The 111,229-nt window shown below is 63.1% G+C and carries 115 protein-coding genes (2 of these 115 cut by a window edge); 44 read left to right on the top strand and 71 right to left on the bottom strand.

Features of this window, described 5'->3' with window-relative positions; all coding sequences use genetic code 11:
• From OX459_RS03870 to OX459_RS03895, 6 genes are all read left to right on the top strand, one after another.
• Nucleotides 1-92: the end of an antiactivator of flagellar biosynthesis FleN protein gene (locus OX459_RS03870; RefSeq protein ID WP_251350710.1), read on the top strand. Its footprint begins 772 nt before the window's first position; the window shows 92 of its 864 coding nt (coding positions 773-864); its start codon lies off the left edge, out of view; its stop codon occupies nt 90-92.
• 45 nt (nt 93-137) lie between these two features.
• Entirely contained in the window at nt 138-869 is a 732-nt protein-coding gene (locus OX459_RS03875) for an RNA polymerase sigma factor FliA (RefSeq protein WP_077407859.1), read from the top strand.
• Nucleotides 851-1,597: a flagellar motor protein gene (locus OX459_RS03880; RefSeq protein WP_099666849.1), complete on the top strand. Its 747-nt coding sequence runs from the start codon at nt 851-853 to the stop codon at nt 1,595-1,597. The genes OX459_RS03875 and OX459_RS03880 overlap by 19 nt, the downstream gene beginning before the upstream one ends.
• Before the next feature lie 5 nt (nt 1,598-1,602).
• A complete protein-coding gene (gene motD, locus OX459_RS03885) occupies nt 1,603-2,385 on the top strand; it encodes a flagellar motor protein MotD (protein WP_077409251.1) in 783 nt (260 codons plus the stop codon).
• Nucleotides 2,386-2,449: 64 nt separating this feature from the next.
• A complete protein-coding gene (locus OX459_RS03890) occupies nt 2,450-2,812 on the top strand; it encodes a translation initiation factor Sui1 (RefSeq protein ID WP_289903901.1) in 363 nt (120 codons plus the stop codon).
• Nucleotides 2,813-2,855: 43 nt separating this feature from the next.
• On the top strand, nt 2,856-3,740 hold the full coding sequence (locus OX459_RS03895; RefSeq protein WP_289903902.1) for a hypothetical protein: 885 nt from the start codon (nt 2,856-2,858) through the stop codon (nt 3,738-3,740).
• Between the two features lie 51 nt (nt 3,741-3,791).
• Here OX459_RS03895 and OX459_RS03900 read toward each other — a convergent pair whose 3' ends face one another.
• The 3 genes from OX459_RS03900 to flgA all read right to left on the bottom strand — a co-directional run bounded on the left by OX459_RS03900 (nt 3,792) and on the right by flgA (nt 5,383).
• On the bottom strand, nt 3,792-4,259 hold the full coding sequence (locus OX459_RS03900) for a flagellar protein FlgN (RefSeq protein ID WP_099666853.1): 468 nt from the start codon (nt 4,257-4,259) through the stop codon (nt 3,792-3,794).
• Between the two features lie 8 nt (nt 4,260-4,267).
• Nucleotides 4,268-4,576: a flagellar biosynthesis anti-sigma factor FlgM gene (gene flgM, locus OX459_RS03905; protein ID WP_034787161.1), complete on the bottom strand. Its 309-nt coding sequence runs from the start codon at nt 4,574-4,576 to the stop codon at nt 4,268-4,270.
• 111 nt (nt 4,577-4,687) lie between these two features.
• Nucleotides 4,688-5,383: a flagellar basal body P-ring formation chaperone FlgA gene (gene flgA / locus OX459_RS03910; protein ID WP_289903903.1), complete on the bottom strand. Its 696-nt coding sequence runs from the start codon at nt 5,381-5,383 to the stop codon at nt 4,688-4,690.
• 191 nt (nt 5,384-5,574) lie between these two features.
• Here flgA and flgB point away from each other — a divergent pair, with 191 nt between their 5' ends.
• The 13 genes from flgB (at nt 5,575) to OX459_RS03975 (ending at nt 18,426) form a co-directional block, all read left to right on the top strand.
• Entirely contained in the window at nt 5,575-6,027 is a 453-nt protein-coding gene (gene flgB, locus OX459_RS03915) for a flagellar basal body rod protein FlgB (protein WP_289903904.1), read from the top strand.
• Nucleotides 6,028-6,029: 2 nt separating this feature from the next.
• Entirely contained in the window at nt 6,030-6,431 is a 402-nt protein-coding gene (gene flgC, locus OX459_RS03920; protein ID WP_071075845.1) for a flagellar basal body rod protein FlgC, read from the top strand.
• Between the two features lie 15 nt (nt 6,432-6,446).
• Nucleotides 6,447-7,142 carry a flagellar hook assembly protein FlgD gene (locus tag OX459_RS03925; RefSeq protein WP_099666856.1) on the top strand — a complete coding sequence of 232 codons (696 nt, stop codon included), beginning with the start codon at nt 6,447-6,449 and terminating at the stop codon, nt 7,140-7,142.
• A 53-nt stretch (nt 7,143-7,195) separates the two neighbouring features.
• Nucleotides 7,196-8,743 carry a flagellar hook protein FlgE gene (locus OX459_RS03930; protein ID WP_099666857.1) on the top strand — a complete coding sequence of 516 codons (1,548 nt, stop codon included), beginning with the start codon at nt 7,196-7,198 and terminating at the stop codon, nt 8,741-8,743.
• A gap of 60 nt (nt 8,744-8,803) precedes the next feature.
• Entirely contained in the window at nt 8,804-9,547 is a 744-nt protein-coding gene (locus OX459_RS03935) for a flagellar basal body rod protein FlgF (protein WP_070253727.1), read from the top strand.
• 72 nt (nt 9,548-9,619) lie between these two features.
• Entirely contained in the window at nt 9,620-10,402 is a 783-nt protein-coding gene (gene flgG, locus OX459_RS03940) for a flagellar basal-body rod protein FlgG (protein WP_034754070.1), read from the top strand.
• A 50-nt stretch (nt 10,403-10,452) separates the two neighbouring features.
• Nucleotides 10,453-11,103, top strand: coding sequence for a flagellar basal body L-ring protein FlgH (locus OX459_RS03945; RefSeq protein ID WP_077407839.1), 651 nt, complete (start codon nt 10,453-10,455; stop codon nt 11,101-11,103).
• 2 nt (nt 11,104-11,105) lie between these two features.
• On the top strand, nt 11,106-12,221 hold the full coding sequence (locus OX459_RS03950) for a flagellar basal body P-ring protein FlgI (RefSeq protein ID WP_289903905.1): 1,116 nt from the start codon (nt 11,106-11,108) through the stop codon (nt 12,219-12,221).
• Between the two features lie 10 nt (nt 12,222-12,231).
• Nucleotides 12,232-13,158, top strand: coding sequence for a flagellar assembly peptidoglycan hydrolase FlgJ (gene flgJ / locus OX459_RS03955; protein ID WP_289898654.1), 927 nt, complete (start codon nt 12,232-12,234; stop codon nt 13,156-13,158).
• 88 nt (nt 13,159-13,246) lie between these two features.
• On the top strand, nt 13,247-15,214 hold the full coding sequence (gene flgK, locus OX459_RS03960; protein ID WP_289903906.1) for a flagellar hook-associated protein FlgK: 1,968 nt from the start codon (nt 13,247-13,249) through the stop codon (nt 15,212-15,214).
• A 51-nt stretch (nt 15,215-15,265) separates the two neighbouring features.
• Nucleotides 15,266-16,507 carry a flagellar hook-associated protein FlgL gene (gene flgL, locus OX459_RS03965; RefSeq protein ID WP_289903907.1) on the top strand — a complete coding sequence of 414 codons (1,242 nt, stop codon included), beginning with the start codon at nt 15,266-15,268 and terminating at the stop codon, nt 16,505-16,507.
• Nucleotides 16,508-16,674: 167 nt separating this feature from the next.
• Nucleotides 16,675-17,118 (top strand): MarR family transcriptional regulator, encoded by a 444-nt coding sequence (locus OX459_RS03970; RefSeq protein ID WP_289903908.1) that lies wholly within the window; start codon nt 16,675-16,677, stop codon nt 17,116-17,118.
• A gap of 48 nt (nt 17,119-17,166) precedes the next feature.
• Entirely contained in the window at nt 17,167-18,426 is a 1,260-nt protein-coding gene (locus OX459_RS03975; protein ID WP_289903909.1) for an MFS transporter, read from the top strand.
• A gap of 1 nt (nt 18,427) precedes the next feature.
• On the opposite strand, the gene fliR is transcribed toward OX459_RS03975, so the two are convergent.
• The 13 genes from fliR to fliF all read right to left on the bottom strand — a co-directional run bounded on the left by fliR (nt 18,428) and on the right by fliF (nt 29,785).
• A complete protein-coding gene (gene fliR, locus OX459_RS03980; RefSeq protein WP_289903910.1) occupies nt 18,428-19,282 on the bottom strand; it encodes a flagellar biosynthetic protein FliR in 855 nt (284 codons plus the stop codon).
• 16 nt (nt 19,283-19,298) lie between these two features.
• A complete protein-coding gene (gene fliQ / locus OX459_RS03985) occupies nt 19,299-19,568 on the bottom strand; it encodes a flagellar biosynthesis protein FliQ (protein ID WP_035821365.1) in 270 nt (89 codons plus the stop codon).
• 10 nt (nt 19,569-19,578) lie between these two features.
• Entirely contained in the window at nt 19,579-20,262 is a 684-nt protein-coding gene (fliP, locus tag OX459_RS03990) for a flagellar type III secretion system pore protein FliP (RefSeq protein WP_233516144.1), read from the bottom strand.
• An 82-nt stretch (nt 20,263-20,344) separates the two neighbouring features.
• Nucleotides 20,345-20,944 carry a flagellar biosynthetic protein FliO gene (gene fliO, locus OX459_RS03995; RefSeq protein ID WP_289903911.1) on the bottom strand — a complete coding sequence of 200 codons (600 nt, stop codon included), beginning with the start codon at nt 20,942-20,944 and terminating at the stop codon, nt 20,345-20,347.
• Entirely contained in the window at nt 20,941-21,375 is a 435-nt protein-coding gene (gene fliN, locus OX459_RS04000) for a flagellar motor switch protein FliN (protein ID WP_034754038.1), read from the bottom strand. The genes fliO and fliN overlap by 4 nt, the downstream gene beginning before the upstream one ends.
• A gap of 48 nt (nt 21,376-21,423) precedes the next feature.
• Entirely contained in the window at nt 21,424-22,410 is a 987-nt protein-coding gene (gene fliM / locus OX459_RS04005; RefSeq protein ID WP_034754035.1) for a flagellar motor switch protein FliM, read from the bottom strand.
• A 6-nt stretch (nt 22,411-22,416) separates the two neighbouring features.
• Nucleotides 22,417-22,929: a flagellar basal body-associated protein FliL gene (fliL, locus tag OX459_RS04010; RefSeq protein ID WP_289903912.1), complete on the bottom strand. Its 513-nt coding sequence runs from the start codon at nt 22,927-22,929 to the stop codon at nt 22,417-22,419.
• A 186-nt stretch (nt 22,930-23,115) separates the two neighbouring features.
• The gene (locus tag OX459_RS04015) at nt 23,116-24,423 is read right to left on the bottom strand and encodes a flagellar hook-length control protein FliK (protein WP_289903913.1); all 1,308 of its coding nucleotides are present in this window, start codon (nt 24,421-24,423) and stop codon (nt 23,116-23,118) included.
• A 19-nt stretch (nt 24,424-24,442) separates the two neighbouring features.
• On the bottom strand, nt 24,443-24,883 hold the full coding sequence (gene fliJ / locus OX459_RS04020) for a flagellar export protein FliJ (protein WP_077407817.1): 441 nt from the start codon (nt 24,881-24,883) through the stop codon (nt 24,443-24,445).
• A gap of 32 nt (nt 24,884-24,915) precedes the next feature.
• On the bottom strand, nt 24,916-26,232 hold the full coding sequence (fliI, locus tag OX459_RS04025; protein ID WP_289904816.1) for a flagellar protein export ATPase FliI: 1,317 nt from the start codon (nt 26,230-26,232) through the stop codon (nt 24,916-24,918).
• A gap of 89 nt (nt 26,233-26,321) precedes the next feature.
• Entirely contained in the window at nt 26,322-27,035 is a 714-nt protein-coding gene (locus OX459_RS04030; protein ID WP_099666869.1) for a flagellar assembly protein FliH, read from the bottom strand.
• Between the two features lie 43 nt (nt 27,036-27,078).
• Entirely contained in the window at nt 27,079-28,077 is a 999-nt protein-coding gene (gene fliG / locus OX459_RS04035) for a flagellar motor switch protein FliG (protein ID WP_077407811.1), read from the bottom strand.
• Nucleotides 28,070-29,785, bottom strand: coding sequence for a flagellar basal-body MS-ring/collar protein FliF (gene fliF / locus OX459_RS04040; protein WP_251350721.1), 1,716 nt, complete (start codon nt 29,783-29,785; stop codon nt 28,070-28,072). The genes fliG and fliF overlap by 8 nt, the downstream gene beginning before the upstream one ends.
• 337 nt (nt 29,786-30,122) lie before the next feature.
• On the opposite strand from fliF, the gene fliE reads away from it, so the two are divergent.
• Complete coding sequence (gene fliE / locus OX459_RS04045; protein ID WP_230539976.1) at nt 30,123-30,425, top strand: flagellar hook-basal body complex protein FliE; 303 nt, start codon at nt 30,123-30,125, stop codon at nt 30,423-30,425.
• Between the two features lie 72 nt (nt 30,426-30,497).
• On the opposite strand, the gene OX459_RS04050 is transcribed toward fliE, so the two are convergent.
• The 12 genes from OX459_RS04050 to OX459_RS04105 all read right to left on the bottom strand — a co-directional run bounded on the left by OX459_RS04050 (nt 30,498) and on the right by OX459_RS04105 (nt 43,358).
• Nucleotides 30,498-31,244: a flagellar brake protein gene (locus tag OX459_RS04050; protein ID WP_099666871.1), complete on the bottom strand. Its 747-nt coding sequence runs from the start codon at nt 31,242-31,244 to the stop codon at nt 30,498-30,500.
• 25 nt (nt 31,245-31,269) lie between these two features.
• Nucleotides 31,270-31,596, bottom strand: a complete 327-nt coding sequence (locus OX459_RS04055; protein WP_099666872.1) for an EscU/YscU/HrcU family type III secretion system export apparatus switch protein — start codon at nt 31,594-31,596, stop codon at nt 31,270-31,272.
• Nucleotides 31,589-32,749: a flagellar hook-length control protein FliK gene (locus tag OX459_RS04060; RefSeq protein ID WP_289903914.1), complete on the bottom strand. Its 1,161-nt coding sequence runs from the start codon at nt 32,747-32,749 to the stop codon at nt 31,589-31,591. The genes OX459_RS04055 and OX459_RS04060 overlap by 8 nt, the downstream gene beginning before the upstream one ends.
• Nucleotides 32,750-32,802: 53 nt before the next feature.
• Nucleotides 32,803-33,129 carry a flagellar protein FliT gene (locus OX459_RS04065; protein ID WP_099377935.1) on the bottom strand — a complete coding sequence of 109 codons (327 nt, stop codon included), beginning with the start codon at nt 33,127-33,129 and terminating at the stop codon, nt 32,803-32,805.
• 3 nt (nt 33,130-33,132) lie between these two features.
• Complete coding sequence (fliS, locus tag OX459_RS04070) at nt 33,133-33,579, bottom strand: flagellar export chaperone FliS (protein WP_289903915.1); 447 nt, start codon at nt 33,577-33,579, stop codon at nt 33,133-33,135.
• Nucleotides 33,580-33,600: 21 nt separating this feature from the next.
• On the bottom strand, nt 33,601-36,282 hold the full coding sequence (gene fliD / locus OX459_RS04075; protein WP_289903916.1) for a flagellar filament capping protein FliD: 2,682 nt from the start codon (nt 36,280-36,282) through the stop codon (nt 33,601-33,603).
• 230 nt (nt 36,283-36,512) lie between these two features.
• A complete protein-coding gene (locus OX459_RS04080; protein WP_289903917.1) occupies nt 36,513-36,884 on the bottom strand; it encodes a flagellar protein FlaG in 372 nt (123 codons plus the stop codon).
• Nucleotides 36,885-36,968: 84 nt separating this feature from the next.
• On the bottom strand, nt 36,969-38,459 hold the full coding sequence (locus OX459_RS04085) for a flagellin (RefSeq protein ID WP_289903918.1): 1,491 nt from the start codon (nt 38,457-38,459) through the stop codon (nt 36,969-36,971).
• A 341-nt stretch (nt 38,460-38,800) separates the two neighbouring features.
• Nucleotides 38,801-40,372: a GGDEF domain-containing protein gene (locus OX459_RS04090; protein ID WP_077407790.1), complete on the bottom strand. Its 1,572-nt coding sequence runs from the start codon at nt 40,370-40,372 to the stop codon at nt 38,801-38,803.
• Between the two features lie 201 nt (nt 40,373-40,573).
• Nucleotides 40,574-41,221, bottom strand: coding sequence for a response regulator transcription factor (locus OX459_RS04095; protein WP_077407788.1), 648 nt, complete (start codon nt 41,219-41,221; stop codon nt 40,574-40,576).
• 23 nt (nt 41,222-41,244) lie between these two features.
• Nucleotides 41,245-42,753, bottom strand: coding sequence for a PAS domain-containing sensor histidine kinase (locus OX459_RS04100; protein WP_289903919.1), 1,509 nt, complete (start codon nt 42,751-42,753; stop codon nt 41,245-41,247).
• Between the two features lie 17 nt (nt 42,754-42,770).
• Nucleotides 42,771-43,358 carry a hypothetical protein gene (locus OX459_RS04105; protein WP_289903920.1) on the bottom strand — a complete coding sequence of 196 codons (588 nt, stop codon included), beginning with the start codon at nt 43,356-43,358 and terminating at the stop codon, nt 42,771-42,773.
• A 115-nt stretch (nt 43,359-43,473) separates the two neighbouring features.
• Here OX459_RS04105 and greB point away from each other — a divergent pair, with 115 nt between their 5' ends.
• Nucleotides 43,474-44,040, top strand: a complete 567-nt coding sequence (gene greB, locus OX459_RS04110; protein ID WP_289898644.1) for a transcription elongation factor GreB — start codon at nt 43,474-43,476, stop codon at nt 44,038-44,040.
• A 55-nt stretch (nt 44,041-44,095) separates the two neighbouring features.
• On the opposite strand, the gene OX459_RS04115 is transcribed toward greB, so the two are convergent.
• The 3 genes from OX459_RS04115 to gmk all read right to left on the bottom strand — a co-directional run bounded on the left by OX459_RS04115 (nt 44,096) and on the right by gmk (nt 47,355).
• Nucleotides 44,096-46,378, bottom strand: coding sequence for a bifunctional (p)ppGpp synthetase/guanosine-3',5'-bis(diphosphate) 3'-pyrophosphohydrolase (locus OX459_RS04115; RefSeq protein ID WP_289903921.1), 2,283 nt, complete (start codon nt 46,376-46,378; stop codon nt 44,096-44,098).
• 82 nt (nt 46,379-46,460) lie between these two features.
• Nucleotides 46,461-46,664 carry a DNA-directed RNA polymerase subunit omega gene (rpoZ, locus tag OX459_RS04120; RefSeq protein ID WP_010400723.1) on the bottom strand — a complete coding sequence of 68 codons (204 nt, stop codon included), beginning with the start codon at nt 46,662-46,664 and terminating at the stop codon, nt 46,461-46,463.
• Between the two features lie 52 nt (nt 46,665-46,716).
• Nucleotides 46,717-47,355: a guanylate kinase gene (gene gmk / locus OX459_RS04125; RefSeq protein WP_099666877.1), complete on the bottom strand. Its 639-nt coding sequence runs from the start codon at nt 47,353-47,355 to the stop codon at nt 46,717-46,719.
• A 210-nt stretch (nt 47,356-47,565) separates the two neighbouring features.
• On the opposite strand from gmk, the gene OX459_RS04130 reads away from it, so the two are divergent.
• On the top strand, nt 47,566-47,976 hold the full coding sequence (locus tag OX459_RS04130; protein ID WP_251350732.1) for a DoxX family protein: 411 nt from the start codon (nt 47,566-47,568) through the stop codon (nt 47,974-47,976).
• Between the two features lie 6 nt (nt 47,977-47,982).
• On the opposite strand, the gene OX459_RS04135 is transcribed toward OX459_RS04130, so the two are convergent.
• Nucleotides 47,983-48,873, bottom strand: a complete 891-nt coding sequence (locus OX459_RS04135) for a YicC/YloC family endoribonuclease (RefSeq protein ID WP_289903925.1) — start codon at nt 48,871-48,873, stop codon at nt 47,983-47,985.
• Nucleotides 48,874-49,175: 302 nt separating this feature from the next.
• On the opposite strand from OX459_RS04135, the gene rph reads away from it, so the two are divergent.
• The 3 genes from rph to hemW all read left to right on the top strand — a co-directional run bounded on the left by rph (nt 49,176) and on the right by hemW (nt 51,898).
• Nucleotides 49,176-49,904 carry a ribonuclease PH gene (rph, locus tag OX459_RS04140; RefSeq protein WP_034787067.1) on the top strand — a complete coding sequence of 243 codons (729 nt, stop codon included), beginning with the start codon at nt 49,176-49,178 and terminating at the stop codon, nt 49,902-49,904.
• A gap of 138 nt (nt 49,905-50,042) precedes the next feature.
• A complete protein-coding gene (gene rdgB, locus OX459_RS04145; RefSeq protein ID WP_099666881.1) occupies nt 50,043-50,627 on the top strand; it encodes an RdgB/HAM1 family non-canonical purine NTP pyrophosphatase in 585 nt (194 codons plus the stop codon).
• Nucleotides 50,624-51,898: a radical SAM family heme chaperone HemW gene (gene hemW, locus OX459_RS04150; RefSeq protein WP_289903927.1), complete on the top strand. Its 1,275-nt coding sequence runs from the start codon at nt 50,624-50,626 to the stop codon at nt 51,896-51,898. The genes rdgB and hemW overlap by 4 nt, the downstream gene beginning before the upstream one ends.
• An 18-nt stretch (nt 51,899-51,916) precedes the next feature.
• Here hemW and OX459_RS04155 read toward each other — a convergent pair whose 3' ends face one another.
• The 3 genes from OX459_RS04155 to OX459_RS04165 all read right to left on the bottom strand — a co-directional run bounded on the left by OX459_RS04155 (nt 51,917) and on the right by OX459_RS04165 (nt 56,146).
• The gene (locus tag OX459_RS04155) at nt 51,917-53,104 is read right to left on the bottom strand and encodes a tetratricopeptide repeat protein (RefSeq protein ID WP_289903928.1); all 1,188 of its coding nucleotides are present in this window, start codon (nt 53,102-53,104) and stop codon (nt 51,917-51,919) included.
• Between the two features lie 130 nt (nt 53,105-53,234).
• Nucleotides 53,235-54,950 (bottom strand): methyl-accepting chemotaxis protein, encoded by a 1,716-nt coding sequence (locus OX459_RS04160; protein ID WP_289903929.1) that lies wholly within the window; start codon nt 54,948-54,950, stop codon nt 53,235-53,237.
• Between the two features lie 122 nt (nt 54,951-55,072).
• Nucleotides 55,073-56,146, bottom strand: a complete 1,074-nt coding sequence (locus OX459_RS04165; protein ID WP_289903930.1) for a patatin-like phospholipase family protein — start codon at nt 56,144-56,146, stop codon at nt 55,073-55,075.
• Nucleotides 56,147-56,349: 203 nt separating this feature from the next.
• Between OX459_RS04165 and OX459_RS04170 the strand changes: the two genes are divergently transcribed.
• The gene (locus tag OX459_RS04170) at nt 56,350-57,228 is read left to right on the top strand and encodes a hypothetical protein (RefSeq protein ID WP_289903931.1); all 879 of its coding nucleotides are present in this window, start codon (nt 56,350-56,352) and stop codon (nt 57,226-57,228) included.
• 75 nt (nt 57,229-57,303) lie between these two features.
• On the opposite strand, the gene tal is transcribed toward OX459_RS04170, so the two are convergent.
• On the bottom strand, nt 57,304-58,239 hold the full coding sequence (tal, locus tag OX459_RS04175; RefSeq protein ID WP_086146874.1) for a transaldolase: 936 nt from the start codon (nt 58,237-58,239) through the stop codon (nt 57,304-57,306).
• Nucleotides 58,240-58,446: 207 nt separating this feature from the next.
• Here tal and OX459_RS04180 point away from each other — a divergent pair, with 207 nt between their 5' ends.
• From OX459_RS04180 to OX459_RS04205, 6 genes are all read left to right on the top strand, one after another.
• On the top strand, nt 58,447-61,320 hold the full coding sequence (locus OX459_RS04180) for a type VI secretion system Vgr family protein (RefSeq protein ID WP_289903934.1): 2,874 nt from the start codon (nt 58,447-58,449) through the stop codon (nt 61,318-61,320).
• Between the two features lie 13 nt (nt 61,321-61,333).
• Nucleotides 61,334-62,263, top strand: a complete 930-nt coding sequence (locus tag OX459_RS04185; RefSeq protein WP_289903935.1) for a DUF4123 domain-containing protein — start codon at nt 61,334-61,336, stop codon at nt 62,261-62,263.
• A 40-nt stretch (nt 62,264-62,303) separates the two neighbouring features.
• Entirely contained in the window at nt 62,304-62,759 is a 456-nt protein-coding gene (locus OX459_RS04190) for a DUF3304 domain-containing protein (RefSeq protein WP_289903938.1), read from the top strand.
• A gap of 146 nt (nt 62,760-62,905) precedes the next feature.
• The gene (locus tag OX459_RS04195; protein WP_289903939.1) at nt 62,906-63,361 is read left to right on the top strand and encodes a DUF3304 domain-containing protein; all 456 of its coding nucleotides are present in this window, start codon (nt 62,906-62,908) and stop codon (nt 63,359-63,361) included.
• A complete protein-coding gene (locus tag OX459_RS04200) occupies nt 63,297-65,531 on the top strand; it encodes a DUF2235 domain-containing protein (RefSeq protein WP_289903940.1) in 2,235 nt (744 codons plus the stop codon). The genes OX459_RS04195 and OX459_RS04200 overlap by 65 nt, the downstream gene beginning before the upstream one ends.
• 67 nt (nt 65,532-65,598) lie before the next feature.
• The gene (locus OX459_RS04205) at nt 65,599-66,222 is read left to right on the top strand and encodes a DUF3304 domain-containing protein (RefSeq protein ID WP_289903941.1); all 624 of its coding nucleotides are present in this window, start codon (nt 65,599-65,601) and stop codon (nt 66,220-66,222) included.
• A 101-nt stretch (nt 66,223-66,323) separates the two neighbouring features.
• Here OX459_RS04205 and OX459_RS04210 read toward each other — a convergent pair whose 3' ends face one another.
• The gene (locus OX459_RS04210) at nt 66,324-66,599 is read right to left on the bottom strand and encodes a hypothetical protein (RefSeq protein ID WP_289903942.1); all 276 of its coding nucleotides are present in this window, start codon (nt 66,597-66,599) and stop codon (nt 66,324-66,326) included.
• Between OX459_RS04210 and OX459_RS04215 the strand changes: the two genes are divergently transcribed.
• The gene (locus OX459_RS04215) at nt 66,598-67,221 is read left to right on the top strand and encodes a DUF3304 domain-containing protein (protein ID WP_289903943.1); all 624 of its coding nucleotides are present in this window, start codon (nt 66,598-66,600) and stop codon (nt 67,219-67,221) included. The genes OX459_RS04210 and OX459_RS04215 overlap by 2 nt on opposite strands.
• Nucleotides 67,222-67,376: 155 nt before the next feature.
• Here OX459_RS04215 and OX459_RS04220 read toward each other — a convergent pair whose 3' ends face one another.
• Complete coding sequence (locus OX459_RS04220) at nt 67,377-67,601, bottom strand: hypothetical protein (RefSeq protein ID WP_289903944.1); 225 nt, start codon at nt 67,599-67,601, stop codon at nt 67,377-67,379.
• Here OX459_RS04220 and OX459_RS04225 point away from each other — a divergent pair.
• Nucleotides 67,600-68,223 carry a DUF3304 domain-containing protein gene (locus OX459_RS04225; protein WP_289903945.1) on the top strand — a complete coding sequence of 208 codons (624 nt, stop codon included), beginning with the start codon at nt 67,600-67,602 and terminating at the stop codon, nt 68,221-68,223. The genes OX459_RS04220 and OX459_RS04225 overlap by 2 nt on opposite strands.
• Before the next feature lie 140 nt (nt 68,224-68,363).
• Here OX459_RS04225 and OX459_RS04230 read toward each other — a convergent pair whose 3' ends face one another.
• Nucleotides 68,364-68,603 (bottom strand): hypothetical protein, encoded by a 240-nt coding sequence (locus tag OX459_RS04230; RefSeq protein ID WP_289903946.1) that lies wholly within the window; start codon nt 68,601-68,603, stop codon nt 68,364-68,366.
• Between OX459_RS04230 and OX459_RS04235 the strand changes: the two genes are divergently transcribed.
• Entirely contained in the window at nt 68,602-69,222 is a 621-nt protein-coding gene (locus OX459_RS04235) for a DUF3304 domain-containing protein (protein ID WP_289903947.1), read from the top strand. The two genes, OX459_RS04230 and OX459_RS04235, sit on opposite strands and share 2 nt — an antisense overlap.
• 164 nt (nt 69,223-69,386) lie before the next feature.
• On the opposite strand, the gene OX459_RS04240 is transcribed toward OX459_RS04235, so the two are convergent.
• The 3 genes from OX459_RS04240 to OX459_RS04250 form a co-directional block, all read right to left on the bottom strand.
• Nucleotides 69,387-70,241, bottom strand: a complete 855-nt coding sequence (locus tag OX459_RS04240) for an SIS domain-containing protein (RefSeq protein ID WP_034750862.1) — start codon at nt 70,239-70,241, stop codon at nt 69,387-69,389.
• Between the two features lie 210 nt (nt 70,242-70,451).
• Nucleotides 70,452-71,924, bottom strand: coding sequence for a glucose-6-phosphate dehydrogenase (gene zwf / locus OX459_RS04245; protein ID WP_289903948.1), 1,473 nt, complete (start codon nt 71,922-71,924; stop codon nt 70,452-70,454).
• 96 nt (nt 71,925-72,020) lie between these two features.
• On the bottom strand, nt 72,021-72,314 hold the full coding sequence (locus OX459_RS04250; protein ID WP_289903949.1) for a hypothetical protein: 294 nt from the start codon (nt 72,312-72,314) through the stop codon (nt 72,021-72,023).
• Between the two features lie 171 nt (nt 72,315-72,485).
• Between OX459_RS04250 and OX459_RS04255 the strand changes: the two genes are divergently transcribed.
• Nucleotides 72,486-73,439 (top strand): chemotaxis protein, encoded by a 954-nt coding sequence (locus OX459_RS04255; RefSeq protein ID WP_070281275.1) that lies wholly within the window; start codon nt 72,486-72,488, stop codon nt 73,437-73,439.
• 71 nt (nt 73,440-73,510) lie between these two features.
• On the opposite strand, the gene OX459_RS04260 is transcribed toward OX459_RS04255, so the two are convergent.
• Both OX459_RS04260 and pgi read right to left on the bottom strand, forming a co-directional pair.
• Complete coding sequence (locus OX459_RS04260; protein WP_289903950.1) at nt 73,511-74,407, bottom strand: SMP-30/gluconolactonase/LRE family protein; 897 nt, start codon at nt 74,405-74,407, stop codon at nt 73,511-73,513.
• 14 nt (nt 74,408-74,421) lie between these two features.
• Nucleotides 74,422-76,086 carry a glucose-6-phosphate isomerase gene (pgi, locus tag OX459_RS04265; RefSeq protein ID WP_289903951.1) on the bottom strand — a complete coding sequence of 555 codons (1,665 nt, stop codon included), beginning with the start codon at nt 76,084-76,086 and terminating at the stop codon, nt 74,422-74,424.
• Nucleotides 76,087-76,422: 336 nt separating this feature from the next.
• Here pgi and edd point away from each other — a divergent pair, with 336 nt between their 5' ends.
• From edd to OX459_RS04280, 3 genes are all read left to right on the top strand, one after another.
• Entirely contained in the window at nt 76,423-78,336 is a 1,914-nt protein-coding gene (edd, locus tag OX459_RS04270) for a phosphogluconate dehydratase (RefSeq protein WP_289903952.1), read from the top strand.
• A 3-nt stretch (nt 78,337-78,339) separates the two neighbouring features.
• Nucleotides 78,340-78,969, top strand: a complete 630-nt coding sequence (eda, locus tag OX459_RS04275) for a bifunctional 4-hydroxy-2-oxoglutarate aldolase/2-dehydro-3-deoxy-phosphogluconate aldolase (RefSeq protein ID WP_289903953.1) — start codon at nt 78,340-78,342, stop codon at nt 78,967-78,969.
• A gap of 188 nt (nt 78,970-79,157) precedes the next feature.
• Nucleotides 79,158-79,682, top strand: a complete 525-nt coding sequence (locus OX459_RS04280; RefSeq protein ID WP_289903958.1) for a Rhs element Vgr protein — start codon at nt 79,158-79,160, stop codon at nt 79,680-79,682.
• Nucleotides 79,683-79,690: 8 nt separating this feature from the next.
• Here OX459_RS04280 and OX459_RS04285 read toward each other — a convergent pair whose 3' ends face one another.
• The 23 genes from OX459_RS04285 to OX459_RS04395 all read right to left on the bottom strand — a co-directional run bounded on the left by OX459_RS04285 (nt 79,691) and on the right by OX459_RS04395 (nt 99,697).
• Nucleotides 79,691-80,713, bottom strand: a complete 1,023-nt coding sequence (locus OX459_RS04285; RefSeq protein WP_289903959.1) for a LytR C-terminal domain-containing protein — start codon at nt 80,711-80,713, stop codon at nt 79,691-79,693.
• A 13-nt stretch (nt 80,714-80,726) separates the two neighbouring features.
• Complete coding sequence (locus OX459_RS04290) at nt 80,727-81,677, bottom strand: type II secretion system F family protein (RefSeq protein WP_099666901.1); 951 nt, start codon at nt 81,675-81,677, stop codon at nt 80,727-80,729.
• Between the two features lie 19 nt (nt 81,678-81,696).
• The gene (locus tag OX459_RS04295) at nt 81,697-82,671 is read right to left on the bottom strand and encodes a type II secretion system F family protein (protein ID WP_099666902.1); all 975 of its coding nucleotides are present in this window, start codon (nt 82,669-82,671) and stop codon (nt 81,697-81,699) included.
• A 10-nt stretch (nt 82,672-82,681) separates the two neighbouring features.
• On the bottom strand, nt 82,682-84,049 hold the full coding sequence (locus OX459_RS04300; RefSeq protein WP_099379045.1) for a CpaF family protein: 1,368 nt from the start codon (nt 84,047-84,049) through the stop codon (nt 82,682-82,684).
• Nucleotides 84,050-84,075: 26 nt separating this feature from the next.
• Nucleotides 84,076-85,227, bottom strand: a complete 1,152-nt coding sequence (locus tag OX459_RS04305; RefSeq protein ID WP_099666903.1) for an AAA family ATPase — start codon at nt 85,225-85,227, stop codon at nt 84,076-84,078.
• Between the two features lie 22 nt (nt 85,228-85,249).
• Nucleotides 85,250-85,768 carry a TadE family protein gene (locus tag OX459_RS04310; protein ID WP_099666904.1) on the bottom strand — a complete coding sequence of 173 codons (519 nt, stop codon included), beginning with the start codon at nt 85,766-85,768 and terminating at the stop codon, nt 85,250-85,252.
• A gap of 10 nt (nt 85,769-85,778) precedes the next feature.
• A complete protein-coding gene (locus OX459_RS04315; RefSeq protein ID WP_289903960.1) occupies nt 85,779-86,246 on the bottom strand; it encodes a TadE family protein in 468 nt (155 codons plus the stop codon).
• Between the two features lie 7 nt (nt 86,247-86,253).
• Nucleotides 86,254-87,801 carry a TadE/TadG family type IV pilus assembly protein gene (locus OX459_RS04320; RefSeq protein WP_289903961.1) on the bottom strand — a complete coding sequence of 516 codons (1,548 nt, stop codon included), beginning with the start codon at nt 87,799-87,801 and terminating at the stop codon, nt 86,254-86,256.
• A 46-nt stretch (nt 87,802-87,847) separates the two neighbouring features.
• On the bottom strand, nt 87,848-88,135 hold the full coding sequence (locus tag OX459_RS04325; RefSeq protein WP_289903962.1) for a pilus assembly protein: 288 nt from the start codon (nt 88,133-88,135) through the stop codon (nt 87,848-87,850).
• A 9-nt stretch (nt 88,136-88,144) separates the two neighbouring features.
• Nucleotides 88,145-89,731: a type II and III secretion system protein family protein gene (locus OX459_RS04330; protein ID WP_251350347.1), complete on the bottom strand. Its 1,587-nt coding sequence runs from the start codon at nt 89,729-89,731 to the stop codon at nt 88,145-88,147.
• Nucleotides 89,732-89,753: 22 nt separating this feature from the next.
• Nucleotides 89,754-90,599 carry a Flp pilus assembly protein CpaB gene (gene cpaB, locus OX459_RS04335; protein ID WP_289903963.1) on the bottom strand — a complete coding sequence of 282 codons (846 nt, stop codon included), beginning with the start codon at nt 90,597-90,599 and terminating at the stop codon, nt 89,754-89,756.
• Nucleotides 90,596-91,942, bottom strand: a complete 1,347-nt coding sequence (locus tag OX459_RS04340; RefSeq protein WP_180278711.1) for an ATP-binding protein — start codon at nt 91,940-91,942, stop codon at nt 90,596-90,598. Before OX459_RS04340 ends, cpaB begins: the two co-directional genes overlap by 4 nt.
• 33 nt (nt 91,943-91,975) lie before the next feature.
• Nucleotides 91,976-92,596 (bottom strand): methyltransferase, encoded by a 621-nt coding sequence (locus OX459_RS04345; protein WP_289903964.1) that lies wholly within the window; start codon nt 92,594-92,596, stop codon nt 91,976-91,978.
• A gap of 40 nt (nt 92,597-92,636) precedes the next feature.
• Complete coding sequence (locus tag OX459_RS04350; RefSeq protein WP_289903965.1) at nt 92,637-93,224, bottom strand: A24 family peptidase; 588 nt, start codon at nt 93,222-93,224, stop codon at nt 92,637-92,639.
• On the bottom strand, nt 93,221-94,291 hold the full coding sequence (locus OX459_RS04355; protein ID WP_251350350.1) for a phosphatase PAP2 family protein: 1,071 nt from the start codon (nt 94,289-94,291) through the stop codon (nt 93,221-93,223). The genes OX459_RS04350 and OX459_RS04355 overlap by 4 nt, the downstream gene beginning before the upstream one ends.
• Nucleotides 94,288-94,461: a Flp family type IVb pilin gene (locus tag OX459_RS04360; RefSeq protein ID WP_077407717.1), complete on the bottom strand. Its 174-nt coding sequence runs from the start codon at nt 94,459-94,461 to the stop codon at nt 94,288-94,290. The genes OX459_RS04355 and OX459_RS04360 overlap by 4 nt, the downstream gene beginning before the upstream one ends.
• A gap of 94 nt (nt 94,462-94,555) precedes the next feature.
• Nucleotides 94,556-94,738 carry a Flp family type IVb pilin gene (locus OX459_RS04365; RefSeq protein ID WP_035821247.1) on the bottom strand — a complete coding sequence of 61 codons (183 nt, stop codon included), beginning with the start codon at nt 94,736-94,738 and terminating at the stop codon, nt 94,556-94,558.
• Nucleotides 94,739-94,808: 70 nt separating this feature from the next.
• A complete protein-coding gene (locus tag OX459_RS04370; protein ID WP_158300249.1) occupies nt 94,809-94,955 on the bottom strand; it encodes a hypothetical protein in 147 nt (48 codons plus the stop codon).
• Between the two features lie 251 nt (nt 94,956-95,206).
• Entirely contained in the window at nt 95,207-95,908 is a 702-nt protein-coding gene (locus OX459_RS04375; RefSeq protein ID WP_251350351.1) for a response regulator transcription factor, read from the bottom strand.
• Nucleotides 95,905-97,572, bottom strand: coding sequence for a histidine kinase (locus tag OX459_RS04380; RefSeq protein WP_180278712.1), 1,668 nt, complete (start codon nt 97,570-97,572; stop codon nt 95,905-95,907). The genes OX459_RS04375 and OX459_RS04380 overlap by 4 nt, the downstream gene beginning before the upstream one ends.
• A gap of 150 nt (nt 97,573-97,722) precedes the next feature.
• Nucleotides 97,723-98,694, bottom strand: a complete 972-nt coding sequence (locus tag OX459_RS04385; RefSeq protein WP_289903966.1) for a GGDEF domain-containing protein — start codon at nt 98,692-98,694, stop codon at nt 97,723-97,725.
• 5 nt (nt 98,695-98,699) lie between these two features.
• A complete protein-coding gene (locus tag OX459_RS04390) occupies nt 98,700-99,326 on the bottom strand; it encodes a chemotaxis protein CheC (RefSeq protein WP_034786994.1) in 627 nt (208 codons plus the stop codon).
• Nucleotides 99,327-99,328: 2 nt separating this feature from the next.
• Nucleotides 99,329-99,697 (bottom strand): response regulator, encoded by a 369-nt coding sequence (locus OX459_RS04395; RefSeq protein WP_077407710.1) that lies wholly within the window; start codon nt 99,695-99,697, stop codon nt 99,329-99,331.
• A gap of 206 nt (nt 99,698-99,903) precedes the next feature.
• Here OX459_RS04395 and rpiA point away from each other — a divergent pair, with 206 nt between their 5' ends.
• Complete coding sequence (gene rpiA, locus OX459_RS04400) at nt 99,904-100,581, top strand: ribose-5-phosphate isomerase RpiA (protein ID WP_289903967.1); 678 nt, start codon at nt 99,904-99,906, stop codon at nt 100,579-100,581.
• A 32-nt stretch (nt 100,582-100,613) separates the two neighbouring features.
• On the opposite strand, the gene OX459_RS04405 is transcribed toward rpiA, so the two are convergent.
• Nucleotides 100,614-101,183: a DUF6622 family protein gene (locus tag OX459_RS04405; RefSeq protein ID WP_354669657.1), complete on the bottom strand. Its 570-nt coding sequence runs from the start codon at nt 101,181-101,183 to the stop codon at nt 100,614-100,616.
• A gap of 122 nt (nt 101,184-101,305) precedes the next feature.
• The gene (locus OX459_RS04410; protein WP_034750797.1) at nt 101,306-101,578 is read right to left on the bottom strand and encodes an oxidative damage protection protein; all 273 of its coding nucleotides are present in this window, start codon (nt 101,576-101,578) and stop codon (nt 101,306-101,308) included.
• 219 nt (nt 101,579-101,797) lie between these two features.
• Here OX459_RS04410 and kdsA point away from each other — a divergent pair, with 219 nt between their 5' ends.
• Nucleotides 101,798-102,643, top strand: a complete 846-nt coding sequence (kdsA, locus tag OX459_RS04415; RefSeq protein ID WP_034750794.1) for a 3-deoxy-8-phosphooctulonate synthase — start codon at nt 101,798-101,800, stop codon at nt 102,641-102,643.
• A gap of 47 nt (nt 102,644-102,690) precedes the next feature.
• Here the strand turns inward: kdsA and argA are convergent, their stop codons facing one another.
• Nucleotides 102,691-104,001, bottom strand: a complete 1,311-nt coding sequence (gene argA / locus OX459_RS04420; protein WP_046685875.1) for an amino-acid N-acetyltransferase — start codon at nt 103,999-104,001, stop codon at nt 102,691-102,693.
• A 56-nt stretch (nt 104,002-104,057) separates the two neighbouring features.
• Here argA and hrpA point away from each other — a divergent pair, with 56 nt between their 5' ends.
• A complete protein-coding gene (hrpA, locus tag OX459_RS04425; protein WP_289903969.1) occupies nt 104,058-108,284 on the top strand; it encodes an ATP-dependent RNA helicase HrpA in 4,227 nt (1,408 codons plus the stop codon).
• Between the two features lie 49 nt (nt 108,285-108,333).
• Here the strand turns inward: hrpA and OX459_RS04430 are convergent, their stop codons facing one another.
• Nucleotides 108,334-108,924 carry a PRC-barrel domain-containing protein gene (locus OX459_RS04430; protein WP_289903970.1) on the bottom strand — a complete coding sequence of 197 codons (591 nt, stop codon included), beginning with the start codon at nt 108,922-108,924 and terminating at the stop codon, nt 108,334-108,336.
• Between the two features lie 239 nt (nt 108,925-109,163).
• On the opposite strand from OX459_RS04430, the gene OX459_RS04435 reads away from it, so the two are divergent.
• Nucleotides 109,164-110,360: a PHB depolymerase family esterase gene (locus OX459_RS04435; protein WP_289903971.1), complete on the top strand. Its 1,197-nt coding sequence runs from the start codon at nt 109,164-109,166 to the stop codon at nt 110,358-110,360.
• Nucleotides 110,361-110,665: 305 nt separating this feature from the next.
• Nucleotides 110,666-111,229: the 5' end (the start) of an MFS transporter gene (locus OX459_RS04440; protein WP_289903972.1), read on the top strand. It continues 651 nt past the right edge of the window; the window shows 564 of its 1,215 coding nt (coding positions 1-564); the start codon lies at nt 110,666-110,668; the stop codon falls past the right edge of the window.

Raw genomic sequence — 111,229 nt, forward strand, 5'->3', positions numbered from 1 at the left:
GCGGACTGGCCGAGCGGCTGGCCCGTTCGGCGGCGCCGGTGCTTGGCGGCACCTTGTACCAGACGGGGAGCCCGCACCAGTTCAGCGCCTGAATCGAACCGCAGCACCAGATAAGATGAGAAAACAATAAGCAGCCTATGTACACGGTCAAAGGGAAATCGAACAAGGACTATTTGCTGACGGAGCACATTCCGCTGGTGAAGCGTCTGGCGCACCATATGAAGGCGAAATTGCCGCCTTCGGTCGAGGTCGATGACCTGATCCAGGCCGGCATGATCGGCCTGCTCGATGCCATTACGCGCTATGAAGAGACGCATGGCGCGCAGTTCGAGACGTATGCCGTGCTGCGCATCCGCGGCGCCATGCTCGACGAATTGCGCACCAGCGACTGGCTGCCGCGCAGCATGCGCCAGAACATGCGCAAGATCGAAGAGGCGATGAGCACCCTGCAGCAGCGCCTCGGCCATCCGCCGACGGAGTCGGAAGTGGCGAAGCTGCTGAAAATGTCGCTGGCCGACTACCAGGAAATGCTGGGCGACGGCGGCGGCCACCAGCTCGTGTACTACGAAGACTTTCATGACCCGGACGGCAATGACAGCTTCCTCGACCGCCACTGCGTGGACGAGGACAGCGACCCCTTGCGCTCCCTGCTCGATACCGATTTCCGGCAATCCGTGATCGATGCCATCGACGCGCTGCCGCCACGCGAGAAAATACTCATGGGCCTGTATTACGAAGAAGAGCTGAACCTGAAGGAGATCGGCGCGGTGATGGGCGTATCCGAATCGCGCGTCTCGCAGCTGCATACCCAGGCCGTCGCGCGCCTGCGCGCAACCTTGAGGGAGCTGGCGTGGACTGGTCCAGCGTAATCGGGCTGGCGCTGGCGCTGGCCGGCCTGCTGGTCGGCCAGGCACTGGAAGGCGGCAAGATGGCCTCCCTGCTGCAGCCGGCCGCCTTTGCCATCGTCATCGTCGGCACCTTCGGCGCCGTGCTGCTGCAGACGCGGCTGCGCACTTTTGTCCGCGGCCTGGAAATGCTGCGCTGGGTCTTCCTGCCGCCGTCCGACACGCGCGCCGCGCTGGCGCGCGACATCGGGCAATGGAGCCTGACGGCGCGCCGCGACGGCCCGCTGGCGCTCGAGCGCCTGATGGAAAACACGGCCGACCGCTTCAACGCCAAGGGTTTGCGCATGATCGTCGACGGCATCGCGCCCGACAAGCTGCGCCAGCTGCTCGACGTGGAAATCTCCGCCTACGAAATGGCCGAGCGCCAGGCCGTCAAGGTGTGGGAATCGGCGGCCGGCTATTCGCCCACCATCGGCATCCTGGGCGCCGTGCTGGGCCTGATCCATGTGATGGAAAACCTCACCGACCCCAGCAAGCTGGGCGGCGGCATCGCCGTGGCGTTCGTCTCGACCATCTATGGCGTGGGCCTGGCCAATCTGCTGTTCCTGCCGGTGGCCAATAAACTCAAGGCCATCGTTTCGCGCCGCGTGGTGCAATATGAAATCACGGCCGCCGTGCTGTACGACATCGCCACGGGCGACCACACGCGCATCATCGAAGAGCGCGTGTCCAGCCTCTTGCACGAGCATTGACCATGATGCGGCGCGCGCGCAGGAAGTATGACGAGGAACCGGACAACCAGGACCGCTGGCTGATCTCGTACGCCGACTTCATCACCCTGCTGTTCGCCTTCTTCGTCGTCATGTATGCGATTTCGCAAGTCAACGAAGGCAAATACCGCGTCTTCCAGAATGCCATCGGCCAGGCCTTCAGCCTGGAAAAGGGCGCGCCGCCCATCATCATGGAAGCGCCGCAGGCGATCCCGTTGCCGAACCCCGCCCTGAAACGCCGCACGGAAGCCATCCGCCGCGAGCGCGAACACATGACGCGCCTGGCGCAGGACCTGACGTCGACCCTGGCGCCGCTGGTCAAGGAAGGCAAGGTGCGGGTCACGCAGACGAGCCGCGGCGTGAGCGTGGAAATCAATGCCAGCGTGCTGTTCGACCCGGGCGCGGCGGGCTTGACGGCGGAATCGGACCAGGCCTTGCGCGCCGTGGCCGTGCTGCTCAAGGACGACACGCACGACGTGCAGGTGGAAGGGCATACGGATGTGCAGCCGATCAGCAATTCGACCTTTGCCTCGAACTGGGAATTGTCGGCCGCGCGGGCCAGCGCCGTGGTGCGCCTGTTCATCGCCAGCGGCGTCAAGGCGTCGCGCCTGACGGCCGTGGGCCACGCCGACAATATCCCCGTGGCGCCGAACGCCACGCCGGAAGGGCGCGCGCGCAACCGCCGGGTCGCCGTGACGATTTTGTCGGGCATCCCCGAAACGGTGACGGAAGTGCCGACGGCGCCCGTGGCGCCTGCGCCGGCCAATTGACGCTCGTCAACTGCGGGCTGCCGCTTGGTACAATCGCGCTTTCTTCCTCTTTTATCGTTTCCTCATGAAAAGCAGCTCCCTGGGCGGTCTCGTCTATTCCACTGAAACGGGCCGCATGTGTCCCGCCTGCCGCCAGCCGCTGGCGCAGTGCGCGTGCAAGGCGCAAGCGAAGGCCGCGCCTGCGGGCGATGGCGTGGTGCGCGTCTCGCGCCAGACCAAGGGCCGTGGCGGCAAGAGCGTCACCGTGGTCAAGGGCTTGCCGCTGGACGCCATCGCGCTGGCCCTGCTGGGCAAGCAGTTGCGCACGCAGTGCGGCTCGGGCGGCACCGTCAAGGATGGCGTGATCGAAGTGCAGGGCGACCATGTCGACGCCATCCTGGCCGCGCTGGCCAAGCTGGGCCACCAGCCGAAAAAGGCCGGCGGCTGAGCGTGCGGAGGCGTGCGGCCCGCCGCCGCGCGCCTGTGGTAACGTGCGTTTCCCATCCACGCGCTTCCTCACCATGAACGTCAAATTCACCGGCATGGCCATCGCCGCCGCCATCGCGGCAGCGCTGGCGCTCGCGTACTGGCCCGCTCCCGACGGCGGCGCGCCGGACGCTGTCGCCTCCGCCCCTGGCGCGCCGGCGGGACGCAGCCTGGAATCGTATCTGAATATCGATGCCAGCCCGGTCGCCGATGCCGCGCCGATGCCCGTCACCCTGGCGCAGCAGCTCGAACGTCTGGCGGCCAGCGGCAAGCCGGAAGACGCGTATGCGGCCTACAATCTGCTCGACGATTGCATCGTCTTCCAGCAGGAAGGGCGCTTGCCGGGGATGGAATTCGAGCTGGGGCGCGAGATGACGGCGCAGGAAAAAGCCGCGCAGCAGCAGCTGTGCGCGGGCCTGACGCAGCGCCAGCGCGAGGACCGCCTCGGCTACCTGGCGACTGCCGCCAGGGCGGGCGTGCCCGGCGCGGCGACCATCTTCCTGTCGGAAGGGCCGTTCGGCGACCGCAGCGCGCTGCGCAACCGTCCCGACGATCCGCTGGTGCAGGCGTGGAAGCGGCAAGCCATCGCCCAGCTGACGGCGCAGGCGGACGAGGCGGAATTGACCAGCGTGGCTACCCTGATGATGGCCTACCTGCGCGATGGCGACGTGGTGCGCAAGGATGCGCCGCAAGCGTATGGCTACCTGCTGGCGCTGCGCCAGGTCTACGACGATATCCTCGCGCCCGGCGTCACCAATCCCTACCAGGACGAATACTGGCACTGGCTGCAGGCGGAACTGACGCCGGAGCAGCAGGCGGCCGCCAGCGCCAAGGCGCAAGCCATCGTGGCGAAATACCGCCAGCACGCGGGACGTGCCGCGCACGGTTGAAGGGCAAGGCGGCTGCGCCTTGCCGGCGGATTGCTGTTAACTAGGGGGAAATCAGCCGATGACGACGCGCCGGCTGGCCGTGTTCGTCGTCGGTTGGCCGCTGGGGCCGTAGAAATTGCCGCTCTGGGCCGGGGGGCGCATGGCGTTCAGGGCGCCTTGCGTGTGCAGCATGTGCTTGTTGACGAGCAGACTGTTCAGGCGGTTTTGCTCCTTGGCTTCGCGCGTCGTCTCGAGCAGGGCTTTCCACAGGGGCGCCGCGTCGGCTTCATTGGCGCCGACCAGCCAGTCTTCCATGCCCGCTTCGGCCGCCGTGAAACCGGCTGCCGCCAGCGCCTGGTGGCGTTGCGCCGCCAGCTGGCTCAATTGTCCTACCAGTGCCGTCTTGCGTGCGGTGAGCTCCGTGATTGCATCGATGTCAGCCGCAACCAGATGCCGCTGTTCTTCTTTCATCAATGCCAGCAATGTGGTCATGAGCTGTTGCTCGTCGCGCAGGCTGGAAAACGGAGTCACTGATTGCATGAGGGAACCTATCTATTTCGTGAGTGCAGCAAGTCCTTGACTGTGTCGAGGAGACCGTCCGCCACTTTTTCTGAGTTGACCTGGAACTGGCCGTCGGCGATCGCGAGCTTGATGCGTTCGACTTTCTTCGTGTCGAACACGGCGCCGCTGCCGGCAGTTGCACTGGCCGCTAATGCCTGTCCTTGCGGCGACAGGCGTACATTGTCCGACGTTGTCGGTGTTGCCTGGGCTTTCTCGGCATTCCGGGCGCCGGAGGTACTCGCGGGCGCCACCGGCAGGCCGGGATTGCTTTTAATGGTGTTGTCGGTAATTTTCACAGCGTGATCCTCGTCTGGTCGAAGTCAAAAAACTCCGGGATATGTGTCATTATCGGCACCTTTTGCCGAAACTTTAGTGCGCCAGACCACAATATCGCTGTCCATCCGTGTTTAAAACGCCACCTCCACCAGGCCGCCAGCCCGCGCCACGCCGCTGATCTGCTGGCCGCTCTGCGTGCGTACCTGCACCGTCTGGCCATCGCCGGCGCTGCCGATGGCGCGTCCTTCTGATGCCACCTGGAAACCGTTACCACTCGAAACGACGCGCACCAGTTGGCCTTGCATGACCACCGGCTTGCGGCGCAGGGTGTCGAGGCGCATCGGTGTGCCTGGCGGCAAGGAAATATTCGTGCTGGCGCCCACGACCTGGGCCATGTCGGTGGCGATGCCTGCCGGCAATGCGGCCAGGTCGCCCTGCATCGTCACCAGCTGGCTGGCGTCGATGGATTGTCCTTGCGCCAGCGGCACCGCGCTGGCCACGTAGTCGCCGACGACGGCCACGTTCGCTTGCAAATAAATAGTCCAGCTGGAGGGCGCCGTGCAGCGCACGCCGACGGTGGTCTTGCCCCAGGCGCGCGCGCCCGGCGCCATGAACGCCTGCGGCGCGGGGCAGGCAGCCAGGTTCAGGCGCGGATCGACGGCGCCGACGGTGACAGTCACCTTGCCGGGCAAGCCGTTGCTTTGCACTTGCAGGAATTGTTCCACGCTGTTGCGCAACGCTTCCGGCGTTTGCCGGCCGGCGTTTTGCGCCTGCGCCAACAGTGGCAGGGCGGCAAAAGCAAAGAAGAAAGCGAGCGGTGTTTTCATGGTGATAGGCCTCTGGAATAGTGCCATGATAGTGCGCGCCGCCCCGTTCGAAGCGCCGATTAAGGGGTAAAAGTACGGTCTGATCCGGCGATGGTCTTGCTGGTGGGCACCTTACTATGTTTCCTGTCATCACTAATCCGCCATCCTTCCGCCATCTCGGGCGCCAGTGGCAGATCTTTCCGGAGCCTGACATGATAGGGAAACTCGACGATTACATGCGCTTCAACGAGACGGCGCTGAGCCTGCGCTCGACGCGCCAGGAATTGCTCGCCTCGAATATTGCCAATGCCGACACGCCCAACTACAAGGCGCGCGACGTCGATTTCGCCGCCGCCCTGAAGGGGGCGATGGCGCGCAAGGATGGCGTGCCGCCGGCCCTGAAGGGCACGGCGCCGCAGCATATGCCGGGCAAGGGCGTGGCCGCAGCTGCGGGCGCACTCGGTGGCGGCAAGGTCGAGACCCTGGCCGACGGCACGCCGCTGCTGTACCGCGCGCCGGCCCAGGGCGCCGTCGACGGCAATACGGTCGACATGGATCTCGAGCGCAATGCGTTTGCCGACAATGCCATCCGCTACGAGGCGGCCGTGACGTTCCTCAATTCGCAGATCAAGGGCATGCTGACGGCCATCCAGGGAGGACAATAATCATGTCGCTATTTAATATCTTCAATGTTTCCGGTTCGGCCATGAGCGCCCAGGCGCAGCGCCTGAACACGGTGGCCAGCAACCTGGCCAATGCCGACAGCGCCACCAGCGCCACGGGCGAAGCCTACCGCGCCAAGCAGGTGGTGTTCGAAGCCGTGCCCATGGCCAACGGCGCCACGGCCGTCAAGGTGCAGAAGGTGATCGAAGACCCGTCGCCGATGAAGCTGGTCTACGACCCGAAGAATCCGCTGGCCGACGAGAAGGGCTACGTCACCATGCCCAACGTGAATACGGTCGACGAAATGGTCAACATGCTGTCGGCCTCGCGCTCGTACCAGACCAACGTGGAAACCATGAACGCGGCCAAGTCGCTGCTCCTGAAAACCCTCACCCTCGGCCAGTAAGGCTGACTGATCATTATGGCAATCATCGATACGAACACCTCCAAAGTCACCGACCTGATGGCGACGATGAATCCGAAGAAGACGACGGCCGAGGCAGGCAGTGTCGAAGCGGAAACGAACAAATTCCTCACCCTGCTGGTTACCCAGCTGAAAAACCAGGATCCGATGAATCCGCTGGACAATGCACAGCTGACCAGCCAGCTGGCCCAGCTGTCGACGGTGACGGGCGTCAACAAGCTCAATACCACCGTGGAAAGCTTGAAAGCCAGCTACCAGCAAGCCGAATCGATGCAGGCGGCCAACATCATCGGCCATGGCGTCTTGACGGCGGGCAAGGACATCAACCTGAGCAAGAGCGCCGCGCTGCTGGGCGTGGACCTGGCCACGGCCGCCGACAAGGTCAAGGTCGTCATCTACAAGGATGGCAAGGAAGTCCATTCCATCGACCTGGGCGCCCAGCCGGCGGGCACCTTGCCGCTGGGCTGGAACGGTTCCACCGCCGACCTCGACAAGGATGGCAAGCCGGTCGTGCTGGCCGACGGCGCCTACACCTTCGCCGTGGAAGCGACGCGCGGCGGCACCAAGCTCAAGGATGCAACGGCGCTGATGTTCGGTTCGGTCGCCAGCGTGTCGACGGGCGCCAATGGCGTGAAATTGAATGTGCCGGGCGTGGGCAGCATCACCATGGCCGACGTGAAACAGATTTTGTAAGCCGCTTCCCCTTAGCGTGACCCTCTACCCCTAATTTCTACCAGGAGAACACAATGTCTTTCCAACAAGGCCTGAGCGGCTTGAATGGCGCCGCCAAATCGCTGGACGTCATCGGCAACAACATCGCCAACTCGTCGACCGTGGGTTTCAAGCAGTCGCAGGCCCAGTTCGCCGACATTTATGCCAACTCGCTGTATGGCGTGGGCGGCAACCAGGCGGGGATCGGCGTGTCGGTCTCGCAAATCGCCCAGCAATTTAACCAGGGTAACCTGGAAACGTCGCAAAATCCCCTCGATATCGCCATCAATGGCGGCGGTTTCTTCCGTACCAGCGTCAACGGCGCCATCCAGTATTCGCGCAATGGCCAGTTCCAGGTCGACAAGAGCGGTTTCATCGTCAACGCCCAGCTGGCGCAGCTGACCGGCTATCCGGCCGACGTCAACGGCAAGATCGTCGCCGGCGCCGTCGTGCCCCTGCAGATCGACCAGTCGGACATGAAGCCCCAGGCAACGACCAAGGTCGACACGCAAGTCAACCTCAATTCGAACACGGCCATGCCGACCACGGTGCCGTTCAAGTCGACGGACGACACCTCCTACCACAAGCAGTTCCCCGTCGAAGTCTTCGATTCGCTGGGCAATTCCCACAACATGGCGAATTTCTATGTCAAGACGGGCACCAACACCTGGGATGTCTACTCGGCCATTGACGGCACGGAAGTGACCAGCATGAAGGTCGCGGCCGCCCTGCAGACGGACCCAGCCTCGCTGGCCGCGCGTGCCGCCTACCAGGCCGCCGCCACGGCCGTGCCGCTGGTGCCGGCCAACGTGACGGCCGCCGCCGTCGCCTATGGCAATGCGGTCGGTGCCGCCGTCTCGGCCGCCGCCGCCGCCGCGGGCGCCACGCCGGCGCAACTGGCCGCCATCGCCGCCACCTACGGCAGCGCAGTGCCGAACGGCGTCAACTCGAGCCGCACGCCCGACCAGATCGACGAGGCCATCCGCAACGTGACCGTGGTGCCGGCCGTCAAGACCGGTTCCCTGGTCTTCAACACGGTCGGCAGCCTGGACCGGGCCGCCATGCTGGCCCTGACGCCGCCGCAAACCTTGCCCGTCACCGTCAACCTGCCGATCTTCCCGGCCACGGGCGCGAATGCGACCCTGTCGGTCCAGGTCGACTTCACCAGGTCGACCCAGCTGGGCACCACCACGGCGGAAAAGAAAACGGAAGCGGACGGCTACAAGGCGGGCCAGCTGAGCCAATTCATCGTCGGTGACGACGGCGTCATCCAGGGCCAGTACAACAATGGCAAGACGCGCGCCCTGGGCCAAGTGGTGTTGAGCAACTTTACCAACCCGAACGGCCTGGAGCCGCTGGGCAACAACGCCTGGGTGGAAAGCTCGGCCTCGGGCAAGCCCATCACGGGCGAACCGAAGACTGGCACCCTGGGCAACTTGCGCGCCTCGGCGGTGGAAGTGTCGAACGTTGACCTGACGGCGGAGTTGGTCAACATGATCACGGCCCAGCGCGCCTACCAGGCGAATGCGCAGACCATCAAGACGCAGGATTCCGTCTTGCAGACCCTCGTCAACCTGCGTTAAGAGTAAGGGGAGCAGTTCTTTCGGACTGCTCCCGGCTTTCGTTTTGCACGGAGAAAACACATGGACCGTCTCATCTACACCGCCGGCTCGGGCGCCAAGCACATCCTCGACAAGCAGGCGACCACGGCGAACAACCTGGCGAACGCCACCAGCACGGGTTTCCGTGCCCAGCTCGACTCGTTCCGCGCCGTGCCCGTGGTGGCCGACGGCATGATGCCGACGCGCGCCTTCGTCGTCGATTCGACGGTCGGTTCCGATTTCACGCAAGGACCCATGCAGCACACGGGCCGCGCGCTCGACGTGGCCGTGGAAAACGGCGGCTGGATCGCGGTGCAGTCGGCCGACGGGTCCGAAGCCTACACCCGCAACGGCGCCCTGAAGCTCAATGAAAACGGCATGCTGCAAACGCAGGGCGGCCTGATGGTGCAGGGCGACACGGGCCCCATGGCGATTCCGCCCGGCGTGACGGTGGCCATCGCCAGCGACGGCACGGTGGGCACGATTTCCACGGACGTGCCGCCAGGCCCGTCGACGGTGCTGGGGCGCATCAAGCTGGTCAACCCGCCCGAGCAGCAACTGGTGCGCGGCGACGACGGCCTGTTCCGCCTGAAGGATGGCACGGTGGCGCAGGCCGACCAGGCCGTCAAGCTGACCACCGGTGCGCTGGAAGGCAGTAATGTCAGTCCCGTCGACTCGATGGTCAGCATGATCGCCCTGGCGCGCCAGTTCGAAACGCAAATGAGCTTGTTGAAGAATGCCGAGAATAACGCGGCGAAAGCCACCCAGATCCTCGCTTTGAATTGATGGGGGCCACCGCATAATGGTCGCATAGAAATAGTCTACAGGGCTGGTTAGCGCTGTTATTGGAGAAATATCATGATTCGTTCCCTTTGGATTGCCAAGACCGGCCTGGAAGCGCAGCAAACGCAGATGGACGTGATCGCCAATAACCTGGCCAACGTCAGCACCACCGGCTTCAAGAAGTCGCGCGCCGTGTTTGAAGACTTGCTGTATCAAAATGTGCGCCAGCCGGGCGCGCAATCGTCGCAGCAGACCCAGCTGCCATCGGGCTTGCAGATCGGCACGGGCGTACGCACCGTGGCTACCGAACGCATCCATACGCAGGGCAATCCCCAGGCCTCGGGCAATTCGCGCGACGTGATGGTCAACGGTACCGGTTTCTTCCAGGTGCTGATGCCGGACGGCGCCACCGCCTACACGCGCGACGGTTCGTTCCAGACGGACGCCAACGGCCAGCTGGTGACATCCGAAGGGTTCGTCATCCAGCCCGCCATCACCGTGCCGACCAATGCGCTGAGCCTGACCGTGGCGCGCGACGGCACCGTGTCCGTCACCTTGCCTGACACTGTTGCGCCATCGCAAATCGGCTCGCTGCAACTGACCACTTTCGTCAATCCGGCCGGCCTGGAATCGAAGGGCGAAAACCTGTACATGGAAACGGGCGCCTCCGGCGTGGCGCAAACCAACACCCCGGGCACGAACGGCGCCGGCGTGCTGATGCAGGGCTATATCGAGACGTCGAACGTCAACGTGGCCGAGGAAATGGTCAACATGATCCAGACGCAGCGCGCCTACGAGATCAACAGCAAGGCCATCACCACATCCGATCAAATGCTGCAGAAATTGTCGCAACTTTAATTTTCATAGTCGTCATGCCATCCGCCGCCGGATGGCAGCGGAGGTTCGCCATGCAATACCCCATCATCGCCCTGTTGTCCGCAGTCCTGCTGTCCGGCTGCGCCATCACGCCTACGTCCATCGTGCAATATCCCACCACCACGCGCGCGCCGATGCCGGAACCCGTGGTCGTCAACAACGGTTCCATCTACCAGCCGTCGACCTACCGTCCCGCCTTCGAAGACCGCCGCGCGCGCCACGTGGGCGACACCATGACGATCGCCATCACCGAGCGCACGAATGCCGTCAAGGCGGGCGCCAGTTCCGGCAACAAGTCCGGCAGCGTGGGCTTTTCCACGCCCGGCTTCGCCCAGGGCCGTTTCGGCGGCACCGTGGCGGCGAATGGCGCGACGAAATTTGCCGATGGCGACAACCAGTCCGCCAGCAACACGTTTTCCGGCACCATCGGCGTGACGGTGATCGAGGTATTGCCAAACGGAAACCTGATCGTCGCGGGCGAAAAACAGATCGCCATGAACAAGGGCACGGAATTCATCCGCTTCTCGGGCATGGTCAATCCGGACACCATCGGCACGGGCAATGTCGTGCCCTCGACCCAGGTGGCCGAGGCGCGCGTCGAATACCGCACCAACAGCCAGATCGACCGCGCCGAAATGGCGTCGATGGCGTCGCGCTTCTTCCTCAGCCTGTTGCCGTTCTGATCATGGCAATGTCGACCTTTCCCCGCTTTCTCGCCATTTTCGGCCTGGCCATCTCCCTGCTGGCGCCCGTGGCGCAAGCCGAGCGCATCAAGGACCTGGCCAGCATCGCCGGCGTGCGCCAGAATCAGCTGATGGGCTATGGCCTCGTCGTCGGCCTCGACGGCAGCGGCGACCAGACCACGCAAACCCCGTTCACCATCCAGAGCGTGGCGGCGATGCTGCAGCAGCAGGGCATCAACTTGCCGCAAGGCACTAGTTTGCAGCTGAAAAACGTGGCCGCCGTGATGGTGACGACGGCCTTGCCCGCGTTTGCCCAGCCGGGCCAGTTGCTCGACGTGACGGTGTCGTCGATGGGCAATGCGAAAAGCTTGCGCGGCGGCACTTTATTGATGACGCCCCTGAAGGGCGCCGACGGCCAGGTGTACGGCATGGCGCAAGGCAACGTGCTGGTGGGCGGCGTGGGCGCGCAGGCGGCCGGCAGCTCCGTCGTCATCAATCACCTGAGCGTGGGCCGCATCTCGGGCGGCGCGACCGTCGAACGCACCGTGCCTTCGGCGCTGGGCGCCAACAACACCATCCGCCTGGAATTGAACGCCACCGATTTCGCCACCGCCAGCCGCGTGGTCGACGCCATCAACAGCCGCTACGGCGCCGGCACGGCCGCCGCGCTCGACGGCCGCGTGATCCAGGTGCAGTCGCCGAGCGGCAGCGACCAGCGCGTGTCCTTTTTGGGCCAGCTGGAAAGCATCGAAGTCAACCCGGCCCGCCTGGCGGCCAAGGTCATCATGAATGCGCGCACCGGTTCCGTCGTGATGAACCAGTCCGTGACCCTGGAAACGTGCGCCATTTCGCACGGCAACCTGTCCGTCACCATCAATGTCGAGCCGCAAGTGAGCCAGCCGGCGCCCTTGTCGGGCGGGCGCACGGTGGTCACGCAGACGGCGCAGATCGATATCAAGAAGGAACCGGGCAAGGTCATGCTGGTCAAGGGCGGCGCCTCGCTGTCCGACGTGGTCAAGGCCCTCAACGCCATCGGCGCCTCGCCGCAAGACTTGCTGGCCATCCTGCAGGCGATGAAGGCGGCCGGTTCGCTGCGCGCCGAACTTGAAATCATTTGATGGACACGCCATGATCAGTCAAACCGACCTCAGCAATACAGCCGCCTATGACGTGAAAGGCATGGATGGCTTGCGCCAGTCCGCCAAGGCGAAGGATCCCGCCGCCCTGAAAGAGGCGGCCACGCAATTCGAAGCCATGTTCATCAACATGATGATGAAAAGCATGCGCGAAGCCACGCCGCAGGACGGCATCATGGACAGCCAGCAAAGCAAGATGTACACCTCGATGCTGGACCAGCAGACGAGCCAGAACCTGGCCAAGCGGGGCACGGGTCTGGCGGATGTGCTGATCCGCCAATTGTCGTCGTCGAACCAGGCGCTGGCCGCCGATGGCGCCGAAGCGCCGTCGCCCCGTTCCTCGAGCATGGCGCAGGCGCTGGCCGCCTTCCGCCAGCAGCAGGGCGCCCTCGCCGAGGGGGCCGGCAGCGCCGCCGCCAGCGGCAAGACCCTGAGCGACAAGGCCAACGCCACGCAGGCGCCGCACGTGCGCGCCTTCCAGGAAAAGCTGGGCGTGCATGCGGAAGAAGCCAGCCGCGCCACGGGCATCCCGGCCAAGTTCATGCTGGGCCAGGCGGCGCTGGAAACGGGCTGGGGCAAGCGCGAAATCATCAGCCGCGACGGCAGCAGCAGCCACAACCTGTTCGGCATCAAGGCTTCCAGCGACTGGAAGGGCAAGGTCACGGAAGCCGTCACCACGGAATATGTAAATGGCAAGGCGCAGCGCAAGGTGGAAAAATTCCGCGCCTATGACAGCTATGCCGACAGCTTCAAGGATTATGCGCAGTTGATTACCAACAACAAACGCTACGAAAAAGTCCTGGCCAGCGCGGGCGACGCCAGCACCTTCGCTCAGGGCTTGCAGAAAGCCGGTTATGCGACGGACCCGAATTACGCTGCCAAATTGACAAAAATCATTAAAAATTCTCTGGTCGGCTGACGCCCCGCCTTGCCCCCGTGCAAGCCGCGCGCTTCAAGTTTTCGCCGCGGCTGCCGTAAATACTTTTGACGGTAACCAATAAGACACCATGACTTCGAATCTACTCAGCATCGGTAAGAGCGGTTTGCTTGCAGCGCAGGTGGGCCTGTCGACGACCGGGCATAACATCACCAATGCCAACGTGGACGGTTACAACCGCCAGGTGGTGCTGCAGCAGACGGCGCAGTTCAACAATGCCGGTTATGGCTTTGTTGGCAATGGTACCGAGGTATCGCAAGTCAAGCGCCAGTACGACGGTTTCATGGCGGCCCAGGTGAATGCCGCGCAGTCGGCCACCAGTTCGCTCGACGCGTATTACACGCAGATCACGCAGATCGACAATATGCTGGCGGACCCGACGGCCGGGCTGTCGCCGGCGATGGCCGATTTCTTCAAGGGCGTGCAGGATTTCAGCTCGAATCCCTCGTCCGTCTCGTCGCGCCAGGCATTGTTGTCGAGCGCAAACTCGCTGACGGCCCGTTTCCAGGGCCTCAGCGCGCGCCTGACGGAGATCGGCGACGGCGTCAATTCGCAGATCACGTCGAACGTCAAGGTGATCAATTCCTACGCCAAGCAGATCGCGGAACTGAATACCTCGATTACCAACCTGACCGTGAATGAAAGCAATCAGCCCAACGACTTGCTGGACCAGCGCGACCAGTTGATCACGGAACTGAACAAATACGTCAAGGCAACGGTTCAGCCTGGCGCCGGCAATTCGATTACCGTCTCGATTGGCTCGGGCCAGCCGCTGGTGGTGGGCGACAAGAACTTTGAACTGGCCACCACGCCGTCGCCGACGGACCCGAACCGCCTGGACATCGGCTATGTGACGGGCTCGAGCGTCAGCAAACTGTCGGAAAGCTCCCTCAGCGGCGGCGCGCTGGGCGGCTTGCTGGAATTCCGCAGCGGCAGCTTGGACCGCATCCAGAATTCGCTGGGCAAGGTCGCCATCGCACTGGCTTCCACCTTCAATGAACAGCACAAGCTGGGCCAGGACTTGAATGGCGACATGGGGACCGACTTCTTCAAGTTGCCCGATCCCGTCATCGGCGCCGACTACCGCAACAATGCGACCAGCACGACCGTTCTGTCGGCCAAGGTCAGCGATCCGACCAAGCTGACGGCCAGCGATTATGCCGTCAAGTATGACGGCGCCAATTATGTGGTGACGCGCCAGAGCGACGGCGCGAAAACGACCATCAACCCGTATCCGCAAACCGTGCCGCAAACCATCGACGGCGTGGATTTCTCGATCTCGGGCGCGGCCGCCGAAGGCGACAACTTCATGGTCAGGCCGACGGCGCACGGCGCTTCCGACCTGGCCGTGGCGATTACCGACCGCAACAAGCTGGCCGCCGGCGCGCCCATCGTCACGGGCGCGCCCGTCAGCAACACGGGTAGCGGCAAGCTGGGCGCAGGTAGCGTGGACAAGGCGTATTTGACGCCAGGCAACGCCTTGACGGGCCCCGTCACCTTGACGTACGACAAGGCGACCACTTCGCTGTCGGGTTTCCCCGCGGGCCAGGCCGTGACCGTGAAAGGCTTGAACGGCGCCACCACCACGTATCCGGCCGGCACGGCGAACATTCCGTACACGGAAGGCGACAGCTTCAGCTTTGGCGGCATCAACGTCAACTTGACGGGGGCGCCCGCGCAGGGCGATAAATTCACTATCGGGCCGAACTCGGGCGGCGTGGGCGACAACCGCAATGCCTCGCTGCTGGCGGGCTTGCAGACGAAAAACATTCTCGACGGCGGCAAGGCCACGTTCCAGGGTTCATACGCGGAAACCGTCAGTTTTGTCGGCAACAAGACGCGCGAAGTACAGGTCAGCGGCCTGGCCAGTCTTGCGTTGTTGCAACAAACCAGCACGCAGCAGCAAGCCGTCTCCGGCGTCAACCTCGATGAAGAGGCGGCCAATCTGCTGCGCTACCAGCAAGCCTACCAGGCTTGCGGCAAGGTCATGCAGATCGCCAGCACCCTGTTCGACGTGGTCATCGGCCTCGGACGTTAATTATTCAAGCGGCGGCGCCTGGCGTCCGCCGCCATCAGGAAGGGCAGCATCATGCGCATCAGTACCAAAATGATCTATGACGCGGGCAGCACGCAGCTGAACAACCTGCAGGGCGCGTTGAACCGTACCCAGATGCAGCTGTCGGCGAACCGCCGCAACCTGACGCCGGCCGACGACCCGATCGCTTCGGCGCGCGCGCTGGAAGTGACGCAGTCGCAAACGATCAACACGCAATTCGTGACGAACCGCTCGAACGCCAAGAATTTCCTCTCGCAGGAAGAGCTGGCCCTGGCCAGCACCACCTCGTTGCTCGCCGACGTGCAGGATCTGGTAAGGAAGGCCGGTAATCCCTCCTTGAAGGATGTCGACCGCCAGAGCCTGGCCACGGAGCTGCAGGGCCGTTTGACCGACCTGTTGGGCATCGCCAACACGTCCGACAATGCGGGCGGCTACCTGTTTTCCGGCTACAAGTCGACGACGCAACCGTTCAGCCAGACACCGGGCGGCGCCACCTACGTGGGCGACCAGGGCCAGCGCGAGCTGCAAGTGGGTTCGGCCCGCTACCTGGCCACCAGCGATTCGGGCGCGGCCGTGTTCGAGAATAATTTGACGGGCAACGGCAAGTTCACCACGGCGGCCGATCCGGGCAACTTCACGCGCGGCGGCGCCGGCATCATTTCCGGCGGCACCGTCACCGATCCCACCAAGTTGACGGGGCACAAGTACTCGATCGACTTCCAGGTAACGGGCACGGGCACCGCCGCCGTCACGACCTATACTGTGACGGACGTGACCCTGGGCCAGACCATCCCGAATCCGGCCGTGCCGGTGGCCTACAAGTCGGGCGACGCCATCAACTTTGACGGTCAGCAAGTCAATGTCGCGGGCAAGCCGGCCGACCTGGACAAGTTCACCCTGGAGCCCAGCGGCAAGGAATCGATCTTTACCACGATTACCAACCTGATCGGCGCTTTGGGCCAGCCGGCCTCGGGAGATGCAGGGCAGGCGCGCCTGACGGCCAGCCTGAACGCGGCGCACGATATCTTCGACACGGCCTATGACAACGTGCTGTCGGTGCGCGCGGAAGTCGGTTCGCGGCTGAAGGAACTCGACACGCTCGACAGCGCCGGCGACGACCTCGACCTGCAGTATGCGAGCACCCTGTCGGGCTTGCAGGACCTGGACATGGTGAAGGCGATTTCCCTGTTCAGCCAGCAGCAGATCACCCTGCAGGCGGCGCAGAAGTCGTTTACCTCGATCTCGGGCCTGTCGCTGTTCAATTACATCAGTTAAGCGGTCCGCATCGCAGGCTGGCCGGCAAGCCGGGGCAGGGAGGACATCTCCCGCCCCGGCTTTTTTGCGTCCGCAAGATGGCCGTTTTGGCAAGATATACAGGCAAACTGTGCAGTTTACCTGTATATCTGATATAGTGGAGGCCGTTGATCCACTACATGACTGCCATGACCACCCCGCAAGAAGACCACGAACAAGTTCTGCAACTGGCCGGCGAATTGCGCATCCTGGTCGGCAAGCTGCGCCGCCGCCTGCGCGAAGAGGCGCACCTGGGCGATGTCAGCATGTCGCAGGCATCCGTGCTCAGCCGTCTCGAACGCGACGGCCCGGCCACGGTCAGCAGCCTGGCGCGCGCCGAAGGCATGCGGCCCCAGTCGATGGCCGCCACCGTGCTGGCGCTGACCGAGGCGCGGATGGTGACGGGGGCGCCCGACCCGCTTGATGGCCGGCAAACGATATTGACCCTGACGGACAGCTGCCGCGTCTGGATCGCGGCCAGCCGTGCCGCGCGCGAAGACTGGCTGGCGCGCACCATTGAAACCCGGCTCACGCCGGACGAAGTCACCGAACTGAACCAGGCGGTGGCATTACTCAAACGCTTGGCGGAGTGATCCGCTGAATTTTCCACCACGACCCCGGCAAGGAGCCCGCACGCCCAGATGAACAACACATTCCGTTCGCTACGCATTCCCAATTACCGTATCTGGGCCGGCGGCGCCCTCGTGTCGAATATCGGCACCTGGATGCAGCGCACGGCGCAGGATTGGCTGGTGCTGAGCGAATTGACGCAGCACAATGCCAGCGCCGTCGGCATCGTCATGGCCTTGCAATTCGGCCCGCAACTGCTGTTGCTGCCCCTGACGGGCATGGCGGCCGACTTGCTCGACCGCAGGAAATTGCTGTTGTGTACGCAGGCGGCCATGGGTTTGCTGGCGCTGGGCCTGGGTTTGCTGTGCATCAGCGGCTTCGTGCAACTGTGGCACGTGTATGTGTTTGCTTTCCTGCTGGGCTGCGTGACGGCCTTCGATTCGCCCGTGCGCCAGACGTTTGTGGCCGAAATCGTCGGCGAGGAAGACTTGACGAATGCCGTGGCGCTCAATTCCACCTCGTTCAATGCGGCGCGCATGCTGGGCCCGGCCGTGGCCGGCTTGCTGATCAGCAGCGTCGGCAGCGGCTGGGTCTTCATCATCAACGCCGTCTCGTTTGCCGCCGTGATCGGTTCGCTGTTGCTGCTGCGCGTGGAATTGCTGCGCCGCGCGCCGCGCCTGGAGGCCACGCGGGCCAGCCTGGGCGAGGGTTTCCGCTACGTGCGCCAGCGGCCCGACCTGATGGCCATTTTGCTGATGCTGTTCCTGATCGGCACCTTCGGCCTGAATTTCCCCATCTTCCTGTCGACCATGTCCGTGACGGCCTTCCATGCGGGCGCGGGCCAGTACGGCGTGCTCAGTTCCGTGATGGCTTGCGGCTCCGTGGCCGGCGCCCTGCTGGCGGCCGGGCGCGGCCAGCCCACGCTGGCCTTGCTGCTGGGCGCGGCTGCACTGTTCGGCCTGGCTTGCGCGCTGGCCGCCGTGATGCCCAATTATTGGCTGTTCGGCATGATGCTGGTAGTCATCGGTATTGCCGCGCAAACCTTTACTACCAGCGTCAACAGCAGCGTGCAACTGTCGACGGCGCCCGCCATGCGGGGCCGGGTCATGGCCATCGTGCTGGCCATCTCGGCGGGCGGCACGCCGCTGGGCGCGCCCATCGTGGGCTGGGTGGCCGACACCTTCGGCCCGCGCTGGGCGCTGGGCATAGCCGCCTTGTCGGGCCTGGTGGCGGCGCTGGTCGGCGTGCGCTACCTGGTCAAGCATCACCAGCTGCGCCTGAACGTCGACGTGCGGCGCTGGCGCGCGGCGCTGAGGAGCGACCCGCGGTGAGTCAGCGCGCCGGCGCGGCCGGCGCCGGAGGGCGCAAGGGATTCGGCGGCGCGGGCGGCGGCGGCCGGTCGCGCGTGGCAAAGCCGCGCGGCAGCAGGCGCGCCGTTTCTATGCCGCGCAGGAACATGTTCTGGAAGGGCGTGGCCAGGTAGGGCAGGACCATGCTGATCACCAGCAAGCCCACGCCCAGGGTGACGGGAAAACCGATACCGAAGATATTCAGCTGCGGCGCGGCCCGCGTCAAGATGCCCAGGGCCACGTTGGTCAGCAGCAGGGCGGCGATGATGGGCAGGGAAATTTGCAGGCCGGAACGGAAAATTTCCCCACCCCACGCCGCCAATTGCTGGAAGCCGCCGCCGCTGATAGGACTCGATGAAATCGGCAGGCTGACAAAGCTTTCCGCCAGGGCCGCCAGCAAGACCAGGTGGCCGTTGACGGTCAAAAACATCAAGGTGGCCAGCATGACGAGGAACTGGCTGATGGCGGAAGACCTGCCCTTGGTTTGCGGGTCGAAGAACGAGGCGAAGCCCAGGCCCATGGTGAGACTGCTGATTTCGCCTGCCATTTCGATGGCGGAAAACACGATGCGGATGGAAAAGCCCATGGCCAGGCCCACCAGCATCTCCTGCGTGAGGATCAATAAACCGGGCAAGGACATTGGGTTGACGGCAGGCAAGGCCGGCACGGTGGGGGCGATGATCATGGCCAGCAGGGCGCCCAGGCTCACCTTCACGGTGGCCGGCACGGCCGCGTTGCCGAACAGGGGGGCGGCCGCGATCAGGCCGAGGATGCGGCTAAGCGGCCACAGCAGTGCTGCGATCCAGGTATTGAGTTCGATGCTGGACAGGGTCAGCATGGCAACAAGCGCGGCACTAGCCCACCAGGTTCGGGATGCCCGTGAAGACCTGGCGCATGTAGTCGAGCATGACGGACAGCATCCAGGGGCCCGCCACGACGAGGGCGACGAAAATGCCGACCAGCTTGGGGATGAAGGACAGGGTCGCCTCGTTGATCTGCGTTGCCGCCTGGAAAATACTCACGATCAAGCCGATGATGAGGGCGACGAGCAGCATGGGCGCGGCCACCATGAGGGTGATTTCCATCGCATGGCGGCCCAGGGTCATGACGCTTTCGGGTGTCATCGTATTTCCCCTAGTAAAAACTCTGTGACAGCGAGCCCAGCAGCAACTGCCAGCCATCGACCAGCACGAACAGCATCAGCTTGAACGGCAGCGAAATCGTCGCCGGCGACATCATCATCATCCCCATCGACATCAGCACGCTGGCGACCACCATGTCGATGATCAGGAACGGGATGAAGATGGCAAAGCCGATCTGGAACGCCGTCTTCAGTTCGCTGGTGACGAAGGCGGGCACGAGGATGCGCAGCGGCACGTCTTCCGGACCTTGCAGGGCCGGCGAGCGCGACATCTTGGCAAACAGGGCCAGGTCGGCCTGGCGCGTCTGCTTGAGCATGAAGGTTTTCAGGGGATCGACACCCTTGTCCATCGCCTGCTGCATGGTGATCTTGTTTTCCTGGTAAGGAAGATAGGCATCCGTATAAATCTTGTCGAACACGGGTCCCATGACGAACAGGGTCAGGAACAGGGCCAGCCCCACCAGCACCTGGTTCGGCGGCGCCGATTGCGTGCCGATGGCCTGGCGCAGCAGGGACAGCACGATGATGATGCGCGTAAAGCAGGTCATCATCAGGAGGGCCGCCGGCAGGAAGGTGAGCGACGTCATCAGGATGAGCGTCTGCACCGGCAACGAGTAATTCTGGCCTCCGCCCGGGGCCGGCGTGCTGTTGAAGGCCGGGATGCCCGGCTGGGCCATGGCCCACAGCGGCAAGGCCAGGGCGGCGGCCGCCAGCAGCCAGGTCAGGGGAGTCTTCAAGGTGGACCACGCCATCTGCTGCTTATTTCCCATTGCGTTTTTCGATGGTCTGTTTCAGCCACTCGGAAAAATTGGCGGCCGCGGGGCCGTTTTGCGCCGTGGCCAGTTGCGGCAAGTCGCCTTCCTGGCGCGGCATGGTGGCCAGCGCGTTGATCCTGCCGGGCGAGGCGCCGACGACGATCCACTGGTCGGCCACTTCGACGAGGACGATGCGTTCGCGTCCGCCCAGGTTGAGCGAGCTGACGACGCGCATCTTGCTGTTGCCGCCCATGACCTTGGGGCCATAGCGCTTCATGAACCAGGCCAGGCCGATCAGGAGGGCCAGCACGAACACGAGTGCGAAGATGGTTTGCAGCAAGCTGCCGGCCGAGCTGGTCGGCGCCATCGTCATCGCTGCGCCGGGCGGCATGGCGGGCAGGGCGGCGGCAGGCGCGGAGGCCGGCACCGCCGTTGCAGCCGAGGCGGCCGGCGCCGTGGCGGCTGGCGGTGTCTCGCTTGCCGCCGCGACGGAAGCGCTGGCGGCGCTGGCCGCCGGCGCTGACGCGGTTGCCGGTTCGGCGTGCGCGATGCTGCATGCCGCCAGGAGCGGCAGCACAGTGGAAATCAACAGGCCAGGCTTCATTTATTCAATTTTCGGATGCGTTCGGAAGGCGTGATGATGTCCGTCAGGCGGATGCCGAACTTGTCATTCACCACCACCACTTCGCCCTGGGCGATCAGGCAGCCGTTCACCAGCACGTCCATCGGTTCGCCGGCCAGGCCGTCGAGCTCGACCACGGAACCCTGCGCCAGTTGCAGCAGGTTCTTGATGGCGATCTTGGTGCGGCCCAGCTCGACCGTCAGCTGCACGGGGATATCGAGGATGAAATCGATATCGTTGTGCGTTTCCGACTTCGATGCCTGCTTGGAAAAGTCCTTGAACACGGCGGCGCTGGCCGCGCTGGCCGTATTGGCGGCCTGGTTTTGCAGCGCTTCGGCTTCCGCCTTGGCCTGCTCGGCAATGGCCGCGCCCCAATCGTCTTCCGCGCTTTGGTCGTCTTGGTTGTCAGACATGTGTTTCTCCTGTTGTACAGATGCGGGCCGCAGCGGCCCGGGTATTTTTTAATGATTGTTCATGTTATCGGCGTTAGCCAGCAACTTTTCAACCTTCAGCGCATATTGTCCGTTCAACACGCCGTACGTGCAATCCATCACGGGCACGCCGTCGACGGTGGCGGCGATCAGTTCGGGAATATTCAGGGGGATGATGTCGCCCACCTTCATGTTCAGGATTTCATCGAACGACACGCGCGCCGTGCCCAGCGAAGCGACCAGCTCGACTTCGGCGATCTGGATCTGCTGCGTCATCAGGCGGATCCAGCGCTTGTCCACTTCCAGCGCCTCGCCCTGCAGGCTGGAGGTCAGCGAATCGCGGATCGGCTCGATCATCGAATACGGCATGCAGAAGTGGATTTGTCCGGAAACGGAGCCCAATTCCACCGTAAACGTGGACGCCACCACCACTTCGTTCGGCGTGGCGATGTTGGCGAACTGCGTGTTCATTTCTGAACGGATATATTCGAACTCGACGGGGAAGACCGGCTCCCACGACTTGGTGTACGCTTCGAAGACGATGTCGAGGATGCGCAGGATGATGCGCTGCTCCGTCTGCGTAAAGTCGCGTCCTTCGACGCGCGTATGGAAACGTCCGTCGCCGCCGAACAGATTGTCGACCAGCAAGAACACGAGGCCCGGATCGAAGACCATCAGGGCTGTGCCGCGCAGCGGCTTCATGTGCACCAAATTCAGGTTGGTCGGCACCACCAGGTTACGGATGAACTCGCTGTATTTCGACACGCGCACGGAACCGACGGACACTTCGGCGCTGCGGCGCAGGAAGTTGAACAGGCCCACGCGCAGCAGACGGGCGAAACGCTCGTTGATAATTTCCAACGTTGGCATCCGGCCGCGCACGATGCGCTCCTGGGTTGCCAGGTTGTAGGTACGAACTCCCGTGACATCTTCCGGCGCCTGCGCGTCGTCCTGGTCTCCGTTGACGCCCTTCAGAAGGGCATCGACTTCTTCCTGGGAGAGGAAATTATCGGCCATGGCTGCTTATTGAATGATGAATGCGGTAAATAATACGTCCGTCACGTCCTGCTCCGGCCCTTTGTCCTCGAACGGCTGGTTCACCTGATTGATGATTTCGGCCGCCAGTTGCTGCTTGCCTTCCACGGTATTGAGTTCGGACGCCTTCTTGCCGGACAGCAGCAGCAATAAACGGCTGCGCACTTTCGGCATGTTGATCTTGATCAAGTCCATTTCTTCCGGGCTGCTGGCCTGCAAGGTAAACGCGATTTGCAGGTATTGCTCGCCATTTTCCGGCTGCAAGTTGACGGTGAAGGCATCGATGGGCACGAAGACGGGCGGACCTGCCTTTGAAGCGGCATGTTTTTTCTTGCTGGGCGCCGATTCTTCTTTATCGGCCTTGCCATGCAGGAAATACCAGGCGGCACCGCCACCGATACTGCCAGCCACCAGCACCGAGGCCAGCACGATGATCAGAAGCTTCTTTTTCGAGGCGCCGGCGGGAGCCAGGCCTGCATCTGCTTTCGGATCTGCTTTCATTTTTGGATTTGCTTTCAATGGTACTCGAGTGCATGGAAGTGGATCACGACGCCATTATGTCATTATCGGCAAATTCTGCGCAGAAGGATGCAGTGAAAAGAGGGCGGAAGCGCCCTCAACTCGCTGTTTTTAGACGAAAAGTTACGTCAGGGGGCGCGCCAGCGGCTGGCGGACGACGAATTGTCCTCAGGCAAAGGTATCCACGGCACTCAGGCTGGGCCTGCTGCGTCCGCCTGCCGCCGGCGTGATGGCGATCTCGCCACCCGTTACGCCGCCGCCCTGGCCATTGCCGCGGCGTCCGCCGGATGCTTCCCGGTTACCCTGGTCCTGCTGTTCCGGCGTGCCGGCCGAGACGGTGGCGCTGCCAAAGGCGATGCCCGCTTCGCTCATCATCTCGCGCAGGCGCGGCATGGCCGCTTCCAGCGCCTGGCGCACTTCCGGCTGGGCCGACATGAAGGCGGCATCGGCCTGGTCATTGGTGACTGTCAGTACCACTTGCACAGGTCCCAGGTCGGGCGGATTCAAGGTCAGGGTGGCGCTCTGGTCGCCGCCGGCCGCCATCCACACGACTTTCTGTCCCAGTTGCTGGTCCCAGGCCGGCGTGCCGACCCGGCCCGTCAGCTTGTCGGCCGGCACGGCCACGGCGGCCGCCGCCTGCTGCAGCGCGCCCGGCTGCAACTGGGCCGCCAGGCGGCTCAGGTCGGCAGGTGTTTCCTTGATGATCGGTTCGGCCACGGCGGCGCCCGCCTTGGCGGTGGCTGCCAGCTGGGCGTCGATGGCCAGCTTGCCAGGTTCGGCCTTGCCGGTTGGCACGCTGGCGCCTGGTGTGGCGGCCGTCTTGCCCTGGGCCTGGCCCAGGCTGTCGGCAAAGTCGCCGCTGTCCGTTTGCGCGGCGGCGGTGGCGGCGGCCTTGCCGCTGCCCTGGCCGGCTGCCAGCAAGGGGCCTGTGGCCGGGTTCTTGCCGTCGGCCTTGATGCTGGCGCGCGCGGGCAGTTCCGGCACGGCCTTGGCTGCTGCCGCGGGCGGCTGGATGGCCAGCTGGATGCTGCCCACCAGGGCCAGCATCTCGGCGGCCGGATCGGCTGGCGGCGCGACTGTCGCGGTAGCGGGGGCGGCGGGTACGCTGGCCTCGGCCGGGGCGCTGGCACTGGCGTTGTCGTCGGTGGCGGGCGCGGCCGCCTCGTTGGACTGCGCTGGCGGCTGTTCGCTGCTGGCCGCCTGTTCGGTACCCGTTGGCGCCGGCTTCGCTTCGCTCGCTGGCGCCTGGGCTGGAGCCTGTGTGGCCGCGGGGCTGGCAGGACGGGCCGCCGGCGCAGGCGCTTGTACTTGAGCCTGCGCCATATTGCGGCTGGCCTGGCGTTGCTCGATCTGGCGGTTCAGGGTGCGCTGGAAGTCGCCCGCAGTGCCGCTGGTGGTCGGCTGGCTGCGGTTGGCGGCGCCCGGCGTGGCGTTCGGCGAGACTATCTGGGAAATCGGTGTTGGCTGGGTTTGCATGATGCTGCCTCAGTGTTGCTTAGCGTTTGTAATAGGCTTGTCGCGCCGCGTGCTCATCCATTGCTTTCTGGTCGCGCTTGTTTTCCAGCTTCAGCGCCTGTTCCTGCGCCCGGTTGTTCAGGGTGGTGTACGACATGCGCTTGCGTTCGGCCAATTGCCAGCGCATCTTTTCATTGTCGCTGCGCGCTTGCGCATGCTCGACTACCTGCTGCTGGCCCAGGATGGCGCTGTCGAGCTTGACCATGAAGGCCTGGAAGTTGCGGTAAGCCATGGGCGTAATGCCGCTGCTCATGCTTGTCTCGAAGCGCTTGGCGTAGTCGTCGCGGTAGCCTGACAGCATGTCGAGCTTCTGGCGGCAATCGTCGAGCGCTTTCAGGGCCGCGCCCAGGCGCTTGGCGCAGTCGTCCGTTTCGCGCTGGGCAAGGTCGATCAGGGTTGCAAGTTGGGAAGGAGAAGCCATGGCTGATTATATTCCCGCTATGCAAGCCCTAATCAGTCGAATAGAGCGGTAAGTTGCCCCAAGCTCTCGTCCATGCTGACCCGCTCCGTGATTTGCTGTTGCAAAAACGCCTCGATCTTTTCATGCAGGGCGATGGCCTGGTCCAGTACGGGGTCGGTGCCGGCGCTGTAGGCGCCCACGCTGATCAGGTCGCGGCTGCGTTCATAGCGCGAATACAGCTGTTTCAGCTTGCGCGCCTGCTGCTGGTGTTCGTGCGTGGTAATCGAGTGGGCGGCGCGCGAAATCGATTGCTCGATGTCGATGGCGGGATAATGGCCCGCTTCGGCCAGGCGGCGGTTCAGCACGATATGGCCGTCGAGAATCGCGCGCGCCGAGTCGGCGATCGGGTCTTGCTGGTCGTCGCCCTCGGTCAGCACGGTGTAGAAGGCCGTGATCGAGCCGCCGCCTTCCCCGCCATTGCCGGCCCGCTCCACCAGCACGGGCAGCTTGGCGAAGACGGACGGTGGATAGCCCTTGGTGGCGGGCGGTTCGCCGATGGCCAGGGCGATTTCGCGCTGCGCCATGGCGTAGCGGGTCAGCGAATCCATGATCAGCAGCACGTTTTGCCCCTGGTCGCGGAAATGTTCGGCAATCGCCGTCGCATACGCGGCCCCTTGCAGGCGCATCAGCGGGGGCGTGTCGGCCGGCGCGGCCACGACGACGGAGCGGGCCAGGCCTTCGGGACCCAGGATCTGCTCGATGAATTCTTTTACTTCGCGTCCCCGTTCGCCGATCAGGCCGACGACGATCACGTCCGCCTCCGTGTAGCGGGCCATCATGCCCAGCAGCACGCTCTTGCCCACGCCGGAACCGGCGAACAGGCCCATGCGCTGGCCACGGCCCACGGTCAGCATGGCGTTGATCGAGCGCACGCCCACGTCGAGCGTGTCGACGATGGGCGCGCGGCCCAGGGGATTGGCGGGGCGTACATTGATGGGGGCGCTGTCCGTCGTGTGCAGCGGGCCCAGCTGGTCGAGCGGACGGCCCGCGCCGTCGAGCACGCGGCCCAGCAGTTGCGGACCCACGGGCAGGTGGCGCGCGCGGTCGCTGGGGCGGCGGCGCGGGTGCGCCACGCTGCCGGGACGGGGAATGGCCGGTTCGACGGAAAACACGCGCGTGCCGGGCACGATGCCCTCGACGTCGCTTTGCGGCATCAAAAACAGGCGTTCGCCTTCAAAACCGACCACTTCCGCCTCGACCCGGCCGCCATTCGGCAGCGGCACGGTGCAGGCGGCGCCGACGGCCAGGCGCAGGCCCACGGCTTCCATCACCAGGCCGGCCACGCGCGTGACGCGTCCTGAAATCTGCATCGGTTCGACAAAGCCGACCACGGCCGTACAGTCGCTCAGGTAGGCGCGCCAGCGCGCCGCATGGGCAGCAGGGCCTTTGACGGGCTCGCTCACGGCGCCAGCCAGTCCAGGTCTTTGCCCAACGCATGCGTCAGGCGGTGCCAGCGGGTGGACGTTTGCGCATCGATTTGGTTGCTGGCCGTGTCGATCTTGCAACCGCCGCGTTCCACGGACGGGTCTTCGATGACGCGCCAGCCGCCCTTGTCGAGCTCATCGCCGATGCCGTCGCGCACCACTTGCGCATCGTCCGGGTTGAGCATCAGCAAGGCTGGTTGTTGTAGTACAGGCAAGTATTCGATGGCTTCGCGCACCATCGGCAGCATCAGTTCGGGGCGCACGGGCAGGGCCGTCTTCAGCATGCCCTTGGCCAGCTGCAAGGCCAGTTCCATCACGTCATTGGCGATCAGCTCGTCGGCCTGGTGCACGGCCGTGCCGAAGTCGACGGCGATGGTTTGCAGGTGCGCCAGTTCCACGGCGGACGCCGCCTTGCCTTCCGCATACGATTGCGCATGGCCGTCGGCATGCCCGGCCGCATGGCCTTCCGCATAGCCGGCCGCGCGGCCTTCGTCGAAGGCCGTGGCGCGCGCTTCCTCGCGGATGGCGTCGAGTTCTTCCTGCGTCGGGTATTCCAGCGGCGGGGCCAGTTCTTCCTGGTGCAGCTCGCCGTAGGGATCGGCTTCCGGATCGATCTCGGGCTCGGGGTCCGGTTCCAGCAGCTTGCGCGCCGCCACCACGCTGGGACGCTCGTCGCCAAACGAGGTCATTTCCCAGCGCTGGTAGGCGGTTTGCTGCTCTTTGGGAATTAAACTAGACAAACGAATCCTCGCCTTTTCCGCCTAAGACAATCTGCCCCTCGTCCGCCAGGCGGCGCACGATCTGCAGGATCTGTTTCTGCTGCGACTCCACTTCCGACAGGCGCACGGGGCCTTTCGATTCCAGGTCTTCGCGCATCATCTCGCCGGCGCGCTGCGACATGTTCTTGAAGATCTTGTCGCGCAGCTCTTGCGAGGCGCCTTTCAGGGCGATGATCAGCATTTCCGACTGCACTTCGCGCAGCAGCAGCTGGATGCCGCGGTCGTCGATATCGATCACGTTGTCGAACACGAACATTTCGTCCATGATCTTTTGCGCCATGTCATTGTCGTAATTCTTGATATTGTCCATGACGGAGCCTTCTTGCTCGCCGCTCATGAAGTTCAGGATCTCGGCCGCCGCGCGCACGCCGCCCAGCGACGATTTCTTGATGTTTTCGTTACCGGACAGCAGTTTCGTCAGCACGTCGTTGAGCTCGCGCAAGGCGGCCGGCTGTACGCCGTCCAGGGTGGCGATGCGCAAGACCACGTCGTTGCGCAAGCGGTCGGTAAAGTGGCCGAGGATTTCGCAGGCCTGGTCGCGTTCCAGGTGGACGAGGATGGTGGCGATGATCTGCGGGTGTTCGTTGCGGATCAGCTCGGACACGGATTGCGAATCCATCCACTTCAGCGATTCGATGCCGGACGCGTCCTTGCCGCCCAGGATGCGCGACAGCAGCACGGATGCCTTGTCGTCGCCCAGCGCCTTGGTCAGCACCTGGCGGATGTATTCGTCCGAATCGAGGCCGACGGTGGAATTGAGTTCCGTCTGCGCGCGGAAGTCGTCGAGCACCTCGACCACCTGGTCGTGCGCGATGCCCTTCATGGTGGCCATGGCAGCACCCAGTTTCAGCACTTCGCGCGGGCCGAGGAATTTCATGACCTCGGCCGCTTCGCTTTCGCCCAGTGCCAGCATCAGGATCGATGCTTTTTGCAGTCCCGTTGTCTCAGTCATTATTGCCTATCCATGCTTTGATTACGTTGGCCACGACGCGCGGGTCTTCCTGCGCCAGTTTCCGGGCCATCGCCAGGTTTTCGCGATAACCGCGGGCCGTATCTTCTTCCAGTTCTTCCAGCTCCGCTTCGCTGAGCAGGACTTCGTTTTCTTCGCCGTCCTTGCTCAGTTCCGGCTCGATGACGGGCGGCGGGGCGCCGAAATCGTCGATCTTGCGCATGACCGGGCGCAGCATCGGGCGCACGATCTTGATGAAGATATACAGCAGGATCAGGGCCGTGATGAGGAATTTCGCCAGTTCCTTGGCCAGCGGCAAGTTGGCCGGGTCGCGCCACCACTCCAGCTTGCCTTCCGGCGCGCGGTCGATGCCGTCGAAGGGCGAGTTGGCCACGCTGAAACTGTCGCCGCGCTCCTTGTTGTAGCCCATCGCTTCCTTGACCAGGTTATTGATCTGGATCATTTCTGCTGGGGAAATCGGCTTGACCGTGACCTTGCCATCCTTGTCGAAGCTGCGGCGGTAGTTGACGACGACGGCCACCGACAGGCGGCGCAGGCCGCCCATGGATTTCTGTTCGTAGCGCACGGTCTTGTCAACTTCATAATTCGTCGTCGATTCCTTCTGTGTCGGCGCCGTCGGCGCGCCGCCCGGGGCGCCCGGCGCCTCGGCCGTCAATGGCGCCGTGGCCACGCCTGGCGGCTGGTTCGACAGCGCGCCCGGCACGCCGGACGGGTTGGCATTGCCGGCGCCCGTCGATTCGCTCGTTTGCTGGCTGCGGATGGTGGACGCTTCCGGCGGGGAATTCGGCTTGTAGGTTTCGGCCGCCTGCTCGCTTTGCGAAAAATCAACATCGGCCGTCGCTTCGGCGCGCACATTGCCTTCGCCGACGATGGGCAGCAGGATCGATTCGACCTGCTTGATCACGCTTTGCTGCAATTGCTGCACGTACTTCAGCTGGTTCGGGTCCAGGCTCTTGATGCCGTTGGCGCGGTCCTTGTCCTTTTCCTGGTTCGACAGCAGGGTGCCGGCCTGGTCGACCACGGTGACATTGATTGGCAGCAATTCCGGTACGCTGGACGCCACCAGGTGCACGATGGCGCTCACCTGCAGCTGGTCCAGGCCGCGGCCAGGATGCAGGTTCAGCAGCACGGAAGCCGTCGGTTTTTGCTGTTCGCGCACGAAGACGGAGGGTTTGGGCAGGGCCAGGTGGACGCGCGCCGTGTCGACGGCGGACACCGATTCGATCGATTTCGCCAGTTCGCCTTCCAGTGCGCGCTGGAAATTGACCTGTTCCAGGAATTGCGAGACGCCCAGCTTCTGGTTTTCCATCAGCTCGAAACCCACGTTGCCGCCCTTCGGCAAGCCTTGCGCGGCCAGTTTCAGGCGCGCGTCGTGGACTTGCTCGGATGGCACGAGAATGGCGCCGCCGCCTTCGGAAAACTTGTGCTTGATGCCCAGCTGGTCCAGCGATGCGGTGATGGCGCCGCCGTCGCGGTCCGTGTAGTTGGAAAACAGGACCTTGTATTCGGGCGGCTGGTTCCACATGTACAGGGCCACGCCGATGGCGACCAGTGCCGCCACGCCCAGGCCGCGCAGGAAATTCTTGCCCATCGGCGTCTTGGCGAACGCTTGTACGGACTCCACGGGCGAGCGGGCAGGCGCCGGTTCCGGCGGTATGCGGTTCACATCGATTTCTTCGGCTACAGCCATGATTGCCTTCCAGGGCGGTGTATTTACGTGTATTGGGTGGTGCGTGGGGGCCGCTTCCTCGGGAGGATTGGGCGATATGCAGAATTATCCGCCACTGTCACGCGCTTCAATCGTCCAAATAGAAGGCGCTTTTGCCGCCTGCTCGGCCGAGCGGCTGGCGTTGGCGCTGGTATTGTGGAACCCTGGCAACATGTGACGGAAGTTATTGTACCCGTCGTTGCCTTGCAAGCCAGGGTTTTGTTCTCTGGGTGCAACAGGCATGGAACAGTTACGAAGCACACCAGAATCGGGAGGCAAAGTGAAAACAGGCGGTATCGATAGCAGCAGGATCGAGGCGATGATCGCGCAACTGAAGTCGGCGGCCACGCGGCCGGAGGCGAAAATACCGGCGATCCAGACCGAGATGCCAGCGGCGAAGGTGAATTTTGCCGATGCCTTCAAGAGCGCGCTCGATTCCGTGAGCGGCGCGCAAAAAGCCTCGTCCGCGCTGGGCCAGCGCTTTACCATGGGCGATGAAAAGGTCAGCCTGTCGGACGTGATGGTGTCGATGCAAAAGTCGAGCATCGAATTCCAGGCGACGGTGCAGGTGCGGAATAAATTAGTTTCTGCATATCATGAGATCATGAATATGCAAGTTTGAGTTTTAGCTATCCCAACGGCAGATTCCGGGGTCAGACCCGCCGGGTCTGACCCCAGCTTTCGTTTTGGGTTATCAGCCCAGCCCAGCCATGCGCGCATTCCGTTCTCGTTCGAGGCGCGTGATATAGCGCTGCACATGCGCCAGCATGCTGCGCGGCAGGTCGACGAATTGGCAGCCGAGTCGGCGGTTCAGCTTATTATTCAGCAAGGTCATGTCCAGCGAGTTGCGAATTTGCAAAGTCGCGGTGACGATGCCGACGTCGGGCAAGTCGATGCGGCAGCCGGGATAGTCCCGGCCGATGGTTTCGCCCAGCATCAGTTTATTGTCGAGGATAGCGATGCCGCCGCAGCTGATGTCGGCCAGCGGGAACAGGGTGTCGGCGCCGCCCAGCGAGGGCGGCAGGGGAATCGCCACGCGCACGGGATTGCTCACGGGTGTTGTCATGCGGTAATACTCGCGCCGCTGCAAGCGGATCAGTGTTTCTGGAATGGCAATTTTCAAGGCGGGCGTGCCGCCGTAATTGCACTCTTCCACCAGGGCGCTGGCAAACAGGATGCGGATCTTGTCGAGCGAGGTTTCAAACGAAATGCCCTTGGCGGCCACCATGCGCCGGTTCTGGTCGGCGTTCACGGAACGGTCGAGGATGACGCTATCGTGGTCGGCATCGACTTCCAGGATGGACGTGACGCACACATCGGATTCACCGTGGATCAGCATGCGGATCAGCTGGTTCTTTTCGCCTATGCTGCGCAGCAAGGCGATGATTTCCCGCCGCGATTCCACTTCAAAATCATGCCAGTTTTCGAGGCCGGAATCCATAATATGTGCTTGCATTGATGCCTGTCTATGTATCGGTGAGGTTGATGCTGGTGTCGGGCGGCGGCGGGATGGGCCCGCCATTCGCAGATTCAATATGATATAACCAGGCCAGCAGTTCCGCAATCGCCCGATACAGGCCGGGCGGAATCTGGCGGTCCAGGTCGACATCCATCAGCAACGCCACCAATTCCTTCGATTCATGCACGAAGACGCCGTGTTCGCGCGCCGTGCTGATGATCTGATCCGCGATCAGGCCGCTGCCCTTGGCCACCACCTTGGGTGCGGGCGCGCCGCTCTGGTAGGCCAGCGCGACGGCCGTCTGCGGCACCTTGCGCTTGGTGTCGTCAAGCATCGTCCGCTTCCGCTGGCTCGGCGGCGTCCGGCTTGCCGGCGATCGTCAGCGACGTCAAGGGCCAGCCGGCCGCGGCTAGCGACGCTTCCAGCGCCGCCGCATGCTGGCGCAAGGTGTCGGCGCTGCCTTCGCTGCCCGCTTGCAACTGGATGGCCACGCGACCGCCCTGCAAGACCACGTGCGCGGCCAGGTCGCCCAGCAGGGGAAACTGGAAGCGCACGTTGCTGCGCCAGGCCGTCGCTTCCTCGTCGCCGTCGCGCCCATCGTGCTGCTGTCCTTCCGGCGCATCCTTGCTGATATCCCACTGCATCTTCTGGCCGGGCCACGCTTCGCCCTGCCACTGCACGCGCGCCTGTTCGTGCGTATGCAGCTGCAAATTGATCAGTTGCGCCGAGGCAAGATCGGTCCCCGTCCTGGTCGCCTCGCCCTGTGCCGCCTTCTGCATCTGCGGCTCCAGCAGCAGCGACGCCAGCGGCCGCTTGCCTTCGGCCCATTCGGCCACATGCGATTCATAGAACAGGCCGCTGCTGCCGACGGCGTCGTGCAGCTTCTGGGCCACCTGGGCCGGGGCGGCGCCCGGCGTGGCCATCAGCGGCGTCTTGCCGACCAGGGACAGGGGCGCGCCGGGCACGCTTTCCGCCTGGCTGAGCACAGTGCTGATGGCGCGCGCGGTGGTGCTCAACTCGGGCGCGGGCGTGTCGCCCGCCAGGGCGGGCAGCAGATTGGCCGGCGTCAGGGGCGCGCGGCTGAGCAGGGTGGCGGCCGTGCTGCTGGCGCGCGTGCCCGCCTGGGCGGCGCCGGGCTGGGGACCGCGCGTTTCAGCGGCGTCCGGTTCGGCTTCCGCATCCGCATACGTCAGCAGGGCGCTGGCGGGCTGGTCGCGGTTATTGCCGATTTGAAAAGAGGGGCGGGGATTGATGCCGATCAAGGTCAGCGGGATTTCCGTGCCGGGCTGGGCGCCGGCAGGCAGCTGCATGCGGGCCGGCGTGCCGGCCACGCGCACGAGAAAGCTGCCGTCGCCCATGCGGGCCAGCACCTGTCCCTGCATGGATTTGCCGATGAGTCCCTGCAGCGAGCGCTGGAACTCGGCCTGTCGCGGGTCGGCGACGGTGTCGGCCGGGCGAGTGCCCTTGATCGGGGTCAAGGGCGTCATGCCGATTGCATCCATCTTCGGCAACATGATAGCGGACCTTGCCCCGTGGGCGCTTACGCGCCGTAGGCGTTTGCCAGGCGCCGCTCGGTGCCGGTGCTGCTGATCAGCTTGGACAATTGCGCCATCCACGGCATGGTGAGGTCGCGGATCTTGCGGTCGTCTTCCAGGATCTGCTTGATCAGGGCGACCTTGCGCTGGCGGCCAGCGCTTTCCAGCACGACTTTTTCTTCATTCGCCTTCAGCGCGGCCACATGCGTGCTGATGCGCTGTTCCAGCGCTTCGAGCGCGTCCCAGTCGGCGTTGGTGGCGGCGGTCACCATCTGGCCCGTCAGGGTCTGCATGGCTTCGTAGGTGGTCAGGACTTCTTGATTCGTCATCATGGGTCAGGCGCTCGCAAGGCTGGGCATACGTTTCAGATCGGCGCCAGGCATGGCGGCGGGAGTGGCGCCGATGGCGTTCCAGGTTTCGCGCAAGTCGGTGAGCAGGCGCTGCACCTCTTCCAGCAGGGTAATATCGTTGTGCAGGTTGGCCGTCAGCAGGCGCGCACTCATGTATTCATACAGGGCGTCGAGGCCTTCGGCGATCTGGCCGCCCGCTTCCTTGTCCAGGCTGGCGCGCAAGCCATTGTCGATGATCTGGATGGCTTTCGAGATGGCCTTGCCTTTTTCCGGCACATTGCCCGATTTCATGTGCATCTGCGCGCTGAGCACGGCCACCAGGGCGCCGTCGTACAGCATCACGATCAGCTTATGCGGCGAGGCCGAAACGATGCCCGTTTCCAGCCCGACCTTGGCATAGGCGTTGACGCCGCGTTGTTGGGTTCCAAACATATATTCTCCTGATAATAGCGCTTAACGGTTGGCGGCGATGGACGCCAGCTGTTGGGTCAGATAGGTTTGCGTGGACTGCAATTTGCTTAGCGTCACGTCGAGGCGCGAGTATTGGGCACGGTAGCGCGCTTCGATGTCGGTCAGTTTCGCGCTGAACTTGTCGCGCTGCGCCGCCACCGACTTCAGGGTTTCATTGATGCCGCTCGTGCGCCCGGTGATCACGCCGCCCGTGCCCAGGAACGAGGTGGCCAGGTTGTTCAGCTGGTAGGCATAGCCTTGCGAGAAGCTGACGGTGCCGCGCGAGCCGGTGGTGCCGCCCGTCACTTCAATCTTCAAGCCTTCTGCCTGCGAGCCGGGCGCGCCCGTCAGGGTCTGGCCGGAGCCGACCACGGGTTGGCCGCCCAAGGTGCCGGCCACGTCGGCCCCCTTGACGGGCTTGGCCGCGCCAAACAGGACTTCCGTGCCGGTTCCCGTGCTGTTGCTCAGTGCCAGGTTCGAGACGGAGCCATAGCGGCTCGACACCAAAACCAGTTTGCCGGTGCCATCGATCGAGGCGGAGACCGTCGCGCCATTGTCCGAAAAAGCCTTCACGCCGTTGATCGACGATTGCATCAGCGATGCCATCTGCGCGGGCGTATAGGTGCCAGCTGGTATCGTCACCTGGGCCGTATTCTTGGCCGCCGATGGCTCCGTATCGTTCAGGGTGATATTCCAGGTTGTGTCGCTGGCAATCGTGGTGCTGGCGGGCAGCACGGCGTCGGACGTGAGCGAACCCTGGCTGGCCATGGTGGTGATGCTCAGGTCATAGGTGCCTGGCTTGGTGGCGGCCGTCGAGCTGGTGAAGGCGACGTTGCTGTCGGTGGCCTTGCCGATGGCCGAAAACAGGCCGGCGATATCGCCGAAGTTGGCGCTGATCGCTTTGTCGAGTTTGCTTGAATCCAGTGTTAGACTGCCATCTTTCTGGAAGGAAATACCCACCTGACTCAAGGTATTCATGCTGCTGCTCAAACCGGTAATCGGCGCGCCCAGTTGCCTGCGCAACTGGCTCTGGATCGATTGAACGGTCGAGTCGCCCATCAAAACGCCGCCCTTCTTGGTGTCGGGATTGAAGGCTGTCATCTTGCCGATCGAAGTGTTCAGATCGTTGTAGGCCTTGACGAAGGCGGTGATGCTGGTCTTGACCGTTGTTGTATCTTTGCTCACCGATAAGCTGGAATTGCCTACCTTTGAAATGCTCAAGGTGACGCCTTCGATCGCCGAATCAACGCTGTTCGAGCTGCTGGTGATGGCAATGCCGTTGACGCTGAAATTGGTGTTTTGCGCCGCACTGTTCTGCTTCAGGTTTTGCGTGCCACCCGCATCGTACGACAGCAGATTGCTCAGGGCGCTGTCGGCCGGCTGGCCATCGCTGCCGCTGAGCGAAATCTTCATGGCGGAATTGGCGCCCGTCTTGCTTGAACTGAGCACCAGATGATACGGTTTGTCGCTACCGTCGGAGACAATGCTGGCGGTGACGCCCAAGCCTGCGTTATTGATGGCGTCGCGGATGCCTTGCAAACTGTTGTTGGTGGCGTCGATCACCACCGAACCCGTTGCCTGCGTGCCATCCTGGGTGAAGTTCGTATTCATGTAAGCGCCGCCCGTGCCGGCCGCCAGGCCGGCGGCAGCCGGATTGCTGCCGGCGACGGTGATGGGGCTGGCATTGCCCGAGGCCAACGTGATCGAACTTGCAAGCGTGACATTCGAGCCGTCGTTGGTGGCATTGGATGCATGGCCTATGCCGCCCATGACGCTGCCCGTGACCACTTCTTCGATGTTGAGGTTGGAGCCATCGGCACGCGTAAATTGCAGGGTGCCGTCGGCCGCCTTGCCGGTGACGGTAATATTCGCGGCGGCCAGCGCATTCGAGACGGCATTCGGGCCTGCCAGTGTCGTATCCAGCGAGGCGGCAGTGATGCCGCCGCCTGCGGCGACGCCATTGCCCTGAGTCACTATCTCGATGCCGCCGACCGACAGCGCATAGGTGCCGTCTGCGCCGGTGGCAATATTGCCGAAGCCGCTGAACATGCTGGCGTTGCTGGCCGTTGGCTGGGCCGTGGCGGTGACGCCCGTGGTGCTGCTCTTGGCATTGATGGCGTCCGCCAGCGCGCGTGCGCTCTTGGTGCTGGCGTCCGTCGGAATGGCCGTGCCATTGATGCTCAGCGAGCCGTTGCTCACGCCCGTGAGCAGGGTGCTGCCGCCCAGTGCCGTGCCCGTTACACCAAAAGTGCCGCCGGCGAGCGAGCCCAGCTGAAAGGAAACCGTGGTCTTGGCGCCGCTGCCGATGGTCGACAGTTTGCTGGCCATGCCGCCCGACGTCAGCGTCTGCGCTTGGGCCAGTTGGGAAACGTTGATGTTGTAGTTGCCCGCGACGGCCTTGGCGCCGGCGCTGGCCGACAGCACCAGCGGATCGGACGGCGTGGCGCTGACGGCGCGGAAGTTGTTTGAATTGGTCAGCGCCGACAGCGAGCCCTGGAAGGTGCTGACGGCGCCGCTCAGAGTGCCCAGCGCGCTGAGCTTGGCCTGGTAGGAAGCTGTTTTTTTGTCGAAGGTATCCAGGGGCGCCGCTTCCGCGGTCATCAGCTTGTCGATGATGGCGCCCACGTCCAAGCCGCTGGCGCCGGCGCCGATGCCAACCGATGATAGTGTAGGTGTGATAGCCACTGAATGCTCCTAGGAAAACGCTAATATAAGCTGTTATCGGCAGAATCAATCAAGACTTGAGAGGGGGATTTACCGCGCTGTTTTCAGCGGGAACAGAAAATCGGGGAAGGGATGGAAGGTTGTTGCTTTTGTTGCAATGAAAGACGGGGCCGGATAGGCAGGCTATCGGGCCCCGGTGTGATGCTGATGTACACTGTCACTCAATTGTGTGCCCGTGTGCAATCCGATTTTCATGCGCTTTGGCTGATTAGGGAGCCTTTGGCCGAGTCGAAGGTTTTGGCCAGTTCCAGCGCTTCCTTGGTGGGAATTTGGCGCAGCACTTCCTTGGTTTCCTGGTCGATGACCTTGACCACCGTGCGCTGGCTGTCTTCGTCGATGGAAAATTCAATGCCTTGCGTTTTTATTTGCGACGACTGGTTCAGCTCCGATACCGCCTTGTTCAACTGCTCGCGGCTGGGTTCCTTGCTTGCTTGCTGTGGTGCAGCCGTGCCGTTTTCCGTTGCTGAACGTGGCGTTGCCGGACGCGCCGGCGGCGTGTCCGCAGACACGTAACTCTTGTCTATCCTGGCCGCGGAGGCGGCCGCTATCGAGTCGATAGTCATGGTGCTCTCCTAGTGAAAATTCCCCGGCCGAAAAAATCCGGCAGGGGAATCAGAGTCCTACGCTGTTGCGCTACTAATCAGGGATTAGCCACGCAGCAGGCTCAGGACGCCGTTTGGCAGCGAGTTTGCTTGTGCCAGCATGGCCGTACCAGCTTGTTGCAGGATCTGGCCGCGGGTCATGTTGGCCGTTTCCGCAGCGAAGTCGGTATCGACGATGCGGCTGCGCGACGCGGACAGATTTTCCGTCGTCGATTGCAAGTTGGAGATGGCCGAGCTGAAGCGCGACTGCAAAGCACCGTACTGCGCGCGTTGGCTGTTCACCGAAGCCAGTGCGGCGTCGGCGATTTTCAGGGCCAGCTGCGCGCCGTCGAAGGTCGTCACATCCAGCGAGGCGACGTCTTTCAACACGGACGCGCCCTTGGTGCCACCTGTACCTGCGGGCAACAGGCCCGACGTGGTGTCCGTGACCTGGTAGCTTTTTTCCGAGTCGAACGTCAGACGTCCGTTTGCGACTGCAGTGGCGTTGGCGACGTTCAAAGCGGTGAACGAGGTCGTCAGCGCATCTTTCACTGTTGGCGTGTCGACTTTATAGGTCGATGCGGTGAAAACCGTGTTGTTCGTCGCTTTTGTATTGACCAGATTAATATCGTTGCCGGAGGCATTGGTCAGTTTGATGCCGCTATTGGTGGCGTCATACTGTGCCGTAACACCCGTCTTGGAGGTCTGGGCATTGATCGCATTGATGCCCGATGCATAGTCGCTAGCCGTGGTGCCGTTACCCATGGAGAAGGAGACGGTCACGGCGTTTGCTGCCGTATTGTCCGAGGCGATCGTGAACGAGTACGACTCCGAGGCGCCCAATTTGAGCGACATATCGGTTTTTGCCGTTGCCGTGACGCCGGTGGTCGCCGTTGCCTTGTTGACGTTGGCAGCGATCGATTTTGCCGTGTCGGTGGTCGCCGTGGTGATTGTCGCGCTGCCCAGCGAGCCGTCCACTTTGACCGAACCGGCAGTCACGTTTGATGTAGCGATAACGGCTACAGCATCGTTTTCTACGCGGTTATCGCCATAGGTGTTGGTCAGGAAGTTGGCGCCGCTGGCCGAAATCAGCTGGTTGGCGTTTGCACCGACCTGGAAGTTGGCCGTGCCCATGGTGCCGTCGAGCAAGTTCTGGCCGTTGAACTGGGTGGTTTGGGCGACGCGGTTCAGTTCCGAACCGAGTTGGCCAACCTCTGTTTGCAAGGCTTGGCGGTCGCTGGCGGTATTGGTCGAGTTCGACGATTGTACGGCCAGTTCGCGGATACGTTGCAGGATGTCGCCCGATGTGGACAACGCGCCTTCGGCCGTTTGCGCCAGCGAAACGCCGTCGTTGGCATTGCGGGTCGCTTGGGTCATGCCGCGGATTTGCGACGTCATGCGGTCGGAAATCGCCAGGCCAGCGGCGTCATCCTTGGCGCTGTTGATGCGCATGCCTGACGACAGGCGTTGCAGCGAGGTGGTCAGGGCCGACTGCGAGGTCGACAGGTTGCGTTGCGAGTTCAGGGAAGCGATGTTGGTGTTAATTACTGCAGCCATGATAATTCTCCAGACAGGTACTACATTGCGCTATGTGCTAGTCACTTTGGCCTGCCCCGCTGTTCCGGGACAATCAAGCCGCTGTTGTTTAGGGTAACGGTTGCTCTGCGGGAAAATTTATGGCGAAAAACGCTTTAAATTTTAATTTTCAGCCCTTCAGTTTGCCGCTGGGCGCGCGCTAAACGACACGATTTAAAGAAACTTGAGGGTAAAAATAGTTTTATTTTTATATGCTGCGCAGGCTGGCAGCGTGCCGGAGGGGGAAGGATTGTTGTTGTTCTTGCCATGAAAAATGCCGTCCGGCCGGCTGGCGGGACGGCATGGCGTGAAGCGGACCGGGCTTAGTCGGCCACCACCACGCGGTTCTTGCCCGTCTGCTTGGCCTGGTACATGGCGCGGTCGGCGCGTTTGACCAGCTCGGCCTGGTCTTCGTTGGGCAGGCGCAAGGCCACGCCGGCGGAAAAGGTGATCAAGACTTTTTCGTTGTCGTGCAGGAAGAAATGCCGGGTCAGCTCGCGCTGCAAGCGCGTCATCGTCGACGAAGCGGCTTCGACCGTGGTTTCCGGCAGCAGGATGAGGAATTCCTCGCCGCCGAAGCGGGCGATGACGTCCATCGAGCGCAGGGTTTCCTTGACGATCTTCACCAGGTGTTTCAAGGCCGCATCGCCGGCCAGGTGGCCGTAGGTATCGTTCAGGCGCTTGAAATCGTCCAGGTCCAGCATGGCGATGCACAGCGGCGTGCCGCGGCGGTCGGAGCGGGCCGTCTCGCGCTCGAACACGTCGTCCAGGCCACGGCGGTTCAGGCTGCCCGTCAGCTGGTCTTCCCGCACCAGTTCGCTCATATGCTGGAGCTTGGCTTCCAGGGTGTGGATGCGCTGTTCCGCATCCTGCACTTCCTGGCGCGCCAGCACCATCTTGTCGCGTGCGCGCAAGGCTTCGTTCTGCACCATGCGCGTCTCGCGCAAGACTTCGTCGAGAACGCTGTTCAGTTCGCTGATATTTTCCGCCTGGCTGATCTTTTCCGAATAGCCGCCGATCTTTTCATGGAAGTCGCCCGTGCTGGCCGCCACTTGCCCCAGGCGGTCGATGAAGGTCATCATCATGTTCTTGACCGTCAGCTTGACGTCGGACAGGCTGTGCTTGAGCTGGCCTTGCTTGTAGATGACTTCCTTCAGGCTGCGCGTGGCGTCTTCCAGCGCGCGCTGGTCGAGCGGGCCGGCGATCAGGTTTTGCACGGCATCGACCTGGCCGCGCAGCCAGCTGTCGTCGTCGAGCAACTGGCTGACGTTGTCCAGCAGCAACTTGAACAGGCGCAGCAGCAATTCCTGCTGCTCGGCCGTATCGCCGCTCTTCAGCTCGATCTGGTAGCACAGCTGTTTCAGGCGCAGCGCCGCTTCGTTCAGCGCTTCTTCCGTGTGGGCCAGCTTGATGGCCGCGCCCAGCGATTCGGCTTCTTCCACCAGCGCAGGCGTGCCGGTCAGCAAGGTGGCGACGGCAAAGCCCAGGGTGCGGCTGAGCAACTCGCGCAGGGTACGCGTCTGTTCGCCGTCCGGCAGAGGCGGCAATTCGATGCCGCCGCCTTTCTTCACCTGTTTTTCCGCCAGTTGCGCCAGGGTACGCGCGTAGCTGTCCCAGTCGCGCGCTTTCAGGGCGCGCTGGAAACGCCGGCCAAAGTCGCCCAGTTCGCCCGCCGATTCGCTCATCTTGGCGGCAAACTGCGTCAGGACGTTTTCCGCGCCACTCTCCGTGGGAGCGCTGGCGGCCAGCACGGCGGCAGGCGCGCCTGGCGTCTCCGCCGGTTCGCTGATGCCGGCGATTTCATTGTAGATATCGCGGTAGGCGCTCGGCGTCGGGGCGATGCGGCGCGTGGCCAGGCGGCGAAACGCTTCGCGGGCGATATCGGCAGGGTTCATCGCCGCAGCGGCGGCGGTATGCGTGGCGCCGGCGGGAGCGCTTGCTGGTGAAGTTGGCAATTTACTGGACATGTAGGCACAGCCTTTTTAGATATTTCTAATTATCCTCATGATATGCGAGTTGGCAAAGAACTTATTGTGCGAGAAGCAAGGATAAGTCCTGTCAATTCGCCCGATGCCAGCGGGCATGCCGCTTTGCCGTCAATCCACCAGTTGGTTGCGGATGGCGTAATGCGTCAGTTCGGCGCTGTTCTTGAGTTTCATCTTGACGAGCAGGCGGGCGCGGTATTCGCTGACGGTTTTCACGGACAATTTCAGCTCTTCGGCGATGGCGCCCACGGCCTTGCCCGAGGCGATCATGACCAGGGTCTGGTATTCGCGGTCCGACAAGGTGTCGTGCAAGGCCGTTTCGTGGTCGTCGCCCACCGTGTTGGCCAGTTCCTGCGCCAGCGAGGCGCTGATGTATTTCAAGCCTTGCGCCACCTGGCGGATGGCCGTGACCAGTTCGCGCGGCGCGCTCTGTTTCGTCAGGTAGCCGGCCGCGCCCGCCTTGAGCGAACGGATGGCGTACTGGTCCTCGCGGTGCATGGAGAGCATCAGCACGGCCAGTTCCGGCTTTTCCTTCTTGATCTGCTTGAGCACCTCGATGCCGCTGCGGTCGGGCAGGGAGATGTCGAGCAGCAACACCTGGCATTTCGAGCCGCGGAACAGTTTGATGGCGTCGTGGCCATTTTCGGCCTCGCCGGCCACGATGATGTCCTTCGTATCGGCGAGGATTTGCTTCAAGCCCTCGCGCACGATCGCGTGATCGTCGGCGATGAATACCCGGATGGTGGCTTTTTCTTTCATGACTGCGTTGTTTCCTATCTAATTCACCCACTGGCCGCTTCTGGTGGCGGCCCGCTGTGCGCGGGCGCACTGGCTGCAGCCGCTATTATCGCCTCTCGCGGCGTGGTCAGCCGGATTTTTATGCTCAGGATGGTGCCGCCGTCCGGCCCGTCCATCAGGCTCAGGGTGCCGCCCAGCGCGCTGGCCCGCTCGGCCATGCCGCGGATGCCGAACGATTGTGGCTTGGCGCGGTCGGACAGGCGCATGCCGACGCCATTGTCGGCGATCGACAGGCTGATATGCTGGCGCTGGCGCGCCAGGCGCACGCTGACCTTGCTCGCCTGTGCATGCTTGGCGATATTCGTCAGCGCCTCCTGGGCGATGCGGAACAGGCTGGTCGCCTGGTCCAGCTCCAGTTCGATGTGTTGGCGGTTCGAAATGAACTGGCATTCGATGCCGGCCTGGCGCGCGAATTCCTTCACTTGCCAGTCCAGCGCGGCGACCAGGCCCAGGTCCAGCATGGAGGGGCGCAAGTCCAGCGAAATGCGGTGCACGGCGTCGATGCTGCGGTCGACCAGGGCATCGACATAGTCGGCCTTTTCCTGCAGTTGCTGGTCGTCCGGCGGCAGGCGGCGCGCCAGCATGGCCAGCGCCATCTTGATCGCCGTCAAATTGCCGCCCAGGTCATCGTGCAATTCGCGCGCCAAGCGCGTGCGTTCGTGTTCCTTGACCTTGTCGATATGCGCCGTCAGCTCGGCCAGGCGGGCGCGCGACTGGCGCACTTCGCTCTGTTCCAGCCGGCTTTCCGTGATATTCGTCATGATGCCTTCCCACTGCACCGTGCCGTCGGCCAGCGCGCGCGGCGTGGAGCGCAGGTTGATCCATTTGACATCCTTCCAGGCATCGATCCAGATGCGGCCTTCCCAGTTCCAGCTCCACAAGGCGTTTTTCGACGCTTGCATCGATTCCAGATACGAGGCGCGGTCGTCGGCGAGGATCAACTGGTAAAACAGTTCCGGGCGCGCGTGCAGCTGCGCCGGCCCCAAGCCCAGCAGGGCCTGGCAGCCATCGCTCAGGTAGGGGAAGGCGGCGCGCCCATCCGCATGCAGGCAGAACTGGTACACGAGACCCGGCGTATTCGAGACGATGGCGTTGAAGCGCGACTGCACCTGCGCCAGGGCGGCGGCCGTCGCCTGCGGCGTGCGCAAGTCTTCGCCCTCGGCCAGCAGCAGGGCGCGTCCGTGGCGGCTGGCGCGCGACAGGTGCAGGCTGAGCGAATACAGGCTGCCGTCGCGGCGGCGCTGCTGCACGTGCAGCAGGGCTTGCGCACCGATGCTGTCGTCCAGGGTCGCCAGCACGGCGGCCAGTTGCTGCGCGTCCAGCTGCGGCGCCAGGGTGAAGGGTGTCATCGCCAGCAATTCCTTGCGCGCATACTGCAAGTTGTCGCAGGCGGCATCGTTGGCGTCCAGCAATTGCAAGCTGGCCGCGTCGTACAGGTAGATTTCCGGCGCCGCCGCGCGCATGGCGGGGGCCAGGCGGGGAGTGTCGTGCATGGAATGGCCTTTCTTCATCAGCGGCGGGCGCGCCAGAAGGCGGCGAAGCGGCGCAGCACCCTGGCCGGGCGCGAATTATGGCGTCCTGGCGTGCCCTTGCGCAAGCGTTGCCACCAGGCACGGCGGGCGCGGCCCAGCGCGGCCGACAGGCGGCTGACACGGCGCCAGGGGCGCGTGGCGCGCAGGCGGGCGATCCAGCGGTCCTTGGTTTCTATGAACAGGCCATGCCAGCGTGCAAACCATGGCAAACTGAGCAGGGTAGGGCGCGTCAGGCTGTACAGGCGCGCCACGGCGGCCGCGCCGCCCAGCTTGGCGATGACGATCACGCCGATGCCGGAAAAGGCATGGCCGCGCGCGATGGCCAGCAGGGCCAGCAGCTTGACGGGGAACAGCAGCACGGCCGGCAGCACGAAGATGGCCAGCGCCCAGTATGGCGGCAGGCGCTTGATCCACGCTTCCAGCGCATGCAGGGGCGGAAATTGCGCCACCACCTGCATGATGCGTGCGCCCGTCGCCCACAGCCATTCCTCGATCAGCAGGAAGATGGCGGCCAGGTAGACCAGCGGCGCGAACAGCCAGCGCCTGACTCTGTAGAATTTTTTCATCCGTCTCCGTGTGCGGCGCAGGTTTGCCGCGATTGCCACGATGATACGTCAAAAAAGCCCGTTTGCCCCCGCATCCCGTGTGCCCGAGGCTCCCTGGCGGGGCTACAATAGACAGATGAATAAAGCCTTTGTAAAAGAATCCGACAACGACGACGATGAGGAAGCGGCCGCGCTGGCGCTGGCCATTCCCGCTGGCGCCAAGAACTACATCACGCCGGCCGGTTACCAGCGCATCAAGGATGAGCTGCTGCAGCTGATCGACGTCGACCGTCCGGAAGTGGTGCGCATCGTCCATTGGGCGGCGTCGAATGGCGACCGTTCGGAAAATGGCGACTATATCTACGGCAAGCGGCGCCTGCGCGAAATCGACCGCCGCATCCGCTTCCTGACGAAACGCATGGATCTGGCCGCCATCGTCGACCCCAGCGTGCACCATGGCAACGACCAGGTGTTTTTCGGCGCCACGGTCACCTACCGCACGAGCGACGGCGAAACGCACACCATCACCATCGTCGGCATCGATGAATTCGACCCCTTGAACGGCAAGATCAGCTGGGTCTCGCCCATGGCCCGCACCATCACCAAGGCGCGCGAAGGCGACGTGATCACCCTCAACACGCCGCTGGGCGAGCAGGAACTGGAATTGCTGGAAGTGACGTATCCGGCGCCGGGGGAGACTTGAACTGATGTGTTCCGCATGAAAAAACGGCTGGGCAGAGAATCTGGCCAGCCGTTTTCTAGTTGCGCTCGCGCAATATCCTATTGACCCCGGCGACCCGGCGCACATTGCGCAGCAGGGCGGCCAGGTGGACGCGGTCTTTTACCTGCACGGTGAAGCGCAGCTGGTCGAGGACGTTATCCTTGTCTTCGTCCATGCCCACGTAGATGATGTTGGCGTCCGATTCGCCGATTTCGGCGGCGACTCTGGCAAGGATGCCCCGTTCGCTGTTGATCAGCACCTTGATGCGACAGTCGAAGCGGCGGTTCAGTTCCGTTCCCCAGCGTACTGCGATCCAGCGGTCCGGTTCCTTGGCGCGCTGGCGCTTCGCTTGCGAGCAGTCGCTCGTGTGCACGAGCAAGCCCTGGTCGCGGCGCAGCTGGCCGATGATCTGGTCGCCAGGAATCGGTAGGCAGCATGGCGCCAGCTGCACGGAGACGCCTTCGCTGCCGCAGATGGTGACCGGGTCGAGCTCGCTGCCGCTATTGTGTTCCACGGGCATGCTGGCCGCTTCGCCGCCGATCAAACCGAAGATGTGGCGCGCCACCAGGGTGGCCATGCGCTTGCCGATGCCGATGTCCGCGTACAGCTCGTCCATGGAATTGGCGCTCGATTCGTTGAGCAGGCGTTCCACCAGCGGCACCGGCAGGTCGGCGTCAATGTTCAGCGCGTGCAGCGCCTGCGACAGCAGTTGCTGGCCCAGGGCGATCGATTCGGGCAGGTTGATCGTGCGCAAATGGTGGCGGATGGCCGAACGGGCCTTGCCGGTGCGCACGAACGACAGCCAGGTCGGGCTGGGGCGCGATGAGGAATCGGTGATGATTTCCACGATGTCGCCGTTGTGCAGCTCGGTGCGCAGGGGCGAGGTTTCGTTGTTGATCTTGACGGCCACGGTCTGGTCGCCGATGCCCGTATGGATCGAATAGGCGAAGTCGATGGCCGTGGCGCCGCGCGGCAGGGCGATGATCTTCGACTTCGGCGTAAACACGTAGACGGAGTCGGGGAACAGGTCGACCTTGACGTGTTCGAGGAATTCGGCCGAGTCGCCCGTCTGTTGCTGGATGTCGAGCAAGGATTGCAGCCAGGCATGCGTGCGCTGCTGCAGGTCGGACGGGTTGGATTCGCCGCTCTTGTACAGCCAGTGCGCCGCCACGCCCGATTCGGCCGTGCGGTGCATTTCCTGCGTGCGGATCTGGAATTCGACGGGCGTGCCGTAGGGGCCGATGACGGTCGTGTGCAGCGACTGGTAGCCGTTCAGCTTGCGGATCGCGATGTAATCCTTGAACTTGCCCGGCATGGGCTTGTACAGGCTGTGCAGGGTGCCCAGGGTCACGTAACAGTCGGCAAAACTGCCCACCACCACGCGGAAGCCGTACACGTCCAGTACTTGCGAGAACGACAAGTGCTTGCTGCGCATCTTCTTATAGATGTCGTACAGGGTCTTTTCGCGGCCCGTGACGTCGGCATCGAGCTCGGCCATGGACAAGGTGCTTTTTACGGCTTCCATGATCTTGTTGACCACTTCGCGCCGGTTGCCGCGCGCCGCCTTGACGGCTTTCGCCAGGGTGCGGTAGCGCATCGGATACAGGTGCGAGAACGACAGGTCCTGCAGCTCGTGGTAGATGTTGTTCAGGCCGAGGCGGTGCGCGATCGGCACGTACACTTCCATGGTCTCGCTGGCGATGCGGCGTTTTTTCGCCGCCGTCATGAAGTCCAGGGTGCGCATATTGTGCAGGCGGTCGGCCAGCTTGATCAGGATCACGCGCACGTCGGACGCCATGGCCAGCAGCATCTTGCGGAAGTTTTCCGCCTGCGCTTCGATCTGGCTCTGGAATTCGATCTTTTCCAGCTTCGACAGGCCGTCGACCAGGTGCGCCACGGGCGCGCCGAAGCGCTCGATCAATTCTTCCTTCTTGACGTCCTGGTCTTCCATGACGTCGTGCAGCAGGGCGGCCATGATGGCTTGCGCGTCGAGCTTCCAGTCGGCGCAGATTTCCGCGACGGCGATCGGATGCGAGATATACGGCTCGCCCGAGCGGCGCATCTGGCCCAGGTGCATTTCGTCGGAGAAGCGGTAGGCTTCCTTGACTTTCTTCAGGTCGGCGGGAGACAGGTATTCGGCCAGCTTGTCGGCCAGGTGGCTGACGGAGGCCACGCCCAGGGCGGGCGCTGGCGGTACTGCGGGGATGTTGCTGCCGGACGTGCCGACGCCGGGCGTGGTTGCGCCCTGCGATTTTGCCGCCTGGCGCGAGGCCAGGGGCGGCAATGCTGCGGAAGTCGTGTCGGCTGGGGTCAGACTCATAAAACGTCGCGTTGCTTCACAGTGTGAATAAAGGATACGGTAGAACCAGGGGTCAGCACTGTTCCGGCACGCGGGTTCCCACTTACATCGGGACCTTTTTCAGCATTTCGATGCCGACTTTACCGGCAGCGATTTCACGCAGTGCAACAACGGTAGGCTTGTCCTTGGCTTCCACCTTAGGGGTGTGGCCTTGCAGCAACTGACGTGCGCGATAAGTCGCAGCCAGGGTCAGCTGGAAACGGTTAGGGATCTGCTTCAGGCAATCTTCGATTGTGATACGGGCCATAGTAACTCCTAAAATTTTTGCGTGGTGCTGTGTGAACTGGCGTGCAGGCGAATTACTCTGCGTGCAGGCCCAGCTGGGCGAATAGCGATGCGTTGCGGGCCGCTTGTTGCGCAAACCGGCAACGGGCCGCTCTCACGATCGCGCTCAGTTCGGACAAAGCGACCGTAAACTCTTCATTGATAATAACATACTCGAACTCGGGAGCGTGTGCGATTTCGCCGCCGGCCGCCAGCAGGCGGCGCGTGATCACGTGCGGCTCGTCCTGGCCGCGCTTGTTCAAGCGTTCTTCCAGCGCATCGATCGATGGCGGCAGGATGAAAATGCCGGCCGCGCGGGGGAATTGCTTGCGCACCTGGCGCGCGCCCTGCCAGTCGATTTCCAGCAGGATATCGGTGCCGGCCAGCATTTGCTGCTCCACCATGATGCGCGAAGTGCCGTAGTAATTGCCATGCACTTCCGCCCATTCCAGGAATTCGCCCTGTTCGGCGCGCGCGACGAAGTCTTCCGCCGTCGTGAAATAGTACTCGCGGCCGTGCTGCTCGCCCGGACGGGGCGCGCGCGTAGTGGTCGAGATCGACAATTTGATGCCGGGCTCTTGCGCCAGCAATGCATTGACCAGTGTCGATTTGCCGGCGCCCGAGGGCGCGGCGACCACGAACAGGCTGCCGGAGAAGGCGGTAGGGTGGCTCATGCGGATCTTTCCATTTGCGTGTGATGGCGGCGTTTGCGCTTGCGTGGGCGCCGCCCAATTCGGTATTTTACCAAGAGGCAAGGCGGCGAGCCAGCCCCGCGATGCGCCTCGCCGCCCCGCTTGTGCATATTTTGCTTGTTATCCTGAGGAAATAGTTATCTAATTTGGATGGTTTTTTCTCAATAACTATTCTACTGACAGGATGCGCGCATGAAGAATTTCCCGTTTCTCAGTTCCGCCCAGGCCATGTTGTTGTTGCGCGTGGCCATCGCCGTGATGTTCATGGCGCACGCCATCACGCGCATCGCCAATGGCACCATTCCCCGCTTTGCCGGTTTCCTGGAAGACAAGGGGTTTATTTACGGCCTGGCCGTGGTGTGGGCGATTACCGTCGTCGAGATCGTTTGCGGCAGTTTGCTCATCGTCGGCAAATACACGCGCTGGGCGGCGGCCGGGCTGATGGTGATCTGCATCGGCGGCATCGCCATCGTGCATGCGGCCAAGGGCTGGTTCGTGGGCGAGCATGGCGCCGGCGGCGTGGAATACAGCATCGTGCTGTTTGTCGCCTGCGTCGTCATCGCCGCCAGCGACCAGGGGCGCGCCGGAGCGCGCCTGGCCTGACGGGGTTTATTCCAGGTTCTGCACCTGTTCGCGCATCTGCTCGATCAGCAGTTTCAAGTCCATCGAGGCGTCGGCCAGTTCCTTGACGGACGCCTTGGCGCCCAGCGTGTTGGCTTCGCGGTTCAGTTCCTGCATCATGAAGTCGAGGCGCTTGCCCACTTGCCCGCCCTTGGTGAGGATGTGGCGCGTTTCGCCCAGGTGGGCCGACAGGCGCGCCAGTTCTTCCGATACATCGATGCGGATGCCGTACAGGATGACTTCCTGGCGGATGCGTTCCATGGCGTCCTGGCGCGACAGGGCCGAATTCGAGCCCTGGCTGGCCAGGCCCAGCGCGTCCTGCATGCGCTCGATGGCTTTTTGCTGGAAGGCCGCCACCACTTGCGGAATCAGGGGCGTGATGCGCTTGACGATGGCTTCCATCGCTTCGATGCGCGACACCAGCACCGCTTCGAGCGCGGCGCCTTCGCGCTTGCGGCTGTCGACGAAGGCGGCCACGGTGCGTTTGGTCAGCGCGCCCACGTCCGCCTGCAGGGACTCCTGTCCCACTTGCGCTTCTTCGATGACGCCAGGCCAGCGCAGCAGTTCGGCCACCGTCATGACGGGGGCGGAGACAAAATGCTGGCCCACTTCGTTTTGCAGGCGCGCCAGTTCGGTCAGCAGGGGCAGGTTCAGCGCCTGCGTGCCGTTTGTGGCGGCCTTGCGGCCAAAGCTCAGGCGTACCTCGACTTTGCCGCGCGTGATGGCGGACATGACGGCGGCGCGCAAGTCAGGCTCCAGGGCCCGCAGATCGTCGTTGATCCGGAATTGCAGGTCGAGAAAGCGTGAGTTGACGCTCTTGATTTCAATTGTCAGTGTGCCTGCAGCACCTTCGCTGGTGGCAACCGCGTAGCCTGTCATGCTTGAAATGCTCAAAGGATTCCCCGATTTGGTCTTGTATACAGTCACTTATACACTTAATCAGCCAGCGCAGGCAATACCGCCCGCGCCGCAAAAACAGAACCGCATGGTCTGATGGCCTGAAAATTGCTGAATAGTGTGCGTTTTACGGCATTGTAAAGAAAATTGTGTTTGGTGGGGCAGGATTGTAGGGATCATGTGCGCGCCGCCTGCCATTGCGTCTTGCGCTGTTGCATGACTGCAAATAGACGGGCGCGCGGTGGTAAAATCGCTGCCGCAACCCCAATCACACAGGACATCTCATGACATTTGAATCCCGCCCGAGCGGCCGCGCCGTCGACGCGCTGCGCGCCATCCGCATCACCCGCCAGTACACCAAGCATGCCGAAGGCTCGGTGCTGATCGAGTGCGGCGACACCAAGGTCATCTGCACCGCCAGCATCGAAGACAAGGTGCCGGGTTTCCTGAAAGGCAAGGGCCAGGGCTGGTTGACGGCCGAATACGGCATGCTGCCCCGCTCGACGCACACGCGCATGGACCGCGAGGCGGCGCGCGGCAAGCAGTCCGGCCGCACGCAGGAAATCCAGCGCCTGATCGGCCGCTCGCTGCGCGCCGCCTTCGATTTGCAGGCGTTCGGCGAACGCACGCTGCACCTCGATTGCGACGTCATCCAGGCCGATGGCGGCACGCGCACGGCGTCGATCACGGGCGCGATGGTGGCCGCGTATGACGCGTTTTCCCAGCTGCAGGCGCGCGGCGCGATCGCCGCCATTCCCGTGAAAAGCTTTGTCGCCGCCATCTCGGTGGGCGTCTACCAGGGCATGCCGGTGCTGGACCTGGACTACGTGGAAGACTCGGGCTGCGACACGGACATGAACGTGGTGATGACGGAAGCGGGCCACTTCATCGAAGTGCAGGGCACGGCCGAAGGCGCCGCCTTTGACCGCGCCGGCATGAACCGCCTGCTGGACCTGGCGCAGGGCGGCATCGCCGACCTGATTGCCCTGCAGAAGCAGGCATTGGGGATCTGATCTTTACACAGATTTACATCCGCTGGCCCGCCGCGCGGGGCAAAAAGCCCACAGTTGCCGCTTCTTGCGGCAGCTTCGGGGCGAGGTGAGGGGGGCGCAAAAGGTTTACAATGTCGGCACTTCAACCGGACTACTGACATGACCCAACGCCTCATCCTCGCCTCCAACAACGCCGGCAAGCTCAAGGAATTCAACGAGCTGCTCTCGACCATCGGTTTTTCCGTCCACGCCCAGGGCGAGTACGCCGTGCCGGAAAGCGACGAACCATTCCACACCTTCGTTGAAAACGCCCTGCAAAAGGCGCGCCACGCGTCGCGCCTGACGGGCTTGCCGGCGCTGGCCGACGATTCCGGCGTGTGCGTCAATGCGCTCGGTGGCGCGCCCGGCGTGTATTCGGCCCGCTATGCCGGCGAGCCGAAATCGGATGCCGCCAACAGCGCCAAGCTGATCGCCGACCTGGAAGCGCATGCCGACAAGTCCGCGTATTACTACTGCGTGCTGGTGTACGTGCGCCATGCGGACGACCCGCAGCCGGTGATCGCCGACGGCCGCTGGAATGGCGAGATGATTGCCGCGCCGCGCGGCAACGGCGGCTTCGGCTACGATCCGCACTTCTTCATTCCCGCGCTGGGCAAGTGCGCGGCCGAACTGACGTCCGATGAAAAGAACGCGCTGTCGCACCGTGGCCAGGCCCTGCGCGCGCTGGTGGAAAAGCTGCGATGATCCCGATCAAACTGGTGGGCGCCGTTGCCAAGTCGGCAGCCAAGCCCCATACCGCTCCCGCACCGCAGGAAGGCATTTCCGGCGCGGCCGGGGCGGCCCTGAAATACCTGCAGCCGGGCGCGCTGAACCTGACGGCCCTGCCGCCGCTGTCGCTGTACATCCATTTCCCGTGGTGCGTGAAGAAATGCCCGTATTGCGACTTCAATTCGCACGAGGTGCGCGGCGATTTGCCGGAAGCCGAATACCTGGCGGCCCTGCGCCTGGATCTGGAAATGGCGCTGCCGCTGATCTGGGGCCGCAAGATCCACACCATCTTCATCGGCGGCGGCACGCCCAGCCTGATGTCGGCGGCGGGCCTGGACCGGCTGATGTCGGACGTGCGCACCTTGCTGCCCCTGGAGCCCGATTGCGAAATCACCATGGAAGCCAATCCTGGCACCTTCGAAGCGGAAAAATTCAAGTCCTACCGGGCCAGCGGCATCAACCGCCTGTCGATCGGCATCCAGAGTTTCAACGGCCGCCACCTGCAGGCGCTGGGCCGCATCCATGACGACAACGAAGCGCGCCGCGCAGTGGAGATCGCGCACGCGAACTTCGACAATTTCAATCTCGACCTGATGTATGCGCTGCCCACGCAAACCCTGGCCGAGGCGCAGCAGGACCTGGAAACGGCGCTGTCGTTCGCGCCGCCGCACCTGTCGCTGTACCACCTGACTTTGGAGCCGAACACGCTGTTCGCCAAGTATCCGCCCGTGCTGCCGGACGACGACGAGAGTGCCGACATCGCCGACATGGTGGCCGCGCGCGCGGCGCAGGCGGGCTATGGCCGCTACGAAGTGTCGGCCTATGCACAGCCGGGCCGCCAGGCTAAGCACAACCGCAATTACTGGGAATTCGGCGACTACCTAGGCATCGGCGCAGGCGCCCACTCGAAGATTTCGTTTCCGCACCGCGTGCTGCGCCAGGCACGCTACAAGCAGCCGCGCGCCTACATGGACGCGGTCATCGCCGGTAACCCGGTGCAGGAAGAGCGCGAACTGGCGCGCGAGGAAATGGGTTTTGAATTCATGCTCAATACCCTGCGCCTGACGCAGGGATTTTCGCCGAACCTGTTCGCCGAGCGCACGGGCCTGGCCCTCAACGCCATCGAGCAGCCGCTGAACGCGGCCGAAGGCAAAGGCTTGCTGTACCGCGACCACCAGGTCATCCGCCCGACGGCGCTGGGACTGTCCTTCCTGAACGACCTGCAGCAGATGTTCCTGGAAGACTGACTGCCTTAATGGCGCCTGCTAATGCGCGCCGGCGGCGCGCAGGCGCTGCAGCTTGGCCGCGTACAGCCCGTGCTCGCCGCGCGTGGTGCTGTTGTCCATCGCCAGTTCCAGCTGGCGTCCGGCCTGCGCCAGCTGGCCCATGCGCGCATACGCCTGCGCCAGCCAGAAATGGAATTCATGGTAGTAGGGGTCGCGCGTGATTTCGCGCTTGAACAGGCGTGCCGCTTCCTGATAGTCGGCGGCCTCCATGGCGCGCTGGCCCAGGTTGAAGAAGTGGAAGGGCGGCTCTGGCTGCAGGGCCAGCAATTTGCGCCGCAGCAGCTGCGCTTCGCCTGCGCGTCCCAGGCCGTCGAGTGCCTGCGCCAGGTTGGACAGCAGCACGGTGTTCGATGGCGAGCGTTCCAGTGCGTAAGCGAGCGTGCGCCGCGCCGGCTCGGTGTCGCCGTGGCGCAGCTGGATGATGCCCAGCGTATTGAAGGCGCCCGCAAACGTGGGGTCTTGCAGGATGGCAGCGCGGGCATACCAGTAGGCTTGATCGAGCTCGCCGCTGGCCATGGTTTCGGCAGCGCGATTGTTGAGATACATGGCCAGGATGGTCGCCTCGCTGATTTGCTGCGTACGCTGGCCGGCGAGGTCTTCGCCTGGCAGGAAGTCGATGAGCAGGATGGCATCGGCGTCGTAGCCGACGGTATTGCTGGCGGCACGGCGTTCCAGCGCGAGATTGACGTGGCCGGCAACGAAATACATGCCGCCGCTGCGGCTCCAGCTTTCCTCTCCCAGGACCAGCTGGTAGTGCACATCGAGCCCCATTTCCTTGGCCAGCGCGGCCGTCATCAGCACCAGCGACAGGCAATTGCCGCTGCGCGCGTCGAACGCCTGGGCCGCCGTGCGCGTCATGGCGGCATCGTATTCCAGCTGCAGCCCGGACCTGTTGCGCAGGGCCTCGGCCAGCGCGCGGCGGGGATTCTTGTTGCGCGCCTCGCGCGCGACATCGACACGCAGGTAGTACCGCATGGCCTCGCTCATGGCGAACGCCTGTTGCGGGTCGACCGGCACGGCGGGTGCGGCAAAGCTGGCATCGTTGAACAGGTCGGGCGGAGGCGGGGTGGCGGGTGTCGTGGCGCAGCCGGCAAGGGCTGCACATAGCAGCAAGGGTGACAGGAAGCCCAGGCGCAGCTGTGCGCTGACGCGGCGGATACATTTCATGTTCGTGCTCCCGCAGAACGATGTCAGGCGCAACACGTATTGCTGCCGGTGGTGCGCCATGCCACCTGAAACAAGTATCCTCGCGCGCCAGGGCGCTGTCAAACCCTTTCACCTGGCGCCGCCGTCAGCCTTAAAACTCTTCCCAATCCTGCTCGCCCGCCACCTGCGCCTGGGGCTTGCGTGCAGGTGGCGCGCTCCGGGCCGCGCTGCCTGGCTGCCTGGCGGGTGTGCTCCTGGCCGCCGGCTTGGCCAGTTGGGCGGCGGCCGGCCGCGCGGCGCGTACCGCCGCCGCGGCCATGTGTTCGAGCTGGAAGCCGGCCGCCACTTGCGCCAGGCGCGCCGCCTGGTCCTGCATGCTTTCGGCGGCGGCCGCCGCTTCCTCCACCAGGGCCGCATTTTGCTGCGTCACCTGGTCCATCTGCGCGATGGCCTGGTTGACCTGGTCGATGCCCATGCTTTGCTCGGCGCTGGCGGCAGTGATCTCGGCCATGATGTCGGTGACCCTGCGCACGCTGTCGACCACTTCGCCCATGGTGTTGCCGGCCTGCTGCACCAGCCGCGTGCCGTTGTTGACCTGCTCCACCGAGTCGCCGATCAGGGTCTTGATTTCGCGCGCCGCCGCCGCCGAGCGCTGCGCCAGGCTGCGCACTTCCGTGGCGACGACGGCAAAGCCGCGTCCCTGTTCACCGGCCCGGGCCGCTTCGACGGCCGCGTTCAAGGCCAGGATATTCGTCTGGAAGGCGATGCCGTCGATGACGCCGATGATGTCGACGATTTTCGTCGATGCCGTGTCGATGGCGCCCATGGTGTCGACCACCTGGCTGACGATGCTGCCGCCCCGTTCGGCCACGCCGGAGGCGGCCACCGCCATCTGGTTGGCCTGGCGCGCATTGTCCGCATTCTGCTTCACGGTGCTGGTCAGTTCTTCCATCGACGACGCCGTCTCTTCCAGCGAACTGGCCTGCTGTTCCGTGCGCGCCGACAAATCCTGGTTGCCGGCGGCGATTTCGCCAGACGCCGTGGCAATCGCATTGGTGCCCGTCTGCACTTCCGACACCACCTTGCGCAGTGCCTCGTTCATGCCGTGCAGCGCGCGCATCAGGTCGCCGATTTCATCGCTGGCAGGCGTGCCGAAATGCGTGCGCAAGTCGCCGTTCGCCACCGTTTCGGCCACCTTCACGGCGGCCTTCAACGGTTGCGTGATCGAGCGCGTGATCAGCCAGGCGCAGACGCTGCCCAGGGCCACCACCAGCGCGCACAGGGTCAGCAGCAGGGTGAAGCTGCGTTCGTTGGCCGCCTCGATGGCTTGCGCCGTGGCGTCGATGGCCTGGCGCTGCTGCGCCAGCAGGGCCTTGACGTTGTTCTGGTAATTGGTGGCGGCCGGCGCAAAGCTGTCGCGGTAGGTGCTTTCCGCCTGCGCCGCATTGCCCGCCTTGCGCGCATTCATGACCAGGGTCTTGGCATCCTGGTATTTGACGCGCTCGGCGATGGACGACTTGAAGATGGCTTTTTCTGCATCGCTGTCGAGCAGCGCCTCGATTTTCTTCAGCAGTTCGCTGCCCTGTTTCGTGCTGTCGGCGATGGTGTCGGCAAATACGTTCGACAGCGTTTCATCGGTGCTCCTGGCGATCATCGAAGTGCGTGCGATGGCCGAGTAAATCAGCACGTACCAGTCCGATACGAGGCGTTCCTTGGCCAGCGGCTTTTCCATCATTTGCCGCGTCGCTTCGGCATTCACGTGGGCGCTGTACAGCGCGTACGAGGTGGAGATCACGGACAGCAGCAGCACCAGCGCGAAGCCTGCAGCCAGGCGCGTGCCGATACGAAGGTGGGAGAGGGCGTGCATGGTCGGAACTCCTGTCGCAGAGGGATTGAAGGTTGCCTGTGCGACATAGTATGCACTGATAAGTGACCAATAGGCGAGGGAAAAGCGCGCTTGTTTTGGCGCCTGTTGCAGTCTCGCCCGTGCTACAGATCGAGCGCCTGGCGCAGGTCCGGCTGCTCGGCCCAGCGGGCGAAGGCGGCCGCCATGCGCTCGCTTTCCGCGATGGCGCGGCGCCAGTCGCGCATGCGCGCCGCGTGGTCTTGCCCGTAATGGGCGAAGTCGCGCCGGTCCGGCAGCTTGCCGTTGGGCAGGCTGGCCACGAAGGCGGGCGAGGGCGAGACGAGGATCATGTTGTCGAGCGCGCTATCGCCGCTGCGCGCGCGGCGCCAGGGCATGGCCTTGTCCAGCCAGCCCGGCACGATATGGTCGGCAAAATGCGGGTACAGCACCAGGTCCGGTTCGCGCTGGTAGGGCAGGTGCAGATGGTAGTCGACCAGGCCGCCATCCCAGTAGCGCCCCGGCGGCGCGCCGGCGATGTCCGTGACCGCGTCGAGCACCAGCGGGATGGAGCCGGAGGCCAGCAGCGCGTCGCGCAGGTTGTCTTGCGCCAGCGGCACGAAATGGGATTGAAAGGCGTCGAAGCGCGAGCGCAGCCAGCTGGCGCCGTCCGGCCCCGCATGGAACACCGCGCGCTCGAGCGACGCGGCCAGGCGCGCGCGCGCCACGGCATTGCCGGCGGCCGCCAGCAGAAAGCCGCGCCGGTCGCGCCATTTGCCCGGCTGCGCCAGCGCGCCGATGCCGCGCACGGCCAGCACGGACAGGCTGTGCTGGCCGTGCTGCAGCAGCTGCGCATCCTGGCCATCGAGGACGGCGTCGAGCAGGGCGCGGCAGGTGCGGCTGACGTGTGCCGCATCGGGTTTGTCTGGGTAGCGCTGGCCCACGTATTCGCGCACCAGGCGGCGCTGCGCTGCCACTGGGTCGGGAAATACGGCGGCGGCCATGCGCCAGGCGCCGATCGAGGCGCCGACGAAGTGGCGCGGGCGCGGCGCTTGCGCCAGGAAGTCGCCGAACAGCCAGCAATCGAACTGGTGCAGGATCAAGCCTTTCGGCCCGCCCGCGGCGGCAGGGACGATGGCGACGTCAAGCGCGCGCAAGCCGTTGTCGGCGATGCGGGCACGGGCGCGGCGGCCTAGGCGGATGGTGATCGGTGATTGCATGCGTAGTTGTTGACGGCGTATGGCCAGCTATTTTACCGCCAGCGTGGCGTCACGACACAGTCGCGCTCGTTATAGTCACATTGTTAGTATTAATAAATTTCTTTAAGGCAACCATTCTCTTGAGAAATGTTGCATAATATTGGACGTTGAATTTTTGGCATGTGCCAAGGATTCCTTATGTCTTGCTTTTTTATCGGAATCGTATGCAACTGAATCACGCTTTTGTTTTGACCCTGATCGCCGGCTCTCTCGTTGCCTGTGGCGGTGGCGGCTCGTCCTCCCCAACTGACCCGGTAGTCGCCGTGAATCCACCCGTGACGCCTGTGGCACCTATTGCCCCGCCAGTGGTGCCTGTTGCGCCGCCAGTGGTACCTGTCACGCCGACGGCCACTGGCGAAAACACGGGCACCGTCAGCGCCCGTTTCGTCAATGGCGACAACAGCCGTTTCATCTTTACGTCGATCGGCTTGCAGAGCAGTGGCAAGGCCAGCCTGGTGGTACAGGATGCCTCCGGTGCCTTGAGCACTATCGGCGGCATTTTCCTGACGGGCAACCCGTCCGTGACGCGTGAAATCAGCGGTGACGCCGCCTTCGCGCAGGGCCGCTGGTTCAAGGGCGCGTTCAGCTATAGTTCCGGTGCCACGACCTTGACCGGCAACAATGCCAGCGCACATTACGTCGCCTATAACGTGCTCGCCGCACTGCCAGCGACCGGCACGTTGACCTGCGATGCGGGCGCGTTCACGGCGCCGAGCTATACGGGCGGCAACAGCGTCTCGTCGAGCGCTTACTTCGGCACGGCCAGCGGCACGGCCAGCGTCTCGTTCGATGCCTCCGGTGCCAAGGTGGCGCTGTCCATCGACGCCAGCGCCGGCGGCAGCACGGGCAAAGTAACGGCTTCCACCAGCATGGGCTCGGCGGCGTCCAGCAGCATCACCGGCAACTATCTGTCGAGTGGTACGGGAGCGCAGCTGATGCTGGGCGACGGCGGCGCTGGCCGTTATCTGCTGATTGCCGCTTACAAGGCGCAGCTGGCGAATGGCGCCAATTACCAGGGCATGGCGACATTCCGCTGCTCCTGATCGCGCGGGCATGAAAAAGCGGCGTCCGTGCACTGCACGGCGCCGCTTTTTTTTCGTCCGTCGTAATTATCGCGATTAGCGCAGTGCCGCGATCATCTGTTTCAGCTTGCCGGAGTCGACGCAGAAGGCGCGGATGCCTTCTGCCAGTTTTTCCGTCGCCATCGCGTCTTCATTCATCATGAAGCGGAAGGCTTCTTCGTTCAGCGACATTTGCACGATGTTGGTCGATGGCGCCGCTTCGGCGCTCAGCTTGCGCTCCACCGGCGCATCGCTGTCGGCCAGCTTTTGCAGCAGGTCGGGGCTGATGGTGAGCAGGTCGCAGCCGGCCAGTTCGAGGATTTGCGACGTATTGCGGAAGCTCGCGCCCATCACCTCGGTCTTGTAGCCGAACTTGCGGTAGTAGTTGTAGATGCGGCGGACCGACTGCACGCCCGGGTCTTCCGCGCCCATGTAGTCGATGCCCGTCGATTTCTTGTACCAGTCGTAGATGCGGCCGACGAACGGCGAAATGAGTTGCGCGCCCGCTTCGGCGCAGGCGATGGCCTGGGCCAGCGAGAACAGCAGGGTCATGTTGCAGCGGATGCCTTCTTTTTCCAGGATGGCGGCGGCGCGGATGCCTTCCCAGGTGGAGGCAATCTTGATCAGCACGCGTTCGCGGGCAATCCCCGCGTTCGAATACAGGGCGATCAGGTCGCGGCCCTTGGCCACCGTGCCTTCCGTGTCGAACGACAGGCGGGCATCGACTTCGGTGGAGACGCGGCCGGGGATGGTTTGCAGGATTTCCACGCCAAAGGCGATCAGCAGGCGGTCGATGATTTCCGCGGTGGAGGCATTCGGATGGTCGCGCACGGCCTTTTCCAGCAGCGGCTTGTATTCATCCTTTTGCACGGCCTTCAGGATCAGCGACGGATTCGTCGTCGCATCGCGCGGCGTGTAAGCCTGGATCGATTGGAAGTCGCCGGTGTCGGCCACCACGGTAGTAAATTGCTTCAGTTGTTCGAGTTGGTTCATGGCTGCACGGGAAAGAGTGAATGGGCTTGCCGGAGTATTGTACCGAATCCCTTGCCCGAAGCAGCGACTATTGTCTTGCCCGCGCACTCCTTGTTCAATTGAATCTTGCTTTTTTAAGAACTCGCGCATAATTGCCTGGACTTGTTTATTTTGCACATTGTTTTGACAAGTAATGTGCGATGCCACTTTCCAGATGAAGAGCATCCTTTGACACAAGATATCGTTAGCGCGGTAGCCGCCTTCAATGGCGCGACGCGCCTGTATGCATTGGCCATCGGCGACGACGGCCAGGACAGCGGTTTGCTGGTCGAAGCCTTTGCCGCCGATGAACGGCTGCAGGAGCTTGGCGCGCGCGAGATTATCGCCTTGTCCACGAATGCCGATGTTGCGCTGGCCTCCTTGCTGGGCCAGCCGGCCAGCCTGCAAATCTGCCTGGCCGACGGCACGCGCACGCAGTTTTCCGGCTATATCAGCGCAGCGGCCATGCTGGGCAGCAATGGCGGCCTGGCGCGCTACCGGCTGCGCATCACGCCCTGGCTGTGGCTGCTGACGCAAGTGCGTAACAGCCGCGTATGGCAAGATCGGAGCGTGACGGCCATCGTCGACGAGGTATTGCAAGCCTATGCGCCGCTTGCCCTGTGGCAATGGAGCGACGAGGTGGCGCAGTGCATGCAGCAGGCGGGAGAGCGCAGCTATTGCTGCCAGTACCGGGAATCGGACTTCGATTTCGTGCGCCGGCTGCTGACGGAAGAGGGCATCGCCTGGCGCTTCGACGCGCACACACTGATTTTGTTCGCCGACAGCAGCCAGCCCTGCGCCACGCCCGAGGATGCCAGCAGCGCGCAAGGCGGCGGCTTGCGCTTTCATGGCGCCAGGGCCGGCGAAGCGAGCGACAGCGTGCAGGCGTTGTGCGCGCGGCGCAGCCTGCACGTCGGGCTGAGCAGCGTGCTGAGCTACGATTACAAGGCGAAGAAGGCGGTCACCGCCAGCGTGCCGACGAATATGGCCATCGGCGGCCAGCATGCGCCGGTGCTGGAAAGCTACGATACGCCGGGCCAGTACTGGTATGCGAATGGCGCGCAGGCACAGCACTATGCCGCGTTGCAGATGCAGGCCCGCGAAGCGCGCGCCCAGTTGTGGCAGGCGCGCTCGACGGTACGCACCTTGCGCGCCGGCACGCGGTTTACCCTGACGCAGGGACCGTTGCCGCAGGCCGATGGCGCCGCGTCCGACTATGTCGTGCTCCGGGTGGCCAGCATCGGCATCAACAACCTGCCGGCGCCCTCCTCCCAGGCGCTGGCTGAACTGTTCGGCCCGGTGCCCGAACTGCTGGACGAAGCCATGCCCGGGCTGGGCGACGGCTTTGCCGACTTTGCCGCCGCGATTGCGCAGGCGCAAGCCAGCGGTTACGCCAACTGCATCGAGATGATCGCCGCGGCGACGCCATGGCGTCCTGTACATGGCGACAACGACGCGCGCCACCATCCGGAGCCGACGGCCCGCGGCAGCCAGAGCGCCATCGTCGTCGGTGCCGACGGCAGCGCCAGCGCCAGCGGCGGCAGCGAGATCCATTGCGACAAGCTGGGCCGGGTGCGCATCCGTTTCCACTGGCAGCAGGAGGGCGGCGCCACCTGCTGGATACGCGTGGCGCAGCGCTCGGCAGGCGGCGGCATGGGCAGCCAGTTCCTGCCGCGCATCGGCCAGGAAGTGCTGGTGCAATTCCTGGAAAACGATATCGACCGCCCCATCATCGTCGGCGCCCTGTACAACGGGCAGGGCGAGGGCGGCGTCGCGCCCTCGCCGGGCGGCGTCGCGCCCTCGCCGGGCGGCATCACGGACAAGCCCGCGGATGCCAGTGTCTTCGAACCGGCGCGCGACCATGCGCCGTCGGCGCAGGGCAACGTGGCCGGCGGCAACAGCCCGGTCTGGCATGGCGCGGCCGGCGGCAGCGCCGGCCACCGCAACGGCGCGGCGCAATGGGGTATCCGCAGCAAGGAATTCGGCGCTGCCGGCTACAACCAGTTGCTGTTCGACGATACCGACCAGCAGGGGCGCATCCAGCTCAAGAGCAGCCATGCGGCAAGCGAACTCAATCTTGGCCACCTGATCCATGCGGCCGACAATTACCGGGGCAGCCTGCGCGGCACGGGCGCCGAGCTGCGCACCGACGCTTACGGCGCCGTGCGGGCCGGCGCCGGGCTCCTGATTTCCAGCTACCTCGTCAATCACGACGCGCAGGCGCGCGATCCGGCCGGCGACAATGCGCCGGGCATGGTCTTGCTCAAGCAGGCGGCCAAGCTGGGTGCAACCTTCAGCGCCGCCGCCGTCACGCACAAGACGGTCGCGTATGCCAGCCACCTGGGGCCGGCCAAGGCGAATGCCAGCGTGCTCGACGAAAAGGCGGCGCCCTTGCCGGCGTTTTTGACCAGCGTTTCCGGCATGCTGAGCCAGGACGATACGGCCGCCGCCAGGCGCGACGCGGCGGGCAAGCCGACCAGCCCCGGCGATGACAAGTTGCCGCACAGCAGCGACGCCATCATCGCCATCGCCGCCCGCGCCGGTCTGGGCGTGCTGGCGGGCCAGGATATCCAGCTGGCGAACGGCGAAACCACCTCCTTGATGAGCGGTCTGGACACCCAGTTCGTCGGCGGCGGCCAGCTGCGTGTGCACAGCGGCCAGGCCATCGGCGCCCTGGCCGGCGTCGTCAAGGCGGGTGAGAACAATATGGGCCTGCAATTGATCGCCGCCAAACAGGCCATCGACCTGCAGGCGCAGGCCGACGTGCTCAACGTGCAGGCGCGCGAGGAAGTCAACATCGTCAGCGCCGCCGCGCACATCGACTGGGCGGCGGCGAAAAGCATCCGCCTGTCGACGGCGGGCGGGGCGAACATCACGATCGAGGGCGGCAACATCACCGTGCAGTGTCCCGGCAAGATCACGGTGCATGCCGGCAAGAAGAGTTTTACGGGGCCAGAACGGCTCGCTTATCCATTGCCGGCGCTGCCTGCCAGCGTCTGCAAGGCGTGCCTGCTGGCGGCGTTGCGTAGCGGCAGCCCGTTTGTCACGCCCACGGCAGCCTAGAAAAGGAATCCTGATGTACTTTGCCATCGATCTTCCTGACCCTGCGGTTCCAGCGCAGATCGCGCAGCACCTGCAAGCCTTGCGTGAGGAGGCGACGGTGGCGAACGGCGGCCAGCCCTTGCACTTGCTGGCGCTGCTGGACGGCGCCTGCGATGAGGAGTTTTTCACCAAGCGCTACCCGAGCCGCTTGCGGCGCCAGTCGCTGTATGCGCACACCTCGCTGCAAAACTTCAAGAGTGCCGCACCGCATTTAATGGCGGCGCCACAGGCAAGCAGCGAGCAGGCCGAGTGGCTGCAGCGCCTGTTCTCGCTGTGCGCGGGCAAGCCCATGCTCAGCATCATCGCCAGCACGCTTGATATCGACCGGCTGGAACAGCATCTGCGCCCCTATTTGATTGCCATTACGCCAGATACCGTCGAATGGCCCGTGCGCTGGGCCGATAGCCGCACATTGCCGGCCTTGCTGGCGGCCTTGACGCAAATCCAATATGCGCATTTGCTGAGCCCCATCTACCGCTGGTGGTCGCTGCAGCGCGATGGTTCCCTGATCAGTTGGCAGGGCGAGGCGCAGCCCAGTCCCGTCCCGGCGGAGTTTGACAAATTTCCGCTCAGTGACGCCGCCTTTGCCGCCTTGGTGAATATCGCCGAAGCCGACGCCATCCTGGCCAATCTGCATGATGTACAGCCGGACCTGTTTCATTCCGGCACCCCGGCCCAGTGCCACGCGCGCGTGGCGCGTCATTTACTAGTGGCAAGCGCCAGCGGCATCGAGGCGGCAGGCCAGCGTCAGCATTTCAGCGCCCTGGCCTTGATGCTGGCCGATGATTTTACCTTGCATCCTGCGATGGCCAGCATGTTGCGGCGGACGCGCCAGGGGGCGAATTACCAGTCCGAACTCGACACGCTGCCCGACGATTTCTGGCAGGCGCGCTCGGCTGCCTAGCCTTGTTCCTTCAACTGCCTATTTTTATAAAAGGAAAATCATGAAATGGATTATGTATCTTGGCGCTGCCTTGCTGCTGAGCGGCTGCGCGTTTAAGGCCAGGCAGGCTGAGCAAGTTGGCCCAACTCCTACCGCGACGGCGCAGGTGGGTATTGTCAACCATACGGGGAAGTATATTTATTCCGCGTCAGTGGATGGGGCCGGAGGAGCCAATATGGCCAGATGGGGGGCGGGGGGGGCAGAAATCTGTTGCGCCTCTATCCCGAGAGTGTGGTATCCGGGAATGATGGTTCTGGTGCGGTGGGATATGCCAGAAGAACATACGCATATTGTCAAAGAAAAAATGGTGGAAGTGGAAAAATACGATGAAACAGGAAGTATTTATATCCATTTTTTCCCAAACGACGAAGTTAGGGTTGTGGTTTCAGTTTATCCCGGATATAGCACTGCTCATCCGATACGTCACTATGGAAAGCCGGGAAATATCAATCCTTAGAGGTTTATTGCGATCAATGAAACTCCACTCTTGCACATTTTCCTGGTTTTTCTTAAACCATTTGCGACGCGTGGGAGTTCTATGTTTTCTATTGTCATATGTGGCAGTAAAATGAAAAATGGCGTGGTATTTTTTATAAGGTGCAAATGATGAAATGGATTATTTATCTTGGTGCGGCCTTGCTGCTGAGCGGCTGCGCGTTTAAGGCCAGGCAGGCTGAGCAAGCTGGCCCAAGTCCTACCGCGACAGCGCAGGTGGGTATTGTGAATCATACCGGGAATTTCATTTACTCCGCGTCGGTGGATGGGGCCGGAGGTGCGGATATGGCCAGATGGGGGGCGGGGGGGGCAGAAATCTGTTGCGCCTCTATCCCGAGAGTGTGGTATCCGGGAATGATGGTTCGGGTGCGGTGGGATATGCCGGATGGACTAAAACATATTATTAAAGAAAAAATGGTGGAAGTGGAGAAATATGATAGGCCAGGAGATATCTATATGCATTTTTTTCCCAATGACGAGGTGAGAGTGGTTGTGTCAAATGTGGACGGCCATAGTAAAAATCATCCTATTTTTCATTCCGGAAAACCTGCCAATATTCCTTGATATTATGATCAGCGAAACTCCCAATTCCGCGCCGTTTCCCATCGATTTTTTTTTGAATCCGTCGACGAAAGAACAATCAAAAATTGCGAAGGAGGCATGTGCTAATAAAGATGGCGCGCCGTGCAGTATTCCAGTGAGGGTTGGGCTTTTCTTTGATGGAACCAATAATAACTTGGAACGCGATAGAAATGGGGTTAGAACGGGCGTGCTCGACCCTAAAACAAAGAAGCCTATTCCTATAAGTAATGCTGTAGTTGACGCCAATAGCGCCAGTCATAGCAATGTGGCGCGGCTATTTTCGAGTTTTCCATCTGATAAGCGGGATGCCGGTTATTTTCGATATTATATTCCTGGCGTCGGAACGCCATTTAAGGAAATTGGTGAATTGACTGAGTCGGACGAGGGGAAGGCTTTTGCCAAAGGAGGGCAGCCGCGTATTATATGGGGGTTGTTGCAGGTTTTAAATGCAGTTCATCTGACTGTTGTTGGTAAGTTAATGTATGAATCAGATGAGGCTGGCGAACTTGCCCGTACTTATGATAATGCCGTAGGCCACAAAAAGGTACCGCATCCCTCAACCGGCAGGGAGCGCTTCATGACCCACTCGGACTGGTTCGCTGAGCATATTGAAAAACTCAAAGTGGCGGTGGCGGCACAACCCAAGCCGCATATTCCATCGCTGACCTTGTCGGTGTTCGGTTTTTCGCGTGGCGCCGCCGAGGCGGTGGCGTTTTGCCAGCTGTTTGCCGATTTGCTCACGCCACGCGAAGGTAAGGTGCAGGAGTTTGCCGGCATCCTCGCCAGCATCGATTTTCTTGGCGTATTCGACACGGTGGCAACCGTGGGCAGCTCGGCGTCTGTAGCGAAAACCACGATCGCGCCTGGCGCGATGTTCGATGGTCATTGGGCCTGGGCCAACGAATTGCTCAAGCCGCTGCCTCGCTGCGTTCAGGCAGGCCTGCATTGCATTGCCACGCATGAGCAGCGCATGAATTTTCCTGTCACGCGCCTGACAGGGAAAATCGAGGAAGTATATTTTCCTGGCGTGCACTCCGACGTGGGAGGCGGCTATGGTCCGGGCGAGCAGGGAAAGGGGCGTGGCGGACAAGCGGCCTTGCTGTCGCAAATCCCGCTGGCACATATGTTCAAGGAGGCGCGCCTCAAGGGTGTACCTTTGAGGCCGTTCAGCGAACTCGAGGCTACGGTACAAGTTGATTTCCAGGTCAGTCAAGAGCTTGCCAAGGCATGGGAAGCTTATACCGCCGAGCTTAACAAGCAAGGCGGCTTGCTGAGCAAGCATATGGAACTGTATTACCGCTGGCGCGCCGTGCGCGTCAAGACCCTGGAAGCCACGGCCAGCTTCAATGCGGCCAACGCGCAAGAGCGGGAGGATCTGGGTTCCTACAACCGCTTGCTGGCAGGCGATCTGGAAGCGCTGCGCGCACGCAAAGCCTTTCGGCATGGCGATGAGGATAAACCGTTCAGCGCCCGGGATATTGCGCGCATCAATCACTGGCAATACTATCGCGCGCAAAATCATACACCGCTGGATGACTGGGAAGCTTGGGCGCTCGACATATTCGATCACCCCAAACCACTGCCGCCCGAAGTGATGCGTTTTTTTGACGACTATGTACACGATTCCCTGGCCGGATTCTATATGGCGGGCGAAGTGACGGAATACGATAAACGGGCCAAGATCGCCTCGTTCGCCGATAAACCGCCTGAAGAAGGCTTTTATAAACGCGCGTATGAACTGAGCCGAAAGACCGAAGTTGCGCAATTGAAACAGAAGAATGGCGAAGCATTGACGCCGGAAGAGGACGCACTGGTCAAGGAAGCGCAGTACGGCACCCCCTATCCAATCCGTACGGATGCCGACAGCGCCGACATGCGCAGTGCGGTGATCACCACGCAAACCTATACGCGTCGCGAGGGTGGCGGCTATATCTTGCGCCGTGGCTACTACCCGCAAAGCGGCTTTTTCCGGAAAAGCGTGCACGAGAAGGAACTGCAACGCATGCCGACGGCCGGCATCCAGGCGGAAGAAACACCCGAAAAATTCGTGTGGAGTGAAAACTTAACACAGGATATTGCGCAAGCCAAAGCCGATGAAGAGATTTACCTGGCGCAGCAGCGCTATGCAACGCGGATCGAGGCGCTCGCATAGAGCGTGATTTCAGCGCTGCTGGAGCCGGGTAGATTCATTTGGCGATTTTATAGATAGCGATGACATCATGACGACGTTGCTCAAGCACCATTGCTGGCGAGGCCTCTTGCTGGCTGCATGTTTACCCGGCGTCGCCATGGCCGCGAGCATTCAGGCGCTGAATTATTCTGCGCGCGAAGTCGATTACATCGCGGTTGAAAATCCTGGCAATCCCAACAGTGGCGGCGGTGGCGATTCGATCCGTCCATACGGGCAGGGCGGATCGATATGCTGTTTCAGCGTGCCGGAAAAGTGGCATGCGGATTTGAAGGTGGTGGTGCTCTATCAGTTGTCCCCGGACCCGACCTTTCATCGCGAGACGGTCAGTGTTCCACCGTATCCGGATGGGAAGGGAGGTGATATCTGGCTGATTGTCTATGAAGATGGCAGCGTGGGCGCCGTGGTGTCGCTTTACGGACCGAGCCGGCCGGAGTGGCCGGGAAAAATCAAGGGGTATCCGGTACCGACGAAGGAGTATCAGGCACAGCGTCGTAAGGCAAAAATAGAATTGGAAAGAAAATGGTTAGATACTATGGAAAAAGGATTGGAACGTAATAGTAATAAGATGACGGCCACTGAAATTGATGAATTAAAGGATGTAATTGAATATAAGAAGAAACTCATTCAGAGCCTTGAGGGAATGCATCCATGACTGAATTTTTTGCTGCTAGTTATTCTGCTGAAAAAATGAGTCAGCAGATTCATCTAAGTTTTTTGATGACGAGACAGAACTGAAAATATTAGGTGATTTAGTCAAAAAAGGGAATTTCCCACCCCAGGCTTTCCCCTAGATGCGATGCGAATCCAATTTTCGGTTTCTTTTTTGACGGCACCAACAATAATATGGAGCGGGACGTGCCGTTTCACTCGCACAGCAATGTGGCGCGCTTGTATCGTGTATTTCCCGGTGGTAAAGATACGCATGGCAGTGACGTTTGGCAATGCAAACTGGATGCGCAACTGACCGTTAGCAATGGCGCCAAGGTACGCGCTCTGAGTCTTGGCATTGATGCATAGGGATGAAATCATGAATACCTTACTCAAGCACCATTGCTGGCGAGGCCTCTTGCTGGCCGCGTGTTTCCCCGGCCTCGCCATGGCCGCGAGCATCCAGGCGCTGAATTATTCTCCGCGCGAAGTCGATTACATCGCGGTTGAAAATCCTGGCAATCCCAACAGCGGCGGCGGTGGCGATTCGATCCGTCCATACGGGCAGGGCGGATCGATATGCTGTTTCAGCGTGCCGGAAAAGTGGCATGCGGATTTGAAGGTGGTGGTGGTCTATCAGCTGTCCCCGGACCCGACCTTTCATCGCGAGACGGTCAGCATTCCACCGTATCCGGATGGGAAGGGAGGTGATATCTGGCTGATCGTCTATGAAGATGGCAGCGTGGGCGCCGTGGTGTCGCTTTACGGACCGAGCCGGCCGGAGTGGCCGGGAAAAATCAAGGGGTATCCGGTGCCGACGAAGGAGTATCGGGATGAGCGTCGAAAGGAAAAGATAAAAAGAGAAAAGGCTTGGTTGAACGCTATGGAGAAGGGTTTGACAGAGGATACTAGTGCGTTGTCAAATGATCAGATTATTGGTATTAAAGATTCCATTGATCGAAAGAAAAGTCTTATAAAATATCTTGAGGATATAAAACCATGACGGCATTTTTTTGCTGATATTTATCCCGCTAATAAAAATGTCCCAACGGGTTTAATTTGGTTTTTTGACAGGAAAAAAGAACTGTCAAAAATTGAAAAAATTACTGAAAAAGAGAATTCCCTTCCATAGGATTTCCTCCCTCATGCGATGCGAATCTATTTTTCGGCTTCTTCTTCGACGGCACCAACAATAATATGGAGCGGGATGTGCCGTTTCACTCGCACAGCAATGTGGCGCGCTTGTATCGTGCATTTCCTGGCGATGAAGATACGCATGGTAGTGACGTTTGGCAATGCAAACTGGATGCGCAACTGACCGTTAGCAATGGCGCCAAGGTACGCGCTCTGAGTCTTGGCATTGATGCATAGGGATGAAATCATGAATACCTTACTCAAGCACCAACTATGGGGAGGCCTCTTGCTGGCCGCATGCTTACCCGGTATCGCCATGGCCGCGAGCATCCAGGCGCTGAATTATTCTTCGCACGAAGTCGATTACATCGCGGTTGAAAATCCTGGCAATACCAACAGCGGCGGCGGTGGCGATTCGATCCGTCCATACGGGCATGGCGGATCGATATGCTGTTTCAGCGTGCCGGAAAAGTGGCATGCGGATTTGAAGGTGGTGGTGGTCTATCAGTTCTTCCCGGACCCGACCCTGCATCGCGAAACGGTCAGCATTCCGCCGTATCCGGATGGGAAGGGAGGTGATATCTGGCTGATTGTCTATGAAGATGGCAGCGTGGGTGCCGTGGCGTCGCTTTATGGACCGAGTCGGCCGGAGTGGCCTGGAAAAATCAAGGGGTATCCGGTGCCGACGAAGGAGTATCGGGATGAACGCCGCAAGGAAAAGATAAAAAGAGAAAAGGCTGTTCTACATTCTATGGAGAATGCATTAGATGGCGATGTGAGCGACCTAACTCCTGTAGAGTTGATGAGATTGAAGGGGGCAATTGAATATAGTAAAAAGCTTATTAATTTTCTTGAGGAAAATGATAAATGACTGCTTTTTTTGGTTGATATTTATCCAGCCATAAAAAATGACCCTTCTGATTTCATTGCTTTTTTAATGCGAAAAATGAAAAACAAGTTCTTGGCGATTTTGCAATGGGCCGTGAATGCCCACTTCCAGGTTTCCCTTCGTCATGTGATGTCAATCTGTTTTTCGACTTCTTTTTCGACGGTGCCGATAATAATATGAAACGGGATCTGGCTTTTCATTCTCATAGCAATGTGGCGCGCTTGTATCGTGCATTTCCCGGTGGTAAAGATACGCATGGCAGTGACGTTTGGCAATGCAAACTGGATGCGCAACTGACCGTTAGCAATGGCGCCAAGGTACGCGCTCTGAGTCTTGGCATTGATGCATAGGGATGAAATCATGAATACCTTACTCAAGAGGCAACTATGGGGAGGTCTCTTGCTGGCCGCGTGTTTACCCGGCCTCGCCATGGCTGCGAGCATTCAGGCGCTGAATTATTCTGCGCGCGAAGTCGATTACATCGCGGTTGAAAATCCTGGCAATACCAACAGCGGCGGCGGTGGCGATTCGATCCGTCCATACGGGCAGGGCGGATCGATATGCTGTTTCAGCGTGCCGGAAAAGTGGCATGCGGATTTGAAGGTGGTGGTGGTCTATCAGTTGTCCCCGGATCCGACCTTTCATCGCGAGACGGTCAGTGTTCCACCGTATCCGGATGGGAAGGGAGGTGATATCTGGCTGATCGTCTATGAAGATGGCAGCGTGGGTGCCGTGGCGTCGCTTTACGGACCGAGCCGGCCGGAGTGGCCGGGAAAAATCAAGGGGTATCCGGTGCCGACGAAGGAGTATCGGGATGAGCGTCGCAGACAAAAATTGAAGAGGGAAAAAGCGACCTTACTTACGTTGGAAAGGGTGTTGTTACGTGACATCAATATTTTGTCAGTTGAAGATATAAAGGAGACTCAAGAAATTATTGAATTCCAAAGAAAACTCATCCAAAGTCTGGAAGGAAATCCATGACTGCTTTTTAGCCGAAAGCTATTCTGTTGACAAAATTGATCCATCTGACAAAGACCGTTTTTTTTGACGGAACTGTTGAGATGAAAGAAATTGTGAAATTAATACGCCTTGATGCCTGTCGCACAAAGCAGAGGCTCCAGCGAGGCTGGAGCCGATGGGGGGGGTCAGCCGATGAAGGAGTCGAATTGCATGTCGAATTCCTGCAGCGCCTTCTGCGCGTTCTGCATCTTCTTGCGGAATTCCGGGCCCCGTTGCAGGGCCAGGCCCACGGCCAGTACGTCGATCACCACCAGGTAGGCCAGGCGGGCGGAAATCGGGGTGTAGGGGTCGGTGTTGAAGACCAGATCGATCGGGATCAGGACGGTCGCCAGGTCGGCCAGCGGCGTGCCGGATGGGGCCAGAACGACGACGTCGGCGCCGCCGCGGCGCGCCAGTTTCACGGAGCGGACCAGGGCGGGGCTGTTGCCGCGCTGCGAGATCGCCACCAGGCAGTCGCCGCCGCGCAGCAGGGCTGCGGCGATGCTGTGGATGTTCGGGTCGCTGTAAGCCACCGTCGGCACGCCCGAGCGGAAGAACTTGTGCTGCGCGTCGGCCGCCACGATGCCCGACGTGCCCTGGCCATAGAATTCGATCTTGCTGGCGCGCGACAGGATGTCGAGCGCGCGCTGGATCGCTTCCGGGTTCAGGTTGTTGCGCAGGTCGAGCAGGGTGTTGATCGAGCGGCTGCAGATTTTATTCACCAAGTCGGCAGCCAGGTCGTCCTGCGCCGGCTGCTCGTTCGCGCCCGGCATGGCCAGGGCCAGGCCCTGCGCCAGCTTCAGCTTGAATTCATGCCAGCCGTCGTAGCCCAGAGTGCGGCAAAAGCGCACCACGGTCGGTTCCGACACCTGCGCGCTTTTCGCCAGCGCCGTGATGTTCTGGCTGACCGTCTGGTTAGGCTGGTCAAGCACGGCCAGGGCGACCTTCTTCTCCGACTTGGAGAGCGAATCGAGCTGGGTGCGGATGGAATCAAGCAGCATTAAATTAGTCTTCTGTTTTCGGGAAGCGGTGAAGCAGGGGTTTCGCAGAGCACCGCTCCGCGCCTGCGTAACGGCCTGTCCATGCAGGGGCAGGCTCCTTGCGTTGCCAAACTAGTCTTCTGGCAGGGGGGGGCATGGGTTTCGTGGAGCACCGCTCCACGCCTGCGTAACGGTCTGGCCTTGCAAGGCCAGACTCCTTGCGCTTCCAAACTAGTCTTCAGGAAGCGCCTCTTCACGCCACTGCAAGCCATCGCGGCCGATCAGGGCGCTGGCGGCCGCGGGGCCCCAGGTGCCGGCCGTGTAGGGGATCGGCGCGCTGTCATTCTGTTCCCAGTTGTCGAGAATCGGCTCGACCCATTCCCAGGCAGCTTCCAGTTCGTCGCCGCGCATGAACAGGGTCAGCTGGCCGCGCAGGACGTCGAGCAGCAGGCGCTCGTAGGCATCCATGCGCGGGGTCTTGAACGATTCGCGGAAATCGAGTTCCAGTTCCGCCGGTTTCAGACGCATGCCGTCGCCCGGGGTTTTCGCCATCAGGTTCATGCGCAAGCCTTCGTCCGGCTGCAAGCGGATCACCAGACAGTTCGGCTGGAAGCTGGACGTCGGCTGGTTGAAGATCGAGTGCGGAATCTGCTTGAAGCGCACGACGATCTCGGCCAGGCTGTCGGCCATGCGCTTGCCCGTGCGCAGGTAGAACGGCACGCCGGCCCAGCGCCAGGTGTCGATTTCCGCCTTCAGCGCAACGAAGGTTTCGGTGCGCGAGTGTTCCGGCGCGTCCGGCTCGTCGCGGTAGCTCGGCACGGTGGCGCCATCGACGTGGCCGGCGCGGTACTGGCCGCGCACGATGTTCTGCGCCAGGGTGGTAGGCGTGAATTTTTTCAGCGAGCGCAACACTTGCAGTTTTTCATCGCGCACGGCGTCCGGCGCGATCGAGGTCGGCGGCTCCATGGCGACGATGCACAGCAGTTGCAGCAAGTGGTTTTGCAGCATGTCGCGCAGCGCGCCCGAGGTGTCGTAGTAACCCATGCGGTTGCCCACGCCCAGCTTTTCGGCGATGGTGATCTGCACGTCGGAAATCCATTCGCGGCGCCACAGCGGTTCGAACAAGATGTTGCCGAAGCGCAGGGCCAGCAAGTTCTGCACGGTTTCCTTGCCCAGGTAATGGTCGATGCGGTAAATCTGCGATTCCTGGAAGACCTTGCCCACTTCGGCATTGATCTGCTTGGCGCTGGCCAGGTCGCGGCCCAGCGGCTTTTCCAGGACCACGCGCGAATTTGGCGTCACCAAGCCGTTGTCTTTCAGATTGTCGCAGATGAGGGCGAACAAATGCGGCGGCGTCGCCAGGTAGTACACGCGCGTCAGGTCGGCATCGCCGCGCAGCGCTTCGACCAGCGGCGCGTACGTGGCCGCATCGCTGGCGTTGAGCGACACATACACGATGCGCGCGCAGAATTTGCTCCACGTAGCGGCATTCAGGGTGCTGGCCTTGATGTGGGGACGCGAGTTGGTCTCTACCATTTTCAGGAAGGCATCCTGGCCGCTGTCCTGGCGGCCCACACAGATGATGCGCGCCGTCGGCGGCAAATCGTTCGCGACGTCGCGCGCATACATTGCAGGCAACAACTTGCGCATTGCTAAATCGCCGCTGCCGCCAAACAGGACCAGGTCAAAATCGGTAAGTGCCATAAGTGAGTGTCGTCGCAAAAGTAAAAGGGCCGGAGCGGGGAGGAAGCCGACCGGAAGTGCCAGTCTGTCGCTACTATAATCGATGGTGTAAATTTACTACGTAGAACAGGCAATTGCAAGAAATTTTACTACATTCCCTCCGCTGCCGTCGCCATTTTGCCCGGTATGCATGCTAGCGATGCCGGCATGGCCATTATATGCCGTTCGCCGGCGCTGGCGCAGCGTCCCGCTTTTCATTGGCTTTTCAAAGCAACCATGGTTGCCAGGGAAATTTTCGATTCTCTCCATCATCATTTGCGCTGTAGCAACAAGCAAATCAAGAAATACTGTCAGGATCGCTGTTGGCAGCGTAAAGTAGCTTTGAAGAAAGTAAAAAACCGTATAATTCAAGCTCGAATCGATAGCAACTATTGGTTGTAAGAAATTGTACGATATACACTGCACCGCTAGCGCCGGCCATGCCCCGAACCCGCCATCCGACGTCCATGCGACGTGCAGTCCGCACTGTCCGCAGCATCAGGGCAGGCGACTTAACTTTACAAGACGGCTCAAGGGGACACAATGAATTCAATGCAGCAAGATGTCGATGAACGCACCAGCCTGACAGGCAATAACAAATTCGAACTGTTCCTGTTCAAGCTGGGCACCAGTGATCACTCGACCAGCCGCGAACTATTCGGCATCAATGTGTTCAAAGTCCGTGAAATCATGGAAATGCCGGCCATCACGGCCGTAGCCGGTTCGCACCCCCACATGCTGGGCGTGGTCAACATCCGTGGCCAAATTGTGCCCGTGATCGACTTGCCGATGGCGGTCGGCTGCAAGAGCAATGGTTTGAAGATCCTGATGGTGACCGAATTTGCCCGCTCGACACAGGCGTTTGCCGTGGAAGAGGTCGATGAAATCGTGCGCCTGGAATGGAATCAGGTGCTGTCGGCCGAATCGAGCGTCGGCGGCGGCCTCGTCACCAGCATCGCGCGCCTCGATGGCGACACGGACAAGACGCGTCTGGCCCAAGTGCTTGATGTGGAACAAATCCTGCGCAACGTGCTGCCGTCGGGCGACCCGGATGTGGACGAGAACAGCATCGGCCCGCAAGTGCGCTTGCCGGCCGGCGCCGTGATCCTCGCGGCCGACGATTCCTCGCTGGCCCGTTCGCTGATCGAGAAGGGCCTCGAAGCGATGGGCGTGCCTTTCATCATGACCAAGACGGGCAAGGAAGCGTGGGAGCGCCTGCAGGCGATCTCGGCCCAGGCCGCCACGGAAGGCAAGACGGCGAAAGACAAGGTTGCGCTGGTGCTGACCGACCTGGAAATGCCGGAAATGGATGGCTTTACCCTGACGCGCAACATCAAGAACGATGGCCGCTTCGCCAACATCCCTGTGGTGATCCACTCGTCGCTGACGGGCTCTACCAACGAAGACCACGTCAAGGGCGTGGGCGCCGATGGTTATGTCGCCAAGTTTGTGGCGGCTGAACTGGCGGAGACGATCCGTAAAGTACTGGCGCGCTGATTCGCGCGCTCGCATGTGAAAAAGCGCCGGTACCCGCGAGGGTCCGGCGCTTTTTTTATGCGGGCAAACGTTTACGCCTGATACAGGTGTTCCGGCTGTCCCGCCACGTCCACGCGCACGGACAGCACGTGGCCGCTCAAAGGGTAGTTGGCAATTTCCTCTGCCGAGCGGTTATGGCTGGCGCTGGTGATGTACAGGGTGCGCAGGTCCGGGCCGCCGAACGTCACCATGGTGGGGCAGCGCACGGGCACGGCGATTTCGCCCAGCAGATGGCCATCGGGGGCGAAGCGCAAGATCTTGCCGCCTTCAAACATGGCCGACCAGTAATTGCCTTCGCTGTCGACGGCCGCGCCATCGGGGCGCCCGCCGTAATCAAAGGCTTTCTTGTCCGTGGAAAAACGCTGAAATGGTTGCGGCGCGGAAATGGCTCCACTCGCCGCGTCGAAATCGAAGCGGTCGATGCGGTGCGTGGTGGTATCCGAGTGGTACATGGTGCGCTTGTCCGGGGAAAATCCCAGGCCGTTCGATACGGTCATGCCGCCCGACCAGACCTTGCGCACATTGCCCTTTTCCAGCACGAACATTTCTGCCGCATCGGCGTTGCGCGGCTCGAAAATCGTGCCGACCCAGAAGCGTCCGGCAGGGTCGACCTTGCCATCGTTGAAGCGCGTGGTGGCCATGTCGAACGGCGCCGGGGCGATTTCCGCCAGGCTGCCCGTCTTCGTGTCGAGGTGGGCAAAGCCGCTGCGCAAGGCCACGATCAGGCCGCCGCCCGCGTTGATGGCCAGCGCCGACGGCTCCGTCGGCATGCTCCACTGTTCATGCTTGCCGCTGGCGGGGTGCAGGCGGTGCACGGCGCGGCCATCGATGTCGACCCAGTACAGGGCCGCTTCCTTGCCATGCCATAGCGGGCATTCGCCCACTTGCATGGCTTTGTCGCTGACTACTTTGATCTCGTAAATATTCATAAACCTCAATTAAGTTAATACGCCGCCTTGGCGGCTTTCGCCAGGGCAATCAAGCCATTGGTCGAGCTGTCGTGATGGTCGGGACGGGCTTCGCCCGTCAGTTCGGCCTGGATTTTCTTGGCCAGCACCTTGCCCAGTTCCACGCCCCACTGATCAAAACTGTTGACATTCCACAAGACGCCCTGCACGAAGGTCTTGTGTTCGTACAGCGCGATCAGGGCACCCAGGGTGGTCGGGGTCAGCTGGTCCATCAAAATGGTATTGCTGGGGCGGTTGCCGGGGAAAGTCTTGTGCGGCACGAGTGCCGCGATTTCGCTTTCCGGCAAGCCTTGCGCCTGCAAGTCAAGACGCACTTCCTCGCCCGTCTTGCCCGTCATGAAGGCTTCCGACTGGGCAAAGCAGTTCGCCAGCAGGGCGTCGTGGTGGCCTGGCAAATCGTGCGTGGCGCGCAGGGCGGCGATGAAGTCGATGGGCGTGATGTCGGTGCCCTGGTGCAGCAGCTGGAAATACGCGTGCTGCGCATTCGTGCCGCAATCGCCCCAGATGACGGGGCCGGTGGGCACGTCGACGGGCACGCCTTCCTTGGTGACGCGCTTGCCGTTGCTTTCCATGTCCAACTGTTGCAGATAGGCAGCAAAGCGGCTCAAGTCCTGGTGGTACGGCGCGATGGAGACGGAGCCGCAATCGAGGAACTGGCGGTTCCAGAAGCCCACCATGGCCAGCACCACGGGCATGTTCTGTTCCAGCGGGGCCTGGCGGAAGTGTTGATCCATCGCATGCGCGCCGGCGAGGAAATCGCTGAAGTATTCAAAGCCGACGGACAGCGCCACGGCCAGGCCGATCGACGACCAGACGGAATAGCGGCCGCCGACCCAGTCCCAAAACGGGAACATGTTGTCCGGCGAAATGCCGAAGTCAACGATGGCTTGCGTGTTGGTCGAGACAGCCACAAAATGCTTGGCCAAGTCGCGTTCTTCGCCTTCGAGCAAGAACCAGGCGCGCGCCGTGTTGGCGTTGAGCATGGTTTCAGCCGTAACAAAAGTTTTCGAGGCGACGATGAACAGCGTCGTTTCCGGGTCGACTTTCGACAGGGTTGCTTCCATGTCGTGCCCGTCGACGTTGGAAACAAAATGCATTTCCAGGCCCGGGTTGGCGTAGGAACGCAGCGCCAGGCACGCCATTTTCGGGCCCAGGTCCGAGCCGCCGATGCCGATGTTGACGATGTCGCAAATCGGCTTGCCCGTGTAGCCGAGCCAGCTGCCATTGCGCACCTTGTCCGTAAACGCCTTGACGCGTTGCAGCACATCTTGCACGTCGGCATCGATATCCTGGCCATCGACCACCAGCTTCGTGCCGCGTGGCGCGCGCAAGGCGGTATGCAGAACGGCCCGATGTTCGGTAAGATTGATTTTCTCGCCAGTGAACATGGCTTCGCGCTGCGCTTCCACGCCGCGCTCGCGGGCCAGTTCCATCAGCAGGCCCATGGCGGTGGCGTCGACCCGGTTCTTCGAGTAATCGAGCAACAGGCCGGCCGCATCCACCGTCATGCTGGCAAAGCGCGCGGGGTCGGTCGCGAACAGCTGGCGCAGATGCACGTCGCGCAGGCTGGCGCTGTGCGCTTGCAGGGACTGGAAACTGGCGGTGGCGGTGATGGCAGGAGTAGGTGCTGGCTGGCGCATGGCGGTCGGCTTGGGTGCTTGTCTCGGTTGAAAGGAGCGCGGCGCGTTCGGGGTGGCGAACTGCGGATCCGGCGTTGATGTGAGAATAATACATCAGAAAAACGTAATTTCACTACAGTTTGTGATGTGACGCTGATTTTGTTGTGCTTTTTTTAGCGATTGCGCCAGTGGTATACAAGGGAGGGGTTGGCCGGTGCTGATACGCGATATTGACCGGGTTTGCTTTGATACGCCGCAATCCGTGGCTTATTTGTGTTGTTGGCCCATGCAAGAGTGCTTCTTCTTCGCCATTTTGTAGTAAAATTTCACGAAATACTCATTTTTAAGGAAATCCATATGGCGCTGCATCCAGTAGTCGAATCCGTAACAGCGCGCATCATCGCGCGCAGCCGGCCATCGCGCGGCGCCTATCTGGCGCATCTGGATGCCGCCCGCATCCAGGGCGTGCAGCGCGGCGCCCTGTCGTGCACCAACCTGGCGCACGGCTTTGCCGCCTTTCCCGCCAACGACAAGCTGTCGCTGAAGGAATATAAAAAGCCGTCCGTGGCGATCGTTTCCTCGTACAACGACATGCTGTCGGCGCACCAGCCGTTTGACGGCTTCCCGCAGATTATCAAGCAAGCCGTGCGCGAAGTGGGCGCCGTCGCCCAGTTCGCTGGCGGCGTGCCTGCCATGTGTGATGGCGTGACGCAAGGCCAGCCGGGCATGGAACTGTCGCTGTTTTCGCGCGACACCATCGCCATGTCGACGGCCGTGGCGCTGTCGCACAATATGTTCGACTCGGCCCTGTACCTGGGCGTGTGCGACAAGATCGTGCCGGGCCTGTTGATCGGCGCGCTGCACTTCGGCCACTTGCCGGCCGTCTTCGTGCCGGCCGGTCCGATGACGTCGGGCCTGTCGAACCAGGAAAAAGCCAAGGTGCGCCAGCTGTATGCGCAAGGCAAGGCCACGCGTGAAGACTTGCTCGAAGGCGAGTCGAAAGCCTACCACGGCGCCGGCACCTGTACCTTCTACGGTACGGCGAACAGCAACCAGATGCTGATGGAAGTGATGGGCCTGCATTTGCCGGGCGCTGCCTTCATCACGCCGAATACGCCGCTGCGCGATGCGCTGACCGCCGCCGCCGCCCAGCGCGCCGCCGGCATCACGGCGCAAAGCGCCAATTACTTGCCGGTCGGCCATATTGTCGACGAGAAATGTATCGTCAACGCCGTCGTGGGCTTGCTGGCCACTGGCGGTTCGACCAACCATACCTTGCACCTGGTGGCCATCGCCAAGGCGGCCGGCATCGTCATCGACTGGAACGATTTCAACGAGCTGTCGGCCATCGTGCCGATGCTCACGCGCATCTACCCGAACGGCGACGCCGACGTGAACCATTTCCACGCGGCCGGCGGCACCGGTTACCTGATCCGCGAATTGCTGGACGCGGGCTTGCTGCACGAGGACGTCAACACCATCCTGGGCCATGGCTTGCGCGCGCACTGCATGGAGCCGTTCCTGGGCGAAGACGGCAAGGTCTTCTGGAAAGATGCACCGGCTGCCAGTGCCGACGAAAGCGTGCTGCGCCCGGCTTCGAACCCGTTCGCGCCGGACGGCGGCATGGTATTGGTCGCGGGTAACCTGGGCCGCGCCGTGATGAAAGTGTCGGCCGTCAAGCCGCAGCACCGCACGGTGGAAGCGCCTGCGCTGGTGTTCAATTCGCAGGAAGATTTCATGGCCGCCTACAAGGCGGGATCGCTGGACCGCGACTTCGTCGCCGTGCTGCGCTTCCAGGGGCCGCGCGCCAACGGCATGCCGGAACTGCATGCGCTGACGCCGGCGCTGGCCAACCTGCAGGATGCGGGCCGCCACGTGGCGCTGGTCACCGACGGCCGCATGTCGGGCGCGTCGGGCAAGGTGCCGGCTGCCATCCACGTGTCGCCTGAAATCCTCGCCGGCGGCCCGCTGGGCCTCGTGCGCGACGGCGACATCATCCGCCTCGACGCGTTTACCGGCGTATTGGAAGCGCTGGTGCCGGCCGACGTCTGGCATGCCCGCTCGCTGGTCACGGCCGACCTGTCGCCGAACCACATCGGCATGGGCCGCGAGCTGTTTTCCATGTTCCGTTCCACCGTCAGCGCGGCGGAAGAGGGTGCCACCACCTTCGGCCTGCCGTCGCCGATTCCCACCACCGTCGCCTTGCACGACGCCGACAATGTCGGTGATACCGTACCGGGTTCCGATGAAGACTTTTTGGCTAGGAAATAAGAGATGACCATGACACTACTGGAAATTATGCGCACCTCGAGCGTGATCCCCGTGATTGCGATCGACGATCCTGAACACGCCGTACCGCTGGCGCGCGCGCTGGTGGCGGGCGGCATCCGCGTGCTGGAAGTGACCCTGCGCACCAAGCACGGCCTGGAAGCGATCCGCGCCATGTCGGCCGTGCCGGGCGCCATCGTCGGCGTGGGCACCCTGACCCGTCCCGAGGAATTCGCCCAGGCGCGCGACGCGGGCGCCGTCTTCGGCGTCTCGCCAGGCCTGACGTCCGCGCTGGTGGCGGCGGCGAAAAGCAGCGGCTTGCCCTTGCTGCCAGGCGTGATGACGCCCGGCGAAGTGATGGCGGCGCGCGAAAATGGCTTCCAGCAGCTGAAACTGTTCCCGGCCGTGCCGGCGGGCGGCATCGGCATGCTCAACGCCATCTACGGCCCGCTGCCGGACATCACGTTCTGCCCGACGGGCGGCATCTCGCAAGAGACGGCGTCGCAGTTCCTGGCGTGCAAGAACGTCGCCTGCGTGGGCGGTTCGTGGCTGACGCCGAAAGACGCGATCGCAGCCGGTAACTGGGACCGCATCACGGAAATCGCCAAGGCTGCCAGCGGCCTGCGCTCGGTTTAGTCGTACCTGACATAAGCTACTGCGCGTCGCGCTTTGCGGCCTGCGATGCTCACCGTGCTCCAGCACGGTTGCGCTTCTTGGCCACAAATCGCTGCCGCTCGCTACGCTTATGTCAGGAACTTGACGCTTTGATAATGCGGCAGGCTTGCATGCCTGCCGCGCTTTCTTCTCCTCTTCTTATGCGCGTCTTGCGCCGCCCCCTCACCATCGGCGAAACCGCCATGGCCCGCAGCGTCTTCCAGGGCGCCATCGACTACGCGCGCGTGCGCGTCGTGCGCGGCTCCTTTTTACCGTTCGGCTTGCAGGACCAGAACACGGCGATGACGCCGCGCGGCAGCCTGCACTTCATGCCGGCCCAGTACCGCGACGATTTTTCCCGCGAAGGCAATGGCGGCAAGCTGTTCTTCATCCATGAGATGGTGCATGTGTGGCAATACCAGCTCGGCTACAGCGTGCTGCTGCATGGCGTGTTGCTGGCGCTGTGCGGCGGCTACATCCGGCAGCGCGCCTACCGCTACGACGCGCAGGCGGGCGGCGTCCTGTCCGACTTCAACATGGAACAGCAGGGCGACCTCATCGCCCACTACTTCGGCGCGCGCCAGCTGGGCATCCCTGCCTACGTGGCGAAGCTGCCGCAACTGCAGGAGATCCTGCAGGGCTTCCTGCTCGATCCCGCCGACCGCCGCCTGCTGCCACGCGGATGCCGCCGCTGATGCCACTGCTACGGTGCCGTGTTCGATGCCAGGCGCGTGTCCGGCGCGCGCAGGCTGGCCGCCGCATCCTTGCCCAGCAATAAACGCAGGTCGGCGCCCGTGCCGATGCCGCTGTCATCAGACGCTTGCAGCTGCGGCATGCCGCCTAAGGCGAGGGCGAGGGTGGCGGCCGCCTGGGCATGGCCGGGCCGGTAGACGATGCTGCTGGCCTGGACGCCGTATGGCCGCTGGTTGCCCAGCCGCAGTACGCTGATGCCCATGCCGCCCAGCATGCCGCGCATGCGCGCCGCCATCCCCGTTTCGCCATTGCCGTTGATGACTTCCAGCCGTGGCAGCGCCACCGCCGGCGCCACCGTTTTTGCCGGGGCGGGCAAGGCGGCGCGCGCCGCCACGGGAGCCTCGCGCCAGCTCAGCGCGAAGATATTCGGCTGCAATTGCGTCAGTTGCAGGCGGCTGGCAGGCGCCGCTGGCGCCAAGTCGGGCGCGAGGGACTGCGTGGCGGAATCGCCCGCATCGGCCACATCGACCGTGCCGATGTTGCGCGCCAGCGCCGCGATGGCCAGCTCCAGATTGGCGCGCGCCGGCTGTTGGCCGTTGTCGAGCTGCAGCGACTGGCGCAGCACGCTTGCCGCCTGCGCGTAATCGCCCTGCAGGTACAGGACGTAGCCGAGGTTGTTGTAGGTCCTGGCCGTCGGCGCCTCCTGTGCCAGCGCCTGCAACATGGTGCGGGCCGTTTCCAGCTGGCCCAGCTGCGCGTGCAGCACGGCGGCGCCATTGCGCGCATCGGCCGAGTCGGGTGTCAGCAGCAGGGCTTCGCGGTACGCCGCCAGCGCCGCACGCTGATCGCCCAGTTCCTGCAGGCGCTTGCCCAGCTTGCAGAACGCGGTGGTGCGGGTGGCGGCGCTGTCATCGATGCGCGCCAGGGGCGGCGCAGCGTGACTGCCCTGGCTGGCCGGGCCGGGCAGGTGGCCGCAGGCGGGCAGCAGGCCGGCGCAGGCGAGCATGAGCATCAGGGTGGTGTGCTGTGACATGGCGGTTCTCCGGTCAGTTGCCGCTGCCCATGCTGGGCAGGAGCACGCGGTAAATTTGCAGGAAGGCTGGTCCCATCAGGACGACCAGCAGCGACGGGAAGATGAAAAAGATCAGCGGAAACAGCAGCTTGAGGGCGATCTTCGCCGCTTCTTCCTCGGCCATCTGGCGGCGCTTGGTGCGCAGCTGATCCGACTGCACGCGCAGCGAGGCGGCGATGCTGGTGCCGAAGCGCTCGGCCTGGATCAGCATGGCCACCAGCGCGTCGACATCCTCGACGCCCGTGCGCAGGGCCAGGTTGCGCAGCGCCCGCTCCTTGGTGTTGCCGGCGCGTAGTTCCAGCATCACCAGGTGGAGCTCCTCGGCCAGCACGGTGCTTTTCAGGGCGATTTCGGACGCTACCCTGGCCAGCGCCGCATCCATGGCCAGGCCCGCTTCCACGCACACCGTCATCAAGTCCAGCGCATCGGGAAAGCTTTCGAAGATATCGCGCTGGCGCCGCTTGATCATTTGCGCCAGGACAATATTGGGCAGGTAGTAGCCGATGGCGGCGACGATCAGCAGCCAGAACAGCAATGCCTTGCCCGCCATCTGGCTGCCTGAGGCGCTCAGTCCCAGGAACAGCAGCAGGGGCAGGCCGATGGCCAGCATGGTCTTGGCGGAAAAGAACAGGATGGGCGCCGACGCCTGGCGCAAGCCGGCATTCATGAAGCGCCGGCGCATCACGGAGCCTTCCCAGCCCTGGTCGGGAAGCGACAGTTTGGCCAGGGGGCCGCTCAGGCGCACCATGCGCGCCAGCCAGGGGCTGGGCGCCGATGAGGCGCCAGGCGCCGCCGCGCTCTTGCCGGTGGCGTTGTCCATGCGCTGGCGCAAGGGATCGGGTGCAAAGCTGCGCATGGCCACCAGCACGGTGCCGAAGACGGCAATGAAGAGCAGGGCGAGGAAGGCGAAATGGACGGGGTTCATGAGGATTCTCCTTGCGGGCTCAGACACGGATGCGGATGATACTGCGCATGACCAGGACGCCGCACACCATCAGCAGCAGGGCGCCGACGAGCATCTTGCGTCCGCCCGGGTCGACGAACAGCATTTCCAGGAACTGCGGATTGGTCAGGTGGATCATGGCCGCCGCGCCGAACGGCAGCAGCGACAGGATCCAGGCCGACAGACGGCCCTCGGCCGACAGCACGCGCACCTGTCCCAGCAGCTTGATGCGCTCGCGGATGATGCGGCTGATGCTGTCGAGCAGTTCGGCCAGGTTGCCGCCTGTTTCGCGCTGGATCAGCACGGCGATGACAAAGTAGCGCAAGTCCGTGCTGGGCACGCGCGTGGCCAGGTTCATCAGGGCATCCTGCATGGCGATGCCGAAATTGACTTCGTCGAAGGTGGCGCGAAATTCCACGGCCAGCGGCGCGTTCATTTCATCTCCGACCATTTTCAGGGCGGTGGGAAAGGCGTGGCCGGCGCGCAGGGCGCGCGCCATCAGGTCCAGCGCATCGGGCAATTGCTGCTCGATGCGCTGCAGGCGCTTGGCCTTGGCGCGCAAGACCACCAGCAGCGGCAGCAGGGCCGCGCCGGCCACCAGGGGCAGGCGCAGCAGCCACGGCACGGCGAAGTAGCTGAGCAGCAAAAACGCCGCGCCGGCCGAGGCCAGCATCACGCCGGCGAAGCTGGCCACGCTCCAGCTCAGGCCAGACTGTTCCAGCAGGCGGTCGAGCGCATGCACGCGGGGCACGCTGAGCAGCACGCGCTGCAGGGCCGGGGTGTCGCTCAGCAGGCGCTTCTTGATCATCGAACTGCCCGCGTCGCCATGCGCGCCAGCCGACATGATGCGCAGGCGGCGCGCGACCCGTTCCGCTTCCGGGCCGCGCGACGTGTTCCACGCCAGGTACAGTCCCTCGATCAGCAGCACCACGGCGATGAAGGTGAGGATGGCGAATACGTAATAGAGATAGTCCATGATGCTCCCCTTAATGGTACTGGCGGGCGGGATCGAACAGGGTTTCCGGCAGGCTGATGCCGAAGGCGCGCAGGCGTTCCAGGAAATGCGGCCGCACGCCGCTGGCATGGAAATGGCCCTGCACCGTGCCGTCCTCGCCGATGCCCGTCTGGCGGAAGGTGAAGATTTCCTGCATGGTGATCATCTCGCCTTCCATGCCCGTGATTTCCTGGATCGAAATGATCTTGCGCTTGCCGTCCGTCAGGCGCGCCACCTGCACCACCACGCTGATGGCGGAACTGATCTGCTGGCGCATGGCTTTCACGGGCAGGCCCGCCGAGGCCATGCTGATCATGTTTTCCAGCCGCGTCAGTGCGTCGCGCGGGGTGTTGGCGTGGATGGTGGCCATCGAGCCTTCGTGGCCCGTGTTCATTGCGCCCAGCATGTCGAGCGCCTCGGCGCCGCGCACCTCGCCCAGGATGATGCGGTCGGGCCGCATGCGCAGCGCGTTGCGCACCAGCGCCCGCTGCGTCACTTCGCCCTTGCCCTCGATGTTCGCGGGCCGCGTTTCCAGGCGCACCACGTGCGGCTGCTGCATCTGCAGTTCGGCCGCGTCCTCGATGGTGACGATGCGTTCGGCCGTGCTGATGAAGCCGGAAATCGCATTGAGCATGGTGGTCTTGCCGCTGCCCGTGCCGCCCGAGATCAGGATGTTGACCTTGGCCTTGCCCAGCGCCTGCAGGGTGGTGCTCATTTCCTCCGTCAGGCTGTGCTTGAGCATCAGGTCGGCCAGGCGCAGGGGCTGGGCCGAGAAGCGGCGGATCGACATCACGGGGCCGTCGATGGCCAGCGGCGGGATGATGGCGTTGACGCGCGAACCGTCGGGCAGGCGCGCATCGACCATGGGGCTCGATTCATCGATGCGGCGGCCCACGCGCGAGACGATCTTGTCGATGATTTTCATCAGGTGGGCGTCGTCGGTGAAGCAGACGTCGCTCAGCTCCAGGCGGCCATGGCGTTCGACATACACCTGGCGGTAGGTGTTGACGAGAATATCGGACACGCCGGGATCGGCCAGCAGCGGTTCGAGCGGGCCGAAGCCGAGCACCTCGTCCTGGATGTCGCGGATCAGCGAGCGCCGTTCCAGCTCGTTGATCACCACATTGTCTTCCGTGAGCACGTCGCTGACGAGGATTTTCAGCTCTTCGCGGATCTGTTCGCGGGACAGGCGCTGCATGCCCTCCAGGTCGACGCGGTCGAGCAGCGCCTGGTGGGTGCGGTGCTTGAGTTGCTGGTAGCTCTGGCTCGATGCGCCCTGGTGCGCGGCATCGTCATTCAGGCTGGCGTCATCCTGGGCATAGCCCAGTCGGTCCCGCAGGGTGAGTTTTTCGGCAGTCATGGTCGGTCTCCGGTAAATAGGGGGTATCAGGCGCGCGCCAGCAGCCGCGAAACCCAGCCTTGCGCGGCGGGCGGGGTCTCGCCGGCCAGGCTGGCGGCCAGTTCCTGCAGGGCGCGCGAGACGGGATTGTGCGACGCCAGCTTGAGGATGGGCACGCCCTGGCTGACGGAGGCCGCTACCGCCTCGTAGTGGTTGGGGATGGATTTGTAGACATGCTTGCCATACGCCGCTTCCAGGTCGGCCACGCGGATGTTGTCGCTGCTGGCATAGCGGTTCAGGATCAGGCGGATCTTGTCTTCGCGGTAGCCCAGGCCGCGGAACACGTCGAGCAGGCGCTTGCCGTCGCGCACATAGGGCAGCGTTGCCTGCAGCACGGGGAAGATCAGGTCGGCCCGGTCCAGCGCGCGCACGCTGACGGGGTCGAGGCCGCGTCCCACGTCGAGCAGGATGTAGTCGTACTGGCTGCGCGCCAGGGTCAGCAGACGGTCGATATGGTCGGCTTCGACATCGGCCGCATGGGCGGGGTCGTCGGCGGCTGCCAGCACGCTGTAGGCGGGCGTGATCTGGATCATGCTGGCGCTGAGCAGCGAAGCGTCGAGGCGCACGATCTGCTGCGACAGCTGCGACAGGGTGGTGGCCGGCTTGTGGTCCGAGACGAACAGGGCGGCGTCGCCGAACTGCAGGTTCAGGTCGAACAGCGCCACCTTGCGCTGCTCGCCGGCGGCCAGCGCGTAGCCGAGGTTGGCGGCGATGAAGGTGGCGCCGCTGCCGCCCTTGCACGAGACGAAGGCCAGTACCTGGCCCTTGCGCGTGACCTGTTTTTGCAGTTTTTCCTCGATGCGGCGCAAGGCGGCGCACAGGGCTGCGTCGTCGTCCGGCTGCAGCACTTCGCGCACGCCGGCGCGCATCGAGCGCAGCAGGAATTGCGGACTTTGCTGTGTACATTGCACGATGATGGCCAGGTTCGGATGGCGCCCGCCCAGCAGTTCCAGCTGTTCCAGCTCCGCCTCGCCCGTCTGCTCCTGCTCCAGCAGCAGCAAGTCCGGCGTGACGCCGTTGTCGAAGACATCCGGTATGCTCGCCAGCAGCGCGACGCGGTCGGCCGCGCTGCGTTCGCGCAGCAGGCGGGTGAGCCGCTTGAGCTGGGCTTCATTTTTCGAGACGATGACGATATTCACGTGGTACTCCTGGTAAAGGCGTTCAGTTGATCTGGAAGCCCAGGCTTTCGGCGTGCATGACCACCACCGAGGCAGGCACGGCGATATTGAGAAAACCGAACAGGCTGACCATCGGCGTATAGCTGACGTTGTCGATCGATACGCGCACGCTGTCGATGCAGCTGGCCGTGCGCGTGTTGTCGCCGCAGGCCGACAGGTTGTCGCCGGGATCGGTGGGCGGCGAGGTCACTTCGGCGCCGCTCTTGTTCAGGTAGCTGATGGTGATGTTGGCGGCCGTCAGTTCCGGGGCGGCCGGCAGGGCCGTGCCGCCGAACAGGGCCAGCGTCTTGACGGCGTCGGTCTGGTCGATCCAGCGCACCACGGCTTCGCGCGCGGCGCGGCGGCTCACTTCCTGCACCGTGTTGTACAGGTACAGCATGCGGCCGAATTCGAGGATGCCGAACAGCAGGGTGAAAAACAGCAGCGCCACCAGGGCGAATTCGACGGCGGCGGCGCCGTGCTGGCGGCCGGCCCGGGGTGCAAGCGGAAGGCGGTGGCGCATGGCGTTCTCCTTACAGCATGTAGCGCATGGTGGTGCGCGGCGACAGCGGCGTGGCATAGCTGCTGGCCGCGCCGATGACGAAGGGCAGGTACTGGCCCACCGACAGCGTGTAGTTGACGACTTCGACGCGGATGCCGCCCGGCGCCGTGCCATCGGTGCAGCTGCTGTCGTTGAAGCTCGCGTCCAGGCAGGTAACCGTCACGTTGGCCGTGGTGAAGCCGCTGATGCCGGCGCTGACGGCCGCATCGACCACCGTCTGCCTGGCCGCAGGCACGCCCTGCGAGGAGATGCTCGCCTTGGCCTTGACGGACATGTTGCGCGCGGCGTCGCGCGTGGCCTTGGTCAGCGCGTCGTAGTACCAGAAGGCGCGGCCGAAGCCGAAGATACCGGCCAGCAGGGTGACCAGCAGGGCCAGCACGATGCCGAATTCGACGGCGGCGCCGCCGCGCTGCCTGAGGGGGGGAAGGGGGATGCGCATGGCCGCCTCACTTGTAGAGTTTGATTTCGGAATTCGGCACGGGCTCGATCAGGCCCGCGAACTCGACGTCGAGGCGCGCGCCGCCGCTGAAATCGGCCTTCATCGTCATGAAGAATTTGCCGATGCCCACGGCATCCATGGAGCCGCACGAGGCCGGTCCCACGGGCGCCGTGCGGCAGTCGACCAGCACCACGTTGAGGATGCGCCGGTTGTTGCGGCCCGGATGGGCTGCCGAGGGCGCCTGGAACGTGGGGCCGCTGGTCTGGTTGTACGGCGAAGGCGGTGTACTGGCAGGAAAGCTTGCGCCGGGGCTGACGGGGTAGCTGGCCGTGTCGAAGTAGTTCGCCTTGGCGGTGCTGTACATGGGATTGGCATTGGCGTCCGCGACGCTGTAGGCCGTGCCGGCCTTGGCCGGGGTGGCGCCGTTGCTTTGGTAGGCGGGGCCGTAGGACCACAGCACGCCGTAGCCGGCGAACTGCGCCTGGGCCGCCGTCACGGGCGTCGTGAAGGTCGGCGGCAGGCGGTAGTTCGGCTTGTTGCCGGACAGGCTGACCGATTGCTGGCTGGGCAAGGTGCTGGCGCCCGGTTCCATCCAGCCGGTGGGCGGCGAGTTGGCGGCGCTGGCGACGCAGGGCGATCCGCCGCCCTTGCATGGATATTCCTTGATGTTGGTATCGGGCGGTGCCGTCGCGGGGTCGCACACGGAAGGCGAGGAATAATCGTCGAAGCGCGAATTGAGGGCGGCTGCGATCTTGCCGGCGCTCAAGCCTGTGTTCGTGTAGACCTTGCCCGAGCCGCTGCTGACGACGGCGCTGCTGCCCGTGCACATGAACGGCGCGGTGGAATTGGCGCTGGAATGCGAAGCGTCGCAGGCGCCAGGGGGCGCGTCGACGGGGTTGATCAGGTAGGGATCGGACGAGCCGCCCAGCGGATTGAGGCCGAACAGGTTGTAGGTGACGCCGCGGCGAAAGCCGAATTCCAGCAGTTCCGTCAGGCCCGTGCCGGCCGGTGCGGCCGGATACGTGTATTGCGCCGTCTTGTTGGCCGGATCGACGGCGCACACGCCGATCGGCGTGACGTCGTTGACGAAGCGGCCTGCCACGGCCACGCCCGAGGTGCTGGTGCTGGCGATGCCGGCGATGCCCATCAGGTAGGTGGCGAAGGTCTTGCTGCCCGTGTCGACGCGGATGAAGGTCTGGCCCTGGGGGCTGGTGCGGGCGCTGGCGCCGGACGACCATGGCCCGTCCGGGCTGGGGCCGAAGCTGATGTTGGCGGCCGTGATGGTCAGGGTGGTGGAAAAATCGTAGCGGTTCTTTTGCGCGATGGCGATGGCCTTCGTCTGCGCGTTGTCGATGCCGGTGGCGCTTTGATTGAGTTCCACGGCGCCTGCCAGCGCCGAGCTGTCGGCGCCGTTCTGCAGCTCCGTCTTGGCGATGTACAGGTGGCCCAGATCCAGCACCAGGCCGCCCATGGCAAACAGTACCACCAGGGTGAGCCCCAGCACGATGGCGATCGCGCCCTGCTGCTTGTCGTGCCTGCGGAATGCGGTGTTCATGGCTGTCTCCTGGTGGCCTGGGGGAAGTGCATCGCGGGACCGGCGCCTACTGGCGTCCGCCCACGCCGATGGTGAAGACATTCGGTTGCGGGTCCGGCGCCGCGAACGATTTCTGGTAGCGCTGGTAGGCGCTGGCGCCGGCCTTGCCGTCGATGCCGCTGACGGGGTTGGTATTGCGGTAGGCGTCCGGATACATGATCTGCTGGGCCTTGAGCAGGGCCACCGATTCGCCGAAGTGCGAATCGAGCACGGGCGTGGTGGTGGCGGTGCAGCCGGCCAGCAGCGACAGCAACGACAGCAGGGCGGCGCAAGGCAGGCAATGAGCGGTTTTCATGGTGTTCTCCTATTTGAGGTCGAAGCCGGCGGCAGGCTGGGGCGCGGCCGCTTGCGGCTGCATGGGGGCTGCTGGCGCTGCGGGGGCGGGCGCAGGGGCGCTGCCTTCCATTTTCCCCTGCATGAACATGTCGCCGCGCGTCGGCTGGATGTAGCCGTCGGTGGGCAGCTTGTAGTCGGCCGGCAGCGGCTTGACCAGGTGCGGCGTGATGATGAAGACCAGTTCCGAACGGTCCGTCTGGAAGTCCGTGCTGCGGAACAGGGCGCCCAGCACGGGCACTTCGCCCAGGCCCGGCAAGGCTTTGATATTGCTGGTCACGTTGTTCTTGATCAAGCCGCCGATGGCGAAGCTCTGGCCGTCGAACAGCTGCACCGTGGTGGTGGCGCGCCGCGTCGTAAACGAAGGCAGGACGGCGGTGGCCGAGATGCCGGTGGCGGTGATGCCGATGCCGTCCTTGTTCAGGTCCGACACTTCCGGCGCCACCTTCAGGTTGATGCGTCCCCCTTCGAGCACGGTGGGCGTGAATTTCACGGCCACGCCGAATTCCTTCTCTTCCAGCGTGATGGTGGGCACGCCGCCATTGTTGGTCTGGCTGACGGGGATGAAGATTTTGCCGCCGGCCAGGAAGCTCGCCTCCTGCCCGCTGATGGCCATGATGTTCGGTTCGGCCAGCACCTTGATCAGGCCATCGCGTTTTTGCGCGTCGAGGTTGAAGAAGTTGTTCTTGCTGGCGCCGCTCAAGCCGCTGGGATTGTTGCTGAGCAGGCTGGACAGCAGCGAATACGACCAGCTGCCGATGGTCTTGTTGATGCCCAGGCTGGCGCCCAGCTGGTCGACCAGCACCTTCGACACCTCGGCCACCTTCACTTCCAGCATTACCTGCTGCGGCGCGGCGATCGACAGCAGGTTGATCACGCGCGGCATGCCCGCATCGGGTGCAGGGGCTGGAGCGGCGGCGCCTGCGGCCGGCGCTGCGCCGGAGGTGGCGCCGCCGCTGCGGGTGCTGCGCTGCACATAGGCGTTGGCCAGCGACAGGGCCTGGTCGGCCTTGACGACATCGCTGACCATGCCCGACAGGATCAGCGTGTCGCCTGCCACCGTGACGTGGATCTTTTCGTTCGGCAGCAGCTCGGCCATGCGTGCCTGCAGGCTGCTGCTGTCGATGCCGACGGCCAGGTCGATGATGGTGGCGTCATTGCTCTTGTTCCACAGGATCAGGTTGGTGGTGCCGACGGAGCGCCCCAGCAGGTAGACCTCGGTGGGGTTGAGCAGGATCACGTCGGCGATGCGCGGATCGCCGACGGACATGCGGCTGGCGGCGAACGGCAGGCGCACCAGGGTCGACTTGCCTTCGGCCAGGCTCATTTGCGGCGCCATCTCGGTGCGGCCGGCGCGCGATTCGCTTTGCGGCGGCGTGGACTTGGGACGGACGGCGGCCCGGCTGCTCCTGGCGGCGCCCGTTTCGGCAGCGGCGGCGGTAGCGGCCGTGGCGGCGACTGGCTCGGCGTGCGCCCGGGGCGCCAGGGCGCCGATGGCGGCGATGGCAAGCGCTAGGCGCAGGCCCCGGATGCCGCTTGCTGTGCGATATGTACTCATGGCTAGGCTCCTCTGGTGCAGGTTAGAATTGTTGGGAGCTGCGTTCCAGCCCCTTGATGACATCGACGCGTGGACCGGCCTGTGGCGCAGCTGCGGCAGGACGGCGGCGAGGGAGCGGCTTGGCTTGCACCATGGCGGCGGGGGCTGCCATGGCGACTTTTTCATCGAGCAAACTGGACTTGGTGGCGCCTTCCGTGTTGACTGGCTTGTCCTCGACCTGGTTGCGCAGCACCAGCGACAGGGTGCCTACGCTGCGCGCCAGGTCGAGTTTTTCCGCCTGCTCCGGCGTCAGCTCCAGGGTCACGGCGTTGACCACCTTGGGCTTGGTGTCGTCGCGGCTCGATTCCTGGGCGATGGCCAGCACGAGGATGCGTTCGAGCACGATCTTGGAAATGTTCGGATCGCGGTCCGGCGTCTTGCGCGCCCCTTCGCCCTGGGTGTTGACGAGGATGTCGACGAAGTTGCCGGGCAGGGCGAAGCCGGCCACGCCCACCACATCGTTGACGCGCACGGTCATGGCGCGCTTGCCCTCGGCGACGACGGCCGACAGGCCGCCTTGCGTGCCGGGAGGCGCCAGCTTGCCTTCCATGATCGGTTCGCCGTGCTGGATGCTGGTGCGCGTGACGCGCGTTTCCAGCAGTTTCGGATCGTTGACGGCGCCTGGCGGCAGCGCGTTCGATGGCCAGTCCACCATGCGGACCATGTCGGGCGTGAGGCGCGCGCCCAGGCTGATGTCGACCTGGGCCACGGCCACCTTGTTGATGTTGCCCGAGGCTTGGGCATTGATCCAGCGCGCGGCCACGATGACCGCGGCGAACGCCAGGATGACCGCAATGGCCATCATCGTCAGAGCGCGTGCGTTTCTCATTTTGCTTCCCCTTTGTGCTGGACCGCTGCCGGTCCGTTATGTGTGCTTGCAAGGTCGTCATCGCTGCCGAAATAGTTTTTCCATGCCCACAGCAGCACTTCCGGATTCAGCTGCGCTGCGTGGTCTTCATAGCGCGCCTGGTCGCACACCTGCGCCAGGATGTCGCGCGGATAGCAGGCCAGCAAGGGCCGCTGGTACTGGCTGTGCAGGTGCAGCAGGTAGGTGTAGGAGGCTTCGTCGAAATTGATGCCCAGCTGGGCGCAGGTGCTGCGGAACACGGCCAGGTAGTGGTAGGCGCTCAGGGGGCCCACGTGGATCTTGTAGCCGATGCGGCGCAGGAACGAGTCGTCGGCCAGGTGCTGCGGCGCCAGGTTCGACGAGAACACGACGATGACGTCGAAGGGCACGGGGAATTTGTAGCCCGTGTGCAGCGACAGGTAATCGATATGCCGCGCCATCGGCACGATCCAGCGGTTCATCAGCTCCACGGGCGAGCAGCGCTGGCGGCCCAGGTCGTCGATGATGAAGATGCCGTTATTGGCCTTCAGGTGCGGCGGCGCCTGGTACAGGCGGTTACCCTGGTCGAATTGTAGGTCCAGCATGTCGAGCGTCAGCTCGCCGCCCGTCAGCACGGCGGGACGCTCGGCGCGCACCCAGCGTGGGTCGGGCGGCACGGAGCCGCCGTGCGACAGGGTGTGCAGCATGGGGTCGAGGAAGGGCAGCACTTCGCCGTCGACCATCACGGCATGAGGCAGGGCGATGGCGCCGCTGAGCAGGCCGTTCAGACGCTCGGCCAGGTAGCTCTTGCCGCTGCCGGCGGGGCCGTGGAAGAACAGGGCGCGCCCGGAATTCATGGCCGCGCCCAGCTGGTCGAGCACGGCCGAACTGGCCACCACGTCGCGAAATTCGCGCTGCACGTCGTCGCGGGTGACCTGCATGTCCGCCACGCTTTGCGCCAGCACCTGGTTGCTGTAGTCGGCCAGGGTGACGGGGGCGGGACCGCTGTAGGCATTGCGGCGCATGTATTCGGCGGCGCGCAGGCGGCCCTGGTCGCCCAGCAGGTAATACAGGTCGGCGTCGGTGCCGCTGCCGCCGTTGCGGCGTGCTTCGCACAGCTTTTCGGCGCGCATGAAGGTCAGCAGCGGTTCGAGTACGCCGGCGCCCAGTTTCACGTGCGTCGACAGGGCTGGCAGGCCGATCTGGCCGCGCAGGAAGAGTATCTTGACCAGCAGTTCGACCAGGAACAGGAAGGGCAATCCCGTTTCCTCGACCGTGCGTGGCGCGCGCTTGGCCGCCGGCTCGATGCCGCCGCCGTCGCTGCGTTCTGGATAGGTGTCAGGCATGATAGGTACTCCTCTTGCTTGGGTGGCCGGTTATCAGAAAATGAAGGGCAGCAGGCGGTACTTCACCTGCCGCATGTAGACGCGATAGCGCACGTCGGTGGACAGGAAGCGCTCTTCGCGCAGCAAACGCGCCACCAGCATCAGCATGGCCAGCACGTACACGACGCCGTTCATGGGCGAGGTATTGGCCAGCAGGTAGCCGCTCAGGGAAATCAGGTAGCTGGCATACAGCGGATGGCGCACCACGCGGTAGGCGCCGCCCGTCTTGATTTCGCGCTGCGCCGCCACCAGGCCGAAGCTGCGGTTCAGTGACAGCAGGCCGGCGATCTGCAGCAGGCTGCCGAGGGCCAGCAGGTAGCGCGCGCCGGGCCAGATGGCCATGTCGGCGGGCGAGAGCAGGAAGGGGGCGAAGGTGGCGCCGATGGCCAGCAGCCAGTCGCCCGCATCGGTGGAGACGCTGACGGGGGCCGAGCGCACGATGAAGAACAGGGCGGCGAGGGTTTCGGCGGCGCAGAACAGCAAATAGCTCCAGTCGCCGCCCTGCAGGAATCCCACCACGTGGGCACTGGCGAAGAAGGTCCACAGGCAAGCCATGGCGATGCTGGTGAACAGGCTGGCGTGGCGCGAGTGGCAGAGGGTGGCGAGGGTGTGCATGGTCGGGTCCTGTGGTGGCTGGTCGTCGGAGCGGCGCGTTTCAGCGCAGGCTCCACAGATGGTGGTATTGCAGGAACACTTGCAGCGCGGTGCCGCTGGCAATGGCGAAGGCGTAGGCCAGCTTGCCGGTGGCTGGCGGCGGTTCGGCGATCGTGGCGGCGCCGCCGGCAAGGCTGTGCAGCAGCGCGCCCAGCATCATGTGATAGGTGTTGCGCAGCACCAGGCGCAGGCGGCGACCCGCCAGCGCGGCGGCCAGGGCCAGCACTCCGCCGCACAGGAAGGTCAGCAGGGCCGCTTCCAGCACCGCATCGGGACCGAGGAAAGCGCCGCACATGGCCATCAATTTGACGTCGCCGGCGCCGAGGGCGCGCAGCAGGTACATGGGCAGCAGCAGGGCCAGTCCGGCGCCGGCGCCGGCCAGCGCCTGCAGCAGGCCCAGGCCGCCGAAGGAGGCGTCGAACAGGCCGTCGCCGGATGGCACGAAGCTGTTCAGGATCAGCCCAGCCAGCGTACCCCACAGCACCAGCAGGTTGGGGATGCGGCGCGTGCGCAGGTCGTGCCACAGCGCGGCGGCAAGCAGGGTGGCCAGCACGGCCAGGCACAGCAGCATGGGCAGGTGGGCGCTCATGATGTCAGTCCTCCCTTGCTCAGGCAGGGCGCCGTGGCCAGGTTCATGGCGGGGGCTGCGGCCTGGCTGCCCAGCATGCGCCCCACCAGGTGCCACACCAGCGCCGCGCCGGCCGCACCCACATAACCGTCGAGCGCATAGTGCCAGCCCAAGTGGATGGAGCCGAGCAGGATCAGCACGGCGAAGGCGGACAGGGCGAGCCCGGCGGCGCGGCTCACTTTCCAGCCCATGATCGCCATCAGCACGGCCGTGGCCACATGCATGCTGGGCATGGCGGAGATGCCCAGTTCGCCGTTCGTGCCCTTGCTTTGATAGCCTTGCCACAGCATGTCCTGCACTTGCAGGGCCCAGACGGGGACGTGCTGGTTGGCGTCATGCAGGTAGGCCATCAGCGGCGCATACGGGTCGCTGGCGTGCAGGTGGCCGTAGTAGCAGGGGCCGACCGAGGCAAACAGTACGGCCAGGATGCTGCCCAGGGCGATCCAGGTCAGCGCAAAGCTGAGCAGGAACTGCATGCGCAACAGGGGGCGGCGGGTATCGAGGATGAGCCAGTACAGGATGGCGTAGAACAGGAAGAACCAGAAGTGGTAACTGAAGTTGAGCAGGCCCGTGATGAGCGGGTGGCCCAGCAGCGGCTGCAGCCTTTCCCATGGGGCCTTGCCGCCATGCAGCGCCATGTCCCAGGCGGACAGGCTGGCATCCCAGGTGTACGGATGCAGGCGGGGGATGGCGGCCTTGAAGACGGTGAAGCTGGAGGCGAAGATGGGGATCAGCAGCATGGCCGGCAGCGCGTGCAGCAGGCGCTCGTTGCTCAGGTAGCGGCGCAGATCGTGGTACAGATAGTGGCACAGGCGGTGCGGGCGTTTCACCACCATGACATGGATGGTGTAGCCGCACAGGATGAAGACGGGGCCCGTGAGGATGGCCACGAGGAAGCCGGCCAGTACGTTGAGGGTGTCCGAGGCGCTGGGCAGGCCGCCGGCCAGCAGTGCCGCGGCGGCGGCATACAGCAGCACGATCAGCAGCAGGGCGCGGTGGGTGCGCAGCGAGGCGCGCAGGGTATTCATGACAGGGCCAGGACCACTTGGTCCTTGACGTAGACAAACAGCAGCTTGACCTGGTCACCGAGCAGGGTGATCGTGATCACCAGCACTGCCGCGATCAGGCCCGCCAGCAGCGCGTATTCGATCGCCGTGACGGCGGACTCGTCGGATAAACGGCTGAAGAGAGTTTTCACGATGGGCCTCTGATAGGTGAGCAGGGGGAAACTTGCCTGTGGCGTTGACCTGGCGGTAACCGGACTGGCGACGTGCCAGCCCGGAGTACCGTGTTCAGGCGGCAGCGGTATTGGCGGAGGTGAGCTTGGTGCCGATGGTGCTGAACGTTTTTTTCAGCTGCGTGCCGACGATGGTGACGGCAGCGATGATCACTACGGCAATCAGGGCAGCGATCAGGCCATACTCGATTGCGGTGACGCCATCTTCTTCGCGGATAAAGTTTTTGATGAGGTTCATGACAACTCCTGGTGGTGGTTAAGGTACAGCGGTGGGTAAAACGGCATGGCAGCGTTGCTTCCTGGCGCACTCATGGACTTTCGCCCAGTGCCAGCAGTCCGATGATGCAGACCACCGCCATGAGGGCCGCCACAAGTGCATAGCGGTAGAACGCAGCCTTTTCCTTGCCCTGTAAATAGGTGATCAGGGCTGTCGGAAGAAACTTGTCAAAGCGCATGCTGTGCTCCGTGTTGTGGTGGGCCGCGCGGTGATTTGCACTCCGGTAAATCCACTATAGAAGTCAGTACCTTGATCTACATCAGAAGAACATCCTTTTATTGCGAGGAGGAACTGCTTGTTTTTTCCGTGACAATTGTCATGGTCGAGTTTGGCGTGCAGGGGCGAAGGGAGGCCATGCCGGTGGCTGGCGCAGGGAGGTGGCGGGGAAGGGCGTGCGCGGCCGTGCAGTGGCCGTGCGGGGGAACGGCGTCAGGCGCCGGGCGGCAATTGGCCCAGCTGGTGCTTGGTGGCGTAGGCGTACAGTTCCAGGCGGTTGTACACGCCCAGCTTGCGGTAGATCGACGTCAGGTGATTGCGCAAGGTGTGTTCGGAGATGAACAGCTGGTCCGCCAGCAGCTTGGCCGGCGTGCCGCTGCCGTGCACCAGCGCGGCGATGATCTTTCTTTCCTTGAGGGTCAGGCTGGCGACGGCGATGGCTTGTGCCGAGCCGCCGCCGGGCTGGGTCAGCTGCGTGAGCATGCGTCCCAGCATCGCGTGTTCCAGCCACAGTTCGCCCTGGTACACCTTTTCGATGGCTTTCAAGACCATTTCCGCCGGAGCGTCCTTGCTGACGATGCCGCGCGCGCCTTTCAGTACCGTCTGGTCCAGGATGGCCTGGTCGTGGCTGGCCGTCAGCACCAGCACGCGCGTGCTGCCGCACTGCGCCAGCGCGGGCAGGATGGCCAGCGAGCTGATGCCGCCCAGGTCCAGGTCCAGCACGATCACATCCGGTTGCAGCGCCTTCGCCTGCTCCAGCGCCTCGGCGCTGTCGGACGCCGTGGCGACCACGCGCATGCCCGAGTGCTCGCCGCCGATCAGCCGCTCCAGGCCCCACAGCATGGTCTTGTGATCGTCCACCAGCATGACGCTGATGACATGGCCGGCCGGAGGGATGTGGCGTAAGTCATTCATATGGGGATCTCGATCTGCACGGAGGTGTTGCCCAGCATGCCATGCGTGACGCGGGCGGTGCCGCCCAGGGCGGCGGCGCGCTCGGCCAGCGAGTCGGGCAGGAAGTCGGGGACGTGCGCGGCGGCGCATTCGTTGTCGATGCTGATGTGCAGCGCGCCCTGCACGCAGGTCAGCTTGACGGCGCCATGGCGCGCCGACGTATGCTTGCGGATATTGCTCATGCCTTCGTTGACGATCTGGAACACTTCGGCCGCCAGGCGGTCGTTGATGTGCAGGTCGCCTTCGATATGCAGGGCGATGTCGATGCCATAGAATTCGCGGATCTGCGTGGCCTGGCGGCGCAGCGCGACCAGCAGTTCCGGCTCGCTTTGCACTTGCCCATTCTTGAACGTGCGCGCATAGCTGCGCAGGTCGGTGATCACCTGGCCCGACATGATGATCAGCTTTTCCAGCTCGGGCAGCAGCGGGTTGCCCGGCGTGGCTTCGTTGCGCAGGGCGGCCAGGCCATGGCGCAAGCCGATATACGGCTGCACGGCCGTGTCATGCAAGTCGCGCGCGATCTTTTCGCGCTCGCGCGAAGCCGCCTGCGACGCCAGGCGGTCGAGCAGATCGATGTTTTCAATGACGGGGAACGCCTGCGCGCCGATATGGCTGAGAAACAGGGCGTCCGTCTTGCTCATGCTGGTGGCGGACACGATGAAGATGCGGCCCTTGCCGTTGCGCAAGGGCAGCGGCGCGCTGATGAAGGCGTGCGCTTCGAGCAGTTCGGCCAGGCGGCCGCCCGCCGCGTCGTCGTGCCGCAGCCAGCGCCCGCTGTCGGGCTCGAGCATGCGCGCGCCGCCTGACCATGGCAGCCAGCGGCCGGCGGGCTGGTTGTACAGGGCGATCTTGTCGTACGGGAAAGCGAGCAGGGGACTGGCCGCATCGTCGCTGAGGATCGAACTCGTATGCACGACGCCCGTGCCCGTATGAATTACGCTGCGCAGCGACCAGACCCGCGTGCCCTTGTCCTGCATGATCAGCAGGCAACTGCGGCCGTTGAAATAACTGCGGGTTTTTTCCAGCACCGAGGTGATGGTCTGGTCGACGCCGAAGCGCGGATTGGACAGCTGGCTGACATCGCGCAGCAGCGCCAGGTGGCTGCGCTGGGTGATGGCCGAGCCGCCCCAGTAGGCGATCATGTAGCCGAGCGCCAGCAGGAAGGTGGTGCGCAACAGCAGGCGCGACAGTTCCGCATCCGTTTCGCCGAACAGGGCGGTGGCGGCAAACAGGCCGGCCGAGGCCAGGGTGACGCGCGCACCTTCCTCGAAGCCCCGCTGGAACGACGAGGTCAGGATGGCAAAGAAAAAGAACAGGAAGAATAAATTGTTGTGGCTGCTGGTGGAAAACACGATCAGCGCATACCAGGCCACGTCCAGCCAGTACAGCAAGATATCCTGCGGCAGGCTGAGGCCCAGCAGGGTCAGCAAATAGAGCAGCAGGCTGTGCATGGTGTAGGCGGAAAAGATCAGCCAGGTGATCTTGCTCAGCTTGCCGGCGCTTTCGGGGTCGATGAACAGGGTCAGCAAGGTGGCGCTCGACAGCAGCAGGCGCATGCCGTTCACCATGGTCGTATCCATGCCGGCACCCGGCAAGCCGGATATGAGGGGAGGATCGAGATTCACAAGCGCTCCTGGCCATGTCCCGCATGGGTGGGCCATGCGCAGGGATAGATACCACAGATAAATTCTTGTTATTGTTGCTGCAATCAGTGACGAGTCTACGCACACGCCGTAAAGATGTCTACTGGAATCATTTGCCCTGCGTTGCTTTTTTTATAGCGGCTGCGCCATCACGCGGTTGCGCCCGGCGCCCTTGGCCTGGTACAGGGCGCGGTCGGCGGCGCCGATCAGGGCGGAGATGGCCAGCGGCTGCTGCGGGTACTGCGTGGCGATGCCGATGCTGACCGTGATGTACTTGACTTCATTGCCCGTCTTGGCATGCGGAATGCGCAGGTCGGCCGCATGCTGGCGGATCGCCTCGGCCATGCGCAGCGCCTGCGCCGCGTCCGTATCGGGCAGGATGGCGGCGAATTCTTCGCCGCCATAGCGGGCCAGCAAGTCGGTGGGGCGCTGCAGCATGGCGGCCAGCTCGGCCGCCACGCGGATCAGGCAATCATCGCCCTGCTGATGGCCGTAATGGTCGTTGTAATCCTTGAAATGGTCGATGTCGATCATCAGCAGCGACAGCGGGCTGCTGGTGCGCATGGCGCGCCGCACTTCCTTCTCGATCGCCACGTCGAAGTGGCGGCGGTTGGCGATGCCCGTCAAGCCGTCGGAAAAGGTTTGCGAGCGCAAGACCATGGTCTGTTCGCGCAGCAGCTTTTCGCGTCCCACGGCGATGGTGACGTCATTGATCTGGATCAGGCAGTGGCGCGGCGAATCGGGTAAATTGATCGGTGTGACGGCGATGGCTTGCTGCATGCGTTCCTCGGCGTCGTTGCCGCCCGTGGCCGCGCCATGCGTGTACAGCGCAAACGGCGCCTTGTGCAGGGTTTGCGACAGCAGCGACTGGAAATTGTCGCGCAGGGCCTGGGTGATGGCCGAATCGATGCGCTTGTGCCGCATTTCCGGGAAGACGGCGAAGAAATCCTGGCCCAGCACGGCGTCGGCCTGGCGGGCCGAGTGGCGCGCCATCCAGCTGTTCCACAGCACGATGCGGTGCTGTTCATCGAGCACGATGGCGCCCAGGTTCACGGCGCCGAGTATGCTCTCGAGCAGGGCGAGTCGATGTAATGCATCCGGCATGATCGTCACGCCTGTCCCAGGACCTTGGCCAGGTAGCGGCTGACCTGCTGTTTCAGGTCGTGCAGGGCGGACAGGTCGAGCACGAAGGCCACATAGCCATGGATCTGGTGCTTGGACAGCACGAAGTCGATATGCAGCATCAGCACGACGGCTTCGTCATCCTGGCCGCCGAACGAGGACAGGATTTCCGCACTGGTGCCCACGTGGTACAGGGGCAGCGAGCCATGCAGTTCGCTGTCGAACAGGTTGGCCAGGGTTCCGACGCAGGAGTTGAGGATGATGTTGCCGATCTCGCTCATCGCCTCCTGTTCCATCTCCGTCAGTTCCTGCAGCGGCATGGCGTCGCCCACCATCAGGCGCACGATTTCCAGGCTCTTGTCCTCGGGAAACATCAGGATGGCTTCGGTGGCGAAAGCGCCATCGTAATGCTGGCTGACGCCGCAGATGCGTTCGCCATCCTTCTTGCTGCCCAGCAAGGCGGCCGCGTCGGCACGGTTCAGGAAGGTGATCGACGGCACCGACATGGTGACTTCTTCATTCACGATCTCGCTCATGGCCGCCGCCGCATGGCCCACCCCGATGTTGAATATCTCTACCAGGGCATCATTCTCGAGTTCGGAAAGATTGACCATGCTCACAGTCCCAGTGATTCGATCAGCTGGTGGATGCGCGTTTCCGTGATCGGTTTTTCCATGAAGCCGACGCCCAGTTCGCTGGCGCGGTTGCGGGTGGCGTTCTGCACATTGGCCGTGACGAGAATGATGTGCGTCTGCGGGCACAGCGCGCGCAATTGTTCCGCCGCCGCGATGCCGCCCATGCCGGGCATGTTGACATCCAGTAGTATCAGCACAGGGGTGGCGGTCTTGACTTTTTCCAGGGCTTCCTCACCCGTCGCCGCCTCAATCACTTGCCAGTCGGCATGTTTGCTGAGGATGAACTGATGCGACATCAAACGTGAAACCCGGCTGTCATCGACAACAAGTACCTGTTTACTGTGATTCATGTGCTATTCCTGAAACGTCATATCGGTCAATCGTGCCATTTTCGCATATTTTAAAGGGCATAGAGTGTAAATGGACGCGCAATTGCCTTAGGGCAAGGTTTTCGCGCTTGCCTGTTGTATCGCGGCGCCTTGTCGGTCATGATGGCCGGCTGGCCGGGCTGGCAATCCGTTAAAATAGCGCCATTCCTCACTTTAGCCTGAATGCCATGACCCAAGACGAATTGAAGCAAGCCGTAGCCCGCGCCGCCATCGACTACGTAGTAAAAGGTGAAATCATCGGCGTCGGCACCGGTTCCACCGCCAATTTCTTCATCGATGAACTGGCCAAGATCAAGGACAGCATCAAAGGCACGGTCGCGTCGTCCGAAGCGACGGCCGCGCGCCTGGCCGGCCATGGCATTCCCGTCTTCGACTTGAACGATGTCGAGTCGATCGCCGTCTACATCGACGGCGCCGATGAAATCACGGCCAGCGGCGCCATGATCAAGGGCGGCGGCGCGGCATTGACGCGTGAAAAGATCGTTGCTTCCGTATCCAAACAGTTCGTCTGCATCGCCGACGGCTCCAAGCTGGTGGAAACCCTGGGCGCCTTCCCGCTGCCGGTGGAAGTGGTGCCGATGGCGCGCGCTGCCGTGTCGCGCCAGCTGGCCGCGCTGGGCGGCACGCCCCGCCTGCGCCTGAAGGCAGGCACCACCGAAGCGTTCATTACGGATAACGGCGGCGAGATCATCGACGTGCTGGGCTTGAAAATTGCCGACCCGGTGGCGCTGGAACAGCAGATCAACCAGATCGTCGGCGTCATCGCCGTCGGCCTGTTCGCCGTGCGCAGCGCCAACGTTTGCCTGCTGGGCATGCCGGAAGGCGTGCGTACCCTGGCGTACTAAGATGATAGCCGGCGTTCGCCGGCATAGATGTGTTAAACGGCGGCCCCTTGCGGGCCGCTTGTCATGTGTGCCTGGCGGTACACGGCCACGGTGCGCAGCAAGCCGCCGAGGAAGATGCCGCTGAAGCAGCCATAGGCGAGGCAGACAGGTACGATGAAGCTGGTCGCATGGGCATAGGCGGGGGCGATGGCCAGGGTCACGGCGACCGCATATTTCATGCAGAAAATGCTCATCATCAAGATCATGGGTACCCAGCTGCCGGGGCGCTGCACGCTGCCCCGTTCGGGAATGGCCACGATGGTGTCTGTCTTGGTCAGCGACCATGCCAGCACCGCGCCGGCCAGGGCGCCGGCGACCCAGGCGAACGGCGCCACGCCGGCCAAGCCGAAACTGCCATGCACGCCGCTCAGCGACAGGGCCAGCATGACCAGGGGAATGATGCACAGCTTGCGCAAGGTCACTTCGCGGGCTCGGCTGGCCAGCACGCCGCGGTAGACGAGAAAGCCCAGGATGGCCCAGACGTAGAGGGGAGTGTGGCTGAAGATTTGCTGCAACATGGTGTCCGCCTTGGTGTGAGGTTGTCGATGGACGTACTGTGCCAGCCGGCGGCGTGGGCGGCGAGCGGCTTGCGACGAAACGGGGAGGCGGTGCCGTGAAACGGCAGGGAAAGGCGTGAAACGAAGGCGTAACTGCCCGTGACATGGTCACGGGCAAGCGATACAGCTTATTCCGTAGGTGGAACGTAACCCATGGCTGCATCGGCGCCATCGCCGAAGAAATGCTTTTCCATCTGCGTGGCCAGGTATTTGCGGGCGCGCGCGTCGGCCAGGTTCAGGCGGTTTTCATTGACCAGCATGGTCTGGTGCTTGAGCCAGGCAGCCCACGCTTCCTTCGACACGGATTCGTAAATCTTCTTGCCCAGTTCGCCCGGGTACGGCGGGAAATCCAGTCCTTCGGCTTCCTTGTTGAGTTTGATGCAGTGGATCGTGCGGGCCATCTGTGCTCCTGAATCAGTGTAGAGATAAAGCGTGATTATAAGGCACTTTGCGCCTGCCCTCGCGGGGCCGTCGCGGCCTGGCGACAAGCCGTTTGCCGCGCCCTTGCGCTGGATCAAATTTGATCTGCGCCGCCCTAGCTAGTAAGATGCCTTATCGCGCCAGCCGCTGGCGGCGCCTCTTCCAACCAAGTAGTAATAATTAACCAATATGGAATCCCTATGACCTCAGTGAAAGTCCATGGCATCGATGTCAGCAATACAGGCAGCTTTGCGCTGTTTGGCGGCATCAACGTGCTCGAATCGCGCGATCTCGCCATGCGCGCTTGCGAAGAATACGTGCGCGTCACGCAAAAACTGGGCATTCCATATGTGTTCAAGGCCAGTTTCGACAAGGCCAACCGTTCATCGATCCATTCCTACCGCGGTCCGGGCCTGGAAGAAGGCATGCGCATCTTCCAGGACGTGAAGGCGGCGTTCGGCGTGCCCGTGATTACCGACGTGCATGAACCATGGCAGGCGCAGCAAGTGGCCGAAGTGGTGGACGTGCTGCAATTGCCCGCCTTCCTGGCGCGCCAGACGGACCTCGTCGTGGCCCTGGCGAAAACCGGTAAAGTGATCAACATCAAGAAGCCGCAATTCCTCAGCCCTGGGCAGATGGCCAATATCGTCGAGAAATTCAAGGAAGCGGGCAACGATCAACTGATCCTTTGCGACCGCGGCACCTGCCTCGGCTACGACAACCTGGTGGTCGACATGCTGGGCTTTGGCGTCATGAAGAAGACGTGCGACGACTTGCCGATCATCTTCGACGTCACGCATGCGCTGCAGCAACGCGACCCCGGCGGCGCCGCTTCGGGCGGCCGCCGCCAGCAAGTGGCGGATCTGGCTCGCGCCGGCCTGGCTGTCGGCATCGCCGGTTTGTTCCTGGAAGCCCACCCCGATCCCGACAACGCCCGCTGCGACGGTCCCAGCGCCTTGCCGCTGGACCAGCTGGAGCCGTTCCTGGCGCAATTGAAGGCGCTCGACGACCTGGTCAAGTCGTTTGCCCCGCTGAACATCAAGTAATGATGTTTCAGTAAAGAAAAAGCCCGGCATGCCGGGCTTTTTCAGTTTTACAGTGTCTTGATGAGAACCTGGGATTTACGTTGCCAGTTATACATATGCTGGCGGTCCTTAGGCAAATCGTCGACCGTGGCCGGCACGAAGCCCCGTTTCTTGAACCAGTGCGAGGTGCGCGTGGTCAGCACGAACAGCTTGTTCAGGCCGGCGGCGCGCGCGCGGTTTTCCATGTGTTTCAGGATGCGTTCGCCGTCGCCCTGGGCTTGCACTTCCGGGTTGACCGTCAAACATGCCATTTCTGCCATCTTTTGCGCGGGGAACGGGTACAGGGCGGCGCAGCCGAAGATCACGCCGTCATGTTCGATGACGGAGAAATAATCGATTTCGCGCTCGATCAGCTCGCGGCCCCGCTTCACCAAAGTGCCGTCCGCTTCCAGCGGTTCGATCAGTTTGATGATGCCGCCCACGTCTTCGATGGTGGCCTGGCGCAAGCTTTCCAGGTTTTCATGGCTGATCATGGTGCCCACGCCATCATGGGTAAACAATTCCAGCAGGGCGGAACCATCCATCGAGAACGGCACGATGTGCGAGCGCTCGACGCCGTTGTGGCATGCTTTGACGCAATGTTTCAAATAAAACGCCGTGGCATCGGGCAAGAAGCCCGCCATCAGCACGGCTTCGGCCTGGTGCGATGACAGTTCGCGGATTTCCACGCCCGTCGCGTCTTCCATCATCGGTGTTTCCGTGATGAAAATCAGCTTGTCCGCGTGCAGGGCGATGGCGGCGCTGCAGGCCACGTCTTCCATGGTCAGGTTGAACGCTTCGCCCGTGGGCGAGAAACCCAGCGGCGACAGCAGCACCAGGCCGTCCGAACCGAGGATGGAATGGATGGTTTCGGCGTCGACCTTGCGCGTGATGCCCGTCAGTTCCAGGTCCACGCCATCGATCACGCCCAGCGGGCGCGCCGTGATGAAGTTGCCGGAAATGATACGGATGGCCGCATGCGACATGGGCGTGTTCGGCAAGCCCTGGCTGAACGCGGCCTCGATATCGAGGCGCAGCTCGCCGGCGGCTTCCTTCGCGCATTCCAGCGCGGCAATATCCGTGATGCGCACGCCGTTGTGGAAGCGGCCTTCGACGTTACGCAGGGCCAGTTGTTCCGCCACCTGCGGCCGCGAGCCGTAGACGACGGTGACATTGATGTCCAGCGCATGCAGCAGGGACAAATCATGGGCCAGCACCTGCAGCGCCCCGGCGCTGACGAGTTCACCGGGGAAGGCGACCACGAAGGTCTTGCCGCGAAAGGCGTGGATGTAGGGCGCGACTGAGCGCAGCCATTGGACGAATTGGGTAGGGTTTTCCATTAAGCGCATTATAATTCGCTGCGCGATGTGCGCGCTTAAAATACCTGTAAAAAACAATGTCTTCAGCCAGCAATAAGTCTTCCCCTCCTTCCACCGTTGCAAATGTGCCCGCCAGCGGGGATGTTTCCGCGTCTGCCTCCACGCCTGCGCAGGGCCGCCCACGCCCGCCCGTGAGCCAGCAACGGCAGCAAGCGCCGCGCGCGGAACAGCAGAAACAGCAACAGCAGCAGCGATCGGGAGAGGGCAAGCCCCAGGCCGCGCGTCCGCCGCGCGAGGGGCAGGAAAGCCGCGAAGCCCGCGATGCGGCCCGCGCCGCGCGCGAGGCGGAAAAGGCTTTCCGCAACCCGCTGCCACCGATCACGTATCCGGAAGACTTGCCCGTCTCGGGCCGGCGCGAAGAAATCGCCAAGGCCTTGATGGAAAACCAGGTGATCATCGTCTCGGGCGAGACGGGTTCCGGCAAGACGACCCAATTGCCGAAGATTTGCCTGGAACTGGGACGCGGACAGAAGGGCTTGATCGGCCACACGCAGCCGCGCCGTATCGCCGCCTCGTCGACGGCCAAGCGCATCGCGCAGGAACTGGGCACGCCGCTGGGCGAAACCGTGGGTTTCAAGGTGCGCTTTGCCGACACCTTGACGAAGGGCGCGTCCGTCAAGCTGATGACGGACGGTATCTTGCTGGCCGAGACGCAGACCGACCCGTTGTTGAAAAATTACGACACCATCATCATCGATGAAGCGCACGAACGCAGCCTGAACATCGACTTCCTGCTCGGTTACCTGAAACAGCTGCTGCCGCGCCGGCCCGACCTGAAAATCATCATCACCTCGGCGACCATCGACGCGGAACGCTTCGCGCGCCATTTCGGCACGCCGGAAAAGCCGGCGCCCGTGATCGAAGTGTCGGGCCGCCTGTACCAGGTGGAAGTGCGCTACCGTCCCGTGGAGCGCGAACAGGTGGCCATGCCGGGTGCCGGCGCGGGTAGTAGCGGCGCCGACAAGCCGGGGCAGAGGACGGCCGCCGCGCGCGAAAAGCGCGACTTGATGGATGCCGTCGTCGATGGCGTGGAAGAGCTGTGCCGCATCGGCTCGGGCGACGTGCTGGTGTTCTTGCCGGGCGAGCGCGAAATCCGCGACTGCGCCGAAGCGCTGCGCAAGCACCACCCGCCGCACGTGGAAATTTTACCCCTGTTCGCCCGCCTGTCGGCCGAAGAGCAGGAGCGCGTGTTTAAAACCAGTAATGCGCGCCGCATCGTGCTGGCCACCAACGTGGCGGAAACGTCGCTGACGGTGCCCGGCATCCGCTACGTGGTCGACGCGGGCCTGGCGCGGGTGAAGCGTTACAGCTACCGCAACAAGGTCGAGCAGCTGCAAGTCGAGCCGATCGCCCAGTCGGCCGCCAACCAGCGCGCCGGGCGTTGCGGCCGCGTGGCCGACGGCGTCTGCATCCGCCTGTACGAAGAGCAGGATTATCTGCTGCGCCCGAAATTCACGGAACCGGAAATCCTGCGCTCCTCGCTGGCGGCCGTCATCCTGCGCATGAAGTCATTGCACCTGACGGACGTGGAAACCTTCCCCTTCATCGAGCCGCCGCTGGCGCGCGCGGTGGCCGACGGCTATCAACTGCTGCAAGAACTGGGCGCCGTCGATGAAGTCAATAAACTCACGCCGCTGGGCAACAAGCTGGCCAAGCTGCCGCTGGACCCGCGCGTGGGCCGCATGATCCTGGCCGCGCTCGACAACGCCTGCCTGACGGAAGTGCTGATCGTCGCCTCGGCCCTGTCCGTGCAAGACCCGCGCGACCGCCCGATGGAACACCAGCAGGCGGCCGACGAGGCGCACAAGAAATTTGCCGACGAAAAATCGGAATTCCTCAGCTATCTGAAAATCTGGCGTTGGTTCGAGTCCGCCATCGAGCACAAGAAAACCAACCGCCAGTTGCAAGACAATTGCCGCACGAATTTCCTGTCGCAGATGCGCTTGCGCGAATGGCGCGACGTGCACTCGCAGTTGTTGACCATCGTCAAGGAACAGGGCTGGCGCCTGAACGAAGCACCGGCCACCTATGATAATCTGCACATGGCCTTGCTGACCGGCTTGCTGGGCAATATCGGCTTCAAGGGCGAGGACGAGCCGGGCGCGGGCTACCTGGGCGCGCGCGGCATCAAGTTCCATATCTGGCCTGGTTCCTCGCTGCTGAAAAAGCCGGGCAAGTGGATCATGGCGGCCGAACTGGTCGACACGACGCGCCTGTACGCGCGCTGCGTGGCGCAGATCCAGCCCGAGTGGCTGGAAAAGGTGGGCGAGCACCTGCTGAAGAAATCGTGGGGCGAGCCGCGCTGGGAAAAACGCTCGGCGCAGGTGACGGCGTCCGAACGGGCTACTCTTTATGGCCTGGTGGTGTACAGCCAGCGGCGCATCAATTACGGCAATTTCAACTTGCCGGAAGCGCGCGAAATCTTCATCCGCGATGCGCTCGTGGGCGGCGACTTCGACACGCGCGCGCCATTCTTTGCGCACAATCATAAACTGATCAAGGACATCGAAAACCTCGAGCACAAATCGCGCCGCCTGGACGTGCTGGTCGACGATGAACTGATCGCCGCCTTCTACGACAAGCTGCTGCCGGCGGACGTGTGCAATGGCGCCGGTTTCGAGAAATGGCATAAAGAGGCCATACGCGACAACCCGAAGCTGCTGTACCTGAACCGCGAAGAGCTGATGCGCCACGAGGCGGCCGGCGTGACCACCGACCTGTTCCCGAAAACCATGTCCGTGACGGGCCTGGAAATGGGCCTCACGTACCACTTCGAGCCGGGCAGCGTGCGCGATGGCGTGACGTTGTCGGTACCCCTGTATGCGCTGAACCAGTTGCCGCGCGAACGCTGCGAATGGCTGGTGCCGGGCATGCTGAAGGAAAAAGTGCATCTGCTGCTCAAATCGCTGCCGCAAAAGCTGCGCCGCCACTGCGTGCCGCTGCCCGACTATGCGGCGAAATTCTGCGAGCGCGTGCACGAGGCTGGCGTGTTCGGCCGCGGCGATCTTGTAGACGCCATCATCCTCGACATCCGCACGCAGATCACGATCAATGTGCTGACGACGGATTTCAAGCCGGAAACCTTGCCTGCCCATCACTTCATGAATTTCAAGGTGATCGACGAGCACGGCCGCCAGCTGGACATGGGCCGCAACCTGGCCACTTTGCAAGCGGAATTCGGCGGCCAGGCGCGCCAGAGTTTCCAGAAACTGGCCGAAGTGTCGGGCGTGTCCGGCACGGGCACGCCCGGTGCCAAGGTGGCGGGCGCGCAAGTGGCGTCGCGGCTGCAGGCGCAAGCGCAGGGTGCCGCTGCTGCCGCTGGCAAGGGCGGCGCGCCGGCCAAGGGCGCAGCCGCTGCTGCGGCGCCGGCATCAGGCAATGCCACCGTTTCGCAGCACATGGGCTTGACGGGCTGGACCTTTGGCGAATTGCCGGAGTTGCTCGAAATCGTGCAAGGCAAGCTGACCCTGATCGGCTTCCCCGCGCTGGTCGACAAGGGCACGCATTGCGACCTGGAAGTGTTCGACGACCCGACGGTGGCCGCCCGCACGCACAAGGTGGGGTTGCGCCGCCTGTTCGCGCTGCAAATGAAGGAACAGATCAAGTACGTCGAGAAAAGCATCCCCGGTTTGCAGCAGATGGGCATGCAATTCATGGCCCTCGGTTCGCAGGAAGAGTTGCGCGAGCAAATCATCAACAAGGCGCTCGATATTGCTTGCCTGCAAGATCCGCTGCCGCTGGACGCCGCCTCGTTCGCCAAGCGCCAGGCGGAAGGCAAGTCGCGCCTGGTCTTGCTGGTCAATGAAATCGCCCGTTTGCTGTCGCAAGTGCTGACGGAATTCCACGGCTTGCCCAAGCGCCTGCAGAATATTCCTGCGGCGGCGGCCACCGATATCCAGTCGCAGCTGCAGGGACTCGTGCATAAGCGTTTCCTGACGGAAAACGAGTACACGCAGCTGGCGCACTTCCCCCGTTACTTAAAAGCGATCAATGTGCGCCTGGAAAAGCTGCGCGCCGACCCAGCGCGCGACACCAAGTTGATGGCCGAGTGGCAATCGGCGGCCGCGCCGTATTTGCGCCAGGCCAAGGACCGCCAGGCTGGCAAGAACACGGACCCGAAACTGGTCGACTTCCGCTGGATGCTGGAAGAGCTGCGCGTGTCGCTGTTCGCGCAGGAATTGCGCACGCCGATGCCTGTTTCGGCCAAGCGCCTGCAAAAGGTATGGGAGTCCATGCAGCGCTAGGTTTTTTTGCCTTCGGCCCACGCGTAGGCCGCATGACGCGGTTTTACCGCTAGTCCGGCCGGCGTTGATCCTGCTCATCATCGCCGAGCGATGAGCGCGAGCCACCCTGGCTGCTGCCCGTGCCGGCGCGGCTGCCGCTCATGGAGGTGCCGGACATGCTGCCTTCGCTGCCCGATTGCAGGCTGGCGCTGCCGCGCAGGTCGCTGCCCGATGGCATGCGGCTGCCTGCCATGGCGCCGCTGCCGTAGCGCGTGCCGCTGCCATAGAAGGCTTCCATCTGCTGGTTCCACGCTTCGCTGCCCATGTCGGGCCAGTTGTTCTTGTCGAAGCCGGGGGCGTCTTTCAGCAAGTCTTTGTCCACGTTGAGCAGGAAGCGCTTGTTGACGGTGTCCAGGGTCAGGCGTTCCCAGGGCACGGCAAACAGCTTGTCGCCCATGCCCAGGATGCCGCCGAAGGACAGCACGGCATAGGCGATCTGGCCCGTGCGCATGTCGAGCATGATTTCCTTGATGTCGCCCAGCTCCTCGTCGTTGTGATTGTAGACATCGTCGCCGAGCAGGGTATCTGCCCCCATCAGTGCCGGCCCCGGGCCGTCGTGGTTGCGGTACATGCCCAGGATGTCGCGGTCCAGATAGCTCATGGTGTTCTCTCCTCTGGTGAAGTGCGGATCGAACATCCAGATTAAGCATGCGCACGAGGTCGCGCTTGATCTGCCTCAATCGTGCTAGCGGCACTTTTATCCGTGTGCAAACGTACGGTGTTGCCAGACAATTGCGGTACTCTATGCATTCTACGGAGGAGGCCGCACATGCTGACGATGCAACGATGCAGTGGGATGAACTTGCGGTACGCTCCACCACGCCATGCGCGCCGCTTGCCATGGTAAAGCCCGCCACCAAATGGCTGCGCGGGCTGCTGCGCGCCGGTAAGGCGCAGCAGCGCACGGCCAGCAAGCTGGCCAAGGTGCTGTTCGGGCCCGTGCCGGCCAAGCCCAAGGCCAAAGCCCGCAGCAAGGTCGTGGCCAAGACCACGCAGGCGAGCCACAAGCCGCGCGCCAGGCCCGCCAGCGACGCGTTGCCCGCCCTGGCGCCCTTCGCCACGCCCCTGTCGCCACCGCGCGTGCGCAAGCGAACGGCGCCCCCGCCGGGCAAGTGGCTGGCCGCCCACTATGCGCCGTTGCCGGAACTGGGGCAGTTGCCGGGCCGGCGCCTGCCATATTTCCTGTACCTGCCCGAGAAGGCGCCGAGCGCCGCCATGCGCAGCCGGGGCCGGCCGCTGCTGGTGATGCTGCACGGCTGCGAGCAGAGCGCCACGCAGTTTGCCGAAGGCACGCGCATGAACCGCCTGGCCGAGCGCAAGGGCTATGCCGTGCTGTATCCGCAGCAATCGCTGCGCTCGCATGCGCGCCGCTGCTGGAAGTGGTACGACAAGCTGACGCAGGACGGCGGCGGCGACGTGCGCCTGATCGTCGGCGCCATCGAGCAGGTGGCGGCCCGCTATGCGATCGACCGCGCGCGCATCTATATCTGCGGCATTTCCGCCGGCGCCGGCATGGCGCATATCGTGGCCCTGAACCATCCGCAGCTGTTCGCCGCGCTGGGCCTGCATTCCGGGCCCGTGTTTGGCGCCGGGCATAACCTGATCGGCGCGCTGGGCGTGATGCAGCATGGCGCGGCCGCCCGCGCCGACGCGGCCATCGATGAAGTGCTGGCGCGCCAGCCCGCGTTTCCCCGCCTGCCCACCATCCTGCTGCAAGGGCTGGCCGACAAGGTGGTGCGGCCCATTAACCAGACGCAGCTGGTGCGCCAGAGCGTGCGCGTCAACCGCTTGCCGGTCGATACCGTGGTGACGGCGCAGCGCCTGCCTGGCGGCGCGGCGGGCGGGCGCAATCCGGCCCATGCGTATGGGCTGCACGATTATCAGGTGGGCAAGCAGGTGCTGCTGCGCGTGGCACAGGTCGAGCACCTCGAGCACGCCTGGAGCGGCGGCGACGCCAGCCTGCCGTTCAACGACAAGGCCAAGCCCGACGCCAGCAAGATGCTGCTCGATTTCTTCGCCAGCCACCGCCGCCGATAAGCTGCCGTGCCGCGCGCCGCAACGGTGCGCAGGCACTGGTACGCATCGCTTTCCTTTCTCCCGCAGGACCGCTGCCGCGCGCCGGCGCGCTGGCCGCGCCCTTTCCGGTGCCGATTTTCAATGCTGCAGCAGCAGGGATTTTTCTAAAGTGGTATTGCTGCGGTATTTAAAAATCACAAAAACAGGCGCTAAAAATACTAACTGGTATACAATTGGTACACGTTTTCAGTGAAGCCGTGTCCGCCGTCCCATGCCCCGACAGCCGGTACGCACTGACGGCAGCCACCCACGTTACGGAACGCGCCATGTCCATCAAGTCCAAGCAGTTGCTGTGGTTTTTTGCGTTTTTCCTCGTCTTTGAACTGAATATCTATCTGTCGAACGACATGATCATGCCGGCCATGCTGGGCATCGTCGGCGAGTTCCAGGCGGAGGCGAAATTCGTCCCCTTGTCCCTGAGCCTGTATCTGCTGGGCGGCAGTTCCCTGCAGATATTCCTGGGGCCCCTGGCCGACGCCATCGGCAAGCGCAAGCTCGTGTTGACCGGCAATACCTTGTTCCTGCTGGCCACCCTGGCGGTGCCATTGACCGCTTCGATCGAGCAATTTCTCGTCGCGCGTTTCATCCAGGGCATGGGCTGCTGCTTCATCTTCGTCGGCTATGCCATGATCCATGAACTGTTCGACGACATGGCGGCCGTCAAGCTGAGCAGCATTCTGTCGAGCACCACCATTCTCGCGCCCCTGGCCGGTCCCATCCTCGGCAGCGCCATCATCAGCCGGCTGGACTGGCGCTACGTGTTTTTCCTCTCCGGCCTGCTGGCGCTGCTGTCCTTGCTGGGCCTGTTCAAGACCATGCCGCGCACGCCG

It is taken from the genome of Janthinobacterium sp. SUN026, assembly GCF_030397625.1.
Taxonomy (GTDB): Bacteria; Pseudomonadota; Gammaproteobacteria; order Burkholderiales; family Burkholderiaceae_D; genus Janthinobacterium; species Janthinobacterium kumbetense.

Excerpts from the sequence above, each read along its gene's own strand:
- OX459_RS04095 (WP_077407788.1), bottom strand. The coding sequence starts at position 41,221 with ATGAAAGAAAAAGCCACCATCCGGGTATTCATCGCCGACGATCACGCG.
- OX459_RS04210 (WP_289903942.1), bottom strand. The coding sequence starts at position 66,599 with ATGATTTCATCCCTATGCATCAATGCCAAGACTCAGAGCGCGTACCTT.
- OX459_RS04295 (WP_099666902.1), bottom strand. The coding sequence starts at position 82,671 with ATGGACTATCTCTATTACGTATTCGCCATCCTCACCTTCATCGCCGTG.
- argA (WP_046685875.1), bottom strand. The coding sequence starts at position 104,001 with ATGGAAAACCCTACCCAATTCGTCCAATGGCTGCGCTCAGTCGCGCCC.
- eda (WP_289903953.1), top strand. The coding sequence starts at position 78,340 with ATGACCATGACACTACTGGAAATTATGCGCACCTCGAGCGTGATCCCC.
- OX459_RS04325 (WP_289903962.1), bottom strand. The coding sequence starts at position 88,135 with ATGAAAACCGCTCATTGCCTGCCTTGCGCCGCCCTGCTGTCGTTGCTG.
- OX459_RS04365 (WP_035821247.1), bottom strand. The coding sequence starts at position 94,738 with ATGAACCTCATCAAAAACTTTATCCGCGAAGAAGATGGCGTCACCGCA.
- OX459_RS04395 (WP_077407710.1), bottom strand. The coding sequence starts at position 99,697 with ATGAATCACAGTAAACAGGTACTTGTTGTCGATGACAGCCGGGTTTCA.
- OX459_RS03900 (WP_099666853.1), bottom strand. The coding sequence starts at position 4,259 with ATGCAATCAGTGACTCCGTTTTCCAGCCTGCGCGACGAGCAACAGCTC.
- OX459_RS03975 (WP_289903909.1), top strand. The coding sequence starts at position 17,167 with ATGAACAACACATTCCGTTCGCTACGCATTCCCAATTACCGTATCTGG.
- OX459_RS04160 (WP_289903929.1), bottom strand. The coding sequence starts at position 54,950 with ATGCACGCCCTCTCCCACCTTCGTATCGGCACGCGCCTGGCTGCAGGC.
- OX459_RS04165 (WP_289903930.1), bottom strand. The coding sequence starts at position 56,146 with ATGCAATCACCGATCACCATCCGCCTAGGCCGCCGCGCCCGTGCCCGC.
- OX459_RS04255 (WP_070281275.1), top strand. The coding sequence starts at position 72,486 with ATGAATTCAATGCAGCAAGATGTCGATGAACGCACCAGCCTGACAGGC.
- OX459_RS04185 (WP_289903935.1), top strand. The coding sequence starts at position 61,334 with ATGTACTTTGCCATCGATCTTCCTGACCCTGCGGTTCCAGCGCAGATC.
- OX459_RS04290 (WP_099666901.1), bottom strand. The coding sequence starts at position 81,677 with ATGAACCCCGTCCATTTCGCCTTCCTCGCCCTGCTCTTCATTGCCGTC.
- OX459_RS04055 (WP_099666872.1), bottom strand. The coding sequence starts at position 31,596 with ATGCTTGACGACACCAAGCGCAAGGTGCCGCAGACGGCCGTCGCGCTG.
- OX459_RS04385 (WP_289903966.1), bottom strand. The coding sequence starts at position 98,694 with ATGCCGGATGCATTACATCGACTCGCCCTGCTCGAGAGCATACTCGGC.
- OX459_RS03930 (WP_099666857.1), top strand. The coding sequence starts at position 7,196 with ATGTCTTTCCAACAAGGCCTGAGCGGCTTGAATGGCGCCGCCAAATCG.
- OX459_RS04315 (WP_289903960.1), bottom strand. The coding sequence starts at position 86,246 with ATGCGCATCCCCCTTCCCCCCCTCAGGCAGCGCGGCGGCGCCGCCGTC.
- OX459_RS04065 (WP_099377935.1), bottom strand. The coding sequence starts at position 33,129 with ATGATGACGAATCAAGAAGTCCTGACCACCTACGAAGCCATGCAGACC.
- flgK (WP_289903906.1), top strand. The coding sequence starts at position 13,247 with ATGACTTCGAATCTACTCAGCATCGGTAAGAGCGGTTTGCTTGCAGCG.
- OX459_RS04105 (WP_289903920.1), bottom strand. The coding sequence starts at position 43,358 with ATGAAAAAATTCTACAGAGTCAGGCGCTGGCTGTTCGCGCCGCTGGTC.
- flgA (WP_289903903.1), bottom strand. The coding sequence starts at position 5,383 with ATGAAAACACCGCTCGCTTTCTTCTTTGCTTTTGCCGCCCTGCCACTG.
- cpaB (WP_289903963.1), bottom strand. The coding sequence starts at position 90,599 with ATGAGAAACGCACGCGCTCTGACGATGATGGCCATTGCGGTCATCCTG.
- gmk (WP_099666877.1), bottom strand. The coding sequence starts at position 47,355 with ATGAGCCACCCTACCGCCTTCTCCGGCAGCCTGTTCGTGGTCGCCGCG.
- OX459_RS04340 (WP_180278711.1), bottom strand. The coding sequence starts at position 91,942 with ATGCCTGACACCTATCCAGAACGCAGCGACGGCGGCGGCATCGAGCCG.
- zwf (WP_289903948.1), bottom strand. The coding sequence starts at position 71,924 with ATGGCACTTACCGATTTTGACCTGGTCCTGTTTGGCGGCAGCGGCGAT.
- OX459_RS04115 (WP_289903921.1), bottom strand. The coding sequence starts at position 46,378 with ATGAGTCTGACCCCAGCCGACACGACTTCCGCAGCATTGCCGCCCCTG.
- OX459_RS04130 (WP_251350732.1), top strand. The coding sequence starts at position 47,566 with ATGAAGAATTTCCCGTTTCTCAGTTCCGCCCAGGCCATGTTGTTGTTG.
- motD (WP_077409251.1), top strand. The coding sequence starts at position 1,603 with ATGCGGCGCGCGCGCAGGAAGTATGACGAGGAACCGGACAACCAGGAC.
- OX459_RS04430 (WP_289903970.1), bottom strand. The coding sequence starts at position 108,924 with ATGAGCTATCTGGACCGCGACATCCTGGGCATGTACCGCAACCACGAC.
- fliQ (WP_035821365.1), bottom strand. The coding sequence starts at position 19,568 with ATGACACCCGAAAGCGTCATGACCCTGGGCCGCCATGCGATGGAAATC.
- OX459_RS04170 (WP_289903931.1), top strand. The coding sequence starts at position 56,350 with ATGCAACTGAATCACGCTTTTGTTTTGACCCTGATCGCCGGCTCTCTC.
- OX459_RS04310 (WP_099666904.1), bottom strand. The coding sequence starts at position 85,768 with ATGCGCCACCGCCTTCCGCTTGCACCCCGGGCCGGCCGCCAGCACGGC.
- flgJ (WP_289898654.1), top strand. The coding sequence starts at position 12,232 with ATGATCAGTCAAACCGACCTCAGCAATACAGCCGCCTATGACGTGAAA.
- flgG (WP_034754070.1), top strand. The coding sequence starts at position 9,620 with ATGATTCGTTCCCTTTGGATTGCCAAGACCGGCCTGGAAGCGCAGCAA.
- OX459_RS04300 (WP_099379045.1), bottom strand. The coding sequence starts at position 84,049 with ATGACTGCCGAAAAACTCACCCTGCGGGACCGACTGGGCTATGCCCAG.
- flgC (WP_071075845.1), top strand. The coding sequence starts at position 6,030 with ATGTCGCTATTTAATATCTTCAATGTTTCCGGTTCGGCCATGAGCGCC.
- OX459_RS04220 (WP_289903944.1), bottom strand. The coding sequence starts at position 67,601 with ATGATTTCATCCCTATGCATCAATGCCAAGACTCAGAGCGCGTACCTT.
- OX459_RS04100 (WP_289903919.1), bottom strand. The coding sequence starts at position 42,753 with ATGCACGACACTCCCCGCCTGGCCCCCGCCATGCGCGCGGCGGCGCCG.
- OX459_RS04030 (WP_099666869.1), bottom strand. The coding sequence starts at position 27,035 with ATGACCTCGTTTGGCGACGAGCGTCCCAGCGTGGTGGCGGCGCGCAAG.
- OX459_RS04190 (WP_289903938.1), top strand. The coding sequence starts at position 62,304 with ATGAAATGGATTATGTATCTTGGCGCTGCCTTGCTGCTGAGCGGCTGC.
- fliE (WP_230539976.1), top strand. The coding sequence starts at position 30,123 with ATGATCGCGCAACTGAAGTCGGCGGCCACGCGGCCGGAGGCGAAAATA.
- OX459_RS04330 (WP_251350347.1), bottom strand. The coding sequence starts at position 89,731 with ATGAGTACATATCGCACAGCAAGCGGCATCCGGGGCCTGCGCCTAGCG.
- OX459_RS04135 (WP_289903925.1), bottom strand. The coding sequence starts at position 48,873 with ATGACAGGCTACGCGGTTGCCACCAGCGAAGGTGCTGCAGGCACACTG.
- greB (WP_289898644.1), top strand. The coding sequence starts at position 43,474 with ATGAATAAAGCCTTTGTAAAAGAATCCGACAACGACGACGATGAGGAA.
- OX459_RS04260 (WP_289903950.1), bottom strand. The coding sequence starts at position 74,407 with ATGAATATTTACGAGATCAAAGTAGTCAGCGACAAAGCCATGCAAGTG.
- OX459_RS04240 (WP_034750862.1), bottom strand. The coding sequence starts at position 70,241 with ATGCTGCTTGATTCCATCCGCACCCAGCTCGATTCGCTCTCCAAGTCG.
- edd (WP_289903952.1), top strand. The coding sequence starts at position 76,423 with ATGGCGCTGCATCCAGTAGTCGAATCCGTAACAGCGCGCATCATCGCG.
- rpoZ (WP_010400723.1), bottom strand. The coding sequence starts at position 46,664 with ATGGCCCGTATCACAATCGAAGATTGCCTGAAGCAGATCCCTAACCGT.
- OX459_RS04350 (WP_289903965.1), bottom strand. The coding sequence starts at position 93,224 with ATGAGCGCCCACCTGCCCATGCTGCTGTGCCTGGCCGTGCTGGCCACC.
- OX459_RS04080 (WP_289903917.1), bottom strand. The coding sequence starts at position 36,884 with ATGACTATCGACTCGATAGCGGCCGCCTCCGCGGCCAGGATAGACAAG.
- OX459_RS03950 (WP_289903905.1), top strand. The coding sequence starts at position 11,106 with ATGGCAATGTCGACCTTTCCCCGCTTTCTCGCCATTTTCGGCCTGGCC.
- fliL (WP_289903912.1), bottom strand. The coding sequence starts at position 22,929 with ATGAAAGCAGATCCGAAAGCAGATGCAGGCCTGGCTCCCGCCGGCGCC.
- pgi (WP_289903951.1), bottom strand. The coding sequence starts at position 76,086 with ATGCGCCAGCCAGCACCTACTCCTGCCATCACCGCCACCGCCAGTTTC.
- OX459_RS04230 (WP_289903946.1), bottom strand. The coding sequence starts at position 68,603 with ATGATTTCATCCCTATGCATCAATGCCAAGACTCAGAGCGCGTACCTT.
- tal (WP_086146874.1), bottom strand. The coding sequence starts at position 58,239 with ATGAACCAACTCGAACAACTGAAGCAATTTACTACCGTGGTGGCCGAC.
- fliJ (WP_077407817.1), bottom strand. The coding sequence starts at position 24,883 with ATGGCTTCTCCTTCCCAACTTGCAACCCTGATCGACCTTGCCCAGCGC.
- OX459_RS04155 (WP_289903928.1), bottom strand. The coding sequence starts at position 53,104 with ATGAAATGTATCCGCCGCGTCAGCGCACAGCTGCGCCTGGGCTTCCTG.
- OX459_RS04225 (WP_289903945.1), top strand. The coding sequence starts at position 67,600 with ATGAATACCTTACTCAAGCACCAACTATGGGGAGGCCTCTTGCTGGCC.
- fliF (WP_251350721.1), bottom strand. The coding sequence starts at position 29,785 with ATGGCTGTAGCCGAAGAAATCGATGTGAACCGCATACCGCCGGAACCG.
- fliM (WP_034754035.1), bottom strand. The coding sequence starts at position 22,410 with ATGGCCGATAATTTCCTCTCCCAGGAAGAAGTCGATGCCCTTCTGAAG.
- OX459_RS03875 (WP_077407859.1), top strand. The coding sequence starts at position 138 with ATGTACACGGTCAAAGGGAAATCGAACAAGGACTATTTGCTGACGGAG.
- OX459_RS04215 (WP_289903943.1), top strand. The coding sequence starts at position 66,598 with ATGAATACCTTACTCAAGCACCATTGCTGGCGAGGCCTCTTGCTGGCC.
- OX459_RS04375 (WP_251350351.1), bottom strand. The coding sequence starts at position 95,908 with ATGAATGACTTACGCCACATCCCTCCGGCCGGCCATGTCATCAGCGTC.
- rdgB (WP_099666881.1), top strand. The coding sequence starts at position 50,043 with ATGACCCAACGCCTCATCCTCGCCTCCAACAACGCCGGCAAGCTCAAG.
- rpiA (WP_289903967.1), top strand. The coding sequence starts at position 99,904 with ATGACCCAAGACGAATTGAAGCAAGCCGTAGCCCGCGCCGCCATCGAC.
- flgB (WP_289903904.1), top strand. The coding sequence starts at position 5,575 with ATGATAGGGAAACTCGACGATTACATGCGCTTCAACGAGACGGCGCTG.
- fliS (WP_289903915.1), bottom strand. The coding sequence starts at position 33,579 with ATGTTTGGAACCCAACAACGCGGCGTCAACGCCTATGCCAAGGTCGGG.
- OX459_RS04090 (WP_077407790.1), bottom strand. The coding sequence starts at position 40,372 with ATGAACCCTGCCGATATCGCCCGCGAAGCGTTTCGCCGCCTGGCCACG.
- OX459_RS04015 (WP_289903913.1), bottom strand. The coding sequence starts at position 24,423 with ATGCAAACCCAGCCAACACCGATTTCCCAGATAGTCTCGCCGAACGCC.
- OX459_RS03945 (WP_077407839.1), top strand. The coding sequence starts at position 10,453 with ATGCAATACCCCATCATCGCCCTGTTGTCCGCAGTCCTGCTGTCCGGC.
- OX459_RS04355 (WP_251350350.1), bottom strand. The coding sequence starts at position 94,291 with ATGAATACCCTGCGCGCCTCGCTGCGCACCCACCGCGCCCTGCTGCTG.
- hrpA (WP_289903969.1), top strand. The coding sequence starts at position 104,058 with ATGTCTTCAGCCAGCAATAAGTCTTCCCCTCCTTCCACCGTTGCAAAT.
- OX459_RS04060 (WP_289903914.1), bottom strand. The coding sequence starts at position 32,749 with ATGACGCCCTTGACCCCGATCAAGGGCACTCGCCCGGCCGACACCGTC.
- OX459_RS04320 (WP_289903961.1), bottom strand. The coding sequence starts at position 87,801 with ATGAACACCGCATTCCGCAGGCACGACAAGCAGCAGGGCGCGATCGCC.
- kdsA (WP_034750794.1), top strand. The coding sequence starts at position 101,798 with ATGACCTCAGTGAAAGTCCATGGCATCGATGTCAGCAATACAGGCAGC.
- OX459_RS03890 (WP_289903901.1), top strand. The coding sequence starts at position 2,450 with ATGAAAAGCAGCTCCCTGGGCGGTCTCGTCTATTCCACTGAAACGGGC.
- OX459_RS04200 (WP_289903940.1), top strand. The coding sequence starts at position 63,297 with ATGTGGACGGCCATAGTAAAAATCATCCTATTTTTCATTCCGGAAAAC.
- fliN (WP_034754038.1), bottom strand. The coding sequence starts at position 21,375 with ATGTCTGACAACCAAGACGACCAAAGCGCGGAAGACGATTGGGGCGCG.
- fliG (WP_077407811.1), bottom strand. The coding sequence starts at position 28,077 with ATGACTGAGACAACGGGACTGCAAAAAGCATCGATCCTGATGCTGGCA.
- fliO (WP_289903911.1), bottom strand. The coding sequence starts at position 20,944 with ATGAAGCCTGGCCTGTTGATTTCCACTGTGCTGCCGCTCCTGGCGGCA.
- OX459_RS04345 (WP_289903964.1), bottom strand. The coding sequence starts at position 92,596 with ATGCACACCCTCGCCACCCTCTGCCACTCGCGCCACGCCAGCCTGTTC.
- fliI (WP_289904816.1), bottom strand. The coding sequence starts at position 26,232 with ATGCAGATTTCAGGACGCGTCACGCGCGTGGCCGGCCTGGTGATGGAA.
- OX459_RS03970 (WP_289903908.1), top strand. The coding sequence starts at position 16,675 with ATGACCACCCCGCAAGAAGACCACGAACAAGTTCTGCAACTGGCCGGC.
- OX459_RS04195 (WP_289903939.1), top strand. The coding sequence starts at position 62,906 with ATGATGAAATGGATTATTTATCTTGGTGCGGCCTTGCTGCTGAGCGGC.
- OX459_RS04370 (WP_158300249.1), bottom strand. The coding sequence starts at position 94,955 with ATGCGCTTTGACAAGTTTCTTCCGACAGCCCTGATCACCTATTTACAG.
- OX459_RS04235 (WP_289903947.1), top strand. The coding sequence starts at position 68,602 with ATGAATACCTTACTCAAGAGGCAACTATGGGGAGGTCTCTTGCTGGCC.
- OX459_RS04435 (WP_289903971.1), top strand. The coding sequence starts at position 109,164 with ATGGTAAAGCCCGCCACCAAATGGCTGCGCGGGCTGCTGCGCGCCGGT.
- OX459_RS04390 (WP_034786994.1), bottom strand. The coding sequence starts at position 99,326 with ATGGTCAATCTTTCCGAACTCGAGAATGATGCCCTGGTAGAGATATTC.
- OX459_RS04050 (WP_099666871.1), bottom strand. The coding sequence starts at position 31,244 with ATGGATTCCGGCCTCGAAAACTGGCATGATTTTGAAGTGGAATCGCGG.
- hemW (WP_289903927.1), top strand. The coding sequence starts at position 50,624 with ATGATCCCGATCAAACTGGTGGGCGCCGTTGCCAAGTCGGCAGCCAAG.
- OX459_RS04205 (WP_289903941.1), top strand. The coding sequence starts at position 65,599 with ATGACGACGTTGCTCAAGCACCATTGCTGGCGAGGCCTCTTGCTGGCT.
- fliR (WP_289903910.1), bottom strand. The coding sequence starts at position 19,282 with ATGCTGACCCTGTCCAGCATCGAACTCAATACCTGGATCGCAGCACTG.
- OX459_RS03925 (WP_099666856.1), top strand. The coding sequence starts at position 6,447 with ATGGCAATCATCGATACGAACACCTCCAAAGTCACCGACCTGATGGCG.
- OX459_RS04410 (WP_034750797.1), bottom strand. The coding sequence starts at position 101,578 with ATGGCCCGCACGATCCACTGCATCAAACTCAACAAGGAAGCCGAAGGA.
- flgL (WP_289903907.1), top strand. The coding sequence starts at position 15,266 with ATGCGCATCAGTACCAAAATGATCTATGACGCGGGCAGCACGCAGCTG.
- OX459_RS04085 (WP_289903918.1), bottom strand. The coding sequence starts at position 38,459 with ATGGCTGCAGTAATTAACACCAACATCGCTTCCCTGAACTCGCAACGC.
- rph (WP_034787067.1), top strand. The coding sequence starts at position 49,176 with ATGACATTTGAATCCCGCCCGAGCGGCCGCGCCGTCGACGCGCTGCGC.
- fliP (WP_233516144.1), bottom strand. The coding sequence starts at position 20,262 with ATGGCCCAGCCGGGCATCCCGGCCTTCAACAGCACGCCGGCCCCGGGC.
- OX459_RS04285 (WP_289903959.1), bottom strand. The coding sequence starts at position 80,713 with ATGTCACAGCACACCACCCTGATGCTCATGCTCGCCTGCGCCGGCCTG.
- OX459_RS03935 (WP_070253727.1), top strand. The coding sequence starts at position 8,804 with ATGGACCGTCTCATCTACACCGCCGGCTCGGGCGCCAAGCACATCCTC.